Origin of the sequence: Microbulbifer sp. CAU 1566 (assembly GCF_023156515.1) — a bacterium.
Lineage (GTDB): Bacteria > Pseudomonadota > Gammaproteobacteria > Pseudomonadales > Cellvibrionaceae > Microbulbifer.
This window is the reverse complement of the sequence record NZ_JALNMG010000001.1, coordinates 1152610-1242989: the sequence shown is the minus strand read 5'-3', so window position 1 is coordinate 1242989 and position 90380 is coordinate 1152610. Positions and strand designations below refer to the sequence as shown.

The following is a 90380-nucleotide window of genomic DNA, read 5'->3' as shown; positions in this document are numbered from 1 at the left end:
TGGAACCACCTGATCCCTTGCCGAACTCAGAAGTGAAACGCAACATCGCCGATGGTAGTGTGGGGATTCCCCATGTGAGAGTAGGTCATCGTCAGGCATCTAAATAAAAGAAAAGGCCACCCAAACGGGTGGCCTTTTTTTTATTTTGGATTCGGTGAATTACTGCCACTACCTCGCAGCGCCAAGCGCTGCCATGTGACAAGCAATGCACCGCAGGTGCAAAGCTTGGGGCGCCGAAGGCGTCGCGCAGCGATGTCGAGCGCAGCTCGACACCCACTGTAGGTCATCGTCCCTAGCCGCCAGCACAGCACTACGATCAAACAAAAAAAGCCCTGACCGCTAACGCGCTCAGGGCTTTTTTATGGCCATTTACTACCAATAAATGACCGCCAGATTACCGACGTATTTTTAAACGGTTACTGAAACCCAGCAACCACGCCACTCAGCCCGCCTATCCCAAACTTATTCACAACTCTATCCATGATTTCTGTGAGTAACTGGGTTTTCCCCAGCCTCCAAGGCGAGTCGTGAAAGGCGTACAATCTACGGCAATGATTTTTAAGTTTTGCTCCAAAACTTATGCACAAAAAACTCACTCTCCTGGGGAAAAGCTATGCAGTGGGAATTACCCAAGCCTTTTATCCACACGGTACAGGTAAAACCTGAGCACGTGGACGGTCTGCACCACGCCAATAATGCGGAGTACGTACGCTGGTGTGAGCGTGCCGCCTGGTCCCACAGTGTGGCGCTGGGGTTGGATGTCACTAATTACCAGTCTATGGATCGCGGAATGGCCATTCGTCAGGCGGAGTACGACTATATACTGGCGGCTAGAGAGGGCGATGAGTTACTGATCGGCACCTGGCTGACGATGGTGGATGGCCGTCTCAATATGACCCGTAAGTTCCAGGTTTTCCGCGCTAGCGATGAGGCGCTGGTTTTGCGCGCTAGCTGGCAGATGGTGTGTATCGAACTTTCCAGCGGTAAACCCAAGCGCATGCCGCAAACCTTCAAAGACATCTATTGCCCTGCGGTGGTCAGCGAGGATGAATTACCACAGGGGCAATAACCCAATCACCACAATTTATCGGGAGTGCCCATGAGCGATCAGAGCAAAGAAAGTGACGAGATTACCCTCACAAAGAACACCGGCGCTCTCAAAGGCAAAACCATTTTCATTACCGGGGCCAGCCGCGGTATCGGTCGTGCAATAGCGCTCAAGTGCGCGGCTGACGGTGCCAATATTGCGATTGCCGCGAAATCGGCCGAGCCCCATCCCAAGCTGCCGGGCACCATTTATACGGTTGCGGAAGAGGTGGAAGCTGCCGGGGGCAAGGCGCTGCCCATGCAGGTGGATGTGCGGGAAGAGGATCAGGTCGCCGCGGCCCTGAAAAAGACCGCGGAGACTTTTGGTGGTATCGATGCGGTGATCAACAATGCCGGAGCGATCAACCTCACCAGCGTCGAGGCAACGCCACCCAAACGCTATGACTTGATGCTCGATATCAACGCTCGCGCGGTATACCTCACCGCACACTTGGCGATCCCTTATCTCAAGCAGTCCGACTGCGGCCATATTCTCAGCCTGTCTCCGCCACTCAACCTCCAGCCGCACTGGCTGGGCCCCTTTGCCCCCTATGCGCTGTCCAAGTTTGGGATGACCATTCTCAGCATGGGGCTCGCCGAAGAACTGAAGAAGACCAATATCAGCGTTGCGACCCTGTGGCCGCGCACCCTGGTGGCTACTGCTGCGATCGAGTTTGCGGTGGGCAGTCGCGAGATGTTTGAGCAGAGCCGCAAACCCATGGTGATGGCAGATGCCGCTTATGAAGTCCTGATTACGGATAACAAAGGTCTGAGCGGTGCCCAATTGATCGACGAGGTGCTGCTGCACGAACGCGGGGTGGAAGATTTCTCTCAATATGCGCACAATCCCGAAAAGGCTGGTGAATTGGCGGTGGATCTATTTCTGGATCCTTGATGTCGGTTCGCCGGGTGTGCAGGTCTGAGGTAAGTGGGGCAGTAGTGGATAAGAGCGATCTGGATGAATTTCACGGTGCAATGGGCGCGCTGGGAGATGTGCAGCCGCTGGCCACCAGGCACAAGCAGGCGCCGCTGCGCGCTGGCCAGAAGAAGAGTGCGGGTGACCCCCTGAATCAGCGTGCTCGCAGAGAAGCGGCTACTGCACAGACCGCGCGTGAGCTGAATCCTCTGGGTGAGGAATTTGTTGACCCGGTGGACCCCTGGGACCCGATTGAATTCAAGCGCGATGGGGTACAGAACGGCGTCTACCGCAATTTACGGTTGGGAAAGTACACCGTGGATGCTCGCCTGGATCTGCACCACCACACCATCGAAATGGCACGCAGGGCCATTTATCAATTTGTACGGGATTGCGTCGAAGCGGATGTACGTTGTGCACTGGTCACTCACGGCAAGGGAGAGGGGCGCAAGCAGCCTGCGCTATTGAAAAGTTGCGTCAACGCCTGGTTGCCGCAATTGCCGGAAGTGCTCGCCTTCCACAGTGCGCAAAAGCAACATGGTGGGCTGGGGGCAACCTATGTCTTACTGCGGAAAAGTGAGCGTAAGCGCCTGCAGAACCTGGAGCAGCACCAGCGTCGAACACGCCCGTAAGCTCGCTGGATTAATAGGAAAAATTCCCGTCTCGTCATCAGTTTGTCACGTCTGACAACTACTCTATTCCCACAACGAAATTTTGCTTGTCCAGTTGTTTCATCGCACAGCTGAATTGGTTTTCGTTGTTCTTCTCTCTTTGCATCGCACCAATTTTCTGGTGTTTTTATACTTCCGTATTTGGAGGTACCTCCGCTTGGAGGATTGGAATCGACATTCGCACTGCGAATGGAGACCCTTCTTGAATGGTGTTTAAGCGGCCCTTGTGGCCGCTTTTTTTATTTCTGAACTTTGCTGTTGTGCACCGTGGTCTAGCGCGACTCAGCCTTACCACTTGGTGTGAACTCCAGGCGGGTGCCGTCGCGGCCCTGCAGAACTAGCGTGTCGTTTTTGCTATAAGCCTGGTTAACCCGGGGCAGCGCCAGCATAAAATCTTTTTCGAGTTCACTGCTCTTGCGTCGGCCGCTCATGCGGGAGATTTTCGGGGGTTTGAGCCAGCGGATATCACCGCTGTCCTCCAGCTCGAATTTTCCCAGATAAGGGTTGGAACCGGCACTGCCGCGGACAAAGCCGAGTTTGTCACACCCCAGGTAGGGCCTGTCTCGCCACATTTTTTGCCAGAACATGCGAGGTTTGTGTTCACGGCCATCCACGGACAGACTTTCCAGTAGCCACTGGCGATCGCAGATGGACGCTTTGTCGTTTGCGGTGAGGTTGGCGGGGGACTCGGAGATCTCGGAAGTGCCACTGCTGCAAGCCGCAAGAAGCGTGCAGGTAAACAGCAACGCCGCCCGGTTTACAGCAGGAGGCAGAGTGTTGCCCCGGGAGTTCCGAGGTGACAAAGACAGTAGCGAATACAGGCGGTGCATGAGTTCCATCCGGTGGCCGTTTGCGCCATTTAACACCAATTGGCGCTCAGCGTCTGTGACTCAAACGGTCTAATCGGGCCTGTCAATTGGTGGTCAGGTGGCTGGGAATAGACAGTGGCTTATTACTCTGCCTTGATATATTCAATGTAAATATCACCGGGCGCGTCGCGCAGTATCAGGCGGCCTCCACCACTCTTCACAAATGCCTGGCGGGAGCCGGAGAGCGCCCGTAGATACTGGTTTTCCTGGTCCATCAGCTGGGGGGGGCCGGCCATCTTGGTGGACGCAAAGCTCGCGGTATTCCACAGCAATTGTCCATTGGCGGTGACCTGTAAAGTGCCGCGGTAGGTGTTGATGCCGCTTTTACCCATGGCTTCACCATCGGCGTTGCACAGGAAGGTGAACTCCTGGGGCTGGTCGATGGGGATCGCCTGGCCATTGAGGCGCAGCAGGCGCATCTCCCATTTGTCACCGCACACGCTGGCCATGGAGCCCGGGGTTTGGCTTGGCCCTGAGTCAGTGCTGTCCATGCTCATACAGCCGGCGATCACGATGGCCAGGCCCGCGAGCCACACCGGAATCAGCTTGTTCATTCCATTCCGCTCCCTGCTTGCAGATAGACCAAGCTTAGTTGGTCCGATGCTTCTCGAGTGGTCTGAAGCGACAAGCTGCCGCGGAAATGATCACAGTTTCCGGTAGGCGCAGACGCCGGCGTATTCGGGAGAGCGCTTGGGCTAAGTGGGCTGGCGCACGCAACGCACCACGACCTTCGATTCCAGCTCCTGCTCGAAGCAGCGGAACCGGGTGCCATTGACGTTGAGAGAGCGCGGTGTGTCGCGGCTACTACTTCTGCGCTTGGTGTTGGATCGCACCGACATGTGTGCGGGGTCCATGTGGGGGGGCACGGCGCTACTGAACGCGCGTGTTGCCTGACTTTCCCTGGGCTCGGTTGATGTACAACCGGCAACAACTCCTGTCGCTATCGCCACAGCCAGCAGAATACTACTGAATTTCTGCACGCTAATACCTCGGTGGCTGGTTGAGCAGCGGCTTCACTGCCGCCCTCACTTTTCAGCGTAGAAGAGCCAGCTGCCAAAGTGTGAATTTGTGCGCCAATAAAAGTAAGTGTGCGCCTAAAAGACTGGGGGCGCGCCACGCGGATGTTGTGGGGTGCAGGGATGGGGTGCAGGGGAAGGGGTGCAGGGGAAGAGGCACAAAAAAGGGGCCCGCTGGGCCCCAATAGAAGTGCGATGACGGTGCAATTCGCAACTGTGCGAGAGATGGACTGTTAGAAGTTGTAATTGCCTGTGAGAGCGATGGTGCGAGGAGCGCCGTAGAAGCCGGTGTCGAAAGCACCACCGAAGCCATAGCCACCGACACGGTACTCTTCGTCGGTCAGGTTCTTGCCCGCCAGCCCCAGGTTCCAGTTGCCGTCAGCGCTGTAGTAGGTCGCTGTCATATCAACCAGGGTGTAGGCCTCCTGATCGAGGATGCTCGGGATTTCGAAGATCTGGGTATCCGCGCGGTAGGAGACCGTTGGCAGGAATACCAGTTCGCCACCGTTGCCCACAGGCATTGAGTAGTTCAGCTGGAACATGGCCGTGGTGTCCGGCGTATTCTGCATGTCACGCTCATTGGAAACATCCACACCACCGGAAATGAACTCCAGGAATTCGGTATCTGCCAGACCCAGAGTGAAGTTGGCCAGCAGGTTGTCGGTCATCGCCAGGGTGGCTTCCAGCTCAAGGCCCTGGATGCGCGCCTGACCAGCGTTCAATACCGCACTGGAGAAACCACCCGCCGGGTTGAGCTGCTGGATGGTGACCTGCATGTCGTCGTAGTCGGCACGGAAGGCAGCGGCGTTCAGGCGCAGGCGGTTATTGAGCAGGTCAGCTTTCACACCGAACTCGTAGGTATCCACGGTTTCGGGATCGAAGCCGTCCACGGTCGTGGGCAGAGTGCTGGCGTCACCACGCATGTCGAAACCACCGGACTTGAAGCCGGCACTGTATTTCGCGTACAGCATGGTGTCATCGTTCACCTGATAATCCACGCCCAGGTGCGGGGTGAACTGCCCCCAGCTGTCGCTGTTCTGGTAGTCGGTCAATGCGCCCAAGAAGGTGGCAGCAGGTTGACCGGGGTTGTATTTACCGGCGAACAGCGGGCTATAGAGGCCGATGAAGTTTGCCTTGAAGACTTCGGCATCCTTGTCGTCCTGGGTGTAGCGGCCGCCAACACTCAGGTTCCAGTCTTCAGCAAACTGCCAGTTGTAGTGGGCGTAAGCCGACAGGCTGGTGGTATCCACGGAGCCAGCCACTTGCTGGGTGAGGTTGATGTAGCCGAGTACCGCGTCGAAGGCGCCCGCAGCGGTGCCGGTGTAGTAATAGAGGCCGCTCACCAGGTCGGCGTTGTCGCCCTGCCAGATCAGCTGGAATTCCTGGGTGGTCTGGTCGTCTTCGTAGTAAGCGGGAACGTCAAAGTCCGGACGGCTGGTGCTGTCGAAGTCGATTGCCGTTTCCGTTTCACCCTGGCGGTGAGCAGTGATCGACTTCAGGGTAACGCTGTCAGACATGTTCCATTCAGCGATCAGGGACATACCGCTGGTTTCCACCAGATTGTCCGAGGTCATATTCGACTCTGTGTCGAAAACACTACCCAGTACCGGCTCGCCACCCCGGCCTGGGGCAAAGCGATGGCCGTGTTTGGCGGCGGACTCGTCTACGGTCTTGTCACCGGCCAGGCGGACCCAGACGGTATCGGAAGGGTTCCATTCAACGGCGAAGCGGCCGCTGATGATGTCTTTGTTGTACTGGTCTTTGCCGGTAATCACGTTTTCGCCGTAACCGTCGCGCTGGAAGCTGGCGATGGCGCCGCCGATATTGACGGTATCGGAGATGGCGGTAGAGCCGGCGATTTTCAGGTCGCGCTGGTTGTAGGAGCCGAGACCGCCGCCGATTTTCAGCTCGGTGTCACCGGTCATTTTCTTGGTGACATATTTCAACGCGCCGCCAATGGTGTTCTTGCCGTAAAGGGTGCCCTGGGGGCCGCGCAGCACTTCCACCCGATCCACATCGAGGATGTCCAGCACTGCACCCTGGGGGCGGGCCACATAAACGTCGTCAATATAGATGCCGACGCCCGGCTCGAAGCCCCACAGCGGATCCTGCTGACCGATACCACGAATAAAGGCGGTCAGAGTGGAGTTGGTACCGCGGCTGGCCTGCAGCGTGGTATTGGGGGACAGCTTCTGGATGTCGGTCAGGTCGCTGATACCGTTTTGCATCAGCTGGTCAGAATTGATCGCGGTAACCGCCACCGGCACTTCCTGCATGGACTGCTCGCGCTTCTGCGCGGTTACGGTGACTTCTTCCAGTTGTGGATCTGCATAAGACAGGCTGGCGCCGCAGGCGAGCATGACACCTACGGCAAGGGGATTGAATTTTATAGTTTTGCGCATGGCTCTCTCCGATCACCAGTTTATGGTTTTTATCTAAGTTACGGATCTGCACTGTATCGGCTGATGCTGCCCTTGCCTGCTAGACCAAGGTATGACGTTGGTCGGACGCAGTAGGCAGGACAAAAAACGAACTATCGGTTAACCTGTTCATCATAAACAAAATAATGAATGAGGCGCCAATTGTTCAGCCTTACTTTACTGGCCGCCGTAGGCCTGATCTACCTGTTATTGCTGTTTGCCATCGCCTTTTGGGGTGACCGGTTACCGGCTGCGCGTATTCGTCCCATCAAGCCCCTGTTGCTGGCCCTGGCCGGTACCTATACCAGCGCCTGGATGTTTTTTGGCACTCCGGCCCAGGCGGTGGAAGAGGGCTGGATTCTCCCGCCCACGTTTGTCGGCGCCAGTTTGATGCTTATCTTTGGCGCGCCCCTGCTGATGCGCTTCGTGCGCCTGTCCAAGCAGCAGGGCTCTACTTCCATTGCGGACTTCATCAGCGCCCAGTACGGCGGCTCCCAGTGGCTGGCGGCAGCGGTGGCGCTGCTGGCGGTAGTGGCAGTGGTGCCCTACCTGTCGCTGCAGCTGCGCGCGGTGGCCGACAGCTTCCTGCTGCTGGCCCAGGGCGGCGACACTACGGACTCCAGCGCCTCCATTGTCACCGCGGTGGTGAGTGTGACTCTCGGGGTGTTTGCACTGTTGTTCGGCACCCGTCATATCGACAGCAGTGTGCACCGCAACGGCATGTTGCTGGCAGTGGCCTTTGAAGCACTGGTGAAGATCGGGGCGCTGATTGCGGTGGCCTGGTTCGTGTTGGATCGCGCGTTTGACGGAGCGGCTGACCTCGCCCGGGTGGCCCTCGACAGCGAACGGGTGGCGGCGCTGGCGGAAGCGCGCCCGGCGGATACCGGCTATTTCGCGGTTGTGGTGCTGGGGATGGCGGCCATCTTCTGCCTGCCGCGCCAGTTCCACATCCTGATGATCGAGAGTGACGACGAGCGCGATATAGGCCCGGTGCGCAAGCTGATCCCGCTGTATCTCGGCATCCTGTCTGCGGCCATTCTGGTGGTGGGTTATGGCGGTCTTCTGTGGCTGCCGGGTGCTGGTGGAGAAGGTGCCGGCTACGCCAACCCGGAAAGATTCGTACTGGGAGTGCCGCTGGAGAGCGGATCGTCCTGGCTGGCGCTGCTGGCCTTTGTCGGCGGCCTCTCCGCCGGATCCAGCATGGTCATCATCGCCACCATTGCCCTGTCCACCATGATTGCCAACACCATGATTGTGCCCTGGTGGCTGCAGCGCCTGCAGCAGCGGCCTGCGGGCAAGGCGCTGGGTTCGGACTTGCGGCGGGTGCGGCGGGTGATCATCGGCCTGCTGATGCTGGCGGCATTCGGGGTCAGCGAACTGATCGGCCCGGGAGTGAGGCTGGGGACTTTCGGGTTGCTGTCGCTGGCGCTGGTGGCACAGCTGGCCCCGGCAATGATCGCTGCGGTCACCTGGCCGTCGGGCTGGCCGCGACTGCGCGCTTCCGCCGTACTGGTCGGATTGTTGCTGGGAACGGCGATCTGGGCGCTGTCCGCGCTGCCGGCCGCCCTGGGACGGGCGGACTGGATTGGTGGCCTGCTCGGGCTTGAATGGAGCCCGCTGAGCATCAGTTGTGTATTTGGCCTGGGCGTGAACGGGCTGGCGTTAATCGGCGTGTCCCTGCTGCAACAACACTGGCTACCGGCCAGTGCCAGTACCCAGTTGGCGCCCGTCGATCGGGCTCGTCTGCGACAGCTGCTGGCGCGCTTTGTGGGTGAGGATGCGGCCGACCGCGCGCTCGCGCCCCTGCTGAAAAACGCCGACAGCAAACGCACCGGTTCCACCGCGGCCAAAGATTATCGCGCGGCGGTAGAGAAAATCCTCGCCGGCATCGTTGGCAGTACCAGTGCCCGCCGCCTGGTGCAGCAGTTGAGTCAGCCGGAAATCGCCGCGCAGCAGCTGGACCAGGCCTCGGATATTTACCAGTTTGGCCGCGGTCTGCTGCAGAGCAGCATCGACAATATCGACCAGGGTATCTCGGTGGTGGATGCCAACCTCAACCTGGTGGCCTGGAACCGTCGCTACCTGGAACTGTTTCACTACCCGCCGGAAATGATTTACGTGGGCCGTCCGGTGGCGGAGCTGGTGCGCTACAACGCTCGCCGCGGCGAGTGTGGCCCCGGGGTGGTGGAGGATCATGTACAGAAACGGGTGGAGCACCTGCGCAACGGCACCGCCTACCGGGTGCAGCGCCACCGCACCGATGGTGTAGTGCTGGAGATCCGCGGCAACCCGCTGCCTGGCGGCGGCTTTGTAACCACCTATACCGATGTCTCCGACTACCAGCGCGCCCTGGGCGAGCTGACTGAGATTCGCAACTCCCTGGAGCAGAAAGTCGCGCACCGCACCGCGGAACTGGAAAGCGTGAACGAGGAACTGCAAACGCTGAATAGTGAACTGCACGCCGCCAGCGCGGGCAAAACCCGCTTCCTCGCCGCTGCCAGTCACGATCTGGTGCAGCCGCTCAACGCCAGCCGCCTGTTTATTGACGCCCTCGCCGCGCGCGAGCTGGAAGATGGCAGTCGCCAGTTGCTCAGCCGCGCCGACAGCGCCCTCGCTGCGGCGGAACAGCTGATCACCGACATGCTGCAGATTGCGCGCATGGATGCCGGGGATATCAAACCCAGCTTCGCGCCGGTTTCCCTCGACAGCATTCTCGACGACGCCGTGGCCCAGGCGCGCCTCGCCGCCGGCGCCCGCAACATCCGCCTGCGCTATCGCCGCAGCCATTTGTGGGTGCACAGCGACGAGAAAATGCTGCGCAGGGTCGTGCAGAACCTGCTGGACAACGCGGTCAAGTACACCCTCCCGGGTGGTGGGGTTTTGGTTGGCGCAAGAAAACAGGGCGACAGCGTTTCCCTGGAATTCTGGGATACCGGAGTGGGTATTGCGGCGGAGCAGCAGCAGGCGATCTTCCGTGAGTTCTGTCGCCTGACGTCGAAAAATGATGGCGCGAATGGGAACCAGAGACAGCACGGCTACGGTCTCGGCCTCGCCACCGTAGAGCGCCTGTGTCGGCTGCTGAACTCGCCTATCGCACTGGCCTCGGTACCCGGTCGCGGCAGTGTGTTCAAGGTAGCTCTGCCGAGGGCGCGCGCCCGAGTCAGCAATGTGCGTCCGGCCAATACCATGGGCGGACGCGGTGCGTCTCTGAACCTGCAGATTCTGTGCGTGGACAACGAACCCTCGATCCTCGAGGCCATGGCCGCTCTGCTGAGTGGCTGGGGCTGCACGGTGCACTGCGCGCAGAATCGCAGCGAAGCGTTGGCGGCGACTCCGCCGGATCTGCTGTTGATGGATTTTCACCTGGACGATGGCGATAACGGCATTGATCTCGCTGCGGAGCTGATCGCGCGCTGGGAAAGTGAGAGCGGGCAGGCCGTTCCCTGCGTGATCATCTCCGCGGAAAACACCAACACGGTCAAAACCCGTGCCCAGAATGCCGGCTGGCAGTTCCTGCAAAAGCCGTTGCGCCCGGCGGCGCTCAGGGCGCTGTTGCAGCAGAAGCGTGCGGCGCCGTCCCCTGGCAACAAACCCCGGAGTGCGACCAAGGTCGTATAGGCAGGGCCGCACTGGCGGCGCAGTCTGACCCTCGGAAATTTAAAGAATAAGAAGTGGTATCTAAGCGATGAAAAAATACCTGTTGGAAATACTGATGTTCAGCGCCTACGCGCTGTTCGCCGCGAGCTGGGTGTCGGGCGCTATCCTGACGCCGGCGATCCAGTCGTCGTTTGGTGAAGAGGGCTTCGCCAATGCCACCTGGGGCAGCAATGTCATCACCCTGGCGAAAATCGCCGGCAACCTTGCTGCCGCAGCACTGCTGATGCGCCTGGGTGCCAAGCGCGCCTTCGCGCTGGCGATTGTATTGATCGCCGCCGGCGGTCTGGGCGCATTGGCCGACAGCTACGCTGGCTGGTTGATGTCGCGCCTGGCCCTGGGCCTCGGTGGCGCCCTGGCGATCGTCTACTTTGCGCCGGTGGTACTGCACTACTTCTCCGCGGAAGAACGCCCGCTGATCAACGGCATCAACGCCGCGGCATTCAATACCGGCAACCTCCTCGCGCTCCTTTCCACTACTGCGCTTACCGCTTGGCTCGGCAGCTGGCAGTCGGTGGTGGTGCTGTATGGCGTGATGGTGCTGGCACTGGGGGTGCTCTGGTGGCTGAGTGCGGAAAACTTTTCCCTGTCCGGAGGTGCGGACAAACCGGCGGAAGACTATGGCCTGAGTCAGGGCGTGAAGGAATCTTTCAACTGGTGGTTGCCGCTGGCGTATTGCGGCGTGCTTTTCTGTTACATCGCGGTATTCGCCCTCTTCCCGTTGATCGATGGCTTCGCGGTTGCCAGTAGCCATCTCTCTGCGGTAATGATCGCTGCAGGCATGGTCGGCACGGTGGCGGGCATCATTGTCACCAAGCGCTACCCACTGCGTGTGCCGGTCCTGCGCTACGCTGGCCTGGCGCTGGTGGGCTTCGCTGCGCTGATGGTTACCAGTCGCGATCCGGTTATTGCCTACACCGCTGCCGCCTTGGCCGGTTTCTGCATGTTCCTGCCGATGACGGCACTGGTTACCCTGCCGCAGGAATTGCCGGGTATGACCCCGGCGCGAATCACCGTAACCTTCGCCATGTTCTGGTCCATTTCCTACGGCGTGGAAACTGTGCTGATGTATGCCGCTGGCGTACTTGCGGATGTCACCGGCGAGCCCGCCTCCGCGGCCTATTTTGCTGTGACTTGTTCCGCATCGCTTTTCGTTTTCTCATTCCTGCTACCTGAAAGCGGAAAAAAACCGGTAACAACTGCAAAAGATCTGGAGGCCGACAATGCCGCAGCCTGAATCTACCTTGAACCCGAAACTGGGCGAGTGGCTGGTTGCGGTCAACGCCCAGGTGACAAATCTGAAAGCCGCCGGTTTCGAACCCACACCGATCTCCGCGCGCGAAAGCCTGGCGAACCTGACGAAAAGTTTTGTCGATCCGGGCCCGGAAATGGCGGTGAGTGAAACCCTGGTGCACGGCGGCGAATACCCGGTGCCGGTACGTATTTACCAACCCGAAAACAGGGGCGAAGGTGCGGCGATTATTTACTGCCACGGTGGCGGTCATATGGCGGGAAGTGTCTCCGTGTATGATCCGATTTGCCGTCGCTTCGCGGAGGCCTGTGGTCGCACGTTGATATCCGTGGAGTACCGACTGGCTCCGGAAAACCCGTATCCCGCAGGCCTGAATGATCTGGTCAGTGTGGTGCGTCACCTGGGTGCTGCGCTGGATAAAAAAGGGGTTGCGCACAACGGGCGCTGGATTTTGATGGGTGACTCCGGCGGTGGCGCTCTCTGTGCGTCGGCCAGCCGTCTGTTACAGCATCAGCCAAATACCATCGACGCGCAGGTGCTGATTTATCCGAGTCTGGAGTACACCATGCAGGCGCCATCGATCGAGGATAATGGTCGCGGTTATCTGTTGGAGAAAGAAAAAATTCTCTGGTACTTCGAAAATTATTTTCAGGGTTCGCAAAATCCTTACCTGGCTTCACCGCTGCACGGCGAATTCACGGCAAAACTACCGGCTACCCTGGTGCTCACCGCTGAGTTTTGTCCATTGCGGGATGAGGGCGTGGAGTATGTGCGCAAGGTACGTGAAGCTGGCGCCAATGCAGAGCATCTGCACTTTGGCGATATGATTCATGCGTTTTTGAACATTGAGAATCTTGTTCCCGATGCCTGCGATCGGGTTTATCGCCACGTTGCTGAATATCTACAAGGTATCTAGTTCCGTGGGGTTGGCTTGGCGCTCTGATTGCCGTCCGGTGGCGGCACAGCACCGGGTGCGGGTTTTCAGGACCGCTGTGAACCCATCCCTGGGAGCTGCGGCGCAAACATCCTGTTTGCGACGCTCCTGAAAACCCGCACCCGGCACTCTGCCTTCAACCCAAGCTCCTAGCTTCGAATGCAGCGATGCTTACGAAGTGCAGAATTCAGGATTGAAGGGGAAGTGGCGGGCATTCGTTTTTGAAAGCGTCGGCGACAGGGACGTCGCCGACGCAGCGTACAGGGATGTATTCACAGCGGTTTCAAAAACGAATGCCCGGTGCTTCGCCGCCACAATTGGTAGAAAAGATCTTCGTACAAAAAGCTACGAAGCGCGCAATTTATATCTGAATCAACGCCTGAGCTTCGCGAATCAGCTGCTTGCGATCCCGTAATTCCAGCTTGCGCAGGATTGCGGTCACATGACTTTTCACGGTGGGTTCAGTGATATCCAGGTCGAAGGCAATCTGCTTGTTCAACATGCCCTGGGCAATCATCTGGAAAATCTTCAACTGCTGTGGTGTCAGCTGGTTCAGCTTTTCCGCCAGAGCACTTTCGCTCTCTGCCTGCAAAGCCTCTTCGCTAAACCACTGATCGCCCGCCAGCACGCATTCAATACACTGCAGGATTTCATCCGGCCGCGCCGTCTTCGACAGAAAACCACTGGCGCCGAGGCCGGCGGCCTGCTGGATCACCGAGTGCTTGTCGCTGCCGGATACCACCACTACAGGCACCGCCGGAAAATCATTGCGGATGCGAGCCAGGCCACTGAAACCTTCACTGCCGGGCATATTCAAATCCAGCAGTAATAAATCAATTTCGGCGGCGGCAAGGCGCTGCAGAGTGGAATCCAGGTCCTCACTCTGCAATAAATCAGAATTGGAAAAATGATTGGAAAGGGTTGTCGTCAGCGCATCCCGATACAGCGGATGGTCATCGGCGATCAGTAATTGATAATTCACGGCAGCACCCTGAATAATAAAAGAACCGGGTGCTAGGGATACTACTGTGCGCTCCATCCACCGTCCACCGGCAGGGCCGCACCGGTAATGGTGCCGGCGAAGCTTCCACACAGATACAGCGCCAGTTCACCGATGGCGTCCGGGCTGGTAGCCCTTGCCATGGGCTGTTTGGCGCCGACCAGCTCCTTGCGCGCGGCCTCCAGGTCAAGCTGCTGCTCGCGGGCAATGGTTTCAATTTGTGGCTGGATCAAAGGGGTATCCACCCAGCCCGGACAAATGGCGTTGGCGGTAATATTGTGTTCGGCATTTTCCAGGGCGAGTACTTTGGTCAGACCCACCAGGCCGTGCTTTGCCGCACAGTAAGCCGCCTTGTGCTCCGAGGCCACCAGGCCGTGTACCGAGGCGATATTGATGATGCGTCCCCAGTTGGCAGCGCGCATGGCCGGCAGCAGGTCGCGGCTCAGGTAAAAGCCCGCGTTCAGGTTGATGGCCAGTATTTGCTGCCATTTGTCAGCGGGAAATGCATGGGCGGGGGCGGTGTACTGTATGCCGGCGTTGTTCACCAGTACCGAAGGGTTGCCGATGGCTTCCCGGGTTTCTGCGACCAACTGTGCGCAGCCGGATTCACTGGCAATGTCCGCATCGCTGAAGCCGACCTGACCGCTGTAGTCGGCAAACTCTGCCTGCAGGGTCTGGGCCGCTTCGGCATCGGCCAGCCCGTGCAGCATCACATGGTGACCGGCGCGACCAAAGCAATGGGCGATGGCGAGGCCAATCCCGCTGGTGGATCCGGTAATCAGTACGGCGTGTGATTGATTCTGCTGCACAGCAAACTCCCGCGGCTGGCTAGTTATTCTTTAGGGGAATCCTAGCAGCGGCGGGAGCGGCGGGTCTGTATGACCAAGGTATGACGCCAACTATGACTTCAGGCCTCATATCCGGGTCGAGCTGTTGTGGTTAACGGCGATGACGACCGCCTCCAGGGCGATGGTGTGCGCCATGGCTGGGGCGACCGGGACGGTGACTTGGGCGGTTGTAGTGGTGACCCGGACGGTTGTAATGGTGACCCGGACGGTTGTAGTAGTGGCGACCATGGCCGCGATAACCGGGACGGTTATAGTAGTGACGGCCGTGGTAGCGGTAATAACCACCGCGATAGTAGCGGGGATAGCCGCGATAGTAGCGCGGTGATGAATAGTAGAAGGACACATTGCCAGAGGGGTAAACGTAGGGCGTGGAGTAGGGGTAGGACGAGTAGCCCACGTTACCGGAGCTGTAATAGCCATCGGATACACAGGCGCCCAGGGTGAGGGTGCCGAATACGGTTACGGCCAACAGGCCTTTTTTCACGATACTCTTCATGCGAGACCTCCGCGAGGCAGAGTTGGGGGTGCATCGCTGCCTGCATGCAACTTGCTGCACCGGGTTTTTCGTTGAATCTACATTGGCTTGAAACGGGGTTAACTGAGTTAGCGGGGTTGGTGGATCCGTTGCGGGGGTCTTACGGTTCGGTAGTCACCGCCGCGCTGGTAGTAATTGGGGTGCCGCACGTTGTGGCAGTGGCCACTCTGGTGGCAGTGGTAATAACGCCCCTGGACCGAGTAGTAACCCGGCCTGTCCTTGGTGAGGTTTACGGCGGTTGTGGTACCGGTCATATCTTCCATGCTGGAACATCCGGTGAGTGTCAGCAGGGCTGCTGTCCCCAATACACCGGCTGCTTTTCCAAGTGTTCGCTTCATGAAAACCTCCGCGCCCCAGGGCGGGTAAACCTGTTCACTTTCAGCTTGCTGTTTTGCGGAAGCACTTCCGCAACAAACCGAAACCCAAGTGCAAGTTATTTAAGTGTCACGAAAGTGCGATCACGACGATTTACGGTGAATATCAACGACCAATAAGTAATTACGGGGGCATTGGATAGGGCGGAGGAATATAAGCGGGGCGGGGCTGACCGGAAGCGCGGAATGGCTGCGGGCGGGACGATTACCCGCAGCAAAGGGGCGGTTACCCGCATCAAACCCGCAGCAAAAAGGTGGCGACGGCCTCCGTCAGGCGGAGACCAGCTGTTGCAGTTGATTGTCCAGCAGTTGCTGCAATTTCGGGTTCAGGCCCGTGACCTCCGAGCCCCAGCTGGTGGGGTGGCACTGGATTCTATCTTGCAGCGAGTCGTCGTTTTCCAGCTGTGGGTGCAGGGTGAGACCGCGCGCTTGGCTCAATAGCTGCTCACCACTGAAGTCAAAATGCTCGGGCTTGGTCGGCAGTACTGCCAGTGCCAGCTGCAGGCCGGTGGCGCGGCTGGACTGTTGCAGTCCGCGCAGCAGCAGGCCGGCACAGACGGCGCGGAAGGCGGCGTCGTCGCCGGCAAAGCCCAACCCCACGGCGGGCCCGGCGCTGGGCAGGGGACGGGCGTCGTAGATGCGCGTCAGCAGTTGCAGCCGCTGCTCCAGTTCTCCCTGTAAATTCTCCAGCGCACTGCGGGACAGCTGATTGCCCAGCTGTGCCCAGTTCAGCGGGCGCAGATAGAGGCCAGCGCTCACTTCCGGCGGCGGCTTGGGCACGGCTTTGGGAACCATCAGGGGTTTGCGTTTCTGTGGTGTTCCACTGTTCAGCTGGGAAACCGCCAGGGCGCAGGCAGCGCTGAACGGCAGCGCGAAAATCAGGCACAGCAGCAGGCTGGCCCAGGGGTATGCAACCGATGCCGCTGGCTGGATGTTCAGCGCCACACTGCCTGCGAGGCTGTCGTGTAATACCACCGGCTCGGTGATCATCTCCCCGCGATCCCGCTCGCCCGCCTGTGCCAGCGGGCTGGAGTCCACATCCTGAATGGTCACCCCGTGCACCGACGGCAGGGCCAGTGCCTGCTGTGCGAGCATCTGCAGGCTGATGCGATCGCCCGCCACAATCTGCTCCAGGCTCTGGCTGGCCAGCAACTTCGCTGCTGCCGTCGCGCTGGCGCGCTCGCGGGCCTGGACGATGGACTTTTGCTGGCCATAGGCATGGCCCAGGGTCGCCAGGCAGAAGCCGGCGAGGGTAATCCAGATGGCGGCGGCGAGCAGCTGGCGCTGCCGGGCCTGGCTCAGGCTGTGCAGCCACTGGGGCAGGTTGCTGAGTTGGTCGGACAGACTGGTGAAGAGCTTATTCATCTTGTTATTGGCGTGAGGGCAGAACAGCCTGTGATTTTATCCCACTTCTTCAGGGAAAAAAGGCGCCGGGCTATAATGCGCGGCCAAATTCGGGCCCTGGCGATTTTTTCGCCCGTTGGCCTGTTTATCGAAAATCCTGCAAGTGTCAGCTATCAAGGGTCAGCCATGGACGCAAATGCTCTCTCCCCCGAATTTTCCGCCCTGGCCAGCCTGTGCCAGCAGAGTTTTTTCCTGTCTGTCGCGGGCGATACCCCATCTGCGGTGACCGCGCCCTGGTGCCTGACGGTATTGGCACCGGAAGTCGAAGCTGCGCAACTGGAAAAGCTCGCGGTATTTCTGCGCGAGTGTCAGTGGCAGCCGGTGACGGTGGATATCCTGGCTGCCCGTGCGGACTGCCGGGTGCTGCGCCTGCAGCTGGAAGGGGATATCGCGTTTGCTGCGGCTCGTCTGGCGCTGCTGGAGCTCGGACAGGAACTGGGGCTGGAGCTGGTATTGCAGGCGGGCGATACCCAGCGCGCGCCGAAGCTCGCCTGTTTCGATATGGACTCCACCCTGATTCAGGCGGAAGTCATTGACGAACTGGCGAAAATCGCCGGCGTTGGCGACCAGGTTGCGGAAATCACCCTTTCTGCCATGCGCGGTGAGCTGGACTTCCAGCAGAGCTTCCGCAAGCGCATGAGCCTGCTCAAGGGTTTTACCGAGGCGAGCCTCGCAGAAATCGCCCCGCGGATTCCGCTGATGCCCGGCGCCCAGCGCCTGCTGCTGGCCCTGCGCGCGCTGGGCTGCAAAACCGCGATTCTCTCCGGCGGTTTCACCTACTTCGCCCATTACCTGCAGGACAATCACCTGGCGGTGGATTTCGTGCACGCCAACCAACTGGAATTTAACGGTGGCGCCCTGACCGGCGGTGTCATCGACCCGATTGTGGATGGCGCGCGCAAGGCGCTGCTGTTGCAGGAGATCGCGGCTGAACTGGCGCTGCCGCTGGATCAGGTCATTGCCGTGGGTGACGGCGCCAACGACCTGCCCATGCTGTCTCTGGGTGCCCTGGGGATTGCCTTCCACGCCAAGCCCAAGGTGCGCGCCGAGGCGCCACAGGCGATTGATGGTTTCGGGCTGGATGCTGCGCTGTACCTGTTCGGTCTGAACGATCGCCAGATAGCGCAATTACTCGGGGAATGAGCCCATTGTTTGGGGAGCTTGCGGGCGGGGATCAGTAGTTGATAACCAGGCTCAGGGCCGGCGAAAAATCACCGCCAATCTGGGCAAAGGGGATTGGCGGTGTATTGTCGCGTCCCTCGCGATAACAGACCTGGCGATCGCAGGCGGCGGCGGCCACCGCCAGAATGATGACCAGTCCTGTCACGATGAATTTACGCATGAGGTTCCCTGCTGTGCGTTGTGTCTTCCAGTGCTTCCTTGGCTTCTGCTGGTTAGACGAGCGGCAGCGCTAAAAAGTTGCGGTGAGGCGGGAGAGATTAAGAGAAAGGCGCCGGTATGCCTAGACCGGCGCAAAATCAGCCGCCAATTAATTCATCCTTACCATCAGTCGACCTTTTCCATCGGATGCTGCTCCTCCAGTTCACCCACCTCCCGTGCAACCTGCCCCGGGGAGCCGGTGCGGCGCGCGAGCACATCGTAGGCCACCGGTACTATGTAAACGGTAAACAACGTGGCGGCCAACACCCCAAATAGCACCACGGTACCGATCACCGCACGGGTTTCCGAGCCCGCACCCGAGGACAGCAGCAACGGCAGTGAACCCGCGGCGGTGGTGATGCCGGTCATCAGGATCGGGCGCAGGCGGGTTTCCGCCGCCTGGCGCAAGGCCTGGCCAAATGCCATACCGCGATCGCGCAACTGGTTGGCAAACTCCACGATCAGAATGCCGTTCTTCGCCGCCAGCCCCACCAGCATGATCAGTCCCACCTGGCTGTAGATGTTCAGCGACTGATTGGTGAGCAGCAGACCCAACAAAGCGCCGGCCATCGCCAGTGGTACGGTGAACATGATCACCAGTGGGTGCACGAAGCTTTCGAACTGGGCGGCGAGTACCAGGAACACCACCAGCGCGCCCAGCAGTATCGCGAACAGGATGGTATTGCCGGAGTCCTCCAGGCTTTTCGACTGTCCCTTGTAGTCGATGACCGGGGTGCCCTCGAGATTGTCATCCACCAGCTGGTTCAGATATTCCAGTGCCTCGCCGAGTACCAGCCCGTCCGCCAGGTTAGCGTCGAGGGTAATGGAGCGCACCCGGTTGTAGCGCTGCAGTTGCGGTGAGCCCGCGTACTCGGTGACTTCCACCAGACTCTGCAACGGAATCAGGGCGCCGGTAGTGGTGGAACGCACATAGAGGTTCTCGAGGCTGTCCGGGGTGCGCTGCATATCGCGCTCTCCCTCGAGAATCACATCGTACTCCTCGCCGTTGTTGATAAAGGTGGTGGCGCGCAACGAACCGAACATCGTCTGCAGGGTGGTGCCCACATCGCTCACCTGTACCCCGAGGTCTGCGGCACGCTCGTAATCCACGTTGATGCGCAGCTGCGGTTGGGTCTCCTTGTAATCCCAGTCGACGCCCAGCAGCCCCGGGTTGGACTGATCGATGGCCCGGTTCAGCTGGTCCCGCCATTCGGTGAGCTGTTCGTAGCTACTGCCGCCGAGCACAAACTGCACCGGCTTGCCGAGACCGCCGCCAAAGCCCTGGCGCATCACCGGGAAGGCGCGTACCCCGCTCAGGTCACTCACCGCCGCACGCACCTGGTTCATCAGTTCGAACCCGGAGGGACGCTCGCCCCAGGGAGCCAGGGTGAAGATCACCATACCGGTGTTAAAGGTGGCGGAGGTGCCGAAGGAGCGCGGCGAGCGCACCAGCAGGCGGTTCACATAACCCTTTTCCACCAGTGGCATCAGCCGCTCCTCGATGGTGTCCATATATTCCTGCATGTACTGGTAGCTGGCCCCTTCGGGACCATTTACCAGCAGGAAGAAGGAGCCGCGGTCTTCCCGCGGCGCGTACTCGGTGGGAATCAGGCGGAAGGACAGCGCGGCAAAGGCCATCACTGCCACAAACACACCGCTGGCGACCCAGTGGTGGCGCAGGATAAAATCGAGTCCGCCCCGGTAACGGCGCTGGATGCGGGTCAGCGCAGTGTCCATAAAACGGGTGGCCGCATTGTGTTCATCGTTGGGGCGAATCAGCTTGGCTGCCAGCATCGGCGACAGGGTCAGCGCGGTGATGGAGGAGAAGATCACCGCCGCGGACATGGTCAGCGCGAATTCGGAAAACAGTCGGCCGATATCCCCTTCGAGAAAGGTGATCGGCACAAATACCGCCACCAGCACCAGGGTAGTTGCCACCACCGCGAAGCCCACTTCGCGGGTGCCGCGGTAGGCCGCCAGCAGCGGCGGCTCGCCGTATTCATCCATGCGCCGGAAAATGTTTTCCAGCACCACGATGGCATCGTCCACCACCAGGCCGATAGCCAGCACCAGTGCCAGCAGCGTCAACAGATTAATACTGAAGCCGAAGGCGTAGAGCAGGATGGAGGTGGCCACCAGGGATACCGGCACCGTTACCGCTGGTACCAGGGTTGCGCGCCAGTTGCCGAGGAACAGGTAGATCACCAGGGTCACCAGGATCACCGCGATCACCAGGGTGGTATACACCTCCTTGATCGCCTCGGACACAAACACCGAGGCATCGTAGCTCTGGCTCAGGCGCATGCCGTCCGGCAGTGTCTTGTTGACCTTGTCCATTTCCGCCTTGGCCGCTTCCGCCACCGCCACGATATTGCCGGTGGACTGGCGGGTGATGCCGATGCCCACCATGGGTTCGCCGTTACCGCGGAAGGTGGAGCGATCTTCCGCCGAGCCCAGTTCCACCCGCGCCACATCGCCGAGACGTACCACGTGGCCACTGTCACCGGTGGCAACCGCCAGCCGTGCGAAGTCCTCGGCGCTCTGGAACTGGCGCTGCAGGCGCAGGGTGAACTGCAGGTCGCTGGATTCCAGGTAGCCCGCCGGCAGCTCGCGGTTCTCGGCGCGCAGTGCCCGCTCAATGTCCGCGCTGGTGACGTTGTGTGCGGTCATGGCGCCGCGGTCCAGCCAGACGCGCATGGCAAAGTCTTTGGCCCCGCCCACGCGCACCCGGGCCACGCCGTCCAGCACCGAGAAGCGGTCCACCAGGTAGCGGTTGGCGTAGTCGGTCAGTTCCGGCACGCTCAGGCGATCTGAAGTGAGGTTGAGCCAGATCACCACATCGTCGCTGCTGTCGACCTTTTCGATCTCGGGGGGATCCGCTTCCACCGGCAGGTTGTTCAGCACCCCGGAGACCCGGTCGCGGATATCGTTGGCAGCGCCGTCGACGTCGCGGTTGATATTGAACTCGATGGAAATACGCGAGCGCCCGTCGGAGCTCGAGGAGGTGACGGTCTTGATACCCTCGATACCGGCAATGCGGTCTTCGATCTGACGGGTAATGCGGGTCTCCACGATATCCGCGGAAGCGCCCGGGTAATTGGTGGTAATGGAGACGATGGGCGGATCGATATCCGGGTATTCCCGCAAGGCCAGGCGATCGAAGCTGATCAAGCCGAACACCACCAGCAGCAGGGACAGGACCAGCGCAAAGACCGGGCGTTTGACCGCCGTATCACTGATGATCATTGATTGGCCGCTCCGTTATCCGCTTGCACGGACACTTCCTGGCCGTCGCGAATATGCAGCGTGCCGCGGGTCACTACCTGATCGCCCTGGGCGAGGCCCGAGAGCACCTCCACCTTGCCCTGGTAGCGGTGTCCTATCTCCACTTCGCGGCGCTGCACTATGTGCCCGCCCTCGGTTTGCTTCACCACAAACACAGACTGGTCGCCGGCCAGCGGTACCAGTGCGGCTTCGGGAATGGTCAGTGCTTGCCGTGGGTTGCTGATGATCCGCACCCGCAGCAGCATGCCCGGCTTGAGTTCACCCCGGGGGTTATCCAGGCGCGCACGCACGGTAAAGGCACGGGTTTGCGGGTCGACCCGCGCTTCCACAATCATCACCTCGCCGTTGAACACCCGCTTGGGATGGGCCTGGCTGACGGCTTCGATTTTCATGCCGCCGGAGATGGCGGACAGCTGCCGTTCGGGCACGGTGAAATCAAGCTTCAGGCGATCGATTTCCTGGATGGTGGTGATTTCGGTGGTGGGCGTGGCGAGGCTGCCGACGCTGATATTGCGCAGCCCCAGCTGGCCATCAAAAGGCGCGCGGATAATGCGGTCGTCGATGCGCGCCTGCAGGCCATCGATCAGTGCGCGGGTCTCCGCCACCTGGGTTTCCACCGCTTCCAGCTGCTCGCGGGTACTCAGGTTTTTATTTACCAGTCCGCGCAGGCGTTTTTCATCCCGTTCGAAGCGCTGCAGGGTGGCACGGGCGCCGGCCAACTCTGCCAGTTCCTCACCGTGGCTCAGTTCCACCAGTACGTCGCCGGCCTTGACCCGCTGGCCGCTCTCGAAATGGATCCGGCTGATATGTTCAGTGACCCCCGCGCGCAGAGACACAAACTCCCACGCCTTGGCGGTGCCCAGCGCTTCCACCGGATTGGAGATTGGCTCCAGCTCTACGGCTGCCGCGCGCACCGGCACCGGCGCGTTGTTGGGGCCCTGGGCAAATAGTGGAGAGGAGCTTAGGCATGCGACGAGCAGTGCGAAGAAACCGGCTTTAGCAGACGTGACGGGGCGGATCATTTTCATGACGATGGAAAACACCTAGTGGTCGGAGGCTTATTTTCTGTTTCTGGTGCGCAAAAGTCGGGCATCAAATGCAGCAACTTTCAGGCCAAATTAAAAGGGCGAAGTGTAAAAAGATAAAGAGTAAAGGGGTGAAAAGTCAGGGATGTGGATATTTACATAAATTTACCTCTCACTGTGGGCGCCGCGAGAGGCAATTCGATGAGCGGTGTTATTCTCGGGGTGGGCCGGGGTTGCTCAATGATTAGAGTATATGCGGAGTTCAGCTTTCCGGCATGCCGTCGAGGAAGGACTTTAACCAGCGGCAGGTCCAGCTTTGGGTGCCGATGTCGCTGGCCTTGACGGCAATTTCACAGGGGTGGATGCTCAGAATATGTGACTTACGGAAGCGGTAGTTACGTTCATTGGTTTCCGTTTGGTCTATTAGGGGGAAAGTGGGACGGTTTTTAGCGTGCCGCCAAACCACATCAGGGAAGTATCATGCCAGAATGTCATCACATACCTGCGCTGATTTTTAGGAAGGGATACTCAAGTTGTTGGATGTGGGTAGATTTTCGACAACAGATTATGCATCGACGTCATCGTAATGCTGGGGAATAGGTGCAGCCCCTTATGAAAGGCTTACATCCAATTATCAATAAGAGAAAATGAGGGATCACATAAAATGAAATACCAAGCAAAATTTGGTCATATGGCATTTGCCTTTATCTTTCTTTTTCAAGTTTCGGCGCATAGCAATGCGGAATTACCTTCTGCAACCCAGGCAAAGATTGACGATTACCTGAGTGCACTGGCCGAGCAGGGGGAGTTTAGCGGTTCGGTACTGGTGGCGAAACATGGTGAACTTCAAATGGCCAAGAGTTATGGATATGCCAATCTAGAACACCAAATTCTGAACACACCGCAAACCAAATTTCGTATCGGCTCACTCACCAAGCAGATCACCGCTGCGACTGTCCTCGCGTTAGCTGAGCAGGGGAAAATTGGCGTTGATGACAAGGTGTCAAAACACCTGCCGGACTCTCCGGATACCTGGAGCGAAATCACAATTCGTCATCTCCTGACTCACACCTCCGGAATCCAGAATTTTACTAGCTTTAAAGACAACCTGAAGTACGAGCGACTGCCGTCAACGCCAAAACAAACGGTGGATCGATTTATCAATATGGACCTGAATTTCGCTCCGGGTTCTGACTTTGGTTACAGCAATTCCGGTTATGTTCTGCTGGGCTATATCATCGAGCGAGTGGCTGAAAAGCCATTCGAAGAGGTGGTCGATTCATTGATTTTCAAAAAGGCCGGTATGACGGACTCCGGATAGGATCACCCGGGAATCATACTACGCAACCGGGCATCCGGATATTCCAAGGTAGGTGACGCATTGGTAAACGCATTCTACTTTGAGATGGATACGCCTTTCGCTGCCGGCGCTTTGTACTCCACCGTCAACGATCTGTTCAAATGGGATCAGGCACTGAATAGCGGGAAGATCATCTCCCCAGAATCCGTAAAGACAATGGAAACACCGTTTATCGGAAACTATGGATTCGGTGTATCCATTAAAGATGGCGAGGTATCCCACAGTGGAACCATAAGCGGCTTCAAGACGTTCATGCGCCGCTATCCAGATTCCGGTAGCAGCGTTATTGTACTGAGCAACTACCAGTTTGCGGACCCGGAGAACATCAGTCTTGAGATCGCAAAAGCTGCTATTCCCGGAAAAAATTAGATTTCCACCTTATGTCGCTTAAATCATTCCGAAAACTTTATTAAAGGCATGCCCAAAGGAATAGCTAATTTCGACCGGTCATGGCACTGCCAAAAGTGAAAATGAGACAACTCTCAAGGCGCGATTGGCGGTGGCTACCGTGTCAGGAATCGGCACTGTTCCGGTACTCATCATCAGCAGAATTTTGATGTATAAAAAAGCCCCGAGGCTATTCGCTAACCTCGGGGCATTAATTTGTCTGATTGGGGTGTGTCAGTCGCCGTAGATGATCTTGCTGTTCACCTTCACGGTCAGCGGGTGGTAGCCCGGCTTGGCCTTCTCGAAGATGCGCTTGGCTTCGTCGGTCTTGCCGTTTTCCACCATGTTGCGGTACAACGGGCGCAGGAACTTGTTGCGGCCGATGCTTACCAGGAAGTCTTCCAGGCGCGCGTTTGCGGGCTGGTAATCGTTGCGCACGGCAATCATCAGCCAGCTGAAGGCGATCTCGTTGTTCTTGGAATCAGTGAGTTTGAAGGTGCTATCCAGTTCCTTCAGTTGCTCCTCACTGAGTTTTTCCGGCATGCCGTCGAGGAAGTACTTCCACTGATGGAAGGTCCAGTCACTGGTGTCGATATCGCCGGCCTTGATCTCGCCGTTCAGCCACTGCTCGCGAACCGGATCCAGTTTGGTGAAGGCATCGGACTGCGGGTGCGGTGCGCCTTCGGGGATGCCGGGTTCGAAGATCCATTGCTGGATGCGCGCGCGGTCCAGTTTGTCCGGATACTGCTTCAGCAGGGTTTGATCCAGATACTTCACGAAGTCTTCGGTGGTGATGCTCTGGAAGGCGAAGTGGTTGAAGTACTCCATCAGGAATTTGTCGAAGTTTTCGCGGCCCACTTTCTGCTCCAGCTCGTACAGGAACAGCGAACCTTTCTCGTAAGGGATATTGGAAAAGACTTCATCGGGATCGCGGCCGCGCAGGTCGATAGCCATGATCTCGTCTTTATCTTCGCGATCATCCAAGTCGGCTTTGAGGTCGTCGTAGCCCAGTGCCATTTCCATCTGGTAGCGCTGGTCGCCGTAGATGAACTGCATGATGCGGTTGGTGAGGTAGGTGGTGAAACCTTCGTTCAGCCACAGGTCGCGCCAGCTGGCGTTGGTGATCAGGTTGCCGGACCAGGAGTGCGCCAGCTCGTGGGCAATCAGTGCCACCAGGCTTTTATCACCGGCGATTACGGTGGGGGTGATAAAGGAGAGGCGCGGGTTTTCCATACCGCCGAAGGGGAAGCTCGGGGGCAGGATCAGCAGGTCGTAGCGATCCCAGCGGTAAGGGCCGAAGTTTTCTTCGGTGGCCTCCAGCATGGATTCGGTGTCTTCAAACTCCTTGGCCGAGGCTTCCAGCAGTTCCGGCTCGGCGTAGACACCGGTGCGCTCGCCCATGGGTTTGAAGTCGAGGTTGCCGATGCCGATGGCGATCAGGTAGGAGGGGATGGCCTGGGGCATTTCGAATTCGAACACGCCGTCCATTTCTGCATTTGGATCATTGTTGGCACTCATCACCGCGCGCAACTCTTTGGGAGTGCGGATGGTGGCCTTGTAGGTCATGCGCACCTTGGGTGAATCCTGCAGCGGGATAAAGCTGCGCGCGTGGATGGCCTGGGCCTGGGTGAACAGGAAGGGGTGTTTTTTACCCGCGGTCTGCTGCGGCTCCAGCCATTGCACGCCGGAGGCACCGGGAGAAGTCTGGTACTGGATGGCGACACGGTTGGCGCCCTTTGGCAGGTTGATTTTCAGCGGGGTACCCAGGTGCGGGTCTTTTTTGCCCATGCTGAATTTCACGTCCTGCAGACCATCGCCGATACCAGCGCGCACGGCGGTCACGTCGATCTCGCGGGTGTCCAGAATCAGCGGTGGGTTTTTGGTGGTGAGCCGCTTGATGTCGAGTACGGCCTCACCTTTGAGGATCTTGTTGTCGAAATCCGCGGTGAGGTCGAGATCGAGGTGTTTGACGACATAGTCGTTGGTGTTGGCGAAGGCGTGATAGTCGACGCCGGATTCCGGCTGGGCCTTGTCCGCCAGTGGTGCATCTTTTTCGAGGTTTTCCGGCGTGTATTCGGTGGCGCTCTGCGGGATATCTGCAGTGCCTTTGTCGCCTGCCGGGGCTTCATTTTTACTGCAAGCGCTCAGCGTTATGAGGCTGCAGGCGAGCAGTCCGGTGCCGATCAGGCGGCCGAGGCTGGCGTTAAACAATTGGGGCAGCATGTAATGGCTCCGTGATTGTTGTTGTGCTTTTGATGGGGGAATTGGATAAATTCGTCGCGGCACAGAATACCCAATAGCAGTAGCCTCAGAAAGGGCGCATTCGATTTTACTTAGGGTTAGACAACAAAGAGTGAAGTGTCAATGTTTCAGGGGGCGCTTGCCGGTCGCGAGATGTGGGATACAGGGGGCGGGGCAAGCCAAGCCCCGAATGCGTGATCCGGGGCCTGTTTAAGTCGCTATGGAAGGCGGGTGACTACCAGCTGAGGCTGCGAGGTCACGCTGATGATGGATAAACCATCTGCAGAAAGCGCAAACCCACCTTTCTTGATTTCATTGGTATAGGTTGAAATGTGGCCGCTGGTGGTGCTGGTACCGTCGCTCCCATAGAGCCAATAGTCGGCTACACCGTAGTTGTAATAATCGCGAGCGCCGGCAAGTAGATTGTTACCGGGGGCAATCTCCACACAGCAGGGGTATGCGACGCCAGGAAGGTTCAGCAAAATGCTCCCGGTATTGGTGTCGAACTTGTCGAAGCTGTATGAGGTGCCTGAAACCGCATAGACAAAATCACCATTGAAGCTGACGGCCACATCGGTGTCGCCGGAAATACTGGTGCGATGGGTCGAAGTAATATCATTTGCCAGACTGGAATAGCGTATATCGAAACAGCCGGCTCCGGGTCCACTGGAGCAGTAAACCTTGCCATTTTCACTCACGTCTAACTCGTCACGGTAAGCGGAGTTATAGTCCGTTGCGCTTGTAATCAGAGATAAATCGTCCGCGTTGATCACCTGCAGTCGACCGTAAGTGGAACTTTCGCTTTCCCGATAGTAAGTGAACAACAGGGCGTTTCCTCTGACTCGACCAAAGCGCACATACTCCGGGTTCTTGGCATAAACACTGGTTGCTTCGATATCGAGAGAGAGATCGTAAGAGGTCACACTGCTCTGGTTTGCGTCGGTGGCAAAAAGCATTCCGCCATCACTGGAAATAGCAAGGGAGCTTATCTCACCTGCCGTTAGCGTGATGGTGTCTTCCAAGGCCCCGTTATAGATGTTGTAAACATCGATGGTGTTGCCACTTGCCGCATAGACGTAGGGTTTGACAGGGTCTGCGACCAGGTAACTGTAGCTGCTATCTACGTTGATGGTTTGAGCCGGGTCTGTGCTGCCTACCCAAAGGCTCACCTGCACTTCTTCCGTATTCTCCACAGTGGAATCGCTGGAGGAAATGGTGATGGTGGCAGTGTGCAGCTGATCCAGCTCCAGGCCGTCGGGGTTGGCGGATATTGTCAGGTTGCTACCAGTAACGCCTGACGCATCTATTGTCAGCCATGTTGCACTTGTAGCGGCCTGCCAGGGCACTCCGCCCTGCCAATAGCTATCTTCGATCAATATGGCTTTTTCCAGTACTTGTTTGCTGGGGAAACTGGAGAAACCAATGCCGTTGTCGTGGGCGATCAAGATATTGCTCGATGCTTTGACGGTAAATTGGTAACTGGTTTCGATGGCCTTGCCATCAACCGTTGCGCTCAGCGTTACCGTGCCTTGATAGGTGCCCTCCTGGAATTTTGAAGGATCAAAATTCAATGCAACTTCCTGCGGTTTTTCGCTGACTTCAATCACTGCGTCTGCGGACCAAGCGTCGGCCAGGGGGAAGTCCACCGAAACAGTGACGGTATGGCTGTTGCTGCCGGTACCCAGGCTTACCTGGTTCGTCAGCGTTGTGCTATCCCAGTCAAAGCTGGCGTCGAGTTCCTGTGTGGCACTGGAAACAGTGAATTGAGGCAGCTGGGCATCAATGTTGAAGGTCACATATTCGATATCGCCGGCATCGATATCCGTGATGGCCACTGTTTCCGCAACGGCATCTGCTGACACCAGTGTCATATCCAGGGTGAATACCACCTGTCCATCCCCCTGGCCACTGGTCACGTCTGCGGTAATTCCCGCAGTGGACTTGTCTTCCAGCGACCAGTTGAGATTTTCCGCCGCAATGTCGACAGTGTAAGTGAAGGTATTGTCTGAGCTGCCGCGCACGTAAAGCACATTGTGTTCATTGTTTGTGAGCGCCAGTTTTGCCCATTTTTCAGGGTTGTAGGGGTAATTGTCCGCGCTATCTTCGTAGCCGTCATTGTCGTCGTCGGTGTCCGCGTTATCCCCTATTCCATCGTCGTCGTAGTCGGCGACTTCGTCCGGATCCGTGGGGAAGGCATCATTAGCGTCGGTGACGCCATCGTTATCGTCATCGGTATCCGCATTGTTGCCGATGCCGTCGTTATCGCTGTCTTCGGTTTCCGTCGGGTCGCTCGGGAAGGTGTCGCTGCTGTCGGGCACTCCGTCCCCGTCGCTGTCCGGGTCACTACTTCCACCAGAACTGCTACTGCCAGAGCTACCACTGGAGCCCGGCGAGCTTGAGCCGCTGCTTGAGCTGGAAGAACTTCCGCTGGAACTGGATGAGCCGCTGGAAGAGGAGCTACTTGAAGATGAGCTGCTAGAAGAACTACTAGAAGATGAGCTCTCGCCGCCGGTGTAGGGGCCGACATAGTCCGTCAGCTGAAACTCGTAATCGGCATCTGCCAGTCGTGCGATACCGAGATCCTTCACGAAAGCGAAAGCATGCGCGACCTGGAGAATAACCTGGGTACCGTCAATATTTGCGGTGGCTTCCATACCGAATTGGACAACATGGGCATTTGCTTCCGTGTAACTGGTGGTGACTACGCCCTCTCCCTGGTAGCCGCGTGCCGCGTCGTAAGTGAATCCCCTGTTTCCGTATTCTGGCGTAATATTGACGGTGCCACTGCCGCTCTGTTCCAGAATATCGCCTGCTTCCAGGCCTGCATTCCAGAGGGGGATTTTTTGCTCCAGGCGGAGATCGACGGTGTAGGTACCCACACCGTCAATGTAGAGGTCGGGGGCATAGAAGCCGAGGTAGTAGATGCCGCTGGTGTCCGAGACAAAGTAATATTTGGCCCCGCTGGGGAATACCAGTGCACGGGCGCTTACTGAGCCAATAGTGACATCTTCGAAATGCGCCGGTTCGGTGTTCCAGTTGTAATAAAGCGCAACATCGTCTCCAGCGGGCAGATAGGGGTTGTAGCCCCCAGGGGGATTGCTGTCACCTCCGCTGCTACTGCTACTGCTACTGCTACTGCTACTGCTACTGCTACTGCTACTGCTACTGCTGCTACTGCCACCACTACTACTTGTGCTGCCCCCGGATGCGCTACCTGAGTCATCGCTGCCGCCACCTCCACCGCCACAGGCAGTGAGGGCTGCAGCCAGGATTAGATAAGCGAGGCCTTTGACGATCGGATTGAACATGTATGTTTCCCTAGATTACGGATCAGATTTCCGGCGTTTCTCCTGAAATAAACCTGCCGGGAATAGGTGAGTCCTGACCGGGAGAATTTGGAATGCGGATCGCACAAGTAATCGAGCTGAGTTTGTATTGGTTTTGTTCTTTTAGATTGCTTATTTCAATGGCTATTTTTTGCTTCGAAGGGGAAGCCGTGACTCCAGTAAAAATCTACGGGAGTTTCCGTTCGGGGGCTCGGGTGCCGGAGAGGTAGGGTGTTTTCTCCAGATAAGTCAGGTAGCCACCAGCAATCGGAACTTCAGACTATAACATTGCTTTCAGGTAGGAAAAAATGCTGCCAATCACGGTTGTGGGCGTGTTTTCGGAGTGGGTGTTTGTACGCAGCAAGAGTGAAGGGCGCGCGGAGGGCCGTCTTATCGCAAAGAGATTGTTGTGCGAGCGGGTTGCGGCCGTAAAACCCTCTGTCAATTGCTTGCAGAGGGCTATGTACCTGGCCGGCTTGTGTGGAAAAGGTAGCGTGCGTAAGCGTCGCGCTAAGGAGCGATCAGTCCAGACTGAAATCAAAATCCATTTCATCCCCGGGCGCCTGCACGTAGTAGCCCTGGATAAAGTCGGTGCCCGACTGCCACAGGGTGGGCAGCATGCTGGCCTGCTCCACGTGGGGAACGATGACCTGGGTGTTGATTTCTTTTAGCTGGCCGACGAGCTTGACCAGCGCTTCGCTGTCTTCGCCCTCGTCCTGAACTTCGCGCACGAAGGAAGCGTCGACTTTGGCAATGTCTACTTTGACGTGTTCCAGTGCCTTGAATGGGCTGAGGCCGGTACCGAAGTGGCAGACGGCGACACGGCAACCCATGTCCTGCACGAGCTTGGCGAAGTCGCGCGCAGCGTGGAGGTGGCTGTTGATGTCTTCCGCGCGCAGCTGGAAAGTGACGGCTTTGGGCGGCACTTTGGCGGCCTTGAAGGCCACGCCGAGCCAGGCCGGCAGGCTGGTGTCTTTCAGGGAGGCGGCAGTGAGGTGCAGCAGTACCGACACATCCTCGCCTTTGGCGCGCTGGGCGGCAGCGGCTTTGATGGCACTGAGGATTACCCAGCGGTCCATTTTGGTGGACAGGCCGGCATCGCCGAGGGCTTCCAAAAAGGCGATGGGGGCAAGTTCTTCCTTGCCGTCGACGAGGCGCACCAGAACTTCATACAGCTTGTCGCCGCTGCCTTGCAGGCTGAGGATCGGTTGGTACAGAAGTTTGAGATTGCCTGCTTCCAGAGCTTGGGTGACACGGGCGCGATGATAGGTGTCGGCGTCGCCCTGCTGTTCGCTGTCGGGTTCATACAGAGCAAAGTTGTTGCCCTTGTCCTGTGTCATCGCCTGGTCGTGGGCTTTGGAGGCCTGTTCCAGCACCTTGTCGGCATTACCGGAGGTTTCACTCAGCAGCGAGATACCGATGGAGGCGGTGATATGCAGGGTTTTGCCGGCGGCTTCAAAGATGGTGTCGGCAATTTTTTGCAGCAGCTCTCTGGAGCGCGATTCGGCGCTGTCCGGGGTGGTTTCCGGCATCAGCAGGCAGTAGCTGTCTTCACCATAACGGGCGACGATATCGCCGCGGCGCACGCTGCTCTGCAGCAGCTCGGCGAATTTCTTGTGCAGATCGTCGGCGCCGGCGACTCCTACGATTTGCTGTACGGATTCTTCGAAACGATCGATTTCGATATACATCAGGCCGCCGGTGCGATGGGAGCCAGCGGCGGATTTGATGGCATTGTTCAGCAGCTGCACGAAGCGCTGGCGGTTGTACAGGCCGGTGGCGGCATCGCGGTTTTTGGCTTCGCTGAGCTGGGCCTCCAGCTCTTCGGTGTTGCCGCTGCTGGCGGCAATGCGCACCTGCAGGCAGCGCTCCTCGTCATAGACGGTTGAGAGCACTTCGGCTTTGGTCGAGAGCGGGGTGCCGTTCGCGGTTTTGGCTGTGAACTGCCACACCTGGGCTTCCACCTCGTTGTTGCTGATGGCGCACTGGCGCAGGAAGTCGCGGGCGTCTGGCTGCTCGCCCTCGGTGAGCATGTCGATCAGTGGCTGGTATTCGATATCGTCGCGGTCTTTGTAGCCAAAGCGCTCGGCGAAGGACTCATTGGCGTAGACGATAAGCCCGTCGGAAATGTAGGCGATGGCATCTTTGGAGCTGTCCAGCAGTTCCTTGGTGCGGTTCAGGGTGGCGTGGTAGCGGCGGTCGTGCAGGCGTGCCTGGCGTCGCTCCTCCAGGGCAGCGAGTTCCCGTTGGATCACCAGCAGTAGGTGCTGGTCTTCGTCGACGGTCACCACGTCGCGGGCACCGCTTTTCAGGCCTTCGACTACCGGCTGTGCGCCCTCGCGCTCACTGAGCAGAATGGTGGGAACATCTTTCTGCAGCTTGCTGATAGTACGGATAGCGGTGGCGGCTTCGAGCTGTTTGCTCTGCTCGGCGGCGATCAGCAGGTCCCAGCTGTGTTCCTGCAGCAGTTTGGTGAGGGCCGCTTCGCTGGCGACGTGCTGGGCCCGATTGGGGCGACCGGCGTTGTGCAGCATGCTCACCAGGCGCTGGGCTTCGGCCGGGGTGTCGTTAATCAGAAGAAGGCGGATGGTGTTGTCGCTGCTCATTGTAATCCTGTTGTACTGCGTCGCGGCGGTGCTGTTCTTTTAAATCTGTAATACCGCTTCCCTGCTGTACCGGTTGTCTGCCCGCATCATCCCTGGGGCCGCGAACCGGCTAGTGTAGGCCGGGAAAAACACTGCAAACAAGTGCGGGCTGCGCACTCTGGGATATGGTTCCGGAATCTGACAATAAACTGTTATTTCTTACTCAGTTCTTCGTCAAGAGACCCTTTCGGGGCCTCTTGGGTACCTCTTGGCTAACTCAGGAAAACTCGAAAATCGCGAAGCTGCCGGTGGCCAGGGTTTGCTGGTGCAGCGTTACCGTGCGGGTCTGGCCGGCGGCCACTATGTCCACCCTATCGCCCTGCTGGAACAGGGGCGTGGGCAACAACAGCTCCGGCGGGTGGCCCGCATCGCCGGTGAGCAGTCCTGCGATGGGATCACTGCGGCGTCCACCCTTGATATGGCGGTGCGCGCGCACAGCACTGGTATGGCCACCGAGCATTTCCACTCCAGCGCGGCACTGCTCCGGAAGTGCGTATTGCCAGCGCACCAGGGCAATCTCCCAGCGGGAGTTGACCCGCAGAGCGATGAGGTCGCCGCTGTGCAGGCGCCCCTGGGTATCCGGCGGTAGCCGCAGGCCGGCGCCACTGTTACTGGTATTCAGCAGGGTCGCGGCAATGGGCTGGTAACGTTTTTGGGTATTGGCTGTGTCTTTATTTCTGCGACCGACCGATGGCGCACTGGGCAGTGCACAGGAGTAGTCGTCGGCTTGGTTATCGGCGTGGTTGTTGGCGTAGTTGTCGGGGTAGTTGCCGGGTATCGAGACTTCGTAATCTTTCAGGGCGCGACCGGTGTGGTAGTCGATGGAATCCACTTCCATGACCAGACGCTGTTCCGGCTGGCCGCTTTCGTTGGGGGCGAAAGTCGTTGTCAGTTCCGGGGCTGGTTCATCGCCCTGCTTGAGGTGGTGGCAGATGGCGCTGATTCCGAGGACGACCTCGCAGCGAATATCCACGGGTGTGCGCTGGCCGTCGCGACCTTTTTCACCATCCCACAGAGCCTGAACCTGCAGCAGCATGTCCGGTGACAATTTCCCGGGGCGGCGCAGGCAGCGTTGCAGTTGTTGTAATGGCCCCCGGAGGTCAATCGACCAGCCCAGCGGTGCCGAGAAGTGCTTCATGTCCACCCGGCTATGACGCAGGCGCACCGCCGGTATCGGGGGCTGGTCCAGCTTGAGGCTGGCAACAAGCCCTTTGGCCCCGGGTTGGGGGTTGTCCAGCAGGTTGCTCTGGCGCGCCCAGCGGTCGCAGCACTGCCACAGTTGTTGCTGCTCGTTTACGCCGAGTTGCAGGGGGTTGGCACTGGCAAACAGGGCGACCTGCAGGTAGGGGTGGGCGGGTGTTTCCCAGCGGCTGAAAAGTCGCAGCGGGTTGGCGGCGCTCAGGCCTTTTGCGAGAGGGTCCAGGACCCGGCGCTGTGCCAGATGCTGTTCGCGGGCCAGCTGCAGCAGGCGTTGCATGCGTCCCCAGCAATTTTTTGGCGTCGCCAGGTAAAAGTGACTGCTGACCTGGATCAGCTGGCGATAGCTGTCGATGCCCCGGTGCAGGGCGCGAGCCAATCGCCGGCGGTAGAGGAGCGTGTGTGGCTCCCGCACCAGTTGCACACAGGCGCTGGTATAAGCGAGGGCCTGATGCTGGTACAGAATGGCGGCGGTCAGCAGGTCGCGGCGCTGTTCCTGGGTTTGGCCGTGGCCCTGATTGGCTGCGTCTTTCCCCTGCAGTTGCGACAGCGCCAGCAGATCGCAGTGGGCCAGGATAATCGGGCGCAGTATTTCCAGGCTGGCGAGGCGCAGTGATGCCGGGGCAGTCCAGCGCGTGATCTCGGCCAGCAGGCTGCGCAGGGTGCCGGCATTGCGCTGGGTCTTGTGATCAATGGGGTTCTGTTGCAGATAACTGCAAATCCAGCGTTTGAGCTGGCGGTGATTGTGGCAGCCGCACGTGAGCTGTTTCAGGTCCTGGGGCCCGGGAGAAAGTCGTTCGAGCAGGTTCGGCGTGGGTGTCGCCCGGGCTCGGCTGGGTGGGCTTTGTGTGGGGGAGTCGGGCGCTGTCGAATTATCCGCCATGGCATCTGCTGGCTGCCGGCGGCTGTTAGCGGGGTTGTTATCTGGTGGTGTGGCTTCGGTGCCAGACCGGGCTCGTGGCCCGATCTCAATCTCTGCTGCTTCCTGCATGGCGATAACCGGGTGTTATGTCCTTGCAGTATACGAAGCGGTTGCCGTTACACAATTGTGTATGTGGAAAACGGCGACGAAAGTGTGGGTAAAATCCCACAAAAAATTGGAAAAATTCGCGAACAGGTCGCGCATTAGCTCTTTCGAGGGGTGGGGTTAGCCCGGGTCAAATCGGGGTTTTGGATTTTTCCGCCGGAATTTCCCGCACCAGTTTGGGAACCAGGTATCCGGGCAGTCGCTGGCGTATGGCTTCGACCAAGGCGCGGGCGCGCTCGTCGCTCACCTCAAAATGTGCGGCGCCCTGCACCCGGTCCAGTTGGTGCAGGTAATAGGGCAGGACACCGGCATCGAACAGGGTTTCGGAGAGGTCGGCGAGGGCGTCCTGGTCGTCGTTGACGCCTTTCAGCAGTACCGCCTGGTTCAGCAGCGTCACGCCCGCGGCCTTGAGTTTGGCCAGGCCCTGGCGCACGGCAGTGTCGATCTCATTGGCGTGGTTGCAGTGCAGTACCAGCACTGGTTTCAGGCGGCTGTTGCCAAACCACTGCAGGAATTCGTCGTTGATCCGCGATGGCGCCACAATCGGCAGCCGGGTATGGATGCGCAGTTTGTCCAGCTGCGGTATCTGCGCCAGTTCGCCGGCCAGCCAGGAAAGTTGGCGGTCGCTCATCACCAGCGGGTCGCCGCCACTCAGGATCACTTCCCGCAGGTCCTGCTGGGCGCGGATATAGTCCAGGGCCTGCTGCCACTGGTTGCGGCTGAGGTGGTTGTCGCTGTAGGGAAAGGCGCGGCGGAAGCAGTAGCGGCAGTTGACCGCACACTGGCCGGCAGTGATCAGCAGCAGGCGGCCGCGGTACTTGTGCACTACCCCTGGCACCGGGTTGGCGTTGGCCTCGTCCAGCGGGTCGTCGCTGAAGCCCGGGGTAGGCTGCAGTTCGGCGCCGGTGGGCAATACTTGCAGCAGTAACGGGTCTTTGGGATCGCCGGGGCGGATGCGATTCAGAAAGGGCCGCGGTACCCGCAGCTGGAACAGCCCGGCGGCGGCGGTCAGCTGGGGCAGCTGTTCCGGGGCCAGTTGCAGCAGGTCGAGGAGCTGTTGCGGATCGGTCAATAGGTCGGCCATTTCTTCCTGCCAGCGGCGCGGGTGCAGGGTCTCGTCGCCGGAGTTGGCGATTTCGACGCTGTTGATTTCACGGGCGGGCTGGCGGTGCTGTATCATAGCGGGCTGTTTTTTGGCGCGGTGGCGGTTTGCTGCTGAATGGTCCCTTTCGGGCCGCGCGAAGTTTAATCAATTTGACGGCTTAATGCTGATATTTCGAGGAACTCATGGCTACTTATTCCACTAACGAATTCAAAGGCGGTCTGAAGGTGATGCTGGACGGCGACCCTTGCTCCATTGTGGACAATGAGTTCGTGAAGCCCGGTAAGGGCCAGGCGTTCAACCGTGTGAAGCTGCGCAACCTGAAGACCGGCCGGGTATGGGAGCGTACTTTCCGCTCTGGTGAGAGCCTGGAAGGTGCGGATGTGATGGACCGGGATATGGAATACCTCTACAACGATGGTGAGTTTTTCCATTTCATGGAGCCGGAGACGTTTGAGCAGCATCAGGCGGACGCGAATATCGTGGGCGATGCGGCCAAGTGGCTGAAGGAGCAGGATGTTTGCGTGGTGACTCTGTACAACGGTGCGCCGCTGGCGGTGACTCCGCCCAACCATGTGATTCTGGAAATTACCGATACCGATCCGGGTGTACGCGGTGATACCGCCCAGGGTGGTACCAAGCCGGCGACTCTGGTTACCGGTGCAGTGGTGAAGGTGCCGCTGTTCCTGGAAATCGGCGAGACCATCAAGGTGGATACCCGTACTGCGGAATACCTGGGTCGCGCCAAGGAAGACTGATCGATTCTGCTACCACTGCTCCCGTTATTCTGGTGTGGTGGCGGCAAGTCACCGGGGATAGGTTTTCAGGACCGCTGTGAATACATCCCTGTACGCTGCGTCGGCGACGTCCATGTCGCCGACGCTCCTGAAAACCTATCCCCGGCGCCTCGCCTTCTCCCCTTATATCTCTGCCATTTGGCACGCATAAACTAAGTCCGCCAGTTTCCTCTGGGAATTTCTATGCCCGACTCCTCTTCATGGCGCCCTACTGCGCCCTTGGAAAACCTCCGCCGCCGCGCAACCCTACTCGCGGATATCCGCCGCTTTTTCAGCGAGCGCCAGGTACTGGAAATGGAAGTGCCGGTGTTGTCCCGCCGGGCTACCAGTGACCCCCATATCGATTCGATCACCGCCGATTGCAGCGGTGCGCCCGCCTATCTGGCAACGAGTCCGGAGTTCGGGCTGAAGCGGCTGGTTGCGGCGGGCATCGGGGATTGTTATTACCTGGGCAAGGCATTTCGCAATGGTGAGGCCGGGGGGCGGCACAATCCGGAGTTCACCATGCTGGAGTGGTACCGGGTGGGCTGGGACGATCACCGGTTGATGATTGAGGTGGGGGAGTTTCTTTCCTGGTTGCTGAAGATTTCCCGGGTGCGGTCTTACAGCTATCGCGCGCTGTTTTTGCAGCAGCTGGGGGTGGATCCACATCGGGCGCCTTTTGAGGAGTTGAAAGCGGTGGTGGCGCGGGTGTTGGAGTTGTCGTTTGAGCCGGCAGGAAGGGATGAGTGCCTGGACCTGCTGATGAGCCACCATATCGAGCCGAATATGGGCGAGGGGATTACCCTGGTGTACGACTTCCCGGCGACCCAGGCAGCGCTGGCGCGGGTGGAGGACGACGAATTGGGGGTGCCGGTGGCGCGGCGGTTTGAGGCTTATGTGGGTGGTATGGAGTTGGCGAACGGTTACTGGGAGCTGACGGATGCGCCGGAGCAGCAGCGCCGGTTTGAGGCCGACCACCGCTTCCGTGAGGACAGCGGCAAGCCGGTGTTGCCCTATGAGGAGCGTCTGGTGCAGGCGCTGGCGTCGGGGATGCCGAACTGCGCGGGGGTGGCGCTGGGGGTGGACCGCTTGCTGATGCTGGCCTGCGGCGCCGGGCGCATTGATGAGGTGATTGCCTTCCCGATCGAGCGCGCCTGAATCGGTCTACGCTTCAGGCGCTCCGGCGGCCGTCGTCCAGGTCGCCGTTTTCCGCTTCGTCACTCATGCCTTTTGACGCCTGCTCACCACCATTCGGCAGGTGGGCGCTACCGCGCTCGGGGGTGAAGTCGTAGTGGGCGAGCTCGCCCACGGCGTAGAAGCCGGCGTTCAGCCACAGGTCCTGCTGATCTTCCCCCACCAGTGCCACCACGTGTTTGTGGTGGCTGTGCAGCACCTCGCCCAGCAGGTGCTGGAACAGGGCGTTGCCGATACCGCGGCCGCGGTATTCCGGCAGGGTTGCCAGGTCGTAGAAGCCGAGGGCATCGGCGGAGGAAAAGAGGCAACCGGTGGCCGCCGGCTTGCCCTGATACTCACCGATAAACAGTTTCAAACGGCTATGTTTGTGTTCCGGCAGCTCCGACAGCTGGCGGTAGAATTTCTTGATCTGGGCGTGTTCCCGCGGGTTGCCCTGCAGTTCGGCGATCAGGTCGCCAAAGGCGATGATGCCGTCGGCCGTGGTGACGCACTGGATCTCCAGCCCATCCACTTCAGCTTCTTCCGCAGCCAGCTGCTTCACTTCCGCGGCCATGGCGATCTTTGGCGCCTGGCGCACCAGGTGCAGTTCCGCGAGGGCGGTATCGTCCAGGGGTTTGCTGGCGCAGTGCCAGAGGGAGAAGGGGCTGTGGCGCTCGGCAAAGTAGTCGACCACAAAGCGTTGCAGGATGCGCGGCTGCATCACCGCGTTGCTCACCACCTGGTTGAAGCGGGTGGAGAGCAGGCCGCTGTCGGTACGCAGCAGGCCGGTGATTTCCTTGCTCTGCTTGGGATTAACAAGATCTGCGCAGTATCCGGCTTTGTTTTCCAGATTGCGGCAGACGAGATTTTTGGCGCTGAGACTGTATTTCATGGTTACAGAATAGTCCTGCGGTTTCTGTGCGGTATCTATTTGTTGCAACCTGTGACAGCAGAATCAGCGCAATTGATCCACCTGAGATAAGGCACACTGGTTCATCGACAGCGCAGGCTGGTCACAACTGGCGGTGCCGATGACTTTGGCGGGCACGCCGGCCACCAGGGATTTCTCCGGCACCGCTTTCAGCACCACGCTGCCGGAGGCGATCTGCGAGCAGCGGCCGATTTCAATATTGCCGAGAATTTTGCTGCCGGCGCCAATGAGTACGCCGCAGCGCACTTTCGGGTGGCGGTCGCCGGATTCCTTGCCTGTGCCGCCGAGGGTGACCGATTGCATGATGGAGACATTGTCTTCCACCACCGCGGTCTCGCCGATCACAATCCCGGTGGCGTGATCCAGCAGAATGCCCTGCCCCAGTTGCGCGGCCGGGTGAATGTCGACCCCGAATACCACCGAGATACGGTGTTGCACGAACAGCGACAGCGAGCGGCGATTCTGTTGCCACAGCCAGTGGGCCACGCGCCAGGCCTGCAGGGCGTGGAACCCCTTGAAGAACAGGAAGGGCTCGTACAGGGAGTGGCAGGCGCTGTCGCGTTGCTCGACGGCGCTGAGGTCCGCACGCGCGGCTTCGCCAATGGCGGGGTCGCTTTCCAGCGCCTCATCGATCACTTCTCGGATCAGCAGTGCCGGCGCTACCGCACTGTCGAGCTTGTTGGCGAGGTGGAAGCTGAGCGCGGCCTCGAGCGTGTTGTGGTTGAGAATGGTGGCGTGCAGAAAGCTCGCCAGGATCGGCTCGCGCTCCACCTGCACCGCCACGTCCTTGCGGATACCACTCCAGAGTTGGTCCTGTGCCATTTCTTCGGTCTTCACAGTTTCCATCGGGTACTACTCCTTGTTAATCGACACCCAGGGCCGCACCTTAAATCGCGCCCAGGGTGAGCGGCGGTTCCTGCAGGGCCGAGAGTTGCTCGCGCAGGGCCAGAATATGTTCCGCCCAGTAGCGGGGGGAGTTAAACCAGGGGAAGGCCATGGGGAAGGCCGGGTCTTCCCAGCGCCGCGCCAGCCAGGCGGCGTGGTGCATCTGGCGCAGGCAGCGCAGCGGTTCCACCAGCTGCAACTGTTGTGGGTCGAAAGCGTAGAAGGTTTCGTAGCCCTCCACCACGGTATCGAGATAGGCCGTCTGCTCCGCGCGATTGCCGGAGATCAGCATCCAGATATCCTGGATCGCCGGCCCCTGGATACAGTCGTCCAGATCCACAAACCAGGGTGTTTCATCCCGCCATAAAAAGTTGCCGCTGTGGCAGTCGCCGTGCAGTCGCAGGGTCGGCCAGTCGCGCTCAAAAAACGGGGTTATCCGCTCAATGATATGGGCGGTCACGGTGGCGTAGGCCTCGACATTCTCCCGCGGCAGAAAATCGCCGGCGAGAATAAAGTCGCGGCTGTCGATGGCAAAACGCTGCAGCGACAGGCTGGTCCGGTGGTTGAATGGCCGCGCTGCACCGATGGCGTGAATGCGCCCGAGCATGGTGCCCACCTGCTCCAGGTGGTCAAAGTTGTCCAGCTCGATCTGGTGGCCGCCGCGGCGGGGAAACAGCGCAAAGCGGAAACCGTGGGCTTCCATCAGGGTGCGCCCGTCGAACGCCAGCGGTGCCACTACCGGAATTTCTGCCTCTGCCAGCTCCAGTGCAAACTGGTGCTCCTCGATGATCTGCTCGTCGCTCCAGCGCCCGGGTCGGTAGAACTTGGCGATCAGCGGCTGCGCCTCGTCGATACCCACCTGGTAAACGCGGTTTTCGTAGCTGTTGAGGGGGAAGATGCGCGCGTCAGACAGCAGGCCCACGCTTTCCACACAGTCGATCACCCGGTCCGGGGTGAGCGCGTCGTAGGGGTGAGCGGAGGGTTGCAGGTGTGAATGGTCGTTCACGGAATCGGTCATGGCGGCGCTCCGTTGAGCCTCGCGAAGCTCATGCAAAATGGGGCGCTATGCTAACCCGGCAGCGCCTCTCCACCCAACCTGGAATTTACCGCCAGCCTCGCTGGGGACTAAATGCTGATGACCCAGTTCCGCGGAACCAGCGCTTGTGGCCAGCGCGTGTGGCCAGCGCCTGTGAAAAGGTAGGCTGCGACCACAAAACCATGGGTTAAGGAGACCGGCGTTGCGCCAATCTCCCTCGGGGTTTTTCAGCCGCTCCAATCAATCCTCGGCGGAGGCTGGCCCGATAATTCCGCTTACCTGGACGATTTTATCGGCGGGAAATCCGCCCAGTTTGGCGTGCTTGGCAATGATTTCTTTGTTGGGCGCTTGATACACGCAATAGAACTTATCCTCGGCCACATAGCTTTGCTGCCACACGATCTCCGGCCCCAGGGATTCGAGTACGGCGCGGGATTTCTGCGAAATGGACTTGAGCTCAGCCGGCGTCAGGTTCTGCGCGCCGGGAATGGTGCGCTCAATAATGTACTGGTGGCTGTCGCCAGCAAATACCGCAGTGCTGGCGATCATGAGGGCGAATGCAATCAATGAATTACGCATGTTTCGGTTCTCCTAATTAGTTACCCGGATGGGCAATCAAGGTCCGGTACGGACCCCATTGGCAAAATGCTCTGTGAAAGCCTCGACGTCTGCTTGAGACTCGCCCCTATACAACCAACCCCGCTCAATAGTCACAATGAATTGCCGGCTGATCTTTACCTGAACTGGCATTTCCCTTTAAATCAAATAGTTAGCGGTACACATGAACTGCGTGCATGGCGCAGAAAGTCAGCAGGCCAGACTCGGGGTGGCGAATGGCGACACTGTGTTTCGGAGAGTTTGAGCTCGATACCGAGCGCCAGCGGCTGCTTCGCCGCGGCAGAGTGGTGGCTGTTCAGGAGCAGCCCCTGCGCCTGTTGTTGTTGCTCCTCGCCCGGCCGGGGGAGCTGGTGACCCGGGAGCAGGTATGTCGCGACTTTTGGCCCGATGATGTCAGTGGCATTCTCGATGACAACCTGAACACTCTGGTGCGCAAATTGCGCCAGGCCCTTGGTGATTCCGCACGCAGTTCCCGCTTTATCGAAACGATACCCAGGCAGGGGTACCGGTTTGTCGCGCCGGTGACGACCGGGGAGGATGCGTCAGAATCCACTGGAACCGTTACCCCGGATAAGCCCGCCCCGGTAAATACGCCGCTTTCCCCAAACCATCGCCGGTCGTTAGCCGTCATCGCGGGCAGCCTACTGATGGCATTCGCATTTTTTATCTACCAGCTGGTGCCCTTCCCCGAGAGCGGAAAGAATGCGCCGAGGCATTTTGAATCGGTTGCCGTTTTGCCATTTGTGAATGCCAGTGAAGATTATCAGCGGGACTATTTCAGTGATGGCTTGGCGGATGACATTCTGAACCGCCTGTCCGGCTTTCCCGGTCTACATGTTGTATCCAGAACCTCGTCGTTTTCCTTGCAGCAGTCCGGGCTCGATGCGCGTGGTATCGGCAAGCTTCTGGCAACCGATGCCTTGGTAGAAGGCAGTGTGCGCAGGGATGGCGAGCAGTTGCGTATCAATGTCCGGTTGGTTGATACCAGTAACGGTTACCAGTTGTGGTCGCGAAGCTATCAGCGGGAACTGACCGATATTTTTTCGGTGCAGGAAGATATTGCGCTGCAAGTCGCCAGCGCCCTCGCGGGCAAATTGCAAAGCGGGCGGGATTTGGGACCGCGGGCCGCGGGGATTTCATCGGCGGCCTACGACAACTATCTCAAAGGGCGTTTTTACTGGCACCGGCGCTCTGAGAGAGACCTCAAGGCGGCCGTTGAATACTTTGAACAAGCGATCGCTCTTGCACCGGAATACGCTCCTGCTTGGGCGGGGTTGGCCGACGCCCTGGCGGTGCTCGGGTTTTACGATTACCTGCCGCCCGCAGAAGCCTTTACGCGTGCCCGCGGTGCTGCCCGGCGTACGCTGCAGCTTGACCCTGCCAATGCCTCTGCTGAGGCTAATCTGGGGTATGTGGCGCTTTATCACGACTGGGACCTGGCGGAAGCCGAAGCCCGCTTTCTACAGGCTATCGCGTTTAAACCCGATTCCTCAAAGGCACACCAGTGGTATGCGAATCTGCTGGTGGCGGCTGGCCGGTTCGATGAAGCGGAGCGGGAAATGCGCAAGGCCACCGAGCTGGATCCGCTGTCGCTCATCGCCAATGCGGCGCTGGGATGGGTGCTCTACCACGCCGGGGCTCACCAGGCCGCGCTAGAACAATTGGCGCTGGTGGAGGAGTTAAACCCGGAATTCGAACTGGTTTATTTGTGGCGAGGGTGGACGCAGGAAGCCATGGGTGATTATCCCGGGGCCATCGCGTCTCTGCGGGAGAATGTCGCGCGTTCGGGTGGCAGTGCCATTGGTGTGGCCTCGTTGGCCCGGGTGCTTGCACTCAGTGGCAACCGGGAGGAAGCGGTGACCTTGCTGAAAGGCCTGAATACGCCGGATGCTTATCTGCCGTCCTACGAAATGGCCAAGGCCTATCTCGCGCTGGCGGGTCCCGAGGCCGCTGGAACCTGGTTGCAGCGGGCCTATGACCAGCGTTCGCACTCGATGGTATTCCTGAATGTCGATCCGCAGTTGGCCGCTATTCGCGAAACGTCCGATTACCAGAAACTGGTGGCGCAGGTACTGCCCCACCGCTAAGAACTTTTAGCGCGACGAGTGCGGCGGCAACACTGCCGTGTGACAGCCGCACTTTGAATGTCGCTTGTGTCAGACCGCGATTTTTTCCAGCGCCAGGCTGCCAATGGAATAGCCCGCACCAAAGGAGCAGATCACACCCTTGCTGCCCACGGGCAGGTCGTCGCTGTGCAGGTTGAACGCGATTACCGAGCCGGCACAGGCGGTGTTGGCAAAGCGGTCCAGTACGATCGGTGCGCGCTCAATGGTGGCGTCGTCGCCCATCAGCTTTTTCGCGATCAGGTTGTTCATATTGATGTTGGCCTGATGCAGCCACCAGCGATCAATGTTGGCCGGCGCCATGCCCAGTTCCTGCACCTGGCTTTCCAGGTGTTCCGCGGCCATGGGGCAAACTTCTTTGAATACCTTGCGGCCATTCTGGCGGAACAGCTTGCCCTCTCCAAAGGGATCCACATCCGCGGCGCGCGCGGTATAGGTGAAGTTGGAGCGGATATTGTTGGAGAAAACCGTCTTGGCTTTGGTGCCGAGAATTTCCCAAGCGGTGTCCGAGTTGCAGTTTTCCTTGCGTTCCACCACCGAGGCAACCGCCACGTCACCAAAAATAAAGTGGCTGTCGCGGTCGGTGTAATCCACCTGCGGCGAAGCCAGTTCCGGATTGATCACCAGCACTGCCTTGGCGGAGCCGGAGCTGATGGCATCCACCGCGCGCTGCAGCGCGAAGGTGGCGGAAGAGCAGGCCACTTCCATATCAAACGCAAAACCGTCGACGCCCAGTTCGCTCTGGATTTCGATGGCAATGGCGGGGTAGGCGCGCTGCAGGTAGGAGGCGCCAACGATAACCGCGTCAATGTCTTCCGGCTTCTTGTTGGCCTTTTCCAGCGCCAGCTTTGCAGCCTTGAGACCCATCTCGGCCTGCAGGCTCAGCTCGTCATCGGCGCGCTCCGGAATATAGGGGCGCATGCGCTCGGGGTCGAGGATGCCTTCCTTGCTGATCACATAGCGGCTTTTGATGCCGGACGCCTTTTCGATGAACTCCGCCGAGGAGTGCGGCTTGGCCTGCAGCTCACCGGCCTCGATGGCATCGGCATTCTCACGGTTGAACTTGTCCGCAAAGGTGTTGAGCGCGGTCACCAGCTCTTCATTGCTGATGGTATCCGGAGGCGTCCACAGACCGGTGCCACTGATCACAATGCCGCGGGGCATCTTGTACTCACTCATCAAACTTCATCCTGTGCGTCGCGCCTGTTTCCACAGGCGACCTTCTTGTAGAGACCTTGTATAAACGATAGCAGCCGGTGTTTTTTTGCACAGCGGTTGCAAAGGGCGACTATTGTGCCGATACGGGTCACTTGGGTCTAGGAAACGGTACAGGAGTACCGGGCGGTCGCTGGGGCAAATTGGTTGAAAGTCAGGGGGTTCTGGCCAGGGCATAGCTGCTCACCCGTGTGGCGCCAGCATCCAGCAGGCTCTGTGCTGCCGCTTCCTGGGTGGCCCCGGTGGTAATCACATCGTCGACCAATCCGATGTGCAGGCCCCGGACCCGCGGGTGTGCGACAAAGCTGTGGGTCAGGTTCTTGCGCCGTTGGGTGCGCCTGAGTTTCTGCTGGCTGTCCGTGGCGGTGATTTTGCGCAGTGCGCGGTTATCCAGCGGGATGTGCCAGTGCTTACCGAGAATGTCCGCGATCAGCTGGGCCTGGTTGTAACCCCGTTCGAACAGTTGCTTGCGCCAGTGCATGGGAACCGGCACCAGCAGGTCCGGGCGCTGTTCGTCTTTTATCTGGGGGGCGAGCTGGAACGCTGCCAGTTCCGCCAGGGTGCGGCCGGCGGTGAAATCGCGCTGGTATTTGAAGCGCTGTATCAGTTGTGCCACCGGATAGGCGTAGTACCAGCAGGCGTGGCTGCAGGCCTGGGGTGGCGGCTGTTGCAGGCAGCCGCCACATTGCCGGTCGGTTGCCTCTGCAAGTGGTAGTGCGCAGCGCTGGCAGGCGTGGCCCAGAGCGGGCAGGTCCTGGTGGCAAGGTGAGCAGGTGCCGAATCGGACCTCCTCGGCAGAGCCGCAGAGCAGGCAGCGTGCCAGGTGCCGGTCGATCGAGCGATCAACGATCTGGCTCAGTATTCTCCGTATCGACATCGCAATCCTCCCTGATTGCCTATCGGTAAAACGGGACCTGTAAACCAAAGCTGGTTCTCTTGGTTGACAGCGAAGGGGTCACCGCTACACTGGCAGGCCTTTACGGAATCTAATGGAAACCCGCGCTAGAAGCGCCACGACGTAGTGATTCGCCGCCATGACTCAGCAGTCCCGCTTGAGTCCCGCCGGTCCCGTCGCCCGAGGAGAATAATTCCTGTGACTGCCAACCCGCAAATGTCTTCCGCTTCCTCCATTTACGGCCAGGTCCGCCACGACTGGACCCGCCAGCAGGTACTGGATCTGTTCGCGCTGCCGTTCAACGATCTGCTGTTCACCGCACAGACGGTGCACCGCCAGCACTTTGATGCCAACCGGGTTCAGGTGAGTACCCTTTGTTCCATCAAAACCGGCGCCTGCCCGGAAGACTGTTCCTACTGCCCGCAGAGCGCCCGCTACGATACCGGTCTCGAGCGCGAAAAGCTGATGAAGGTGGAAGCGGTGGTGGAAGAGGCCCGCGCGGCCAAGGCCAGCGGTGCTACCCGTTTCTGCATGGGCGCCGCCTGGCGCTCGCCGAAGAAAAAAGACATGCCCTATGTCACCCAGATGGTGAAAGAGGTGAAGGCGCTGGGGCTGGAGACCTGTATGACGCTCGGCATGCTTACCGATGAGCAGGCCAAGGGCCTGGCGGATGCGGGCCTGGACTACTACAACCACAACTTGGATACCTCGCCGGAATACTACGGCGATATCATCACTACCCGTACCTATGAAGACCGCCTGAATACTCTGGCGAATGTGCGTGCGGCGGGCATGAAGGTCTGTGCCGGCGGCATTATCGGTCTCGGGGAAGAGGAAAAAGATCGCGCGGGTCTGTTGATGCAGTTGGCGAATCTCTCCGAACATCCGGAGTCCGTGCCCATCAACATGCTGGTGAAAGTGGCCGGCACGCCGCTGGAAAACAACAAAGATCTCGATCCGTTTGAGTTTATCCGCTGTATCGCCGTGGCTCGCATCATGATGCCAAAGTCCCACGTGCGCCTGTCCGCTGGCCGCGAGTCCATGAACGATGAGATGCAGTCGCTGGCCTTCCTTGCCGGTGCCAATTCCATTTTCTACGGTGAAAAACTGCTGACCACTGGCAACCCGGAAGCCAACAAGGATATGCAGCTGTTTAACCGCCTCGGTATCAAGCCGGAGGAGTACCAGCAGTACGAAGATGAGACTGCGGTGGAAGCAGAGCTGCAGGCACAGATCGCCGAGCAGCAGAACGATCAATTCTTCTACGACGCCGCCAAGGCGTAAGCGCAGCCGCAGTTTTGTCCAGTCTGCAGGATTTTCTCAACACGCGCCTGGCCGAGCGCCGGGCGCAGCAGTTGTACCGTGAGCACAAAATCCTCGATGCCGCGCCGGGGCCTGTAGCGGTTGTCGACGGCGCTGAGCTGATTACCTTCAGCAGCAACGACTACCTCGGTCTCGCCACCCATCCTGAAGTGATTGCTGCACAACAGCGCGGTGCATTGCTGGGAGCGGGAGCCACTGCCTCCCACCTGGTCAATGGTCACTTCGCAATTCACCAGCAATTACAGAACAAAATCGCCGAGATGACCGGGCGCGAGGCAGCATTGCTGTTTGGCAGCGGCTATATGGCCAATGTCGGGATCATCAATGCACTTGTCGGCCGCGGCGATTTCGTGGTGCAGGACAAACTCAATCACGCTTCCCTGATCGACGGTGGTCGTATCAGTGGCGCCCAGTATCTGCGTTTCGCCCACAATGACCTTGCTGCGCTGGACGTTCAGCTACAGCGTGCACGCAACAAAAGCGATGGCAGGATATTGCTGGCGGTGGATGGCGTTTACAGCATGGACGGCGACACCGCGCCGCTCGCCGAAATGGCGGCGCTGTGCCGAAAATACGATGCCTGGCTGTTGGTGGACGAGGCCCATGGCTTCGGTGTTATGGGCAGCGAACAATGCCCCAGTGCCGGCAGCGCTGCTGCCGCGGGACTCGATCAGGATACTGCGCCCATCGTGATGGGTACTCTGGGCAAGGCTGCAGGTAACGCCGGTGCCTTTGTTGCCGGCTCGCAGACGTTGATCGATTACCTCACCCAGTTTGCACGCACCTATATCTACACCACCGGCATGCCGCCCGCGGTAGCTGCCGGGTGCCTGCGCGCGCTGAAGCTGATGCACAAGGCACCCCTGCAGCAGACACTGGCGCAGCGTATCGACTACTTCCGCCGCCGCGCCGCCGAGCGCAATCTTCCACTGGAGAACTCCGGCAGCGCGATTCAGCCACTGGTGCTCGGCTGTGAACAGCGAGTGCTGGATGTAGCCACGCGATTGCGCAATGCGGGTTATCTGGTGGGCGCGATTCGCCCGCCGACCGTGCCCGCCGGCACGGCCCGTTTGCGTATTACGCTGTCTGCGGCACACAGCGAAGCGCAGATTGATGGTCTGTTAAGCGCGCTGTCTGTTGCGCTTGCGCCTGTGGAGGTGCCGGCATGAACATCGCGCTGATTCATGGTTGGGGCGGGGATGCCTGTTGCTGGCAGCCGCTGCTGGATGAGTTGAAAGGTCTTACCGGAAAAGTCACCAATATTGAATTGCCGGGCTTCGGTGCGCGCATCGAGGAATCCTGGCCGGATACCGAAACGCTTGTTGCACAGCTGGATTCACAGTTGCCCGATGACTGCCTGCTGCTGGGCTGGTCTCTGGGTGGCATGTTGGCCGTGCGGCTCGCTGCGACCAGCCAAAAAGTCCGCGCGCTGATCACCATTGCCGCCAACGGCAGCTTTGTTGCCCGAAACGATTGGCCGGGCATGGACGAAACGACCTTCGCGGATTTTTGCCGCGCGCAACGCGCCATGCCGGAAAAAAACTGGCAGCGTTTTTGTGGACTGGAGGCCCGCGGTGATTCCGCAATGCGCGGGTTGTTGAAAATTCTCAAGGGTTGGCAGCCGCTGTCCATCCCCGACAGCTGGAGCCATGCGCTGGACTGTCTGGGCGAGCTGGATAACCGCGACTTATTGAAAACCCTTGAGGTTCCCGCCCTGCATATTTTCGGTGAAGGCGATGCGCTGGTACCGCTTGCGGCGGCACACAAAATCGAAGTCCCGGAAACCAAAATCCCAAGCGCGCAGGTCAAAGTGATGGCCGGGGCGGGTCACTGCCCGCATCTGAGCCAGCCCGCAACCTTAGCCGCGCTGATCGAAAGTTTTGTCGCGCAGGAATTGCATTCTGCGCCGCTGGAAAAATCCTCCGTGGCCCGCGCCTTTGGCCGCGCTGCCCAGAGTTATGATGCCGCTGCCTACCTGCAGCGGGCGGTGTGCCGCGAATTAATCAGCCGCGCCGGCGACGGCTGGGCGCCAAAACGTATTCTCGATCTGGGTAGCGGTACCGGTTACGGCAGTGAGCTGTTGCGCAAGCGCTTCCCGGATGCACACATTATCGCGCTGGATCTGGCCCCGGAGATGCTGGGTTATGCCCGCGAACATCGCCCGGTCAGTAACGGCTATGTGGCTGCGGACGCAGAGCAGTTGCCGTTGGCGGACAACTGTATCGATCTGGTATTTTCCAGTTTTGCCCTGCAGTGGTGTTATCGCTTGCCGCCGTTGTTTGCGGAAATTCGTCGGGTAATGTCACCCGAGGGGAATGCACTGATTTCCACTCTGCTGCCGGGAACCCTGCAGGAACTCGAAACCAGCTGGGCGGCGGTAGACAGGAATGTGCATGTGAATCGCTTCCTGCCCGTAGAAGACTGGCACAGCGCCTGCGTGAACAATCAGCTGAAATGCGTGGTGACCAGGGAGCAGCGTGCGTTGCATTTCGACAACGTCAAAACCCTGATGCGTGAGCTGAAAAGTATTGGCGCTCACAATGTAAATCACGGGGCCGGCAAGGGACTGCTGAGCCGGGAAAAACTGCGCAGGCTGACCGAAGCCTACGAGCACCAGCGCACTGCGGCAGGCCTGCCGGCAACCTATCAGGTGCTGTATCTGCAGTTGGTCCGGCAACAGTCCGCGGCGGCGGTATTACCCTCCGCAGCGGCACGCTCCTGAAAATTCAACGCGCCGGACATTCAACGTGCCGGCAGAAAGGCAACCACCCGGGTCGGTCCGCCACTGCCGCCACGAATTTTCATCGGCAGTGCAATCAGGGTGAAGCCCTTGTCCGGCAATGCCTTCAGGTTGGCGACATTTTCCAGTGCGGGAATATTCCGTTTGAATAATTCCCGATGGGTTTTGAACAAGCGCGAGGCGCCGTAGTCGATACTCGGGGTGTCCAGACCCACCGCTTTTACGCCGCGCTTCTCTGCCAGAAAGATCGCGGCTTCCGGCGATAGTCCCGGGAAGTTCAGCTTATCCACTGCCGCTTCGCCGCGTTCTGCCGTACCCATATATTTTTCTGCATCCGGCCAGTACTGGGCACTACCGGTATCGAACAAAACGATACTGTCCTTTTCGATAGGTCCGTGTTGCTTTTCCCAGCGCTCGATGTCGGCGATGGAAATCAGATAGTTCCTATCCGGCTTGTCCGACTTATCCCGCTTGCCGATCTGATCCTCTACGCGGATCACGATGCCGTTGCCGATCAGTTGCTCCAGGGGAATTTTGTCCACGCTGATATGATCGCGCGCAAAATGGACCGGCGCATCCACATGGGTGCCGCCGTGTTCCGCGGCGGCCACATTGTAGGCGGAGTAGTAATAGCCCTTGTCGGTTTCCCCGGCGAATACCGTGCTCTTGGCAAATTTGTCCGCCGTGGGCCAGTAGAGTGTGTCTTTGGCGAAGTCGTGGGAAAGGTCGATCCATTTCCCTTCCGTCCAGGCTGCGGCCGTCAGATAGCCCGGCAGGCAGCTGAGGATACCCAGTAACGCCAGTGAACCTTGTCGGTGGTTCATACGATGCTCCTTGTTTATTCTCTGTAATATCCCAATTTCGGCTGAGCCAGATACGAGAGCGGTGATTCTTGAAAGCCTATACCAAAGTGCCACCACTGCCAGCGGATCGCGCCCGCGCACTGGTGTTGGCGCGCCAGTATGTATACAACCCCTGGCCCGACGATGTGGGCAGCTTGATTGGCCATCTCGGGGCGCTACAACTGGATTCCATACAGGTGATCACGCGCGCGCATCTGCACCAGCTGCACACCCGGCTGCCGAGGCTGCGCGAAGCCGGGATAATCCGGGCACTGGCCGATGCAGAGCGGCAACGGCATATTTTTGAGTACTGGTCCCACGCCGCTGCCTATCTGCCTGTGGATGACTATCGATTTGCGCGCCTGCGCATGGACAGTATTCGCGAGGGACAGAATCACTGGTTCGAGAAAAACGCCAAACTGTGCCGTTTTGTACTGGACCGGATTCGCGCCGAGGGGCCCCTCAGGGCCAGCGATTTCGTGCGCGCCAAGGGTGGCTGGTGGACCTGGAGTGAAGAGAAGAAGGCGCTGGAGCAACTGTTCCACGAGGGTGAATTGATGGTGAGCCATCGCGAGGGTTTCCAGAAGGTGTTCGACCTGCCTGAGAGACTGCTGCCCGCAACTGTGGAAACCGCAGCGGCGAGCCCGGCAGAATACGGACGCTACCTGGTGCGAACCTATTTGCGTGCCCAGGGAATAGGGCGTACCGGCGAGATTGGATACCTGCGCAAACACGACAAGCCGCTGGTGGCGGGAGCGGTCGAGGAGATGCTGGCAAGCGGTGAGCTGGCCAAGCGGGGTGAGGAACTGGTTCTGGTGGAAGACCTGGAGTGTGAACCGCCGCCGGTGCCGCGCAAGGTGCGCCTGCTGTCACCTTTCGACCCTCTGGTCTTGCAGAGAAAGCGGCTCAAGCGCCTGTTCGATTTCGACTATCAGCTGGAGTGCTACGTGCCGGCGGCCAGACGAAAGTTCGGTTACTTCTGCCTGCCGATTCTGTATCGGGACGGGTTTGCCGGCGTGGTGGACCTGAAGGCGGATCGCGAGGCGGGAATACTGTGGATCAAGGCGCTGCACTGGTGCGAGACACCGAAGAGTGGGCTATTGGCCGGATTCAACAAGGCCCTCGGCGATTTCGCCCGCTATCACGGGCTGGCCGCCGAGGGCCCCTAGGTTTATCTGCACGTTCGCACAGCGGTCACACCTGAACGACGACGTAGACCTCGCGGCCATCCCGTTGGGTGGGCATGAAGTAGTGGCCGCCATAGCGGTAGTACTGCACGCCGTTGATGACTTCCGCGGTGTAGCCAGTGGGCAATGTCTCAACCACCTGTCCCGGGTTGAACATGGCACCGCCGGGTGCCGGGCCAGTTGTGGTGGTGACGGTGGTGGTCGTGGTTGTCACGCCAGCCGGCGGTGGAACCACCACATAACGATTGATCGGCGGTTGCCACTGGTAATAGGCGCCACCGTACTGGTAGTAGGTAAAGCCGCCAATCTGTACCTGCACCGCGCTGCCGGGCAGGGTCAGCACCGACGCACCCAGTGGCGCTGCGACCACGACATAGCCACCGGGCCCCGGGCGATAGAAGCGGCCAGCGCCGTAGTAATAGGGGTTGCCACCTACCGCCAGGTTGACGAAGCCGCCGGGCAATACCGGTACCGTCACACCAATACCAAAGCCGATGCGCGGGCCGCGGTAGCGCGGTCCCCAGTAGCCGTGCCGGTGTCCATATCCGTGACCGTGACCGTGACCGTGGCCATGACCATGGTAGCCCCGTGCATCGGCAGGTGCGGCAAAGGCGAACGACAGAAGCGTCACCAGGCCTGCGCTGAACAATAGAATTTTTACCGCTTTTTTCATTAAATCCCCCGCGAAGCGAGCACTTACTATTGAACAAATAATAACCGCTATCGGGGCGCTGCGCTACGGGTGGCTGGCGGCTGATCGTTAAGAATTGTCAGCCCGCCGCGCCCGGAGCAGGTGACTCCCCGGCCATCAATACGCGATAGGGGAGCCAGCCTGCAATGGCCGTCCGGCAGGAGTATTGGGCAATCTCTCCCGGCGGTCAGGTGCGGTTGCGCTGGACTATCCCCATCAGCTTGTAGAGTAGCTGAGCCGCGCCGAACTCATAGGCGTGGAAACCTTCGATGGGGGCGAATTCCAGCAGGTCGAAGCCGATAATCTCGCGCTGTTTGGCCACGGACTCGAACAGGTTCAGGGTCTGGTACCAGCCGAGACCGCCGGGAACCGGGGTGCCGGTGGACGGGAAGACCGATGGATCCATGCCGTCGATATCCAGAGTGAAGAACACCTTGCTGGGGAAGTCTTGTGGCAGCTCGATGGATTGCACCTGGGTTGGCACCAGCTGGTGGGCGTCGAGATAGTGCACGCCGTACTGTTTACGCGCTTCCATCTCTTCTTCGCAGTAGGCGCGGATGCCCAGCTGATAGAGCGGGATCCCCGCCTCGCACACCAGGCGCATGACGCTGGCGTGGCTGTGCTTGTGGCCTTCGTAGCGGTCGCGCAGGTCGGCGTGGGCGTCGATCTGTACCACGCCGAAGTCGCTGATGCCGGCGTCCAGGTAGCCTTTGATGATGCCCCAGGTGACTGAGTGTTCGCCGCCAATTCCCACGGGCATTTTGCCGAGCTTCAGAATCTCGCTGGTGGCGCTGGCGATGTTTTCCATTACCTGCTCTGCGGAGCCGCTGACATCCACGGCATCGCGGGTGTAGATGCCCAGCTCGCAGGGGTAGGAGAAGTTGTCGTAGGTCTCCAACTGGTGGGACGCTTCGATGATGGATGAGGGCCCTTTGCCGGTGCCGCCGCCGTAGGAGACGGTTTCCTCATAGGGAATTGGCAGGACATGGAACAGGGCGTCTTCCGGTTTCGGCTGTTCGATTTCAGAGCCGAGGAAAATATTGGGGTCTTCTGTGTGCATTGTGCTTACTCTGCGGTTTGGCGCTCGTGGCCTTTTTTAACCTATGGTGGCGGCAGAGCACCGGGTGCGGGTTTTCAGGACCGCTGTGAACCCATCCCTGGGCGCTGCGGCGCAAACATCCTGTTTGCGACGCTCCTGAAAACCCGCACCCGGCACTCTGCCTTCGCATGAAATTTCGCGCTTCGTAGCCTGGTTAGCAAAAATGGCTTACGACGCACAGGAATCTGAATTAAAGGTGAAGCGGCGGGGGAAAGGTTTCAAAAGCGTCGGCGACAGGGACGTCGCCGACGCAGCGTACAGGGATGTATTTACAGCGGTTTTGAAACCTTTCCCCCGGTGCTTCACCGCCACCGCGCCTCAAGCAAAGTGAGAAGCGGCGGAGTAACATCAAGACAACCGGCCCTTGAAATCCGCGTAGCCGAATTCTTTGATCAAACGCAGTTCATCAGTATCGGAATTCCACAGTGCTATGGAGGGCAGTGGAATCCCGTTAAAGGTATTGGTTTTGACCATGGTGTAATAGGCCATCTCTTCAAACACAATCCGGTCACCAATGTTAAGCGGCTCGGCAAAACTGTACTCGCCAATTCGATCGCCCGCCAGGCAACTCTGTCCGCCTAGCTGATAGGCGTGGGGAAGCTCTTCCGGCAGACAGGCACCGGTAATTTCCGGGCGGTAAGGCATCTCGATCACATCCGGCATATGGCAGGTGGCGGAAACATCGAGGATTGCCTGGTTCTTGCCATTCCAGGTCAGGTCTACCACTTCGCCCACCAAAACACCGCAAAAGAGCGCGACCGCTTCACCGGGTTCCAGGTAAACCTGCACCTTGTGTTTTTCGGAAAACGCTTTCACCGCGCTGATCAGCTCTTCTACCTGATAATCGCAGCGGGTGATATGGTGGCCGCCACCGAAATTGATCCACTGCATCCGCGGAATTAGGTCGCTAAACTTTTTTTCCACCGCTTTGATAGTGCGCTCCAGCGGTTTGAAATCCTGCTCGCACAGAGTGTGAAAATGCAGGCCGCTGATACCGGTCAGATCTTCCCCTTCAAACAGTGAACGCACGATGCCGAGGCGCGAACAGGGCGCACAGGGATCGTAAATCGGCGTGTGGCCTTCCGAATGCTCCGGATTGATCCGTAATCCGAACTGCAACTCCGGGCGCTGTTTCTGTGCATCCAAGCATATGTCTTTGTAGCGCTTCCACTGGGAAAAGGAATTGAAAATTACGTGGTGGGCAAAGCCGAGGATTTCCTTCAGCTCCTGCTCTTTGTAGCCGGCACTGAATACGTGTACCTCTTTGCCGAGATCCCTGCCGCCGTACTCTTCAAAGCCCAGTTTTGCTTCATTGATGCCGCTGGCACAGGTGCCGCTCAGGTATTCAGCAACGATATGGCCGATGCTGAACATGGAAAAGGCTTTCAATGCCGCGAGTACCTTGGCGCCGCTGCGTTTCTGCACGTCGGCCAGCACTTCGAGGTTGTCGCGCAGGGCGATTTCGTCAACGACGAAACAGGGAGTGGGCACGCGGCTGGGGTCGAATTCGCCAAAGTAGTCTTTGCGGGGCGTCAGATCCATAGAGTTCGTTTCGCTTCTGGCTATTGCAAAAATCCCGGATCTCGCGATCCGGGATTGATGGTTTTTACACGAATGGCTTGTCCAGCCAGGTTTCCTGCCAGGGCAGGCCGTACTTGTTGAGGTCGGCCATAAAGGGATCCGGATCCAACTGCTCCATGTTCCACACGCCGGGCTTCATCCACTTGCCTTCCATCATCATCTTGGCACCAATCATCGCTGGTACACCGGTGGTGTAGGAAATCGCCTGGGACTGGACTTCCTTGAAGCACTCCTGGTGATCGCAGATGTTGTAGACGTAGTAAATCTTATCTTCGCCACCACCCTGCGGGGTACCCTTGATGATGTTGCCGATACAGGTTTTACCCTTGGTCAATGGGCCCAGGCTCGCCGGATCCGGCAGCAGCGCTTTCAGGAACTGAATCGGTACAATTTGCTGGCCCTGGAATTCAATTGGCTCGATGCTGGTCATGCCCACGTTCTGCAGCACTTCGAGGTGCTTCAGGTAGCTGGCACCAAAGGTCATCCAGAAGCGCGCGCGCTCGATTTCCGGGAAGTGCTTGGAGAGGGATTCCAGCTCTTCGTGGTACAGCAGGTAGAGGTCTTTTTCGCCAATACCTTCGGGGAATTCGAACACCCGCTTTTCTTCCATCGGCTTGGTAGTGATCCATTTGCCGTCTTCCCAGTAGCGGCCATTCGCGGTGATTTCGCGAATGTTGATTTCCGGGTTGAAGTTGGTGGCAAACGGCAGGCCGTGATCGCCGGCGTTACAGTCCAGGATGTCCAGGGTCTTGATGCGGTCGAAGTGGTGCTTCTTGGCATAGGCGGTAAACACGCTGGTTACGCCCGGGTCAAAACCACTGCCCAGCAGTGCCATCAGGCCGGCTTTTTCGAACTTGTCCTGGTAGGCCCACTGCCAGCTGTACTCGAACTTGGCCTCTTCCGGCGGTTCGTAGTTGGCGGTGTCCAGGTAGTGCACGCCGGTTTCCAGGCAGGCATCCATGATGTGCAGGTCCTGGTAGGGCAGGGCCACGTTGATGACCATGTCCGGTTTGACCTTTTCGATCAGCGCGACCATTTCCCCGACGTTATCGGCGTCTACTTCCGCAGTATTGATCTTGCGCGGCAGCATATCGGCGATCTTGTCGCATTTGGATTTAGTGCGGCTGGCGAGGGTGATGTTCTCGAACACCTCTTCCACCTGCGCGCACTTGTGTGCAACCACCTGACCGACGCCGCCGGCGCCGACAATCAGAACATTGGCCATTTTTTTCTCCCTGTTCCTTTTATTGGGGAAACCAATAGATTATTTCTCGAAGTAGGTGTAACCGCTCATGCTTGCCGTGTAAGTATGCAAAATATCCTTACGCTGCTGCGCGGTGATACGCTTCTCTTTTACCGCTTTTTCCGCCAGTTTGCGGAAACGCTCGAACAGATCCTGCGGCGAGTACTCTACATAGCTGAGTACATCGGCAATGCTGTCGCCGTGGATTTCACGGCTGTAATCCACATGGCCGTCCTCGTCGATCCGCACGCTCACCACATTGGTATCACCAAACAGGTTGTGCAGGTCACCCAGTGTTTCCTGATACGCACCCACCAGGAAAGTTCCCAGAATATATTCTTCGCCTTCCTTCAATGCATGCAGTGGCAATGTCTTGCGCACATCCTGGCGATCGATAAAGCGGTCGATCTTGCCGTCGCAGTCGCAGGTAATGTCCGCGATGATTGCCGAACGGGTCGGTGCCTCATTCAGGCGGTGTACCGGCACCAGCGGGAACAGCTGATCAATCGCCCAGATATCCGGCAGCGACTGGAACACGCTCACATTCGCGTAATAAATGTCGGACAGCACCTCGGGCAGTGCCTGCAGGTCTATCGGTACCTGCTCCACTTCGTCCAGCAGTTTGCGAATTTTCTGCGCACACTGCAGGAACAGGTTTTCCGCCAGCGCGCGATCCCGCAGGCTTACCTGGCCGTGCAGATAGAGCGCGCGGATTTCATCGCGGTAGTAGAGCCCGTCGTTGTAACTTTCCTGCAAATTCTTCGGTGTCACACTCTGCAGCGCGTGCTGCAGATTCTTCAGCATCGGGTGCGCGTCTTCACCGATGCGGTCTTCTTCCAGCTCGATGGGTTCGAAGCTGGTGGTGTCCAGAATATTGAACAGCAGCACCGACGAGTAGGCTACCGTGGCGCGACCCGATTCGGTAATGATCACCGGGTGCTCCACGCCCTCGCTGTCCAGGGTGCCCATGATGGCTTCCACTACGTCCACGCAGTACTCGTCCAGGGAGTAGTTCTTGGAGTGGGTGTAGTTTGTCTTGGAGCCATCGTAGTCCACCGCCAGGCCGCCACCCAGGTCCAGGTAGCCCATGGCTGCACCTTCTTCCACCAGGTCGGCGTAGTAGCGGCAGGCTTCCAGCACGCCGGTGCGGATGTCGCGGATGTTCGGTACCTGCGAACCCAGGTGGTAGTGCAGCAGCTTCAGGCAGTGCAGCATGTCGTGGTCGCGCAGTTTGTCCACCATCGCGATCAGGTCGTTACTGCCGAGACCGAAAATACTGCGGTCGCCGCTGGTGGCATTCCAGTAGCCGCCCACCTTGCTGGCAAGTTTGACCCGTACACCGATGTTCGGCTCTACCTTTTCGCGCTCGGCACAGCGGATGATGGTGTCCACCTCGGAAGGGGTTTCCACCACGAAGAATACCTGTACGCCAAGGCGCTGAGCCTGAAGGCCCAGGTTAATGAACTCTTCGTCCTTGTAGCCGTTGCACACAATCAGCGCATCGGTATTGTCGAGGATCGACAGTGCCGCAATCAGCTCCGCCTTGCTGCCCGCTTCCAGGCCGTGACCGAACTGGCGACCGGCCTTGGCGATCTCTTCGATCACCTGGCACTGCTGGTTCACCTTGATCGGGAAAACGCCGCGGAATTTGTTGCGGTAGCCACTGCTCTCGATGGCACTGCGGAAGGAGTTGTTGATACGCGCAACCTGGGCATCGAGCAGATTCTCGAAACGCACCAGCAATGGCATGCCGAGACCGCGCTCGGTAGCACCGTGGGCAATGTCGAGCAGAGACACGGCGTGCAAGTCGCCGGCCTCGTTTTTGACTTCAACCGTTATCTCGCCGGACGGATTCAAATTGAAATAACCGGCGCCCCAGTTGCGGATGCCGTACAGCTCTGCGGAGTCTTCGCAGGTCCAGTTTTCGATCTGTTCTTGTTTCATGGCGCCTCGTTTTAGGAAAGAGGAACGGTTTTTTAGTCCGGTATATTGCTGGGTTATCAGGGGCGCGAATCTTGGGGCCAGAGTTTGCGGAAAGCAATAACTATAGAAAAGAAAAATAACCTTTTTCAAAGATTAAAATTAAATTTTTGTTCGGTTTTATAGGGTGAAAAACCGTGAATTGCGAGTGTGGGGCGCAGATTCCGTTGAATTGGTAGGAAATTGTGCGTTGTCTCGCTGTCGCCGTGCGGTAACGGCAAGCTCTGCAGGAATCAGTGTGGCGAAATGGTGAAGCGGAAATGTAAAAAAAGGCGACTCTTTACAGAGTCGCCGGAGATAAAACCGAATCAATATTCGGTTAGTTGGGGTTTGTGCCTGTGACTAAGGCCAGTGACATCCTGTGAAGGGAATTCTTGCTGAGTGCCCGGTTAGAAGAACCCCGGGTTGGCCACCACCAGGTAACCGCGGCGGTGGTTGTCCCAGCGGTAATAGGTGTCATAAGCCGTGTAGTAGCTGAGGCCGTTGAAGCTTACGGTTACCGCAGTCGTCGGCAAGGTGTGCACCAGGGCGCCGACCGGGGCGTGGGCTACGGTATAGCCGGCGCCGTAGGGACGGTAAAAGATGCCGTCACTGAAGTAATACCCCAGACCGCCAAACGTCAGGCTTACATAGTGCTGGGGCAGGCGAGTCCAGCGATAGCCATAGCCATAGTGGGCCGGGCGCCAGCGGTGCTTGTGCGGGCGGTGGTGCGGTTTATGTCGGGGTTTGTAATGGCGGTCATTGTGCTTGTAGCCGTGCCCGTGTCCGCGATCGTCCCGGTGGCGATTCTTGTCATAGCGGGAGTCGTAACCCACATACTTCACGTATTTGCGGTCATCCTTGCGCGTGTGGTTTCTGTCCTGGTTGCCATTGTGATCCCCACGCCAGTTGTTTCCACCTTTGTGGTGATCCTGCTTCTGGCGATTGTGGTCACGACTCTGCTTGCGATTCTCGATATCGCGCACCTTGTTGTGGTGCCCGCGCTGCTCCTGGACAAACCGGTTCTTGTGGTCGCGGTCATTGCGATGGTGGCGGTCGTCCCGGTCCGCCAGTGCCGGGCCGGCAACCAGCAGCAGGCTGGCAGTGGTGATGGCAGTGATCAGTGTTTTCATGGTCTCTCTCCAATCGCCGCCGGTGCGGCTTATCAGGTAGCCCCGGGTGTAGAAGGGCTGCTTTCTCTGTCATTGGGGGCCATTCTGCGGGCTGTACACTGAATCCTTCCTGAATCGCCCCCAGAAAATTGCCAGGCAGGTCGCAAAAACCGAATCTGACCAATGTTTCCCAATTTGTCGTAGTCGGGAGAGGGGGGGTAATATGCCGCCCGTGTACACCTCTGGCGGAACCCCGGCAATGCAAGTTTTTCACCATGTGGCCAGCCTGCGCGACGCGCTGGCAGAGGCCCGCCGCGATGGCAAGACCATCGGTTTCGTGCCCACCATGGGCAATCTCCACGACGCCCATATCGAGCTGGTCAGGCTGGCTCAACAGCAATGTGACCTGGTGGTGGTCTCGATCTTCGTCAACCGCCTGCAATTTGGCCTGAACGAGGACTGGGATACCTATCCCCGCACCATGCAGGAAGATATGGCCAGACTCCGCGCGGCCAATTGTGACTACCTGTTCCACCCGGACGAAGCCGAGATTTACCCCAATGGCATGGACCAGCAGACCAAGGTGATCTGCCCGGCCATGACCGATGTGCTCTGCGGCGCGAGCCGTCCGGGACACTTCGAGGGCGTTACCACGGTGGTGGCAAAGCTGTTCAACATCGTGCAGCCCAACAAGGCGGTTTTCGGTATCAAGGATTTCCAGCAGCTGGCGGTGATCCGGCGCATGGTGGAAGACCTGTGTATGCCGGTAGAGGTAGTGGCGGCACCGGTGCACCGGGAGACGGATGGCCTGGCAATGAGCTCGCGCAATGGCTATCTCACCGAAGAGGAGCGCCCGAAGGTAGCGATTCTGAACCAGTCGCTGAACTGGGCGCGTACCGAAATCGAAAATGGTCGCCGGGACTTTGCGGCGCTGGAGGATGAAGCCCGGACGCGGATCGAAAACGCGGGCTTCAAGGTGGACTATTTCTCCATCTGCAACAGCAAGGATTTGCAGCCGGCGGCACACGATGACCGCGAGATCACACTACTGGGGGCTATGTACACCAGCGGTGCACGCCTGATCGATAACGTATCTTTGAGCATGTGAAGGAGTCCGTTATGCAAATTGAGATGCTGAAAGGCAAGCTGCATATGGCGGCGGTGACTCAGGCGGAGCTGTGGTATGACGGTTCCTGCGCAATTGATGAAGACCTGGTGGAGCTGGCCGGGCTGCGTGAGTTTGAGAAAATCGATATTTACAATGTCTCCAACGGCGAGCGTTTCCATACCTATGTAATTCTGGCGGAGCGCGGCTCTGGCATCATTTCCATGAATGGCGCCGCCGCGCGCCGGGTTCAGGTTGGCGACCGCATCATCATTGCTGCTTATGCGCAAATGTCCGAAACCGAGGCCGATACATTCAAGCCCAGGCTGGTCTACCTGGACGAGCGCAACTGCGTAGAGCGCAGCACCAACGCGATTCCAGTGCAGATGGCCGAGGCCTGATCCTCCTCACTGCTATATTCCAGGTTTCACCTGTGCGCAGTAGCGATCATTGATCGCGACTGCGCAACTTTCCTGAGCCTTCCCTTTCTTTCGAATGCATGTGCGTCACCAGTGCCATTGTTGATCCAGTGTGTGTTCTGCACTGAGGGAAACGGGCGTCTTTCCCCGCTGAATGGTGATCTTGTCACCTGATTGCGTTTGTTTTTTTCATGTATGTGCCTTTAATTCAGGCGGCAGTAACATAACAAGTCCCGGCCGGTGCGAATGGAGCTCTGTTTGTGAAACACGAAGACATAAAGCAAACCCTGCTGGATAGCCACTGGTTCCAGGGGTTACCCGATGATGTGATCGAGCAGATGATTGCCGGCGCAAAACTGAAGAGCTTTACCGATGGCCAGTACCTCTACAGCAAAGGTGATGAGCCCGATGGCCTCTACGCAATTTTACAGGGGGCGGTAGTGGCGGAAATCAACAGCAAGGAGGGCAAGTGTGCGGTGATGGGCATCCTGGAGAAAGGCAGCTGGGTGGGTGAAGTCTCCGTATTTGACGATGGTCCCAGGCCCAGTGACGCCGTAGCCAGAGGCAGCGCTCAGCTGCTGTTTGTTCCAAAAGAGAAGTTTCAGGCGCTGCTGGAAGAACAGCCGCGGCTTTATCGCCACTTTATTCGTCAGGTGTGCAAACGCTATCGCAGCGGACTGCGAATGCTTGAGGCCAGCCTGATTCGTTCGCTGCCGGAGCGGCTGGCCTTGCGGCTAATGGATTTGGCCACCGGCTATGCCGAGTACCGTATTGGTGACCAGGAAGTAAGCCTGAGCGTATCGCAGGAGGAGCTGGCATTGCTGGCCGGGACCACGCGACAGCGGATCAATCAGGAACTGAAAAAGTGGGAGAAAGCCGGTTGGGTCAGCCTGGGGTACGGCACCATAACCATCCATGACTGTAACGCACTGGAAAGTTTACTTTCGACGAGCTGAGAGGGGTTCTTTCTGGAGTGTCCGAATTCGGACAGTTATGCCCGGAAAGGGCATATTAGCATCGAGCACAACTGTCGGGGGCTGCCCCGACAAAATCATTCAGATAACAATAAATCCTGAGAGAAAGTGCCGATGAACACCCGAATTATGCCTTTGCATGCGCGCCGCCTGCTGGCCCTCGCCATTAGCGGCGCCACCCTGATTCCCTCGCTGTCCCTGGCCGCACAGAATGCGACCCTTGAGGAAGTGACGGTCACTGCGCAGAAGCGCCAGGAGCGCGCGCTGGAAGTACCCATCTCCATTGCTGCGCTGAGTGCCAACGCCCTTGAGCAGAGCGGTATCAAGGAAGTGAAAGATCTTGGCGAAATGGCGCCCAATGTCCAGATCAGCCAGGACAGTGATTTCTCCTCCCGCATCACCATCCGCGGCGTCGGTGCCAATAGCCGCAATATCGGCTTTGATACCCGCGTGGGTGTGTATCTCGATGGGATTTACCTGGGGCAGTCACCGGCGGTGAACCAGGGGCTACTCGACCTGGAACGGGTGGAGGTACTGCGCGGTCCCCAGGGCACCCTGTTCGGAAAAAACACCGTGGCCGGTGCCGTAAACCTGATTTCCCGCAAGCCCGGTAATGAGCAGGAACTGGATCTTGGGATCAACATTGGCAACTTCAACAATCGCGAATTCCAGATCCGCGGCAATCTGCCCGTGTCCGATAGCACTGCGGTCTCGCTCAGCCTGAACCAGACCGAGCGCGATGGCTATATCAAGAATCTCTACAACGGCGACGACGTCAATGGCCGTGATTCCACCTCGGGACGCGTCACCCTGCGCTCGGATCTGGCGGACAACCTGACGCTGAATCTCGCGGCCGATTACATGGCGCAGGATCGCTGGGGCTTCAACGGTGAGCCGCTGACCTACGTGTTTGCCTCGGGCTATCCGGTCGAGGGCAACAACAAATACGAGATGTACCAGAATCGCACCGTGCCGGAAGACAAGGAACTCTGGGGTACTTCCGCCACGGTGGACTACGACATGGACAGCGGTTTTTCCTTCCGGTCGATTACCGCTTTCCGCAGTACCGACATGATTTACGGTACCGATGTGGATTTCACCGAGCTGGACCTGGTGAACACTGCCTACCACGATACTTATGACCAGATCACCCAGGAGTTCCAGCTGACCTCGCCGGCGGATTCTGCGCTGTCTTATGTGCTGGGTCTCTACTACTTTGCCCAGGATAGTGACACCGAGCGCAACGCACTGGCCGGGGAGCACGCGGGCATTCTGGGGCTGACACCGTTCTCCACTGCAGTTGCCTACGGTGGCACCGTCGACACACAAAGCTACGCCATCTTTGCCAATGGTAATTACGATCTCACCGATCGCCTGAATCTCGGCTTCGGTTTCCGCTACTCCCTGGAGACCAAGGATGTGGACTGGGCGATTGATGGCAGTGCTTCGGGCATCTTCAATATCGCCACAGGGGAAGTGCGGGATTCTCGCACCGATCGCGACTTTTCCCCCACGGTCAGCCTGAACTATTCGCTGGATGACAACAATTTTGTCTATGCGCGCGCCTCCACCGGGATCAAAAGCGGTGGCTATAACCTCGACTTCATCAATGCCAACCAGTTTACCGGCAGTCCGGATGACATCGAGTTCGATACCGAGTCGGTGGTCAGCTACGAGGTGGGTTACAAGGCGGAATTGCTGGATCGCCGCCTGAGACTGAACGCGGCGTTGTTCAATTCCGTGTTTGACGACTATCAGGTAAACCAGTACATCGAACTCGGCGGTGGCGGTACGGCGCTGACGATTACCAATGCGGCAGAAGTGGAAAGCAAGGGTGTCGAACTGGAGGCAACCTACGTGGCCACAGATAACCTGCAGTTGACCGCGGCGCTGGGCCTGCTGGACGCGCGCTTTAAACATTTCCCCGGTGGTGGCGACAACGGTGCCGATGCGTCTGGCAATGACCTGCCTTATGCGCCGGAAACTACCGCTTCCCTCGGTGTCCAGTACTACGTGCCGGTACCGGCGCTGGCAGCCACGGTGCTCCTGCGCACGGATTACAGTTACACCTCCGAGCGTTATATCAATCCCAGTAACAACGATGGCTTCAGCAACGGCGCCGTGGATGTCGCCTTTGATAATTTGGAAAGCTTCGACCTGATCAACGCCCGCGTTGGCCTGCTGGACGATGCCGACAAATGGGAGGTATACCTGTGGGGACGCAATCTCGCAGATAGTGACCACATGAACTACAGCTTCCGTGACTTCCTCGGCACTTACGTGGCCGGCTACGCAATGCCGAGAACCTACGGCGTGGAAGCCAAGTATCGTTTCTAATTTTCAGGAATCGAACCCAGAAATTAGTTAGCAGGGGGGCTATTGATCGGAGACCGGTCAATAGCCCTTTTATTTTCACGCTTTCAAACTGCACGCGTTAACGGATAGAGGGCGAATACGATGAAGAAATTTTTACAAACTTGCTGTGCCGGATTGCTGGCCGCGGCAGCGGTTGTCTCTGCGGAGAGCGCAACCAACGGTTACCTGCGCGACGTTGCTGATGGCTATGCTGCAGAGACTGCGTATCAACTGCGTGCCAGTTGGAGTCTACCAAAATTCCTGACCGTCACCCCGGAAGGGGCCTACTCCTATTTGCATCTGGCAGAGAATTTTCCCCACGCGACCATTTATCGTGCTGGCCCAGTGGTAGAGCTGCCGCGCAAGCCAGAGAGATGGGTTAAGACCCAGGAGATCACCTGGCAGGATAAAAAACAGCAATTTCACGACCTGATCACCGCGCAGGACTCTCCGCTGCAGGGCGCTGTGGTTATCCATCGCGGCAAGGTAGTTTATGAAGAATACCCGGGGATGCGTCCCTTCGATAACCACGTGTGGATGTCCAATGCCAAGCCGGTAGCCAGCCTGCTGATCGCCCAGCTGCAGGAAGAGGGCCGCATTGATGTCAACAAAACGGTGGCCGACTATCTGCCGGCGGCAATCGGTAGCGACTGGGAAAAGATCAAGCTGATCGATGTGTTGAATATGCAGACCGGTCTCGATCTGGAAGAGGGGCCGGAGCAGAGAGCCAACCCGAATTCAAGTTTCGCACGCTTTATGGTTGCGGAGGCGGGTCTGCCCAACGTGGATGGGGTACGTGAAACCCATAATCAGGCGTTGCTGGCAATCGTCAAGCTGCGCGAACCCGGTAGCGCCTTTGAATATTCCTCGGCCAATACGCAAATGCTGGGACTGGTGATCGAGGCGGTGACCGGGCAGCGCCTTGCGGACGTTGTGTCTGAGCGCATCTGGATGAAAGTCGGCATGGAAGGGGATGCGCAGCTCGGCCTTTCACCTCAGGGCAATGGCATCATCCACGGGCTGATTTCCTCGCGCCTGATGGATATGGCCAAGTTCGGTATGTTGTACACTCCGAGCTGGAATCGTGTTTCCAAAGCCCGGTTGGTATCAGAGAAAGCATTGAATGATATCCGTACCGGCGGGCAGCCGGAAAACTATCCCAGAGGCGTGCTCGGTCCGAAGTTGCAGAAGTTGTTTGCTGAAACGCCGAGAGCCAATGCCTATCAGTGGGATGCAGTATTTCACGATGGCGACTTTTATAAGGGCGGCATGAATGGGCAGGGATTGTATATTTCGCCCGAAAAAGACCTGGTGGTGGCCTGGTTTGCCAATGGTTTTTCACCGGTGCCGATGGAGAAGGCGGCGCGCAGCCTGGCGTTGGCACTGTAAATTGGACTAAGGAAAGAGAAGTCAATTTTGTTCCTGAATGGATGTCGCCACGCCGGCGCGGTCCCGCGCAGCGAACAACGAATTACTGGCCGCTAATCCCTGGAAGCTAGCAAAAGGTTGCGGTCACTTGTGGCTCCTGCGAGTCTTGCATACTATTGCACGACTCGACAGGAGGCGCTCTTTTCCGCATGTCATCCCTGACAAACCCCAAAACCAGCGAACCCGTCGCCTGGGATCAATTACTCAAAAGCGGCTGCCGGATTTTTCTCGGTTCCCACGCCGCCGTCCCCAACGAACTGATGGCCGATCTGGTCGCCAACAGTCGTGGCCTCAACGATATTGAGGTCACCCATGTGTTTACCCTGTCTGATAACTTCTGGGCCGAGCGTAAATACGCCGAGCTGTTTAGCGTCAATGCCCTGTATATCGGCGGTACTGCGGTGCGCGAAGCCGTAGCAGAGGGGCGGGCGGACTATACGCCGACATTTCTTTCCGAAGTGCCAAAACTGTTTAGCGATCATGTGCTGCCTCTGGATGCGGCGCTGATTATGGTGAGCCCGCCGGATGAACTGGGTTACTGCTCGCTGGGTGTGAGTGTGGATGTGGTGTCTTCCGCGGTAAAAAATGCCAGCACAGTGATCGCCCAGATCAATCCGAGCATGCCGCGCACCAACGGTCACACTTTTATCCACCGTGACCAGATCCACGCCTGGATGACCGCCGATGCCCCGATTCCCGAATCGCCGCCACCGGAAATGGATCAGGCGGTGGAGCAGATCGGGCAGTATGTGTCGGTACTGGTGGAGAATGGTTCCACCCTGCAGATTGGCATGGGCAAAGTGCACGACGCCGTATTGCGCTACCTGGGTAACCACAAAGACCTCGGTGTGCACTCGGAAATGATTTCCGACGGTGTCGCCCAGCTGATGAAAAGCGGTGTGATCAATAACCGCAAAAAAACCTTCCACAAAGGCAAGACGATTACCAGCTACTGCATGGGATCGAAAATGCTGTACGACTTCGTCGATGGCAACCCTCATGTGGAACTGTATCCGGCGGAGCATGTCAGCTCACCGGTAAAGATTTCCCGCAATGACAAAATGGTCGCGATCAACAGCGCCATCGAAGTGGATCTCACCGGTCAGGTGGTTTCCGACTCCATCGGCAGCCTGCTTTACAGTGGTATTGGCGGTCAGGTGGACTTCATTCGCGGCGCGGCACTGAGTAAGGGCGGCAAGCCGATTATCGCGTTGCCCTCAACCGCGCGGGATAAAAACGGCCAACTGGTTTCCCGTATTGTTGCCTCCCTTACCCCCGGCGGCGGCGTGGTTACCTCGCGGGCTCATGTGCATTTTGTAGTGACCGAATACGGCATTGCCTCCCTGCGCGGAAAAAGTATACGTGAACGGACTCTGGAAATGATCCGTATCGCACACCCGGAATTCCGCCGTGAACTACTGGAAAAAGTGCGCGAGTTTTACTGGGTGCCGGAATATCAGGAGCAGGCGCCTACCACAGTGCCGGAGCTGGGCGCTCTGGAACAGAAGCGTTACACCTTCGACGGCATCCGCTATACCCTGCGCCCACTGCGTCCTTCCGATGAGCGCCGGCTGCAGGAGTTTTTCTACACCCACAACAAAGAAACCCTGATGATGCGTTACAACCACCACGTAACGCAGATGTCCCGGGAAAAATCTTGCAGTCTCGTCAGTGTCGACCAGCGCAAAGACCTGGCGCTGTGCTTTACCGACTACGACGGTGGCAGCGAAGTGATTCAGGGGGTCGGTCGCTATTATTTTTACGAAGCAGATAACAGCTGTGAAGTCGCCTTCGTCATCAAGGAAAGCCGCCGCGGCCAGGGGATCGCCACCACCCTGTTGAAAGAAATGGAAACCATTGCGCGCGCGCGCGGCATCGGCAAAATGTTTGCTTGCGTGCGCCGGGACAACAAACCCATGCTCGGCATTTTTGAAAATGCCGGTTTTGCCACCCGCATGGGTGACAGCATGGACGAGCTTTACCTGGAGCTGGACCTGTCCGGCGCACCCGGCAGTGAAGCAATGGACGGAACAGGACAAGAAAAGGACTGAAGATGCCCACCGTCGGATTTTTTACCAGCCCCGCCTGCCGCAAGCACGACATGGGCAACGAACACCCCGAGTGCCCCGAACGCTTGGATGCCATCCAGGACCAGTTGCTCTCCAGCGGCATGGAATTTGTGCTGCGCTTTTTCGATGCCCCGCAAGCGACAAGAGCACAGCTTGAACGGGTACATACGCGGGAGTACATCGATTCCATCTACAGCCGCGCGCCCAGCGAAGGCATCGAAGTACTCGATGAAGACACCCGCATGTGTCCCGACACCCTTGCCGCCGCCCTGCACGCCGCTGGCGCGGCCGTGGATGCCGTCGACAAAGTCATCGCCGGCGAAGTGAACAGTGCCTTCTGCTCCGTGCGGCCCCCGGGCCACCACGCCGAACGCGACAAAGCCATGGGCTTCTGCCTGTTCAACAACATCGCCATCGCCGCCGCCCACGCCCGTGAACAGCGCGGCCTAGCCCGTGTCGCCGTCCTCGATTTCGACGTCCACCACGGCAACGGCACCGAAGACTTCGTTGCCGGCCGCGAAGGCTACCTGCTCTGTTCCAGTTTCCAGTCGCCGCTGTATCCGTTTACCGGTACAGAGGAATTGCCCGACAACATCGTCAATACACCGCTGGAGGCGGGAGCTGGCGGTGATGCACTGCGATCACTGGTCGAAAACGAATGGCTCCCAGCACTGGAAAAATTCCAGCCGCAGATGCTGTTTATCTCTGCCGGCTTCGATGGCCACGTGGAAGACCACATGGCACAGCTGCGCTTCAATGAAGACGACTATCGCTGGGTCACGGAAAAATTGCGGGAGTTTGCCGACGCACATTGTGAGGGGCGAATCGTTTCCGCACTGGAGGGCGGCTATGCGCTTTCAGCACTGGGGCGCAGTGTGGTCGCGCACCTGAAAGGTCTAATCGGTAATTAGAGCGAACACCGGAAGAAAATGAGACGCGAAGCTGAAGTACCGGGTATGGGTTTTCAGGATCGTCGCAAACAGGGCCGAAGGCGCCGCGTTGAAGCGGCCAGATAACTTGCGCCGAAGCGCCCAGGGATGGGTTAACAGGGGGGCGCCTAGCCTGGTCCTGAAAACCCATACCCGGCACTTGGCCGCCACTGCACAAACAAGTGGTTGCCACGGATCAGAGGATTACTCCTCATAAATCGCATAAAACTTCTTGACCGTGCCGATGGTCTCCCAAGTCCCTTCAAACCCGGCAGGAATACAGAAAGCATCCCCAGCAGAAACCCGCTCACTCACACCCTCGGCATCGGTAATCACCGCCTCGCCCTCGATGATGTAACAGAACTCATCCTCACTGTAAGTGAGTGTCCACTTGCCCGCATCCGAAGACCAGATACCGCAAAAGAAATTTTCCTTCGCATTGGTAAAGAAATGCTCCGTCAGCTGCTGCGGCATCCCCGCCAGCACTTTCTCTGGTGCCACCGGCCCCGAATCCCGCTCACCTGCACCCTCGCGAACGCGCAATAACTTCACAGCCATAAATCCACCTCTTGAAAATGTGATCACTTTTTTGGGCTATTGTGCACCGCCCCGACAAAAATGGCACGGGAATCCGGCTGCAGGCTGTGAAACCGCAAAGATCGCAGGCTATGATGGTACGACAGGAATCTTGACAGCGTTGTCATAAAGCGACTGCCAGTGGTATAACTTATCGGGATAAATGCCCCGGCTCCATGCCGGACGCGCATAACAGCGATGCAAAATGCCTGCTGGCCCTGTGCAAAGGGCCCGCGCAGCATCCCGATAATTCTAATAAGGGAGAAAACGATGTCTGAAGTGCACACCTACCCGGTACCCGAACAATTCGCCGCCGATGCCCTCGTCCACAATGAGGACTATCAGCGTATGTACCAGCAGTCTGTGGAAGATCCGCAGGCGTTCTGGTCCCAGCAGGCCAACGACTTTTTGCAGTGGAGCAAACCTTTCACCAAAGTAGTGGAAGAAGATCTCAGCAAAGGCCACGCCGCCTGGTTTGCCGACGGCGAACTGAACGTCTCCGCAAACTGTATCGATCGCCACCTGCCTGCACGCGCCGACCAGACCGCGTTTATCTGGGAAGGCGACGACCCCGCCGACAGCAAAAATATTACCTACAGCGAACTGCACCAGCAGGTCTGTCGCCTCGCCAACCTGTTGAAAGCGCGCGGCGTGAATAAGGGCGATCGTGTGTGTATCTACATGCCGATGATCCCGGAAGCGGCCTACGCGATGCTCGCCTGTAGCCGCATCGGTGCCGTGCACTCGGTGGTGTTCGGTGGCTTCTCTCCCGACTCACTCAAAGACCGTATCCTCGACTCCGACTGTCGCCTGGTGATCACCGCCGACGAAGGCGTGCGCGGCGGCAGAAAAGTGCCGCTGAAAGCCAATGTGGACAAAGCCCTGGCCAACTGCCCGGATGTGCACACCGCCATCGTGGTCAAGCGCACCGGTGCCAATATCGACTGGGACAGCAAGCGCGACATCTGGTACGCGGAATCCGTTGCCGAGCAGAGCGCTGACTGTGCGCCTGAGCCGATGAATGCGGAAGATCCGCTGTTTATCCTCTACACCTCCGGTTCCACAGGTAAACCCAAGGGCGTGTTACATACCACTGCCGGTTACCTGCTGATGTCCACCATGACGTTCAAATACGCCTTCGATTACAAGGAAGGCGATGTCTTCTGGTGTACGGCGGATGTGGGCTGGATCACCGGCCACAGTTACATCGTTTACGGTCCTTTGGCTGCGGGCGCCACCTCGCTGATGTTTGAAGGCGTGCCCACCTATCCCGATGCCTCCCGCTGCTGGCAGGTCGTGGAAAAGCACAAGGTCAATACTTTCTATACCGCGCCCACCGCGATCCGCGCTTTGATGGGCGCCGGCGACGACTTCGTCACCAAGTGCGATCGCAGCTCGCTGAAGCTGCTGGGCACCGTGGGCGAACCGATAAATCCGGAAGCCTGGGAGTGGTACTACAAGGTGGTGGGCGACAAGCGCTGCCCGATTGTGGACACCTGGTGGCAGACCGAAACCGGTGCCCACCTGATCACGCCGCTGCCGGGAGCGACCACCCTCAAGCCGGGCTCCGCCACGCGCCCCTTCTTCGGTGTTCAGCCGGCGCTGCTGGATGAGAAAGGTCAGGAAATTGCCGGTGAAGGCGAGGGCGCACTGGTGATGAAGGCCAGCTGGCCGAGCATGATCCGCAGTGTATACGGCGACCACCAGCGCATGATCGACACCTATTTCTCCACTTTCCCCGGCTACTACTTCACCGGCGACGGCGCGCGTCGCGATGCCGATGGCTACTACTGGATTACCGGGCGTATTGATGACGTGCTCAATGTCTCCGGACACCGCCTGGGCACCGCTGAAATCGAAAGCGCGATTGTGCTGCACGAAGACACGGCAGAAGCGGCGGTGGTTGGTTACCCGCACGATATCAAGGGGCAGGGCATCTACTGCTATGTCACCCTGAAAAACGGCCGCGAACCTTCCGAGGAATTACGCAAGGAACTGATCGACCTGTGCGTGCAGGAAATCGGCCCCATCGCCAAGCCGGATATCATCCAGTGGGCACCGGGACTGCCGAAAACCCGCTCGGGCAAAATCATGCGCCGTATCCTGCGCAAGATCGCTTGCAACGAGCTGGACTCTCTGGGCGATACTTCCACGCTTGCGGACCCTTCTGTGGTGGATGAGCTGGTGGATCACCGAGCCAATCAATAAGTTTGTACTTCCGTCACCGGTTTCCCGGAAGGGCTACCGGTGACGGGCAGGCTGCAGACAAAACTGCCCTTCGGTGATTTAATGGAATCAATGGTATGTAACTGATTTCAAGCACCGGAGGCGCTATGCAGAATATTCTCGTCATCCTCGACAAACCCAAGCATGAACAGATCGCTCTGGAACGGGCGCTGGAACTGGCAGAAAAAACGGGTGCGAGTTTGCAGTTGGTGAGTTTTGTCTACGAGCCGGTAGTCTCCATCCCGCTCCTCTCCGGTTCCATTCTGAACGTCAGCGGACAAATGCAGAAAGAGCGCGCGCAGTGGCTGCAGGCGCTCCAGCAGAAGTACCCACTTCCCCAGGGTTCAACCGCAGAAGTCATCTGGCACCACGATATCCCCTCCTGGACTCTGGAATACCTGTCCGCCAACGATTGCGACCTGGTGATCAAAACCGCGCAGAAGCAATTCGGCCGCGGCGGTTTTGGTTCCATCGACTGGCGTCTTATTGAAAACCTGCCCTCACCGCTCTGGCTGGCGGTCAACACGCACTGGGTCAAGCGCGATCGTATTGTTACCGCGCTGGATCCGGCGGTTGAGAACACCCTGCATATTGAACTCAACCAGCGGGTGCTCAAGCTGGCGGAGGCCCTTGCGCAACCGCTCAATGCGGACATTGAAACCGTCGCCTGTGTGCCGGTTCCCGACGAAGTGGCAGATCTCGATGAGTTCCGCGAGCAGGCCGGTAAATTGATGAACGCCGTGGACAAGGTGATTGCCGATAGCGGCGTGACCTGCAAAACAACGCATTTTGTTACCGGCAAGCCCGCGGCAGAAGTCAACCGGGTGGTGGACCGCAATAAAGCCCGCATGATCATGGTCGGGCGCGGTGTACGCAAAGGACCCAAGGGCTTTGTGCTCGGCAATACTGCTGAGCGGATTCTGGGGCGCGCCAACACCGATGTATTGATCGTCCCCTGAAGGCCTCTGTGGCCCCAGCGCATCGCCAAACAGGCACCGTGAAAAGTTGGAATATCAAACATCGTGAACGAACAGCAGTACCTCTACGAGCACTACCGGTTTAATGCCGACCAGCGACTCAAGGCATTCAATTTTTTTGTGGTGCTTTCCATGTTTGCCGATGGCGGTGTGTTTACCGCGGTGGAAAAAGATTTTCACCCGCTGATCCTGGTGCTGCTGGGCGGTTTTGTGGTGATTGTTTCCGGCGTTTTCTGGTTGATGGACATGCGCAGCCGTCAGCTGTTGAACCTGACGGTACCCGGTCTCAGGGCTATGGAACAGGGCCTATCGGCTGAGGCGCGGGTATTCAGCCGCGATCAGCAGTCCCACAGCCGCTTTGTTCGCTACACCTTTGCCATTCGCGCTTTGCTACTGGGGCAGTTTGTGTTTGGCTGCGGTGCCGTTATCTACGGCGCCCTCAGTTGCCTTGGGATTCTCCCATTGGGGGGACAATGAACCCGGACGGTTTCATTGTTCACCTGCCAACAATCCCTGTTGCCGGCGAGCCGGAACTCTGCTTCCGCTGGCTGCAGGAGTCAGATCTGGATGCATTGCGGGCGATTTTTTCGAAGTCGGAGGTCGTCCGCTATATGTCCTGCGAGCTGCAGGATTCGGATGAGAAGGCGCGGGAATATCTGCTGTCCATCCATCAGGGTTTTCTTTCCGGTGAGCTGTACCAGTGGGGTCTGGAGTGGCGCGGCAATATCGTCGGGACCGCAACCCTCGCCGGACTTGAGCGTCATGCGGGTGGCATTCACCAGGGGGAAATCGGCTTTGCCCTGGCGCCCGCCTGCTGGGGCCAGGGGCTGATGCGCCGTGTCCTGCCAGCCTTGCTGGACTTTGCCTTTTCGAGCCTGGGGTTGCACCGGCTGACCGCTGATGTCGACCCCCGCAACCGGGCTTCCCTCAGTTTGTTGGAGTTTCTCGGCTTCCAGCGCGAGGGGTTGATGCGCCAGCGCTATTTTCATCTGGGCGAAATTCAGGACGCGATGATTTTCGGCTTGCTGCGGCAGGAGTGGCAAACCGCACATCGCTGAGTGCGAAGGTCTAGCAGACGTCTTTCACCACCGTCCAAACTGCTCCGAGCTTTTTCTGTTTGTGTTTTCCCCGTCTTTCACTTTCTGCATTTTCTCTGCGTCATCCGCGTTTGCCTATTTCGCGTTTGCCTATACTGCTTCATTGCCGGCAATGAACCGGGTGATACGGCGGAATAGGAGGAGTCTGGAATGTTGGATCATATCGGTCTAATCGTGCACGACTATCAGCGCAGTAAAGCGTTTTACCAGTCGGCACTGGCGCCGCTCGGCTATGAGCTGGTATCGGAAATGGCGGACTGGGCAGGATTTGGCTGGGGTGGCAAACCGCAATTGCTGATCAAGGGCGGATCCAGCACGGTACCTGCGGTACATATTGCCTTCAGCGCCGAAGACCGGCAAACGGTGCACGCCTTTTACAAGGCGGCGCTGGAAGCCGGGGGTAAAGACAACGGCGCTCCCGGCCTGAGGCCGGAATACCACGACAGCTATTACGGCGCGTTTGTATTGGATCCAGACGGCCACAATATCGAAGTGGTATGCCACATTCCCGAAGATGCTTTCTAGGGCTGACAGGCGAATAATTTTTCATTTTCTGTCCACAATCTGCGTCATCTGACGCAAGAATGCGCCTCGCCTTTCTGGCAGTGTAAGCAACCTCAACTATCTTGAAGGGCGGCCGTTATTTTTGCCGGCCGCCATCACTGCGCTCACCTGTGAGTAAAAAAATAATTTGAGGTTTTGCATGTCCCTTGCCCTGATTTTTTCTCTTGCCGCCAGCGGTGCTGTCGACTCGGTCCGCCCATCGACCGGACTGGTAAACAACCCGGAAGCGGTCGAGGAGGTCACGGTACTTGGGCGCCAACTGAACCTGAATGGGGAAGCCATTTCTGCCTCTCAGGGGGAAGTGGGCCCGACAGAGATTGGGGCCTGGCCACTGATCCGCACCGGCGACCTGATGGAATTTGTACCCGGCATGGTGGCCACCCAGCACTCCGGTAGCGGCAAGGCCAATCAGTATTTCCTGCGCGGTTTCAATCTGGATCACGGCACCGACTTCGCCACCTTCGTAGACGGCATGCCGGTGAACCTGCGCACCCATGGTCATGGCCAGGGTTACACCGACCTCAATTTTGTCATCCCGGAAACGGTTGAGCGCCTGCGCTATCGCAAGGGGCCCTATTACGCCGACGTGGGGGATTTCTCCTCCGCCGGCTCGGCCAGTTTTGTGCTGGCAGAAAAGTTATCCACAGGGTTGGCGGAGCTGAGTTTTGGTGAGCAGGGTTACCGTCGCGGCGTGGTCGCGGATTCGCTGCAGTCCGGCAGCAGCGATCTGCTGTTGGCGGCGGAGTGGCAGACCTACGATGGCCCCTGGAGTGATCTCAGCGAAGATGTAAACAAGATCAATGTGCTGGGCAAGCTGTCCGGTGACCTGGCCGGCGGGCGGACCCATCTAACCTTCATGGGTTACGACAACAGCTGGAACTCCCCGGATCAGATTCCGGCGCGGGCGGTGGTTGAGGGCATCATCGACGCTTATGGCTCCCTTGATACCAGCCTCGGTGGCGACACCCGCCGCTACAGTCTCTCAGGCGGCTGGACCGGGGCCATGGCTGCTGGCGAGCTTTCTGCCAGCGCCTACGCCATCGATTACGACTTCAATCTCTGGTCCAACTTTACCTATGGTCTGGAGAACCCGAACAGTGGCGACCAGTTCCAGCAGCGTGACGCTCGCCAAATCTACGGCTTTGACGTGTCGCAACAGTGGCAGCGGGAAAACGGTACCTGGCAGCTGGGGCTGCAGGGGCGCCGCGACGATATCGACCGCGTGGGTCTCTACCATACCGCGGACCGTGCAATTCTCGGCAAGGTGCGGGAGGACCGGGTACTGGAGGACAGTCTCGGGCTCTTCGCCGTCAACCAGACCCAGTGGAGCGATACCCTGCGTAGCTATTTAGGGCTGCGCTACGACCATTACGATTTCGATGTAGACGCCGGGCTTGCCGCCAATAGCGGGCAGCGCAGTGATGGCAAATCCTCCCTCAAGGCCAGTCTCGCCTGGCAGCCGTGGCCGGTATCCGAGTTCTACCTGAGCTACGGCCAGGGGCTGCATTCCAATGATGCCCGCGGCACGGTCATTCGCACAGATCCGCTGACGGGTGAGCCGGTGGAGCGGGTGGATCCGCTGGTGGAGTCCCGCGGCAGTGAGTTGGGCTCCCGGCTGTTTATTACTGATCAGCTGCACGCGACTCTGGCCCTGTGGCAATTGCATCTCGATTCCGAGCTGCTGTTTGTGGGCGATGCCGGTAACACGGAGGCCAGCCGTCCCAGCGAGCGCCAGGGGGTGGAGGCGGGGATCTACTGGTTCGCCTCGGAGCGTATCAGCGGTGAGCTGGAAGTCTCCTATACCGAAGCGGGCTTCCGTGATACCGACCCGTCGGGGGATGAAATCCCCGGTGCCATTCCCCTGGTGGCCAGTGCCGCGCTCAATTACAGCGGCGACAATGGCTGGTTTGCCTCCCTGCACCTGCGCCACTTCGGTGCCTATCCCCTGATCGAAGACGGCAGCGTGGAGTCCGCCGGCTCTTCACTGGTGAATTTGCGCATGGGCCGGGATATCCAGAGCTGGCGCCTGCAGCTGGATCTGCTGAATGCCCTCGATTCCCGCGATCACGATGTGGATTACTTCTATGCCTCGCGCCTCCCTGGTGAGGGTGTCGATGGGGTGGAGGATATCCACTACCACATTTTCGAGCCGCGTACCCTGCGTGCCTCTCTGCGCTACCGCTTCTAGCCCGGGGCGGGAGCAAGGAGCAAGGAGTAAGGAGCACGGATAGGAGCAGGGAGTAAATAGTCGTGAAGCTGCTGGCCATTCTCGCCGATCCCCGCGATAGCGACCGCGTCGCCGCCATTGCCGAAGCCCGCGAGGCGGAAGAATTCCGCATTGAGGGCCCGGTGCAGAGTGGCCACCAGGCGATGCGCCTGCTCACCAGTGACGACAAGGTGCAGTTGTTCCTCGACGACCTGGCGCCCCTGATTGAGGGGGTGCAGGGGGCGCGGGTGCTGGTGATCCCGGTGGAAGTGTCTCTGCCCAAGCAGAGCGACGAGGAGCGCAAGAAAGAGGATGCCGCGCTGGCGGCACGGGAGGCGCTTTACGCCAGCGCCGAGAAAAGCGCGCGCCTGGACCGGGATTATCTGGTGCTGGTGATGCTCTCCACCCTGGTGGCGGCCATCGGCATGCTGGAAGACAACGTGTCGGCGGTGATCGGTGCCATGGTGATTGCCCCACTGCTGGGGCCGAATATGGCGTTCGGGCTCGGCACCGCCCTCGCAGACACTGCCCTGATGCGCAGTGCCCTGGTCACCCTGGTAGCGGGGCTACTGGTGGCGGTGGCGCTATCGGTAGTGATTGGCCTGCTGTGGCCCTGGAGTACCCTGAGCGGTGAGCTGCTGTCCCGCACCAATGTGGGCTGGGACTCGGTGGCACTGGCACTGGCTTCCGGCGCCGCCGCGGCGCTGTCGATGACCTCGGGGCTGTCCAGTGTGCTGGTCGGGGTGATGGTGGCGGTGGCGTTGCTGCCACCGGCCGCCACCTTCGGCATGATGGTGGGATCCGGCAAATGGCAGTTGGCGCTGGGTGCGGGCCTGCTACTGGCGGTGAACATCGTGTGCGTCAACCTGGCCTGTAAGCTGGTGTTTGTGATGAAAGGGATAGAGCCCCGCACCTGGTGGCAGAAGAAGTCCGCGCACAAGGCGATGAAAATCTATATCGGGGTGTGGGTCTGCTCCCTGCTGCTGTTAATGGGAGCGATCTACCTGCGCAATCAGTTCAACCTGCAGTAGCCCTCCAGTAGCCCTCCAGTAGCCCTCAGTCGCGCGCAATTTCTGCATCCAGCCGTGCCAGCAGCTGTTCCGCCCAGCCAATCCACGCCTTTTCCGTCTCTATACCGAGCAGCAACGGCTGGTGGGATATCCACAGTTTCTGCTGCTGTTCTGGTGGGCGCCGGTAGAAGCGCGCGTTCTGCGCCTCGTAGGTGGCTAGCTTGTCGCGGTGCTCATCGAGGTGGCGCTGCAGTTCTGCGCGCATCTGCGCCGGAGGCAGGTGGTGACCGGCGAACACCTGAATCAGGAAAGGATCGCGGATCTTCTGCGGCGCGGCGGGTTTGGCGGCACAGGCTTCCAGTGCAGCCTGCCCGGCATTCGTCAGGCTGTACACCTTTTTGTCCGGGCGCCCGTCCTGGGGTTCCTCCACACAATCCAGCAGGCCTTCCCCGTGCAGCTTGTGCAGCTCGCGGTACATCTGCTGGTGGCTGGCGCTCCAGAAGTGATTGACGCTGCGCTCGAAGCGGCGCTTCAGGTCGTAGCCACTGCCGGGTTCGATATCCAGCAGGCTCAGTACGGCAAATCTCAGTGACATGGGCGGGGGTACGGGTGGTCGGCTGGTGGTTGAGGGAATAAAAGTCGCCTGAAGTATGCACGACGTTGCATAGGAAGTTGCATAGGCCGGGGCAGTGTACTGCGTATGGCTGGTGTTGGCACTGAATGTCGCTATGAGGAATTGACGGATTTTCGGCCTTTTGTCGGATGGACGTCTTACCTATCTAGTTATATTTAGGATGTTTATTGTGGGTATAACGAAAAATTAATATTGGGGGCCTAGTATTTACGTCTGCGGTGGATATAATCGCCGTCGCCATCAAAAGTGGTTGAATAATATCCAATAGCAGTCGTTCCGGCGGGTTATCCTCCCGTCGAATACCGGGTTTTAAGTCATCATGTCGCCGCAATCCCTGTCTCAAGCCACCGAGGCCATCCCCGTCTCCCCACCGGTACTGGTGCTGGAGGATGAGCAGCTGGTAGAGACAACACAGTCTACCAATACCGAGCTGAACAAGCAGTGCAACCGGCGCACCCGCGGGGACGAATGGCTGCTGGATGTGTTTGCCATGAACAGCTTCTCCTGGGTGATCGCGATCCCCATCGAGCTGTTGCTGGCGGGCATGAGCTGGAGCGAGCATCTGAAGGTCCGCTTGCTGGCGGTGGTATTCAACACCCTGATCGCACGCCCTTTCAGTATCTATCGCAATTGGGTAGTGGCGCGCTTTGGCCGCGGCAGTGGCCTGCACAACTACGCAGTGGATACCTTTGTGTTCCTCAGTTTCCAGCTGCCCCTGTACACCCTGAACATGATTCTTGGCGGTGCCTCCGCGATTGAAATTGCGACCGCGTGTGGCACTTTCGTATTGATTGCCGGTGCCTTGGGCCGCCCCTACGGTTTATACCTCGACTGCCTGCGCCGCCTGTGGCTGAATAGGCGGCCGGCGGCGGACAGCGCCACCGCCGGATAAACAGCGATCGACTCTGGAGGCGGGTTCTCCCGGCTGGCATTGAATAATAAAGATATACAGAACAATGGTATTGAGACCGGTGGCGGCGCCATCGGTGTGATTGCCGGCACCGCGACGGATACCCGCTTCGGGCTCGAATTTCTCGCCGACCGCCAGGTGGCGGGCATTGGCCTCGCCATTTCCGGTTCCCCCCAGGCCCAGACCCAGTTACAGGCCCTGGGGCGCGCCGAGCTGACCAAGCTGCTGATCCAGGCGATTACACGCCTGCAGGCGGCGGGTGCCGGCGCTGCCATGATCTACTGCAACTCCCTGTCCGGGGCGGTGGATATGGTTGCGGTCAGGGCGGCCTCGGCCATCCCGGTCATCTCCCCCCTCGATGTGTACGCCGAGCTCACTCAGCGCTATCGCAACTTCGGCCTGCTGGCGGCCAACTGCCAGAGCTGCGCCAATATCGAGCGCGAAATCCTCGCCGGCAATCCCTCCGCCAAGGTGATTGGTATCGGCAATCTGCAGATTGTGGAGGATATCGAAGACGGTATGCCCGCGGAGATGATCGTCCATCAGCACGCCCTTGACGACCTGGCCGCCGCCCTGGTGAAAAGCGGGGTGCAGATCCTGATCCTCGGGTGCACCCACTTCGACTACTTCTACCGCGAGTTGCTTTCGCACTGCGACGGTATCCGGCTGTTCCTGCCCTCGGAGCGTATGCTGGCGATACTGCAGGAGCGTTTGCCGCAGGCGGCTTGAGTATCCACACTCTTCACGTTTACGTGTCGCATACTTGACCTGAAGGCTCAGGATCAATATAAGTGGCGCCACAGTACAGGTTTCCGTCGCCATTTGGATTTTTGGCGTAAAATAGGCTTGTACGGGCGGGATCTATGCATTATCTAACAACTTGATACATAGTTCTGGCTGATACGTTTTCCCTGTCTGGTGCGTCTTAACGGACAGGTAAGAAACCCGAAATAAATGCAATAAACGCAAACTTCGGGCCGGGTTGCAGGATTAACCCGTCATTTTCAGTGGTTACAAGGATGAGTATGAGTATGACCATGACCTACTGCCATTCGGCGAGTAGCGGCTGCCTCAGTGCCAGCGCAAAACCCGTCGGCGCCCCATTTTCGGGGTCCGCTTCAATTCCCCGATCTTCAGCTCCCCTAAAGGGCCGCGGCCACCAGCTGCTTTGCGCTCTGCTGCTCAGCAATTGCCCGGCAGTGGCACTGGCCTTCCCCGGGGAGGCCCTGCTGCTGGAAAATCGCCTACCGCTGCTGTGGGTGCTGCTGGCGGCAGTTGTCGCCGTCGCCAGCTTTATAGCCCTGGTTTATCTGCGCGCCCAGTTGCAGGCGGCCCAGGAATCCGGTGCCTCCAAGGTGGCGGACCTGCAGGCCGAGAATGCCAAGCTGTTCCGCCAGGTGCAGACGCGGGTGCACGAACTGATGGAGCGGGACAAACTGCTGGACGAAGCAAAAGTCGCGGCGGAACAGCTGCAGGAAGAGCACCGGGATTTTCTGTCGCTCACCGGCCATCGGATGCGCAAACCCCTGGAAACCCTGGTGAGCACCATGAGCCTGCTGGCCCGTGGCGGGGATGAAGAAACCCGGCATCTGGCGGAGGCCGCACTGGGGCAGTGCCGCGCCCTGCGCAGTAATATCGAAGAGGTACAGCGCGCAGGTCAGGGCACGCCTCAGGCCGTGGATGGGCCTTCCATCAGCGCCGCAATCACTTCGGACGATTCCCAGCGGGAGCTGCTGGTGTTGCTGGTGGAAAATGACAGCCACCCGAGCCTGCGCCCGCGCCTGGAGGCCTGCGGGCACAAAGTGCGCCGGGAAACCAACGGTATCGATGGTGCCGAGGCGGCACTCAAAGGCAATTTTGACCTGGTGCTGATCGATGTGCGCCTGCCACTGATCGATGGTGTGGAAACCGCACGCAAGATTCGCGGTGATTACGCCAACGAGAACTTATTGATCTTTGGCATGCTGGACTCGGTTGGAGCGGGCGACAAGGACCGCTATGCCGGCCGCGGATTGAGTGGCGTATTGCCGTCGCAGCCGACCGGTGCCCAGCTGTCGCAGTTACTGAGTTGGGTGGACCAGAAGACCCGCAGCCGCTCCGGTAGCAGTAAGCCGGCCAGGGCCACCAAGGTGTTGAATTCGAGCACCCTGGAGCGCCAGCGCGACACTCTGGGGCACCTGGCCTTTGCCGAGTTACTGGGCGATCGCCTGGCCAACCTGCCGAAAAAGATTACCGCCTTTACCAGTGCGCTCACCGGCCGCCATTGGCTGGACGCCCAGCACCAGGCACAGGTGATTGCTGCCGAGGCAGAAAGTGTCGGCCTGGAGGTGGTCGCCAGCCGTCTCAAGGCGCTGTCTGCGCGTCTGACCATCGATAGTGAGCGGGATTACTGCCGCCACCAGCGTACCGAGGTGCTCGGCCTGATGCGCAATTCAATCCAGCAGCTGAAGGCCTGGCGGGAGAGAAACGTGCATACCGAGTGGGCGCTGCGCTGAGTGAGGCGGGGTTCCATCGCGGTAAAGCGGGTGCCACTCGCGATCAGTCGCGCTGTGGCGTATTTATTACCGGCAACGATTGGATCTACACTTAGCCTTGGTTATTTGACGGGAAGCAGACCATGACAGAGCAGTACCCCACCCCCGCCGCGCAAGAGCGCGAGCGATCCGCGCGCGATATCGCCACCCTGGTGTACCTGATTCAGGCCATCAGTATTTTCACCGCGGTGCCGTTCTTTGTTGCGGTATTGATTAACTACGTCAAGCGCGGGGATGTGCGCGGCACTCTGGCGGAGTCCCATTTCCGCTGGCAGATCCGCACTTTCTGGTACAGCCTGCTGTGGCTGGTCGTGGGCTGGGCCACGGTATGGATTCTGGTGGGGTTTGCGGTCTGGGCCATCAGCTGGGTTTGGCTGGTGTACCGCGTCGTCCGCGGCTGGCTGACCCTGGCGGACAATCGCCCCGCATACGCTTGAGTGAACAAACGAAGCAGTGAGAACGAATTGAGGTAGTGCCGGTAAACGGTGAGAGAAAGCGAGAATTCGGTGAGAGAAAACCGTCGAGCGGCCAATTGGCCGCTCTTTTTTTGCCTGTCGTTTTCGGCTCAGAACTTGCTGGTCATCGCCAGGATAAACAGGTCCGCCGGCAGCGGCTGGCCGTTGACTACGAGATTGCCGCGATCCAGTTGCAGATGCATGCTCAGCTCGCCGTTGTTGCTCTTGAGCAGGCCGTACTGTTTGAGGGTGCTGGCCTGTAATACCAGCGGCGACTGCATCAGTGCCTGCTCGGCGGCGTTGATATTGGCGCTGCCGGTGAGGGCGTCCAGCCAGAAGAGCTTGTCGTTCTGAACCTGCCGGCTTCTCGGCATGCCTTTCCAGTCCACATCCAGCTGCAATTGCATGGGGCCGTTGGCGGTTTCGATATCCAGCTGTTGTTGCATCTGCAGCGGGCGGTCGAACACCTGCGGCCAGCTGCGCTGGGCGGACGGGGTCAGCAGCAGGCTGTAGAGGTAGTGGTGCAGGTCGTCGTAGCCGATGGCGGGCAGGTTGATCTGCTGGGTCAGGGCGCTGGCCGGGGTGGCGGACTGGATCTCCGGCAGCTCGACCCGGGTTTGCACCTTCAGGGTACGCGCGGCCACCAGTTCACCACTGTAATCGAGTTCCGCATTGCGCAGTTCCAGCGGGCCGGAATCGTTGTTGGCGCGCACCAGCGGCAGGGTCAGGTGCAGTTTGCCGGCGCCATTGGGATCCAGTTCGAAACTGCCGGTGGCAGATTCGAGGTACAGGGCCTCGCGGTGGCCGTCCATGCGCACAAACTCGCCCAGCGCCAGGTAGCTGTCCTGCTGTTTGCCCTGGTAGTCGGTGACTATCTGGATCTGGGCACCCTTGAACTGGATCTGCTGATCGCCTTCGTTGCGCTCGATGGGCAGCAGGTGCAGGGTGTTGGTGACCCGGTTGTTGGTACCCACAAGGGTTTCCACCAGCAGCGGGCTGTCTTCCAGTTCTGTGCCCAGGGGGCCGTAATAGGCCTCCAGCTGGCGGCGCAGCGCCGGCTCCAGCTGCTTACCGGTAAAACGTGTCTCACCGTAGATAACCCCGATGCGCGGGCCGCTGTGGGTAAACAGCACCGGACCGTGCTGGATGGCTGTATAAGCTTCGGTGGCGCCGTCCTTGCCCTTCAACAGGGTCAGTGCTTCGGCGCCAAACCAGCCGCGCTGGTAGCCCGTCAGCTCGATATTGGGCTGGTTGCCCAGTTGCTGTTGCAGTGTCTCCTCGACCTTGGGGCCGATCAGGCGGGGCGCAATCACGGCCGCCAGCAACAGCAGGGAAGAAAAGGCGATCAGAATAAAACGTAAGGCTTTCATGCGATCAAAATTCAGGCGTTTGTGTCGAAGCGCCTGATGTTAGCAGATCGCGATGAATCCCGTGACCGCTATTCGCCTCAATCGCCCTCGACGGTGCCGCAGTCACCGCTCATGGCGCGGGCGACTTTGGAGCCGCTTTCACGGCCGAGCGCGCGGGAAATAAAGTTGCCGGCCTTCGCCAGGCGCGCAAGGTCGACACCGGTATGGATACCGAGGCCGTCGAGCATATACAGCACGTCTTCACTGGCCACATTGCCGGAAGCGCCCTTGGCATAGGGACAGCCGCCGAGACCGGCCACCGCCGAGTCGACCACGCTGATCCCGACCTGAAGTGCCGCGTAGATATTTGCCAGCGCCTGGCCGTAGGTATCGTGGAAGTGCACCGCGAGCTTTTCCAGGGGTACCTGCCGGGCGACGGTCTCAATCATGTACCGGGCTTTTTCCGGGGTGCCGACACCGATGGTGTCGCCGAGACTGATCTCGTAGCAGCCCATCTCCAGCAGCGCGCGGCTCACTTCCGCCACCTTTTCTGCGGGGATGTCGCCCTCGTAAGGGCAGCCCAGTACACAGGACACATAACCGCGCACCGGAATACCGTCGGCGCGGGCCTGCTCCACCAGCGGGCGGAAACGCTCCAGGCTTTCTTCGATGGAGCAGTTGATATTCTTGCGGGTGAAGCTTTCCGAGGCGGCGCCAAACACGGCCACTTCATCGGCACCGGCGTCCCGTGCGCGCTCGTAACCCACCATGTTGGGGGTGAGTGCGCTGTAAGTGATCCCGGGCTTGCGCTGGATACCCGCCAGCACTTCTTCACTGGCCGCCATCTGCGGTACCCATTTGGGGCTGACAAAGCTGCCGGCCTCGATCACCTGCAAGCCGCTCTCGCTCAGCAGATTGATCAGCTGGACCCGGGTGTCCACCGAGATGGGCTGCTTTTCATTCTGCAGGCCGTCACGGGGACCCACTTCGACGATTTTGACGCGATCCGGAAATAGCATCATCAGGCCTCCGCACTCTCTGCCGCAAAGTCGATCAGCAGGCTGCCGCCGTCTACCAGTTCACCGGCGGCGCAGAAGAACTGCTGTACCTGGCCCTTGGCCGGGGCGCGCAAGGTGTGTTCCATTTTCATCGCTTCCATCACCAGCAGCGGCTGGTCTTTTTCCACTTCAGTACCGGGCTCTACCAACAGTGCGACGATGGTGCCATTCATGGGCGCCTCAAGTCCGTGGGCGGCGTCTGCACTCTCGCCGATATCCGCCGGCAATACTTTGAAGTCCACCTGCTCGCCATTGATAAAGACCGTGCCCTGGTCGCCGCTGCTGACACTGGTGTAGCTCAGTCGGCGGCCGTCGAGAATGGCGATGTTCTTGCCGTGCGGGGTGACGACTTCACCCGCCTGAGTATCCAGTGCGGCGCTGCAACGCCACTGAAGTTTTTCGTCGCTGCCGGCGAAGTGGATTTCGACTTCCTGGCCATGAATTTCTACCCGCTGGCTGCGCCAGACCGTGAGGCCATTGCGCCAGTTGTTGCCGCTATGCCAAGGGGAAAAGGGGTCGGCTTTGGGGGCACTGCGATGCAGCGCGCGGGTTTCGTTGTGATGCAAAAACGCGGCGATGGCGGCGCACTGTTGGGAGCGCAGTTGCCGCTCCTGTTGCAGGATTTCCTGCTCATAGTCTTCGATAAAGTGGGTGTTCACCCGGCCGTTAACAAAGGCGGTGTGATTGATCACCCGGCGCAGGAATTCGATATTGTGGCGCAGGCCGGCAATCTGGTACTGCTGCAGGGCGCGGTCGAGTTTGGTCAGGGCCTCGCGGCGATTGCGACCGTGCACGATGAGCTTGGAGATCATCGGGTCGTAGTGCACGCTGATTTCATCGCCGGTCTGCACGCCGGTATCCACGCGCACGGACTGGCTGGCCGCCGGGGGCTGGTGCCGCAGCAATTTGCCGGTGGCTGGCAGGAAGTCGTTGTCGGGGTCTTCCGCGTAGATGCGCACTTCAAAGGCGTGGCCGACAATGCTCAGGTCGTCCTGTTCCAGTGGCAGCGGATCGCCGCCGGCGACCGCGAGCTGCCAGGCCACCAGGTCCTGGCCGGTGATCATTTCGGTCACCGGGTGCTCCACCTGCAGGCGGGTGTTCATTTCCATAAAGTAGAAGGCACCGCTGGCGTCGAGCAGGAATTCCACGGTGCCGGCGCCCACATAGCCGATGGCGTGGGCGGCGCGCAGGGCGGCTTCACCCATTTTTTTGCGGGTTTCTGCGGGCAGGCCGGGGGCGGGTGCTTCTTCCACGACTTTCTGGTGGCGGCGCTGTACGGAACAGTCCCGTTCAAACAGGTAAACCCCTTTGCCCTGTTTGTCGCAGAACACCTGGATTTCCACGTGACGCGGATTGACCACGTAGCGCTCGATCAGCATCAAATCGTCGTTGAAGGCGTTGCTGGCTTCCCGTTTGGCGGCTTCCAGAGCCGCGTGGAAGTCGTTGGCCTTGTCGACCCGGCGCATGCCTTTACCGCCGCCACCGGCCGCGGCTTTGAGCAGCACTGGGTAGCCGATGCGGTTGGCGTGGCCTTCTAGAATACCGGGGTCCTGGTTCTGGCCGTGGTAGCCGGGAACCAGCGGGACCTGGGCTTCTTCCATAATGCGCTTGGCGGCGGATTTGGAACCCATGGCGTCGATGGCGGCGGCGGGTGGGCCGACGAAGATGATGCCGGCTTCTTCGCAGGCGCGGCAGAAGGGGGCGTTTTCCGAGAGGAAGCCGTAGCCGGGGTGTATGGCGTCGGCGCCGGTGGCTTTGGCGGCGGCGATGACTTTGTCGCTGTCCAGGTAGGATTCTTTGGCGGGCGCGGGGCCGAGATAAACGGCTTCGTCGGCCTGCTGGACGTGCAGGGCGTTGGCGTCTGCGTCGGAATAGACCGCTACGGTGGCGACGCCGAGGCGGCGCGCGGTGCGGATAATACGACAGGCAATTTCGCCGCGGTTGGCGATCAGCAGTTTGCGAATCATAGCTGGGCTCTATAGTGCTTTGTTCTAGCGCTGTGGCGACCGGTCACCGGGTGGGAGTTTTCAGGACCGCTGTAAATACATCCCTGTACGCTTCGTCGGCAACATCCCTGTTGCCGACGATCCTGAAAACTCCCACCCGGCGCCCGGTCTTCTATTCAAATTTCAGATCTTCATAAGCCTTGTGCTGACTTAGTGCTGACTTACTTACTCTTCGCTGGTGTTCATCCAGCTGGGGGCGCGTTTCTCGAGGAACGCACTCAATCCTTCCTGTCCTTCCGGAGAAACCCGTACTGCAGCAATCAGTGCGCTGGTCTGTCCCTGAAGTTCTTCATTGATGACCCGGTTCGACATGGACATGGCCAGTTGCTTGGCCATGGTGACGGCGTTGGGGCCGTTGTCGGTAATGCAGTTCACCAGCTTCTGTACGGTCAGGTCCAGATCGCCATCGGCGACGACTTCGGAGACCAGTCCCATATCTTTGGCGCGTTCTGCCGAGAAGCGTTCGGCGGTGACGAAGTAGCGACGGGCCTGGCGTGCGCCGATGGCGTTGATCACGTAGGGGCTGATGGTGGCGGGCAGCAGGCCGATTTTTACTTCGCTGAGGCAGAAGCTGGCGCGCTCGGCGGCGACGGCGATGTCGCAGCAGCTGACCAGGCCTACGGCTCCGCCAAACGCGGCGCCCTGAACGCGGGCGATGGTCGGGGCCGGGAATTGGTCGAGTTTGTGCAGCATTGCGGCGAGTGCGGCGGCGTCTTGCCGGTTTTGTTCTTCGCTGTAGTCCGCCATCCGCTTCATCCAGTTGAGGTCGGCGCCGGCGGAGAAGCTTTTGCCGTTGGAGGCGAGAATCAATGCGCGCACGCCGCCACTGCGGGCGAGGTTGTCGAAGGTTTCGCCCAGCTGGCGAATCAGGTCGTCATCGAAGGCGTTGTGGATTTCCGGACGGTTGAGGGTAACCGTGGCAACGCCTTCGCTATCGATTTCGCACAGCATTTTTTCGCTCATGTTCTTTCCTTAACTCTCGAATTCTCGTGAACTTTCTTGGATACGTGGTTGGCCGGTTCGAAACACCGGCCAACATACTACATCCGGAAAATTCCGAATTTTGTTTCTTCCGGCTCTTTGTGCGTGGCGGCGGCGAGGCAAAGCCCCAGTACCGTGCGGGTATCTTTCGGGTCGATCACGCCGTCATCCCACAGGCGCGCAGAGGCGTAGTAGGGATGCCCCTGGTGCTCGTAGTCGTCGATGATGGGTTGCTTGAACCTGGCGATGTCTTCCTCGCTCCAGTTATCACCCTGCGCTGCCATCTGGTCTTTCTTTACCTGCGCGAGTACACCCGCCGCCTGCTCACCGCCCATTACCGAGATGCGCGCGTTGGGCCACATGAACAGGAAGTTAGGATCATAGGCGCGGCCACACATGCCGTAGTTACCGGCACCGAAAGAACCGCCGATCAGGATGGTGATCTTCGGCACTTTCGCGGTAGCGACTGCCGTGACCATCTTGGCACCGTGCTTGGCAATACCGCCGGCCTCGTACTGCTTGCCCACCATGAAACCCGTGATGTTCTGCAGGAATACCAACGGAATATTGCGCTGTGCACACAGCTCAATAAAGTGCGCGCCTTTTTGTGCGCTCTCCGCAAACAGAATACCGTTGTTGGCGACAATACCCACCGGGTAGCCATGGATGCGGGCAAAGCCGGTCACCAGAGTGGTGCCGTACATCGCCTTGAATTCATCAAACTCGGAGCCGTCGACAACCCGTGCAATAATCTCGCGCACATCAAACGGCTGGCGTGAATCCTTGGGCACAATCCCGTAGATTTCTTCCGGCGGATAAATTGGCTCGATCGGCTTCTGAATATCCAGACCCGGATTTTTTACCCGGTTCAGGCGTGACACGGAATTGCGCGCAATCTGTAGCGCGTGGGTATCGTTATTGGCAAAGTGGTCGGAAACCCCGGATGTCTTGCAGTGCACCTCGGCACCACCCAGCTCCTCCGCGGGAACCTCTTCGCCGGTAGCCGCTTTCACCAGCGGCGGACCCGCCAGGAAAATCGTCGCCTGCTCCTTCACCATGATCGACTCATCCGCCATCGCCGGCACATAAGCACCGCCGGCAGTACAGCTGCCCATCACCACCGCAATCTGCGGAATATTTTTGGCAGACAGATTCGCCTGATTGAAGAAGATACGACCGAAGTGTTCGCGATCCGGGAATACATCATCCTGGCGCGGCAGGTTGGCACCGCCGGAATCCACCAGATAAATACACGGCAGATTGTTCTGCTCGGCAATGGTTTGAGCACGCAGGTGCTTCTTCACCGTCAGCGGATAATAGGTGCCGCCTTTTACCGTTGCATCGTTCGCCACAATCACGCAGGGCTGGCCCGCTACGGTGCCGATACCGGTGAGAATTCCCGCGGCGGGTACGTCTTCGCCATAAACGTCATAGGCGGCCAGCTGGGAAAATTCCAGGAACGGACTGCCCGGATCAAGCAGGGCATCGATACGGTCGCGGGGTAGCAATTTACCGCGCGAAACATGTTTCTCCCGCGCGCGCTCACTGCCGCCTTTGGCGATGGTTTCCAGCTTGCTCCGCAGGTCATCGACGATGGATTGCATCTGCTCGCGGTTTTCCGCAAACGCTGGATCGCGGGAATTAATCTTGCTCTGAATCTGATTCATAAATAATGCGAGGCCAATTCGTAGTCAGAACCTGAACGCGAAGGTGCTGATGCCGGTACGGGTTTGCCAGACCTTCTAAAACAGGGATGTTTTAGAAGAGCCCCCATGGATGGGTTCACGGTGTGTCTGGCAAACCCGTACCGGCAGCAGCGCCGCCACTGAAATAATTAAAGAACTTAGCGAGTCTCGTTGAACAGCTCACGCCCGATCAGCATGCGACGAATCTCAGAAGTGCCAGCACCGATCTCGTAAAGCTTGGCATCGCGCAACAGGCGACCGGTCGCGTATTCGTTGATATAGCCGTTACCGCCCAGTGTCTGAATCGCCTGCAGTGCCATTTGCGTCGCACGCTCCGCAGTAAACAGGATCACCGCCGCAGAATCCTTGCGCGAGTCCTCACCGCGATCACAAGCACGGGCAACCGCGTACAGATACGCGCGGCTCGCATTCAGGTCCGTATACATATCCGCAACCTTGCCCTGCATCAGCTGGAACTCACCAATCGCCTTACCGAACTGCTTGCGCTCGTGCAGGTAAGGCACAACGATATCCAGGCACGCCTGCATGATGCCCACCGGGCCACCGGACAGGATCGTCCGCTCGTAATCCAGACCGCTCATCAACACGCGCACACCGCCATTCAGCTGGCCCAGAATGTTTTCTTCCGGTACCTCGCAGTCCTGAAACACCAGCTCACAGGTGTTGGAACCGCGCATGCCCAGCTTATCCAGCTTTTGCGCCTGCGAGAAACCCTTGAAGCCGCGCTCAACAATAAACGCCGTAATACCGCCGGAGCTGATGCCCGGCTCAGTGCGCGCATAGATCACGTAAGTGTCTGCGTCAGGACCGTTAGTGATCCACATCTTGTTGCCGTTCAGGATAAAACGGTCACCCTTCTTCTCCGCCTTCAGCTGCAGGCTCACCACATCGGAACCGGAATTCGGTTCGCTCATCGCCAGAGCGCCGATATGCTCACCGGAACACAGCTTCGGCAGATATTTTGCCTTCTGCTCCGGGGTACCATTCTTGCGAATCTGGTTCACACACAGGTTGGAGTGGGCACCGTACGACAGGCCGACGGAGGCGGACGCGCGGGAAATTTCCTCCATCGCCACCGCGTGGGCCAGGTAACCCATGTTGGTACCGCCGTACTCCTCTTCCACGGTCATCCCCAGCAAGCCCAGCTCGCCAAACTTCTTCCACATATCGGCGGGAAACAGGTTGTCCTCATCAATCTGCGCCGCGCGCGGGGCCAGTTCTGCCTGGCAGAACTTGTAGACCATGTCGCGCAGCATATCGATGTCTTCACCGAGGCCGAAGTTGAGCGTGGGGTAAGGTGTATTCATGGTAGCTCCGCTATGAGTCAGTCAGAGGTTGTATTCAGTGGTTTATCAGTCGGTCTGTTCGGCCAGCGCCGCTTTGGTGCGCGCCGTGGCATCGTCCAGCTGCGCGAGCATCTTCTCGA

The 90380-nt window shown here is 58.9% G+C and carries 71 protein-coding genes, 1 rRNA gene and 1 pseudogene (1 of these 73 running past the window's edge); 34 read left to right on the top strand and 39 right to left on the bottom strand.

What is annotated here, in order from left to right:
• The 4 genes from rrf to smrA form a co-directional block, all read left to right on the top strand.
• Nucleotides 1–97, top strand: a 5S ribosomal RNA gene (rrf, locus tag M0G74_RS05175); the annotation flags it as partial.
• Between the two features lie 516 nt (nucleotides 98–613).
• Entirely contained in the window at nucleotides 614–1069 is a 456-nt protein-coding gene (locus M0G74_RS05170; protein ID WP_248215264.1) for a thioesterase family protein, read from the top strand.
• 30 nt (nucleotides 1070–1099) lie between these two features.
• The gene (locus M0G74_RS05165; RefSeq protein WP_160152120.1) at nucleotides 1100–1981 is read left to right on the top strand and encodes an NAD(P)-dependent oxidoreductase; all 882 of its coding nucleotides are present in this window, start codon (nucleotides 1100–1102) and stop codon (nucleotides 1979–1981) included.
• A 44-nt stretch (nucleotides 1982–2025) separates the two neighbouring features.
• Nucleotides 2026–2634 (top strand): DNA endonuclease SmrA, encoded by a 609-nt coding sequence (smrA, locus tag M0G74_RS05160; protein WP_248215261.1) that lies wholly within the window; start codon nucleotides 2026–2028, stop codon nucleotides 2632–2634.
• A gap of 311 nt (nucleotides 2635–2945) precedes the next feature.
• Here smrA and M0G74_RS05155 read toward each other — a convergent pair whose 3' ends face one another.
• The 4 genes from M0G74_RS05155 to M0G74_RS05140 all read right to left on the bottom strand — a co-directional run bounded on the left by M0G74_RS05155 (nucleotide 2946) and on the right by M0G74_RS05140 (nucleotide 6960).
• Nucleotides 2946–3503 carry an META domain-containing protein gene (locus M0G74_RS05155; protein WP_248215260.1) on the bottom strand — a complete coding sequence of 186 codons (558 nt, stop codon included), beginning with the start codon at nucleotides 3501–3503 and terminating at the stop codon, nucleotides 2946–2948.
• Nucleotides 3504–3625: 122 nt separating this feature from the next.
• Nucleotides 3626–4096, bottom strand: a complete 471-nt coding sequence (locus tag M0G74_RS05150) for an META domain-containing protein (RefSeq protein ID WP_248215258.1) — start codon at nucleotides 4094–4096, stop codon at nucleotides 3626–3628.
• A 141-nt stretch (nucleotides 4097–4237) separates the two neighbouring features.
• Nucleotides 4238–4381, bottom strand: coding sequence for a hypothetical protein (locus tag M0G74_RS05145; RefSeq protein ID WP_248215256.1), 144 nt, complete (start codon nucleotides 4379–4381; stop codon nucleotides 4238–4240).
• Nucleotides 4382–4791: 410 nt separating this feature from the next.
• Nucleotides 4792–6960: a TonB-dependent receptor gene (locus M0G74_RS05140; RefSeq protein WP_248215254.1), complete on the bottom strand. Its 2169-nt coding sequence runs from the start codon at nucleotides 6958–6960 to the stop codon at nucleotides 4792–4794.
• A 180-nt stretch (nucleotides 6961–7140) separates the two neighbouring features.
• On the opposite strand from M0G74_RS05140, the gene M0G74_RS05135 reads away from it, so the two are divergent.
• The 3 genes from M0G74_RS05135 to M0G74_RS05125 all read left to right on the top strand — a co-directional run bounded on the left by M0G74_RS05135 (nucleotide 7141) and on the right by M0G74_RS05125 (nucleotide 12800).
• Nucleotides 7141–10596, top strand: a complete 3456-nt coding sequence (locus tag M0G74_RS05135) for a PAS-domain containing protein (RefSeq protein ID WP_248215252.1) — start codon at nucleotides 7141–7143, stop codon at nucleotides 10594–10596.
• Nucleotides 10597–10663: 67 nt separating this feature from the next.
• The gene (locus M0G74_RS05130; protein ID WP_248215250.1) at nucleotides 10664–11869 is read left to right on the top strand and encodes an MFS transporter; all 1206 of its coding nucleotides are present in this window, start codon (nucleotides 10664–10666) and stop codon (nucleotides 11867–11869) included.
• Nucleotides 11856–12800, top strand: a complete 945-nt coding sequence (locus M0G74_RS05125) for an alpha/beta hydrolase (RefSeq protein ID WP_248215249.1) — start codon at nucleotides 11856–11858, stop codon at nucleotides 12798–12800. The genes M0G74_RS05130 and M0G74_RS05125 overlap by 14 nt, the downstream gene beginning before the upstream one ends.
• 379 nt (nucleotides 12801–13179) lie before the next feature.
• Here the strand turns inward: M0G74_RS05125 and M0G74_RS05120 are convergent, their stop codons facing one another.
• The 5 genes from M0G74_RS05120 to M0G74_RS05100 form a co-directional block, all read right to left on the bottom strand.
• Complete coding sequence (locus M0G74_RS05120; protein ID WP_248215248.1) at nucleotides 13180–13800, bottom strand: response regulator transcription factor; 621 nt, start codon at nucleotides 13798–13800, stop codon at nucleotides 13180–13182.
• A gap of 41 nt (nucleotides 13801–13841) precedes the next feature.
• Nucleotides 13842–14627: a 3-hydroxybutyrate dehydrogenase gene (locus tag M0G74_RS05115; protein ID WP_248215247.1), complete on the bottom strand. Its 786-nt coding sequence runs from the start codon at nucleotides 14625–14627 to the stop codon at nucleotides 13842–13844.
• Between the two features lie 130 nt (nucleotides 14628–14757).
• Complete coding sequence (locus M0G74_RS05110) at nucleotides 14758–15162, bottom strand: hypothetical protein (protein ID WP_248215246.1); 405 nt, start codon at nucleotides 15160–15162, stop codon at nucleotides 14758–14760.
• A gap of 107 nt (nucleotides 15163–15269) precedes the next feature.
• Nucleotides 15270–15539 (bottom strand): hypothetical protein, encoded by a 270-nt coding sequence (locus M0G74_RS05105; protein WP_248215245.1) that lies wholly within the window; start codon nucleotides 15537–15539, stop codon nucleotides 15270–15272.
• Between the two features lie 306 nt (nucleotides 15540–15845).
• Nucleotides 15846–16940, bottom strand: coding sequence for a hypothetical protein (locus tag M0G74_RS05100; protein WP_248215244.1), 1095 nt, complete (start codon nucleotides 16938–16940; stop codon nucleotides 15846–15848).
• A 165-nt stretch (nucleotides 16941–17105) separates the two neighbouring features.
• On the opposite strand from M0G74_RS05100, the gene serB reads away from it, so the two are divergent.
• Nucleotides 17106–18122: a phosphoserine phosphatase SerB gene (gene serB / locus M0G74_RS05095; protein WP_248215243.1), complete on the top strand. Its 1017-nt coding sequence runs from the start codon at nucleotides 17106–17108 to the stop codon at nucleotides 18120–18122.
• Nucleotides 18123–18153: 31 nt separating this feature from the next.
• On the opposite strand, the gene M0G74_RS05090 is transcribed toward serB, so the two are convergent.
• The 3 genes from M0G74_RS05090 to M0G74_RS05080 all read right to left on the bottom strand — a co-directional run bounded on the left by M0G74_RS05090 (nucleotide 18154) and on the right by M0G74_RS05080 (nucleotide 22672).
• On the bottom strand, nucleotides 18154–18321 hold the full coding sequence (locus tag M0G74_RS05090; RefSeq protein WP_248215242.1) for a hypothetical protein: 168 nt from the start codon (nucleotides 18319–18321) through the stop codon (nucleotides 18154–18156).
• A 164-nt stretch (nucleotides 18322–18485) separates the two neighbouring features.
• Nucleotides 18486–21605 (bottom strand): efflux RND transporter permease subunit, encoded by a 3120-nt coding sequence (locus M0G74_RS05085; RefSeq protein WP_248215241.1) that lies wholly within the window; start codon nucleotides 21603–21605, stop codon nucleotides 18486–18488.
• Nucleotides 21602–22672, bottom strand: a complete 1071-nt coding sequence (locus tag M0G74_RS05080; protein ID WP_248215240.1) for an efflux RND transporter periplasmic adaptor subunit — start codon at nucleotides 22670–22672, stop codon at nucleotides 21602–21604. Before M0G74_RS05080 ends, M0G74_RS05085 begins: the two co-directional genes overlap by 4 nt.
• Before the next feature lie 661 nt (nucleotides 22673–23333).
• Here M0G74_RS05080 and M0G74_RS05075 point away from each other — a divergent pair.
• A pseudogene (locus M0G74_RS05075) lies at nucleotides 23334–24398 on the top strand (serine hydrolase domain-containing protein).
• A 252-nt stretch (nucleotides 24399–24650) separates the two neighbouring features.
• On the opposite strand, the gene M0G74_RS05070 reads toward M0G74_RS05075, so the two are convergent.
• The 5 genes from M0G74_RS05070 to epmB form a co-directional block, all read right to left on the bottom strand.
• Nucleotides 24651–26639: a M1 family metallopeptidase gene (locus M0G74_RS05070; protein ID WP_248215239.1), complete on the bottom strand. Its 1989-nt coding sequence runs from the start codon at nucleotides 26637–26639 to the stop codon at nucleotides 24651–24653.
• Nucleotides 26640–26875: 236 nt separating this feature from the next.
• Nucleotides 26876–29965: a thrombospondin type 3 repeat-containing protein gene (locus tag M0G74_RS05065; protein ID WP_248215238.1), complete on the bottom strand. Its 3090-nt coding sequence runs from the start codon at nucleotides 29963–29965 to the stop codon at nucleotides 26876–26878.
• 539 nt (nucleotides 29966–30504) lie between these two features.
• The gene (locus tag M0G74_RS05060; RefSeq protein WP_248215234.1) at nucleotides 30505–32589 is read right to left on the bottom strand and encodes an EAL domain-containing protein; all 2085 of its coding nucleotides are present in this window, start codon (nucleotides 32587–32589) and stop codon (nucleotides 30505–30507) included.
• Between the two features lie 256 nt (nucleotides 32590–32845).
• Entirely contained in the window at nucleotides 32846–34816 is a 1971-nt protein-coding gene (locus tag M0G74_RS05055) for a hypothetical protein (protein WP_248215232.1), read from the bottom strand.
• Between the two features lie 166 nt (nucleotides 34817–34982).
• Nucleotides 34983–36032: an EF-P beta-lysylation protein EpmB gene (gene epmB / locus M0G74_RS05050; RefSeq protein WP_248215230.1), complete on the bottom strand. Its 1050-nt coding sequence runs from the start codon at nucleotides 36030–36032 to the stop codon at nucleotides 34983–34985.
• Between the two features lie 107 nt (nucleotides 36033–36139).
• Between epmB and efp the strand changes: the two genes are divergently transcribed.
• Both efp and epmA read left to right on the top strand, forming a co-directional pair.
• Nucleotides 36140–36712: an elongation factor P gene (gene efp, locus M0G74_RS05045; RefSeq protein WP_160152140.1), complete on the top strand. Its 573-nt coding sequence runs from the start codon at nucleotides 36140–36142 to the stop codon at nucleotides 36710–36712.
• Between the two features lie 222 nt (nucleotides 36713–36934).
• A complete protein-coding gene (gene epmA / locus M0G74_RS05040; protein WP_248215228.1) occupies nucleotides 36935–37891 on the top strand; it encodes an EF-P lysine aminoacylase EpmA in 957 nt (318 codons plus the stop codon).
• A 13-nt stretch (nucleotides 37892–37904) separates the two neighbouring features.
• Here the strand turns inward: epmA and M0G74_RS05035 are convergent, their stop codons facing one another.
• The 4 genes from M0G74_RS05035 to M0G74_RS05020 all read right to left on the bottom strand — a co-directional run bounded on the left by M0G74_RS05035 (nucleotide 37905) and on the right by M0G74_RS05020 (nucleotide 41337).
• Complete coding sequence (locus M0G74_RS05035) at nucleotides 37905–38798, bottom strand: GNAT family N-acetyltransferase (protein WP_248215226.1); 894 nt, start codon at nucleotides 38796–38798, stop codon at nucleotides 37905–37907.
• Nucleotides 38799–38861: 63 nt separating this feature from the next.
• Nucleotides 38862–39659, bottom strand: a complete 798-nt coding sequence (gene cysE, locus M0G74_RS05030) for a serine O-acetyltransferase (protein ID WP_248215316.1) — start codon at nucleotides 39657–39659, stop codon at nucleotides 38862–38864.
• A 64-nt stretch (nucleotides 39660–39723) separates the two neighbouring features.
• Nucleotides 39724–40740, bottom strand: coding sequence for a serine/threonine protein kinase (locus M0G74_RS05025; protein ID WP_248215224.1), 1017 nt, complete (start codon nucleotides 40738–40740; stop codon nucleotides 39724–39726).
• A 258-nt stretch (nucleotides 40741–40998) separates the two neighbouring features.
• Nucleotides 40999–41337 carry a DUF4242 domain-containing protein gene (locus M0G74_RS05020; protein ID WP_201276903.1) on the bottom strand — a complete coding sequence of 113 codons (339 nt, stop codon included), beginning with the start codon at nucleotides 41335–41337 and terminating at the stop codon, nucleotides 40999–41001.
• Between the two features lie 254 nt (nucleotides 41338–41591).
• On the opposite strand from M0G74_RS05020, the gene M0G74_RS05015 reads away from it, so the two are divergent.
• Complete coding sequence (locus tag M0G74_RS05015; protein WP_248215223.1) at nucleotides 41592–43463, top strand: tetratricopeptide repeat protein; 1872 nt, start codon at nucleotides 41592–41594, stop codon at nucleotides 43461–43463.
• A gap of 69 nt (nucleotides 43464–43532) precedes the next feature.
• Here M0G74_RS05015 and M0G74_RS05010 read toward each other — a convergent pair whose 3' ends face one another.
• Nucleotides 43533–44678, bottom strand: a complete 1146-nt coding sequence (locus M0G74_RS05010) for a beta-ketoacyl-ACP synthase III (RefSeq protein WP_248215221.1) — start codon at nucleotides 44676–44678, stop codon at nucleotides 43533–43535.
• 190 nt (nucleotides 44679–44868) lie between these two features.
• Nucleotides 44869–45591, bottom strand: coding sequence for a ComF family protein (locus tag M0G74_RS05005; RefSeq protein ID WP_248215219.1), 723 nt, complete (start codon nucleotides 45589–45591; stop codon nucleotides 44869–44871).
• A gap of 234 nt (nucleotides 45592–45825) precedes the next feature.
• Between M0G74_RS05005 and bioB the strand changes: the two genes are divergently transcribed.
• Genes bioB through bioC form a run of 3 tightly spaced genes read left to right on the top strand, consistent with a single transcriptional unit; the run spans nucleotide 45826 to nucleotide 49654 of the window.
• The gene (gene bioB, locus M0G74_RS05000; RefSeq protein ID WP_160154800.1) at nucleotides 45826–46893 is read left to right on the top strand and encodes a biotin synthase BioB; all 1068 of its coding nucleotides are present in this window, start codon (nucleotides 45826–45828) and stop codon (nucleotides 46891–46893) included.
• 14 nt (nucleotides 46894–46907) lie between these two features.
• Nucleotides 46908–48101, top strand: a complete 1194-nt coding sequence (gene bioF, locus M0G74_RS04995; RefSeq protein ID WP_248215217.1) for an 8-amino-7-oxononanoate synthase — start codon at nucleotides 46908–46910, stop codon at nucleotides 48099–48101.
• Complete coding sequence (gene bioC / locus M0G74_RS04990) at nucleotides 48098–49654, top strand: malonyl-ACP O-methyltransferase BioC (protein WP_248215215.1); 1557 nt, start codon at nucleotides 48098–48100, stop codon at nucleotides 49652–49654. The genes bioF and bioC overlap by 4 nt, the downstream gene beginning before the upstream one ends.
• A 20-nt stretch (nucleotides 49655–49674) precedes the next feature.
• Here the strand turns inward: bioC and M0G74_RS04985 are convergent, their stop codons facing one another.
• Nucleotides 49675–50496, bottom strand: coding sequence for a cyclase family protein (locus M0G74_RS04985; RefSeq protein ID WP_248215212.1), 822 nt, complete (start codon nucleotides 50494–50496; stop codon nucleotides 49675–49677).
• A gap of 68 nt (nucleotides 50497–50564) precedes the next feature.
• Here M0G74_RS04985 and M0G74_RS04980 point away from each other — a divergent pair, with 68 nt between their 5' ends.
• The gene (locus M0G74_RS04980) at nucleotides 50565–51683 is read left to right on the top strand and encodes a crosslink repair DNA glycosylase YcaQ family protein (RefSeq protein ID WP_248215209.1); all 1119 of its coding nucleotides are present in this window, start codon (nucleotides 50565–50567) and stop codon (nucleotides 51681–51683) included.
• Between the two features lie 25 nt (nucleotides 51684–51708).
• Here M0G74_RS04980 and M0G74_RS04975 read toward each other — a convergent pair whose 3' ends face one another.
• From M0G74_RS04975 to M0G74_RS04950, 6 genes are all read right to left on the bottom strand, one after another.
• Nucleotides 51709–52374, bottom strand: coding sequence for a DUF6515 family protein (locus M0G74_RS04975; RefSeq protein WP_248215207.1), 666 nt, complete (start codon nucleotides 52372–52374; stop codon nucleotides 51709–51711).
• 205 nt (nucleotides 52375–52579) lie between these two features.
• On the bottom strand, nucleotides 52580–53452 hold the full coding sequence (gene speB / locus M0G74_RS04970; RefSeq protein ID WP_248215204.1) for an agmatinase: 873 nt from the start codon (nucleotides 53450–53452) through the stop codon (nucleotides 52580–52582).
• Nucleotides 53453–53839: 387 nt separating this feature from the next.
• Entirely contained in the window at nucleotides 53840–55033 is a 1194-nt protein-coding gene (gene nspC / locus M0G74_RS04965) for a carboxynorspermidine decarboxylase (protein ID WP_248215197.1), read from the bottom strand.
• Between the two features lie 64 nt (nucleotides 55034–55097).
• Nucleotides 55098–56297, bottom strand: coding sequence for a saccharopine dehydrogenase family protein (locus M0G74_RS04960; RefSeq protein ID WP_160152153.1), 1200 nt, complete (start codon nucleotides 56295–56297; stop codon nucleotides 55098–55100).
• Nucleotides 56298–56336: 39 nt separating this feature from the next.
• Nucleotides 56337–58259, bottom strand: coding sequence for a biosynthetic arginine decarboxylase (gene speA, locus M0G74_RS04955; protein WP_248215195.1), 1923 nt, complete (start codon nucleotides 58257–58259; stop codon nucleotides 56337–56339).
• A 425-nt stretch (nucleotides 58260–58684) separates the two neighbouring features.
• Complete coding sequence (locus tag M0G74_RS04950; protein WP_248215193.1) at nucleotides 58685–59407, bottom strand: DUF6515 family protein; 723 nt, start codon at nucleotides 59405–59407, stop codon at nucleotides 58685–58687.
• 238 nt (nucleotides 59408–59645) lie between these two features.
• On the opposite strand from M0G74_RS04950, the gene panC reads away from it, so the two are divergent.
• The 7 genes from panC (at nucleotide 59646) to M0G74_RS04915 (ending at nucleotide 68647) form a co-directional block, all read left to right on the top strand.
• Entirely contained in the window at nucleotides 59646–60494 is an 849-nt protein-coding gene (panC, locus tag M0G74_RS04945) for a pantoate--beta-alanine ligase (RefSeq protein ID WP_248215191.1), read from the top strand.
• Nucleotides 60495–60505: 11 nt separating this feature from the next.
• Nucleotides 60506–60892 carry an aspartate 1-decarboxylase gene (gene panD, locus M0G74_RS04940; protein ID WP_248215190.1) on the top strand — a complete coding sequence of 129 codons (387 nt, stop codon included), beginning with the start codon at nucleotides 60506–60508 and terminating at the stop codon, nucleotides 60890–60892.
• Nucleotides 60893–61170: 278 nt separating this feature from the next.
• The gene (locus M0G74_RS04935; RefSeq protein WP_160152158.1) at nucleotides 61171–61866 is read left to right on the top strand and encodes a Crp/Fnr family transcriptional regulator; all 696 of its coding nucleotides are present in this window, start codon (nucleotides 61171–61173) and stop codon (nucleotides 61864–61866) included.
• A gap of 132 nt (nucleotides 61867–61998) precedes the next feature.
• Nucleotides 61999–64221: a TonB-dependent receptor gene (locus tag M0G74_RS04930; RefSeq protein WP_248215188.1), complete on the top strand. Its 2223-nt coding sequence runs from the start codon at nucleotides 61999–62001 to the stop codon at nucleotides 64219–64221.
• Between the two features lie 120 nt (nucleotides 64222–64341).
• On the top strand, nucleotides 64342–65628 hold the full coding sequence (locus tag M0G74_RS04925; RefSeq protein ID WP_248215186.1) for a serine hydrolase domain-containing protein: 1287 nt from the start codon (nucleotides 64342–64344) through the stop codon (nucleotides 65626–65628).
• 188 nt (nucleotides 65629–65816) lie between these two features.
• Nucleotides 65817–67718, top strand: a complete 1902-nt coding sequence (locus tag M0G74_RS04920; protein WP_248215184.1) for a bifunctional acetyl-CoA hydrolase/transferase family protein/GNAT family N-acetyltransferase — start codon at nucleotides 65817–65819, stop codon at nucleotides 67716–67718.
• Nucleotides 67719–67720: 2 nt separating this feature from the next.
• Nucleotides 67721–68647: a histone deacetylase family protein gene (locus M0G74_RS04915; RefSeq protein ID WP_248215183.1), complete on the top strand. Its 927-nt coding sequence runs from the start codon at nucleotides 67721–67723 to the stop codon at nucleotides 68645–68647.
• A 222-nt stretch (nucleotides 68648–68869) separates the two neighbouring features.
• On the opposite strand, the gene M0G74_RS04910 is transcribed toward M0G74_RS04915, so the two are convergent.
• On the bottom strand, nucleotides 68870–69223 hold the full coding sequence (locus tag M0G74_RS04910; protein WP_248215181.1) for a cupin domain-containing protein: 354 nt from the start codon (nucleotides 69221–69223) through the stop codon (nucleotides 68870–68872).
• A gap of 288 nt (nucleotides 69224–69511) precedes the next feature.
• Here M0G74_RS04910 and acs point away from each other — a divergent pair, with 288 nt between their 5' ends.
• The 7 genes from acs (at nucleotide 69512) to M0G74_RS04875 (ending at nucleotide 77342) form a co-directional block, all read left to right on the top strand.
• The gene (acs, locus tag M0G74_RS04905; RefSeq protein WP_248215179.1) at nucleotides 69512–71449 is read left to right on the top strand and encodes an acetate--CoA ligase; all 1938 of its coding nucleotides are present in this window, start codon (nucleotides 69512–69514) and stop codon (nucleotides 71447–71449) included.
• 125 nt (nucleotides 71450–71574) lie between these two features.
• Nucleotides 71575–72426, top strand: a complete 852-nt coding sequence (locus tag M0G74_RS04900) for a universal stress protein (RefSeq protein WP_248215177.1) — start codon at nucleotides 71575–71577, stop codon at nucleotides 72424–72426.
• Between the two features lie 63 nt (nucleotides 72427–72489).
• Nucleotides 72490–72921 carry a hypothetical protein gene (locus M0G74_RS04895; protein ID WP_248215175.1) on the top strand — a complete coding sequence of 144 codons (432 nt, stop codon included), beginning with the start codon at nucleotides 72490–72492 and terminating at the stop codon, nucleotides 72919–72921.
• On the top strand, nucleotides 72918–73502 hold the full coding sequence (locus tag M0G74_RS04890; protein ID WP_248215173.1) for a GNAT family protein: 585 nt from the start codon (nucleotides 72918–72920) through the stop codon (nucleotides 73500–73502). Before M0G74_RS04895 ends, M0G74_RS04890 begins: the two co-directional genes overlap by 4 nt.
• 189 nt (nucleotides 73503–73691) lie before the next feature.
• Nucleotides 73692–74066: a VOC family protein gene (locus tag M0G74_RS04885; protein WP_160152169.1), complete on the top strand. Its 375-nt coding sequence runs from the start codon at nucleotides 73692–73694 to the stop codon at nucleotides 74064–74066.
• Between the two features lie 178 nt (nucleotides 74067–74244).
• Nucleotides 74245–76293 carry a TonB-dependent receptor gene (locus tag M0G74_RS04880; RefSeq protein ID WP_248215171.1) on the top strand — a complete coding sequence of 683 codons (2049 nt, stop codon included), beginning with the start codon at nucleotides 74245–74247 and terminating at the stop codon, nucleotides 76291–76293.
• A 62-nt stretch (nucleotides 76294–76355) separates the two neighbouring features.
• Nucleotides 76356–77342 carry a TIGR00341 family protein gene (locus M0G74_RS04875; protein WP_248215169.1) on the top strand — a complete coding sequence of 329 codons (987 nt, stop codon included), beginning with the start codon at nucleotides 76356–76358 and terminating at the stop codon, nucleotides 77340–77342.
• 25 nt (nucleotides 77343–77367) lie between these two features.
• On the opposite strand, the gene M0G74_RS04870 is transcribed toward M0G74_RS04875, so the two are convergent.
• Nucleotides 77368–77916 carry a PadR family transcriptional regulator gene (locus M0G74_RS04870; RefSeq protein WP_248215167.1) on the bottom strand — a complete coding sequence of 183 codons (549 nt, stop codon included), beginning with the start codon at nucleotides 77914–77916 and terminating at the stop codon, nucleotides 77368–77370.
• Between the two features lie 358 nt (nucleotides 77917–78274).
• Here M0G74_RS04870 and alaE point away from each other — a divergent pair, with 358 nt between their 5' ends.
• The 4 genes from alaE to M0G74_RS04850 all read left to right on the top strand — a co-directional run bounded on the left by alaE (nucleotide 78275) and on the right by M0G74_RS04850 (nucleotide 81836).
• A complete protein-coding gene (gene alaE / locus M0G74_RS04865) occupies nucleotides 78275–78847 on the top strand; it encodes an L-alanine exporter AlaE (protein WP_248215165.1) in 573 nt (190 codons plus the stop codon).
• Between the two features lie 39 nt (nucleotides 78848–78886).
• Entirely contained in the window at nucleotides 78887–79594 is a 708-nt protein-coding gene (locus M0G74_RS04860; RefSeq protein WP_236250543.1) for an aspartate/glutamate racemase family protein, read from the top strand.
• 296 nt (nucleotides 79595–79890) lie between these two features.
• The gene (locus tag M0G74_RS04855) at nucleotides 79891–81360 is read left to right on the top strand and encodes a hypothetical protein (RefSeq protein WP_248215163.1); all 1470 of its coding nucleotides are present in this window, start codon (nucleotides 79891–79893) and stop codon (nucleotides 81358–81360) included.
• Between the two features lie 122 nt (nucleotides 81361–81482).
• Entirely contained in the window at nucleotides 81483–81836 is a 354-nt protein-coding gene (locus M0G74_RS04850) for a hypothetical protein (protein ID WP_201276906.1), read from the top strand.
• A 128-nt stretch (nucleotides 81837–81964) separates the two neighbouring features.
• On the opposite strand, the gene M0G74_RS04845 is transcribed toward M0G74_RS04850, so the two are convergent.
• From M0G74_RS04845 to M0G74_RS04815, 7 genes are all read right to left on the bottom strand, one after another.
• Nucleotides 81965–83224, bottom strand: a complete 1260-nt coding sequence (locus tag M0G74_RS04845; protein WP_248215162.1) for a DUF945 family protein — start codon at nucleotides 83222–83224, stop codon at nucleotides 81965–81967.
• 77 nt (nucleotides 83225–83301) lie between these two features.
• Nucleotides 83302–84222, bottom strand: a complete 921-nt coding sequence (locus tag M0G74_RS04840) for a hydroxymethylglutaryl-CoA lyase (RefSeq protein WP_248215314.1) — start codon at nucleotides 84220–84222, stop codon at nucleotides 83302–83304.
• A gap of 2 nt (nucleotides 84223–84224) precedes the next feature.
• Nucleotides 84225–86228, bottom strand: a complete 2004-nt coding sequence (locus tag M0G74_RS04835) for an acetyl/propionyl/methylcrotonyl-CoA carboxylase subunit alpha (RefSeq protein WP_160152176.1) — start codon at nucleotides 86226–86228, stop codon at nucleotides 84225–84227.
• Between the two features lie 204 nt (nucleotides 86229–86432).
• Complete coding sequence (locus M0G74_RS04830; protein ID WP_248215161.1) at nucleotides 86433–87230, bottom strand: enoyl-CoA hydratase/isomerase family protein; 798 nt, start codon at nucleotides 87228–87230, stop codon at nucleotides 86433–86435.
• A gap of 77 nt (nucleotides 87231–87307) precedes the next feature.
• Complete coding sequence (locus M0G74_RS04825; RefSeq protein WP_248215159.1) at nucleotides 87308–88915, bottom strand: carboxyl transferase domain-containing protein; 1608 nt, start codon at nucleotides 88913–88915, stop codon at nucleotides 87308–87310.
• A gap of 176 nt (nucleotides 88916–89091) precedes the next feature.
• The gene (locus M0G74_RS04820) at nucleotides 89092–90261 is read right to left on the bottom strand and encodes an isovaleryl-CoA dehydrogenase (RefSeq protein ID WP_248215157.1); all 1170 of its coding nucleotides are present in this window, start codon (nucleotides 90259–90261) and stop codon (nucleotides 89092–89094) included.
• Nucleotides 90262–90306: 45 nt separating this feature from the next.
• Nucleotides 90307–90380: the final stretch of a MerR family DNA-binding transcriptional regulator gene (locus M0G74_RS04815; RefSeq protein WP_160152180.1), read on the bottom strand. The gene runs 316 nt beyond the window's last position; 74 of the gene's 390 nt are visible here — the last part of the coding sequence; the start codon falls outside the window, past its right edge; it ends in the stop codon at nucleotides 90307–90309.

Bases quoted from the DNA above. Each gene is read 5' to 3' on its own strand.
- M0G74_RS05170 (WP_248215264.1), top strand. From the start codon at position 614: ATGCAGTGGGAATTACCCAAGCCTTTTATCCACACGGTACAGGTAAAA.
- M0G74_RS05165 (WP_160152120.1), top strand. From the start codon at position 1,100: ATGAGCGATCAGAGCAAAGAAAGTGACGAGATTACCCTCACAAAGAAC.
- M0G74_RS05155 (WP_248215260.1), bottom strand. From the start codon at position 3,503: ATGCACCGCCTGTATTCGCTACTGTCTTTGTCACCTCGGAACTCCCGG.
- M0G74_RS05150 (WP_248215258.1), bottom strand. From the start codon at position 4,096: ATGAACAAGCTGATTCCGGTGTGGCTCGCGGGCCTGGCCATCGTGATC.
- M0G74_RS05145 (WP_248215256.1), bottom strand. From the start codon at position 4,381: ATGTCGGTGCGATCCAACACCAAGCGCAGAAGTAGTAGCCGCGACACA.
- M0G74_RS05140 (WP_248215254.1), bottom strand. From the start codon at position 6,960: ATGCGCAAAACTATAAAATTCAATCCCCTTGCCGTAGGTGTCATGCTC.
- M0G74_RS05130 (WP_248215250.1), top strand. From the start codon at position 10,664: ATGAAAAAATACCTGTTGGAAATACTGATGTTCAGCGCCTACGCGCTG.
- M0G74_RS05125 (WP_248215249.1), top strand. From the start codon at position 11,856: ATGCCGCAGCCTGAATCTACCTTGAACCCGAAACTGGGCGAGTGGCTG.
- M0G74_RS05110 (WP_248215246.1), bottom strand. From the start codon at position 15,162: ATGAAGAGTATCGTGAAAAAAGGCCTGTTGGCCGTAACCGTATTCGGC.
- M0G74_RS05105 (WP_248215245.1), bottom strand. From the start codon at position 15,539: ATGAAGCGAACACTTGGAAAAGCAGCCGGTGTATTGGGGACAGCAGCC.
- M0G74_RS05100 (WP_248215244.1), bottom strand. From the start codon at position 16,940: ATGAATAAGCTCTTCACCAGTCTGTCCGACCAACTCAGCAACCTGCCC.
- serB (WP_248215243.1), top strand. From the start codon at position 17,106: ATGGACGCAAATGCTCTCTCCCCCGAATTTTCCGCCCTGGCCAGCCTG.
- M0G74_RS05090 (WP_248215242.1), bottom strand. From the start codon at position 18,321: ATGCGTAAATTCATCGTGACAGGACTGGTCATCATTCTGGCGGTGGCC.
- M0G74_RS05085 (WP_248215241.1), bottom strand. From the start codon at position 21,605: ATGATCATCAGTGATACGGCGGTCAAACGCCCGGTCTTTGCGCTGGTC.
- M0G74_RS05080 (WP_248215240.1), bottom strand. From the start codon at position 22,672: ATGAAAATGATCCGCCCCGTCACGTCTGCTAAAGCCGGTTTCTTCGCA.
- M0G74_RS05070 (WP_248215239.1), bottom strand. From the start codon at position 26,639: ATGCTGCCCCAATTGTTTAACGCCAGCCTCGGCCGCCTGATCGGCACC.
- M0G74_RS05065 (WP_248215238.1), bottom strand. From the start codon at position 29,965: ATGTTCAATCCGATCGTCAAAGGCCTCGCTTATCTAATCCTGGCTGCA.
- M0G74_RS05060 (WP_248215234.1), bottom strand. From the start codon at position 32,589: ATGAGCAGCGACAACACCATCCGCCTTCTTCTGATTAACGACACCCCG.
- M0G74_RS05055 (WP_248215232.1), bottom strand. From the start codon at position 34,816: ATGCAGGAAGCAGCAGAGATTGAGATCGGGCCACGAGCCCGGTCTGGC.
- epmB (WP_248215230.1), bottom strand. From the start codon at position 36,032: ATGATACAGCACCGCCAGCCCGCCCGTGAAATCAACAGCGTCGAAATC.
- efp (WP_160152140.1), top strand. From the start codon at position 36,140: ATGGCTACTTATTCCACTAACGAATTCAAAGGCGGTCTGAAGGTGATG.
- epmA (WP_248215228.1), top strand. From the start codon at position 36,935: ATGCCCGACTCCTCTTCATGGCGCCCTACTGCGCCCTTGGAAAACCTC.
- M0G74_RS05035 (WP_248215226.1), bottom strand. From the start codon at position 38,798: ATGAAATACAGTCTCAGCGCCAAAAATCTCGTCTGCCGCAATCTGGAA.
- cysE (WP_248215316.1), bottom strand. From the start codon at position 39,659: ATGGCACAGGACCAACTCTGGAGTGGTATCCGCAAGGACGTGGCGGTG.
- M0G74_RS05025 (WP_248215224.1), bottom strand. From the start codon at position 40,740: ATGACCGATTCCGTGAACGACCATTCACACCTGCAACCCTCCGCTCAC.
- M0G74_RS05020 (WP_201276903.1), bottom strand. From the start codon at position 41,337: ATGCGTAATTCATTGATTGCATTCGCCCTCATGATCGCCAGCACTGCG.
- M0G74_RS05015 (WP_248215223.1), top strand. From the start codon at position 41,592: ATGGCGACACTGTGTTTCGGAGAGTTTGAGCTCGATACCGAGCGCCAG.
- M0G74_RS05010 (WP_248215221.1), bottom strand. From the start codon at position 44,678: ATGAGTGAGTACAAGATGCCCCGCGGCATTGTGATCAGTGGCACCGGT.
- M0G74_RS05005 (WP_248215219.1), bottom strand. From the start codon at position 45,591: ATGTCGATACGGAGAATACTGAGCCAGATCGTTGATCGCTCGATCGAC.
- bioB (WP_160154800.1), top strand. From the start codon at position 45,826: ATGTCTTCCGCTTCCTCCATTTACGGCCAGGTCCGCCACGACTGGACC.
- bioC (WP_248215215.1), top strand. From the start codon at position 48,098: ATGAACATCGCGCTGATTCATGGTTGGGGCGGGGATGCCTGTTGCTGG.
- M0G74_RS04985 (WP_248215212.1), bottom strand. From the start codon at position 50,496: ATGAACCACCGACAAGGTTCACTGGCGTTACTGGGTATCCTCAGCTGC.
- M0G74_RS04975 (WP_248215207.1), bottom strand. From the start codon at position 52,374: ATGAAAAAAGCGGTAAAAATTCTATTGTTCAGCGCAGGCCTGGTGACG.
- speB (WP_248215204.1), bottom strand. From the start codon at position 53,452: ATGCACACAGAAGACCCCAATATTTTCCTCGGCTCTGAAATCGAACAG.
- nspC (WP_248215197.1), bottom strand. From the start codon at position 55,033: ATGGATCTGACGCCCCGCAAAGACTACTTTGGCGAATTCGACCCCAGC.
- M0G74_RS04960 (WP_160152153.1), bottom strand. From the start codon at position 56,297: ATGGCCAATGTTCTGATTGTCGGCGCCGGCGGCGTCGGTCAGGTGGTT.
- speA (WP_248215195.1), bottom strand. From the start codon at position 58,259: ATGAAACAAGAACAGATCGAAAACTGGACCTGCGAAGACTCCGCAGAG.
- M0G74_RS04950 (WP_248215193.1), bottom strand. From the start codon at position 59,407: ATGAAAACACTGATCACTGCCATCACCACTGCCAGCCTGCTGCTGGTT.
- panC (WP_248215191.1), top strand. From the start codon at position 59,646: ATGCAAGTTTTTCACCATGTGGCCAGCCTGCGCGACGCGCTGGCAGAG.
- panD (WP_248215190.1), top strand. From the start codon at position 60,506: ATGCAAATTGAGATGCTGAAAGGCAAGCTGCATATGGCGGCGGTGACT.
- M0G74_RS04930 (WP_248215188.1), top strand. From the start codon at position 61,999: ATGAACACCCGAATTATGCCTTTGCATGCGCGCCGCCTGCTGGCCCTC.
- M0G74_RS04925 (WP_248215186.1), top strand. From the start codon at position 64,342: ATGAAGAAATTTTTACAAACTTGCTGTGCCGGATTGCTGGCCGCGGCA.
- M0G74_RS04920 (WP_248215184.1), top strand. From the start codon at position 65,817: ATGTCATCCCTGACAAACCCCAAAACCAGCGAACCCGTCGCCTGGGAT.
- M0G74_RS04915 (WP_248215183.1), top strand. From the start codon at position 67,721: ATGCCCACCGTCGGATTTTTTACCAGCCCCGCCTGCCGCAAGCACGAC.
- M0G74_RS04910 (WP_248215181.1), bottom strand. From the start codon at position 69,223: ATGGCTGTGAAGTTATTGCGCGTTCGCGAGGGTGCAGGTGAGCGGGAT.
- acs (WP_248215179.1), top strand. From the start codon at position 69,512: ATGTCTGAAGTGCACACCTACCCGGTACCCGAACAATTCGCCGCCGAT.
- M0G74_RS04900 (WP_248215177.1), top strand. From the start codon at position 71,575: ATGCAGAATATTCTCGTCATCCTCGACAAACCCAAGCATGAACAGATC.
- M0G74_RS04890 (WP_248215173.1), top strand. From the start codon at position 72,918: ATGAACCCGGACGGTTTCATTGTTCACCTGCCAACAATCCCTGTTGCC.
- M0G74_RS04885 (WP_160152169.1), top strand. From the start codon at position 73,692: ATGTTGGATCATATCGGTCTAATCGTGCACGACTATCAGCGCAGTAAA.
- M0G74_RS04880 (WP_248215171.1), top strand. From the start codon at position 74,245: ATGTCCCTTGCCCTGATTTTTTCTCTTGCCGCCAGCGGTGCTGTCGAC.
- M0G74_RS04870 (WP_248215167.1), bottom strand. From the start codon at position 77,916: ATGTCACTGAGATTTGCCGTACTGAGCCTGCTGGATATCGAACCCGGC.
- alaE (WP_248215165.1), top strand. From the start codon at position 78,275: ATGTCGCCGCAATCCCTGTCTCAAGCCACCGAGGCCATCCCCGTCTCC.
- M0G74_RS04855 (WP_248215163.1), top strand. From the start codon at position 79,891: ATGAGTATGACCATGACCTACTGCCATTCGGCGAGTAGCGGCTGCCTC.
- M0G74_RS04850 (WP_201276906.1), top strand. From the start codon at position 81,483: ATGACAGAGCAGTACCCCACCCCCGCCGCGCAAGAGCGCGAGCGATCC.
- M0G74_RS04845 (WP_248215162.1), bottom strand. From the start codon at position 83,224: ATGAAAGCCTTACGTTTTATTCTGATCGCCTTTTCTTCCCTGCTGTTG.
- M0G74_RS04840 (WP_248215314.1), bottom strand. From the start codon at position 84,222: ATGCTATTTCCGGATCGCGTCAAAATCGTCGAAGTGGGTCCCCGTGAC.
- M0G74_RS04835 (WP_160152176.1), bottom strand. From the start codon at position 86,228: ATGATTCGCAAACTGCTGATCGCCAACCGCGGCGAAATTGCCTGTCGT.
- M0G74_RS04830 (WP_248215161.1), bottom strand. From the start codon at position 87,230: ATGAGCGAAAAAATGCTGTGCGAAATCGATAGCGAAGGCGTTGCCACG.
- M0G74_RS04825 (WP_248215159.1), bottom strand. From the start codon at position 88,915: ATGAATCAGATTCAGAGCAAGATTAATTCCCGCGATCCAGCGTTTGCG.
- M0G74_RS04820 (WP_248215157.1), bottom strand. From the start codon at position 90,261: ATGAATACACCTTACCCCACGCTCAACTTCGGCCTCGGTGAAGACATC.